Source organism: Shewanella zhuhaiensis (assembly GCF_022484835.1).
Classification (GTDB): Bacteria; Pseudomonadota; Gammaproteobacteria; order Enterobacterales; family Shewanellaceae; genus Shewanella; species Shewanella khirikhana.
Genome location: NZ_JAKUDL010000002.1, coordinates 803,336 through 889,386 on the forward strand (window position 1 = coordinate 803,336; position 86,051 = coordinate 889,386).

Annotated in this window: 70 protein-coding genes and 1 tRNA gene (1 of these 71 cut by a window edge); 36 read left to right on the top strand and 35 right to left on the bottom strand. The window is 54.5% G+C overall.

The window, feature by feature from the left end; genetic code table 11:
- Positions 1-1,499: the 5' portion of a DNA topoisomerase (ATP-hydrolyzing) subunit A gene (gyrA, locus tag MJ923_RS09230; protein ID WP_240590892.1), read on the bottom strand. Its footprint begins 1,207 nt before the window's first position; only the first 1,499 of its 2,706 coding nucleotides appear in the window; it begins with the start codon at positions 1,497-1,499; the stop codon falls past the left edge of the window.
- Between the two features lie 462 nt (positions 1,500-1,961).
- Between gyrA and ubiG the strand changes: the two genes are divergently transcribed.
- The 5 genes from ubiG to yfaE all read left to right on the top strand — a co-directional run bounded on the left by ubiG (position 1,962) and on the right by yfaE (position 7,724).
- Positions 1,962-2,675 carry a bifunctional 2-polyprenyl-6-hydroxyphenol methylase/3-demethylubiquinol 3-O-methyltransferase UbiG gene (ubiG, locus tag MJ923_RS09235; protein ID WP_240590814.1) on the top strand — a complete coding sequence of 238 codons (714 nt, stop codon included), beginning with the start codon at positions 1,962-1,964 and terminating at the stop codon, positions 2,673-2,675.
- A 22-nt stretch (positions 2,676-2,697) separates the two neighbouring features.
- On the top strand, positions 2,698-3,378 hold the full coding sequence (locus tag MJ923_RS09240; RefSeq protein WP_240590815.1) for an HAD family hydrolase: 681 nt from the start codon (positions 2,698-2,700) through the stop codon (positions 3,376-3,378).
- A gap of 526 nt (positions 3,379-3,904) precedes the next feature.
- The gene (gene nrdA, locus MJ923_RS09245) at positions 3,905-6,193 is read left to right on the top strand and encodes a class 1a ribonucleoside-diphosphate reductase subunit alpha (protein WP_240590816.1); all 2,289 of its coding nucleotides are present in this window, start codon (positions 3,905-3,907) and stop codon (positions 6,191-6,193) included.
- Between the two features lie 72 nt (positions 6,194-6,265).
- Positions 6,266-7,396, top strand: a complete 1,131-nt coding sequence (gene nrdB / locus MJ923_RS09250) for a class Ia ribonucleoside-diphosphate reductase subunit beta (RefSeq protein WP_240590817.1) — start codon at positions 6,266-6,268, stop codon at positions 7,394-7,396.
- The gene (yfaE, locus tag MJ923_RS09255; RefSeq protein ID WP_126169450.1) at positions 7,371-7,724 is read left to right on the top strand and encodes a class I ribonucleotide reductase maintenance protein YfaE; all 354 of its coding nucleotides are present in this window, start codon (positions 7,371-7,373) and stop codon (positions 7,722-7,724) included. The genes nrdB and yfaE overlap by 26 nt, the downstream gene beginning before the upstream one ends.
- A gap of 13 nt (positions 7,725-7,737) precedes the next feature.
- Here yfaE and MJ923_RS09260 read toward each other — a convergent pair whose 3' ends face one another.
- Together MJ923_RS09260 and MJ923_RS09265 are read right to left on the bottom strand one after the other, a co-directional pair.
- Positions 7,738-8,178, bottom strand: a complete 441-nt coding sequence (locus tag MJ923_RS09260) for a YciI family protein (protein WP_240590818.1) — start codon at positions 8,176-8,178, stop codon at positions 7,738-7,740.
- Positions 8,179-8,297: 119 nt separating this feature from the next.
- Positions 8,298-10,313 carry an NADPH-dependent 2,4-dienoyl-CoA reductase gene (locus MJ923_RS09265; protein WP_240590819.1) on the bottom strand — a complete coding sequence of 672 codons (2,016 nt, stop codon included), beginning with the start codon at positions 10,311-10,313 and terminating at the stop codon, positions 8,298-8,300.
- A 162-nt stretch (positions 10,314-10,475) separates the two neighbouring features.
- Here MJ923_RS09265 and sppA point away from each other — a divergent pair, with 162 nt between their 5' ends.
- A complete protein-coding gene (sppA, locus tag MJ923_RS09270) occupies positions 10,476-12,329 on the top strand; it encodes a signal peptide peptidase SppA (RefSeq protein ID WP_240590820.1) in 1,854 nt (617 codons plus the stop codon).
- Positions 12,330-12,458: 129 nt separating this feature from the next.
- Positions 12,459-13,472 carry an asparaginase gene (ansA, locus tag MJ923_RS09275; RefSeq protein WP_240590821.1) on the top strand — a complete coding sequence of 338 codons (1,014 nt, stop codon included), beginning with the start codon at positions 12,459-12,461 and terminating at the stop codon, positions 13,470-13,472.
- 74 nt (positions 13,473-13,546) lie between these two features.
- Here the strand turns inward: ansA and MJ923_RS09280 are convergent, their stop codons facing one another.
- The 5 genes from MJ923_RS09280 to MJ923_RS09300 form a co-directional block, all read right to left on the bottom strand.
- A complete protein-coding gene (locus MJ923_RS09280) occupies positions 13,547-13,840 on the bottom strand; it encodes a YeaC family protein (protein ID WP_126166882.1) in 294 nt (97 codons plus the stop codon).
- Positions 13,837-14,154: a zinc ribbon domain-containing protein gene (locus MJ923_RS09285; protein WP_126166881.1), complete on the bottom strand. Its 318-nt coding sequence runs from the start codon at positions 14,152-14,154 to the stop codon at positions 13,837-13,839. Before MJ923_RS09285 ends, MJ923_RS09280 begins: the two co-directional genes overlap by 4 nt.
- 3 nt (positions 14,155-14,157) lie before the next feature.
- On the bottom strand, positions 14,158-15,285 hold the full coding sequence (locus MJ923_RS09290; RefSeq protein ID WP_240590822.1) for a M14 family metallopeptidase: 1,128 nt from the start codon (positions 15,283-15,285) through the stop codon (positions 14,158-14,160).
- Between the two features lie 128 nt (positions 15,286-15,413).
- Positions 15,414-16,109, bottom strand: coding sequence for a response regulator transcription factor (locus MJ923_RS09295; protein ID WP_240590823.1), 696 nt, complete (start codon positions 16,107-16,109; stop codon positions 15,414-15,416).
- Positions 16,110-16,299: 190 nt separating this feature from the next.
- Positions 16,300-18,099 carry a DUF885 domain-containing protein gene (locus tag MJ923_RS09300; protein ID WP_240590824.1) on the bottom strand — a complete coding sequence of 600 codons (1,800 nt, stop codon included), beginning with the start codon at positions 18,097-18,099 and terminating at the stop codon, positions 16,300-16,302.
- A 349-nt stretch (positions 18,100-18,448) separates the two neighbouring features.
- Here MJ923_RS09300 and MJ923_RS09305 point away from each other — a divergent pair, with 349 nt between their 5' ends.
- On the top strand, positions 18,449-19,051 hold the full coding sequence (locus tag MJ923_RS09305; RefSeq protein WP_126166877.1) for a hypothetical protein: 603 nt from the start codon (positions 18,449-18,451) through the stop codon (positions 19,049-19,051).
- A 2-nt stretch (positions 19,052-19,053) separates the two neighbouring features.
- A complete protein-coding gene (locus MJ923_RS09310; RefSeq protein ID WP_240590825.1) occupies positions 19,054-21,507 on the top strand; it encodes a zinc metalloprotease in 2,454 nt (817 codons plus the stop codon).
- Positions 21,508-21,736: 229 nt separating this feature from the next.
- Here the strand turns inward: MJ923_RS09310 and MJ923_RS09315 are convergent.
- The 7 genes from MJ923_RS09315 to astE form a co-directional block, all read right to left on the bottom strand.
- Positions 21,737-21,824: transfer RNA gene (locus MJ923_RS09315), tRNA-Ser, on the bottom strand.
- Positions 21,825-22,112: 288 nt separating this feature from the next.
- Entirely contained in the window at positions 22,113-24,113 is a 2,001-nt protein-coding gene (locus MJ923_RS09320; RefSeq protein WP_240590826.1) for a methyl-accepting chemotaxis protein, read from the bottom strand.
- A 175-nt stretch (positions 24,114-24,288) separates the two neighbouring features.
- Positions 24,289-25,356 carry a quinolinate synthase NadA gene (gene nadA / locus MJ923_RS09325; protein ID WP_126166874.1) on the bottom strand — a complete coding sequence of 356 codons (1,068 nt, stop codon included), beginning with the start codon at positions 25,354-25,356 and terminating at the stop codon, positions 24,289-24,291.
- Positions 25,357-25,526: 170 nt separating this feature from the next.
- Positions 25,527-27,143 carry a dihydrolipoyllysine-residue acetyltransferase gene (locus tag MJ923_RS09330; RefSeq protein ID WP_240590827.1) on the bottom strand — a complete coding sequence of 539 codons (1,617 nt, stop codon included), beginning with the start codon at positions 27,141-27,143 and terminating at the stop codon, positions 25,527-25,529.
- A gap of 9 nt (positions 27,144-27,152) precedes the next feature.
- Positions 27,153-28,130: an alpha-ketoacid dehydrogenase subunit beta gene (locus MJ923_RS09335; protein ID WP_240590828.1), complete on the bottom strand. Its 978-nt coding sequence runs from the start codon at positions 28,128-28,130 to the stop codon at positions 27,153-27,155.
- Positions 28,131-28,133: 3 nt separating this feature from the next.
- Positions 28,134-29,312 (bottom strand): thiamine pyrophosphate-dependent dehydrogenase E1 component subunit alpha, encoded by a 1,179-nt coding sequence (locus MJ923_RS09340; protein ID WP_240590829.1) that lies wholly within the window; start codon positions 29,310-29,312, stop codon positions 28,134-28,136.
- Positions 29,313-29,464: 152 nt separating this feature from the next.
- Positions 29,465-30,511 carry a succinylglutamate desuccinylase gene (astE, locus tag MJ923_RS09345; RefSeq protein ID WP_240590830.1) on the bottom strand — a complete coding sequence of 349 codons (1,047 nt, stop codon included), beginning with the start codon at positions 30,509-30,511 and terminating at the stop codon, positions 29,465-29,467.
- A 307-nt stretch (positions 30,512-30,818) separates the two neighbouring features.
- Between astE and msrA the strand changes: the two genes are divergently transcribed.
- The gene (gene msrA, locus MJ923_RS09350) at positions 30,819-31,313 is read left to right on the top strand and encodes a peptide-methionine (S)-S-oxide reductase MsrA (protein WP_126166869.1); all 495 of its coding nucleotides are present in this window, start codon (positions 30,819-30,821) and stop codon (positions 31,311-31,313) included.
- A 78-nt stretch (positions 31,314-31,391) separates the two neighbouring features.
- On the opposite strand, the gene pgm is transcribed toward msrA, so the two are convergent.
- Together pgm and seqA are read right to left on the bottom strand one after the other, a co-directional pair.
- Entirely contained in the window at positions 31,392-33,050 is a 1,659-nt protein-coding gene (gene pgm / locus MJ923_RS09355) for a phosphoglucomutase (alpha-D-glucose-1,6-bisphosphate-dependent) (protein ID WP_240590831.1), read from the bottom strand.
- A gap of 43 nt (positions 33,051-33,093) precedes the next feature.
- Positions 33,094-33,702 carry a replication initiation negative regulator SeqA gene (gene seqA, locus MJ923_RS09360; protein WP_240590893.1) on the bottom strand — a complete coding sequence of 203 codons (609 nt, stop codon included), beginning with the start codon at positions 33,700-33,702 and terminating at the stop codon, positions 33,094-33,096.
- A 289-nt stretch (positions 33,703-33,991) separates the two neighbouring features.
- On the opposite strand from seqA, the gene MJ923_RS09365 reads away from it, so the two are divergent.
- The 6 genes from MJ923_RS09365 to efp all read left to right on the top strand — a co-directional run bounded on the left by MJ923_RS09365 (position 33,992) and on the right by efp (position 37,864).
- Positions 33,992-34,813, top strand: coding sequence for an alpha/beta fold hydrolase (locus tag MJ923_RS09365; protein WP_240590832.1), 822 nt, complete (start codon positions 33,992-33,994; stop codon positions 34,811-34,813).
- A 97-nt stretch (positions 34,814-34,910) separates the two neighbouring features.
- The gene (locus MJ923_RS09370) at positions 34,911-35,132 is read left to right on the top strand and encodes a DUF2788 domain-containing protein (RefSeq protein ID WP_126166866.1); all 222 of its coding nucleotides are present in this window, start codon (positions 34,911-34,913) and stop codon (positions 35,130-35,132) included.
- A 7-nt stretch (positions 35,133-35,139) separates the two neighbouring features.
- Positions 35,140-35,412 (top strand): LexA regulated protein, encoded by a 273-nt coding sequence (gene ybfE, locus MJ923_RS09375; protein ID WP_126166865.1) that lies wholly within the window; start codon positions 35,140-35,142, stop codon positions 35,410-35,412.
- Between the two features lie 52 nt (positions 35,413-35,464).
- Positions 35,465-35,992: a flavodoxin FldA gene (gene fldA, locus MJ923_RS09380; RefSeq protein WP_126166864.1), complete on the top strand. Its 528-nt coding sequence runs from the start codon at positions 35,465-35,467 to the stop codon at positions 35,990-35,992.
- A gap of 86 nt (positions 35,993-36,078) precedes the next feature.
- The gene (gene earP, locus MJ923_RS09385) at positions 36,079-37,248 is read left to right on the top strand and encodes an elongation factor P maturation arginine rhamnosyltransferase EarP (protein ID WP_240590833.1); all 1,170 of its coding nucleotides are present in this window, start codon (positions 36,079-36,081) and stop codon (positions 37,246-37,248) included.
- Positions 37,249-37,297: 49 nt separating this feature from the next.
- On the top strand, positions 37,298-37,864 hold the full coding sequence (gene efp / locus MJ923_RS09390; protein WP_240590834.1) for an elongation factor P: 567 nt from the start codon (positions 37,298-37,300) through the stop codon (positions 37,862-37,864).
- A 350-nt stretch (positions 37,865-38,214) separates the two neighbouring features.
- Here the strand turns inward: efp and MJ923_RS09395 are convergent, their stop codons facing one another.
- Positions 38,215-39,597, bottom strand: coding sequence for a Na+/H+ antiporter NhaC family protein (locus MJ923_RS09395; RefSeq protein WP_240590835.1), 1,383 nt, complete (start codon positions 39,595-39,597; stop codon positions 38,215-38,217).
- A 704-nt stretch (positions 39,598-40,301) separates the two neighbouring features.
- Here MJ923_RS09395 and MJ923_RS09400 point away from each other — a divergent pair.
- The 3 genes from MJ923_RS09400 to MJ923_RS09410 all read left to right on the top strand — a co-directional run bounded on the left by MJ923_RS09400 (position 40,302) and on the right by MJ923_RS09410 (position 43,712).
- The gene (locus MJ923_RS09400; protein WP_126166860.1) at positions 40,302-41,516 is read left to right on the top strand and encodes a pyridoxal phosphate-dependent aminotransferase; all 1,215 of its coding nucleotides are present in this window, start codon (positions 40,302-40,304) and stop codon (positions 41,514-41,516) included.
- A gap of 267 nt (positions 41,517-41,783) precedes the next feature.
- Positions 41,784-42,371, top strand: a complete 588-nt coding sequence (yfbR, locus tag MJ923_RS09405; protein WP_240590836.1) for a 5'-deoxynucleotidase — start codon at positions 41,784-41,786, stop codon at positions 42,369-42,371.
- A gap of 9 nt (positions 42,372-42,380) precedes the next feature.
- The gene (locus MJ923_RS09410; RefSeq protein ID WP_240590837.1) at positions 42,381-43,712 is read left to right on the top strand and encodes an anti-phage deoxyguanosine triphosphatase; all 1,332 of its coding nucleotides are present in this window, start codon (positions 42,381-42,383) and stop codon (positions 43,710-43,712) included.
- Between the two features lie 99 nt (positions 43,713-43,811).
- Here the strand turns inward: MJ923_RS09410 and MJ923_RS09415 are convergent, their stop codons facing one another.
- Positions 43,812-44,444, bottom strand: coding sequence for a YchE family NAAT transporter (locus tag MJ923_RS09415; RefSeq protein WP_126166857.1), 633 nt, complete (start codon positions 44,442-44,444; stop codon positions 43,812-43,814).
- A 336-nt stretch (positions 44,445-44,780) separates the two neighbouring features.
- Between MJ923_RS09415 and adhE the strand changes: the two genes are divergently transcribed.
- Positions 44,781-47,384 carry a bifunctional acetaldehyde-CoA/alcohol dehydrogenase gene (adhE, locus tag MJ923_RS09420; protein ID WP_240590838.1) on the top strand — a complete coding sequence of 868 codons (2,604 nt, stop codon included), beginning with the start codon at positions 44,781-44,783 and terminating at the stop codon, positions 47,382-47,384.
- Positions 47,385-47,507: 123 nt separating this feature from the next.
- Here adhE and mdoH read toward each other — a convergent pair whose 3' ends face one another.
- The 5 genes from mdoH to MJ923_RS09445 all read right to left on the bottom strand — a co-directional run bounded on the left by mdoH (position 47,508) and on the right by MJ923_RS09445 (position 56,218).
- Positions 47,508-49,718 carry a glucans biosynthesis glucosyltransferase MdoH gene (gene mdoH / locus MJ923_RS09425; RefSeq protein ID WP_240590839.1) on the bottom strand — a complete coding sequence of 737 codons (2,211 nt, stop codon included), beginning with the start codon at positions 49,716-49,718 and terminating at the stop codon, positions 47,508-47,510.
- 8 nt (positions 49,719-49,726) lie between these two features.
- On the bottom strand, positions 49,727-51,340 hold the full coding sequence (locus tag MJ923_RS09430) for a glucan biosynthesis protein G (RefSeq protein ID WP_338092222.1): 1,614 nt from the start codon (positions 51,338-51,340) through the stop codon (positions 49,727-49,729).
- A gap of 295 nt (positions 51,341-51,635) precedes the next feature.
- A complete protein-coding gene (locus MJ923_RS09435) occupies positions 51,636-52,286 on the bottom strand; it encodes a hypothetical protein (protein ID WP_240590840.1) in 651 nt (216 codons plus the stop codon).
- A 196-nt stretch (positions 52,287-52,482) separates the two neighbouring features.
- Positions 52,483-54,537: a dipeptidyl-peptidase 5 gene (locus MJ923_RS09440; RefSeq protein WP_240590841.1), complete on the bottom strand. Its 2,055-nt coding sequence runs from the start codon at positions 54,535-54,537 to the stop codon at positions 52,483-52,485.
- Positions 54,538-54,682: 145 nt separating this feature from the next.
- Positions 54,683-56,218, bottom strand: coding sequence for a fumarate hydratase (locus MJ923_RS09445; protein WP_240590842.1), 1,536 nt, complete (start codon positions 56,216-56,218; stop codon positions 54,683-54,685).
- Positions 56,219-56,389: 171 nt separating this feature from the next.
- Here MJ923_RS09445 and pabB point away from each other — a divergent pair, with 171 nt between their 5' ends.
- Positions 56,390-57,865: an aminodeoxychorismate synthase component I gene (pabB, locus tag MJ923_RS09450; protein WP_240590894.1), complete on the top strand. Its 1,476-nt coding sequence runs from the start codon at positions 56,390-56,392 to the stop codon at positions 57,863-57,865.
- A 2-nt stretch (positions 57,866-57,867) separates the two neighbouring features.
- Positions 57,868-58,491 (top strand): NUDIX hydrolase, encoded by a 624-nt coding sequence (locus tag MJ923_RS09455; protein WP_240590843.1) that lies wholly within the window; start codon positions 57,868-57,870, stop codon positions 58,489-58,491.
- 78 nt (positions 58,492-58,569) lie between these two features.
- On the opposite strand, the gene MJ923_RS09460 is transcribed toward MJ923_RS09455, so the two are convergent.
- The gene (locus MJ923_RS09460; protein WP_126166848.1) at positions 58,570-58,905 is read right to left on the bottom strand and encodes a hypothetical protein; all 336 of its coding nucleotides are present in this window, start codon (positions 58,903-58,905) and stop codon (positions 58,570-58,572) included.
- Between the two features lie 151 nt (positions 58,906-59,056).
- Here MJ923_RS09460 and asnS point away from each other — a divergent pair, with 151 nt between their 5' ends.
- Positions 59,057-60,457, top strand: coding sequence for an asparagine--tRNA ligase (gene asnS / locus MJ923_RS09465; RefSeq protein ID WP_240590844.1), 1,401 nt, complete (start codon positions 59,057-59,059; stop codon positions 60,455-60,457).
- Between the two features lie 83 nt (positions 60,458-60,540).
- Here asnS and MJ923_RS09470 read toward each other — a convergent pair whose 3' ends face one another.
- From MJ923_RS09470 to MJ923_RS20915, 5 genes are read right to left on the bottom strand one after another with little or no spacing between them, the layout of a single operon-like run.
- Positions 60,541-61,410: an FAD:protein FMN transferase gene (locus MJ923_RS09470; protein WP_240590845.1), complete on the bottom strand. Its 870-nt coding sequence runs from the start codon at positions 61,408-61,410 to the stop codon at positions 60,541-60,543.
- A 50-nt stretch (positions 61,411-61,460) separates the two neighbouring features.
- Positions 61,461-62,945 carry a DUF3570 domain-containing protein gene (locus tag MJ923_RS09475; protein WP_240590846.1) on the bottom strand — a complete coding sequence of 495 codons (1,485 nt, stop codon included), beginning with the start codon at positions 62,943-62,945 and terminating at the stop codon, positions 61,461-61,463.
- Positions 62,936-63,151 (bottom strand): DUF4266 domain-containing protein, encoded by a 216-nt coding sequence (locus MJ923_RS09480; RefSeq protein WP_240590847.1) that lies wholly within the window; start codon positions 63,149-63,151, stop codon positions 62,936-62,938. Before MJ923_RS09480 ends, MJ923_RS09475 begins: the two co-directional genes overlap by 10 nt.
- Positions 63,148-63,360: a peroxiredoxin family protein gene (locus MJ923_RS20910; RefSeq protein WP_476748699.1), complete on the bottom strand. Its 213-nt coding sequence runs from the start codon at positions 63,358-63,360 to the stop codon at positions 63,148-63,150. Before MJ923_RS20910 ends, MJ923_RS09480 begins: the two co-directional genes overlap by 4 nt.
- Positions 63,341-63,670 (bottom strand): TlpA disulfide reductase family protein, encoded by a 330-nt coding sequence (locus tag MJ923_RS20915; RefSeq protein WP_476748700.1) that lies wholly within the window; start codon positions 63,668-63,670, stop codon positions 63,341-63,343. The genes MJ923_RS20910 and MJ923_RS20915 overlap by 20 nt, the downstream gene beginning before the upstream one ends.
- A gap of 368 nt (positions 63,671-64,038) precedes the next feature.
- On the opposite strand from MJ923_RS20915, the gene hyaA reads away from it, so the two are divergent.
- The 12 genes from hyaA (at position 64,039) to MJ923_RS09545 (ending at position 78,183) form a co-directional block, all read left to right on the top strand.
- On the top strand, positions 64,039-65,175 hold the full coding sequence (gene hyaA / locus MJ923_RS09490; protein WP_214508195.1) for a nickel-dependent hydrogenase small subunit: 1,137 nt from the start codon (positions 64,039-64,041) through the stop codon (positions 65,173-65,175).
- Positions 65,176-65,178: 3 nt separating this feature from the next.
- Positions 65,179-66,891, top strand: a complete 1,713-nt coding sequence (gene hyaB, locus MJ923_RS09495; protein ID WP_240590848.1) for a nickel-dependent hydrogenase large subunit — start codon at positions 65,179-65,181, stop codon at positions 66,889-66,891.
- Positions 66,892-66,954: 63 nt separating this feature from the next.
- On the top strand, positions 66,955-67,635 hold the full coding sequence (gene cybH, locus MJ923_RS09500) for a Ni/Fe-hydrogenase, b-type cytochrome subunit (RefSeq protein WP_240590895.1): 681 nt from the start codon (positions 66,955-66,957) through the stop codon (positions 67,633-67,635).
- A gap of 114 nt (positions 67,636-67,749) precedes the next feature.
- Complete coding sequence (locus MJ923_RS09505) at positions 67,750-68,307, top strand: HyaD/HybD family hydrogenase maturation endopeptidase (RefSeq protein ID WP_240590849.1); 558 nt, start codon at positions 67,750-67,752, stop codon at positions 68,305-68,307.
- Positions 68,295-70,325, top strand: a complete 2,031-nt coding sequence (locus tag MJ923_RS09510; protein ID WP_240590850.1) for a hypothetical protein — start codon at positions 68,295-68,297, stop codon at positions 70,323-70,325. Before MJ923_RS09505 ends, MJ923_RS09510 begins: the two co-directional genes overlap by 13 nt.
- A 23-nt stretch (positions 70,326-70,348) precedes the next feature.
- Positions 70,349-73,006 carry a carbamoyltransferase HypF gene (gene hypF, locus MJ923_RS09515; protein WP_240590851.1) on the top strand — a complete coding sequence of 886 codons (2,658 nt, stop codon included), beginning with the start codon at positions 70,349-70,351 and terminating at the stop codon, positions 73,004-73,006.
- Between the two features lie 106 nt (positions 73,007-73,112).
- Positions 73,113-73,991, top strand: a complete 879-nt coding sequence (hypB, locus tag MJ923_RS09520; protein ID WP_240590852.1) for a hydrogenase nickel incorporation protein HypB — start codon at positions 73,113-73,115, stop codon at positions 73,989-73,991.
- Positions 73,991-74,236 (top strand): HypC/HybG/HupF family hydrogenase formation chaperone, encoded by a 246-nt coding sequence (locus MJ923_RS09525; RefSeq protein WP_126166837.1) that lies wholly within the window; start codon positions 73,991-73,993, stop codon positions 74,234-74,236. Before hypB ends, MJ923_RS09525 begins: the two co-directional genes overlap by 1 nt.
- Positions 74,229-75,410, top strand: coding sequence for a hydrogenase formation protein HypD (hypD, locus tag MJ923_RS09530; protein ID WP_240590853.1), 1,182 nt, complete (start codon positions 74,229-74,231; stop codon positions 75,408-75,410). Before MJ923_RS09525 ends, hypD begins: the two co-directional genes overlap by 8 nt.
- 26 nt (positions 75,411-75,436) lie before the next feature.
- Positions 75,437-76,441 (top strand): hydrogenase expression/formation protein HypE, encoded by a 1,005-nt coding sequence (gene hypE / locus MJ923_RS09535; protein ID WP_240590854.1) that lies wholly within the window; start codon positions 75,437-75,439, stop codon positions 76,439-76,441.
- Positions 76,441-76,791, top strand: coding sequence for a hydrogenase/urease nickel incorporation protein HypA (gene hypA / locus MJ923_RS09540; RefSeq protein ID WP_240590855.1), 351 nt, complete (start codon positions 76,441-76,443; stop codon positions 76,789-76,791). Before hypE ends, hypA begins: the two co-directional genes overlap by 1 nt.
- Positions 76,792-77,037: 246 nt before the next feature.
- Complete coding sequence (locus MJ923_RS09545; protein ID WP_240590856.1) at positions 77,038-78,183, top strand: GGDEF domain-containing protein; 1,146 nt, start codon at positions 77,038-77,040, stop codon at positions 78,181-78,183.
- Positions 78,184-78,265: 82 nt separating this feature from the next.
- On the opposite strand, the gene MJ923_RS09550 is transcribed toward MJ923_RS09545, so the two are convergent.
- Together MJ923_RS09550 and MJ923_RS09555 are read right to left on the bottom strand one after the other, a co-directional pair.
- Positions 78,266-80,524 (bottom strand): VRR-NUC domain-containing protein, encoded by a 2,259-nt coding sequence (locus tag MJ923_RS09550; protein WP_240590857.1) that lies wholly within the window; start codon positions 80,522-80,524, stop codon positions 78,266-78,268.
- Positions 80,525-80,539: 15 nt separating this feature from the next.
- On the bottom strand, positions 80,540-80,818 hold the full coding sequence (locus tag MJ923_RS09555) for a peptidylprolyl isomerase (RefSeq protein WP_126166831.1): 279 nt from the start codon (positions 80,816-80,818) through the stop codon (positions 80,540-80,542).
- A gap of 176 nt (positions 80,819-80,994) precedes the next feature.
- Between MJ923_RS09555 and MJ923_RS09560 the strand changes: the two genes are divergently transcribed.
- Positions 80,995-81,426, top strand: coding sequence for a secondary thiamine-phosphate synthase enzyme YjbQ (locus MJ923_RS09560; protein WP_240590858.1), 432 nt, complete (start codon positions 80,995-80,997; stop codon positions 81,424-81,426).
- A 157-nt stretch (positions 81,427-81,583) separates the two neighbouring features.
- On the opposite strand, the gene MJ923_RS09565 is transcribed toward MJ923_RS09560, so the two are convergent.
- The 3 genes from MJ923_RS09565 to gluP all read right to left on the bottom strand — a co-directional run.
- A complete protein-coding gene (locus MJ923_RS09565; RefSeq protein WP_240590859.1) occupies positions 81,584-83,893 on the bottom strand; it encodes a bifunctional diguanylate cyclase/phosphodiesterase in 2,310 nt (769 codons plus the stop codon).
- Between the two features lie 81 nt (positions 83,894-83,974).
- On the bottom strand, positions 83,975-85,189 hold the full coding sequence (locus MJ923_RS09570) for an RsmB/NOP family class I SAM-dependent RNA methyltransferase (protein ID WP_240590860.1): 1,215 nt from the start codon (positions 85,187-85,189) through the stop codon (positions 83,975-83,977).
- Between the two features lie 205 nt (positions 85,190-85,394).
- Positions 85,395-86,051: glucose/galactose MFS transporter (gene gluP, locus MJ923_RS09575; protein ID WP_240590861.1), on the bottom strand; the 657-nt coding region annotated here is incomplete at its 5' end.

An 86,051-nucleotide genomic window follows, 5' to 3' on the forward strand; every position in this document is an offset into this window, starting at 1 on the left:
ACTTCCATCAGACGCTCTGGGCTTCTGAGGATGTGAAGCAGAGCGGCGATGATTTCCAGCAGCTCTTCGTATTCCTGCAGGATCTTCTCGTGCTCAAGACCAGTCAGCTTGTGCAGACGCAGGTCCAGAATCGCCTGGGCCTGTGGCTCGGTCATAAAGTACAGACCATCGCGGATACCGAACTCAGGCTCCAGCCACTCTGGACGGGCGGCATCGTCACCGGCCTTCTCCAGCATGGCTTTTACTGTGCCGAGCTCCCACCCCTTGGCAATCAGGCCTGCCTTGGCGTCAGAAGGACTGGCAGAGGCCTTGATAAGGGCAATGATGGGGTCGATGTTGGCAAGGGCAACCGCCAGCGCTTCCAGAATGTGGGCTCTGTCGCGGGCCTTACGCAGTTCATACACGGTGCGGCGGGTAACCACTTCACGGCGGTGCAGGATAAAGGCTTCCAGCATCTCCTTGAGGTTAAACAGCTTTGGCTGACCATTGGCCAGTGCCACCATGTTGATACCGAAGGAAGACTGCATCTGGGTTTGGGCGTAGAGGTTGTTCAGCACCACTTCGCCTACTTCACCGCGCTTGATTTCCACTACGATGCGCATGCCGTCCTTGTCGGACTCGTCACGCAGACCGCTGATGCCTTCAATCTTCTTGTCTTTTACCAGCTCGGCGATTTTTTCAATCAGACGGGCCTTGTTCACCTGATACGGGATCTCGGTGACAATAATGCGCTCACGGCCGTTGTCTTCGATTTCCACTTCGGCGCGGGCACGCATAATGGCCTTGCCGCGACCGGTGCGATAGGCTTCTTCAATGCCCTTTCTGCCATTGATAATGGCGGCAGTTGGGAAGTCAGGACCCGGGATGTATTCCATCAACTGCTCGATGGACAGCTCAGGCTCTTCAATCAGCGCCAAACAACCTTTAACCACTTCGGTCAGGTTGTGGGGAGGAATATTGGTAGCCATACCCACGGCGATACCGGAGGCACCGTTTACCAGCAGGTTAGGAATTTTGGTAGGCAGAACGGCAGGGATTTGTTCTGTGCCGTCATAGTTGGGTACGAAGTCTACCGTTTCTTTTTCCAAATCCGCGAGCAGCTCGTGAGCCAGCTTTTCCATGCGGATTTCGGTATAACGCATTGCTGCTGCGGCGTCGCCGTCGATAGAACCGAAGTTACCCTGCCCGTCTACCAGGGTGTAACGCAACGAGAACGGCTGGGCCATACGGACTATGGTGTCGTACACAGCGCTGTCGCCGTGAGGGTGGTATTTACCGATAACGTCACCGACCACACGTGCCGACTTTTTATAAGGCTTGTTCCAGTCGTTTTTAAGTTCGTTCATCGCGAACAGCACTCGGCGATGCACAGGCTTAAGGCCGTCACGCACATCCGGCAGTGCCCGACCCACGATCACGCTCATGGCGTAATCCAGGTACGAATTCTTGAGTTCGTCTTCGATATTAATTGGCGAAATAGATGAAGCCAAATCAGTCATAAACTGCTCGATCCCCTGAAAATTAGCTGACAAGTCGTTTTCCGTGTCATTGTCGAGCCTTCAAACGTGATTTGGCATTCTAACACAGTAATTTAATGTCGAAACCCCCTGATTCGATTCTCCCGTGGCGGGGGGTAAATGACTGTCTCAGTCATGATGAAAATCAAGTTTATGCTATTGAAAAGGCGTTATTATTTTTATCATCTCGATGCAAATGCTGCCAAAAAGCCGATAAGGCTTTTTTTTGCTCGAGTGTGGATTGGGTTTTGATTGCTGAATTTTTACCCTCTAACGCTTAAAAAAGCATCTGTGACGCCTTATTTACTGTGTTTGACGGTTGCCGCACCGCTTTGCACTTCGTTTGCGCAACGGAATAGATATAATGGCGCCACATTAATAGAAAACCCGCTTGGTTACCTGCCAGTGCGCCGGAGCCTTGCCCGACCGAATTTCGGGGCCGCTATGTCAGAAGTCATGAACGTTGATACCCAGGAAATTGCCAAATTCGAAAAGATGGCCGCCAGTTGGTGGGATCCCGATGGCGAATTCAAACCCTTGCATCAGTTAAACCCACTGCGGCTTAACTATATCGATATGACCTGTGGTGGTTTGTTCGGTAAAAAGGTGCTGGATGTGGGCTGCGGCGGCGGCATTTTGTCTGAAAGCATGGCGCGTATCGGCGCAGAGGTCACCGGTATCGACATGGGCACTGAACCACTGGAAGTCGCCCGACTGCACGCGCTGGAAACCGGTGTTACGCTGGACTACCTGCAAACCACCGCCGAAGGCCATCGCGAGAGCTACGTTGAGCATTATGACGTGGTCACCTGCATGGAGATGCTGGAGCATGTGCCCGATCCCCTGTCGGTTATCCAGGCCTGCTGCGACATGGTGAAGCCAGGCGGCTTTGTGTTTTTCTCCACCATCAATCGCAATCTGCGCTCCTATGTCGAAACCATTCTCGGTGCCGAGTACCTGCTGAAAATGCTGCCGGTGGGTACCCACGACCATGGCAAGTTCATCAAGCCGTCTGAGCTGATTGAGATGGTCGACCACACAGAGCTTCTGTGCAAGGACGCCATTGGCGTGACCTACAATCCGCTCACCAGCACCTTCCGCTACACTTCCCGGGTGGATGTGAATTACATGATTGCCACGGAAAAGCCCCTTGATTGACCCGCTCGCGGCCGAAAGCACCATGGCGTCACTAGCTGACCCGGCAGCAGTAACACAAATAGGCGTGCTGTTCGATTTAGACGGCACGCTTGTCGATACAGCGCCGGATCTGGTAGCTGCGCTGAACCTTGCCCTCAAAGGCGCAGGTTTCGCCAGTGTGATGCTGGATGAAGTGCGTCATGCCGCCTCACACGGCAGTATGGCGCTGGTGCGTGCCGCCCAGCCATCGATTCCCGACGAGCAGGCCTACTTGTTGCAGCAATCGCTTCTGTTACATTACGCCGAAGTCAATGGCCGCCGTTGCCAGCTGTTTGACGGGATAGCGCCACTGCTGGATGCCCTTGGCCGGGCACATATTCCCTACGGCATAGTGACCAACAAGGCCGCCTGCTTTGCCAGGCCGCTGATTGAGCGTATAGGACTTGCTTCAAGCTGCAAAGCCCTTATAAGCGGCGACAGTGTCACCCGCGGTAAGCCCGACGCTGCGCCCATGCTGCTGGCCGCAAGTCAGCTTAATCGCTCTGCCCGCCACATTGTTTACCTTGGTGATGCCAAACGGGATATGGAAGCCGCCCGGGCCGCACACATGACCTCGGCACTCGCAAGTTGGGGCTATATCAGCGCCGGGGATGATATCCACAGCTGGCCGGTGGATGTGACGCTTGCGCACCCACTTTCGCTTCCTGCGCTGTTTGGGCTATGAGCTTGGGTATAAGCGAGGCCTTTTGAAAGGTCTGTTAATAGGCAACACAATCAGTGCGGCCTTAAGGATAAACGCGCCTTCACTTAAGGCGCATAAACCACAGCCAACGAAAGTCGTCCGGCTTTGCTGAGGCTGGTTATTTTGGCAGCAGATCGCCGCAACGCGATCGCTTGCAAGATAAGCGATCGATACCGAGATCTGACACGGTCAAAAAACTGTCATACAAGTAACATGGCACACAGAAACTGACCTTCAAAGTTAGCCTCTACTAACGTTTCGGTTTTTCCTCAAGATATCCACAGTTTCTCCAAAGATTTCCTACTTGCAAATACCCTCTCACCTCACTATCTTGTATCTTAACTTTTAATAAGCACCATATCTTGTGTATTGGTAGCAATCTCACACACCAGAGACGTTCTCCTCGAAACGGTGTTTCTTTCGGCATCCAGCGGTGTTTCAGGGATTTTGAGTGACGATTGCTTACAGGGATATGTAGGGCAATACCAATCTATAAGGCCTATCTTCGATGAATAGCAACATGACAGTCACTAAACGCAGTGGCGAGCGCGAGCAGATCGATCTCGACAAAATCCACCGCGTAGTTACCTGGGCAGCCAAAGGCTTAAAGAATGTTTCGGTTTCTGAAGTAGAGCTGCGATCGCACCTGCAGTTTTTTGATGGCATCCCGACTGAAGCCATCCACGAAACCATCATCAAGGCCGCGGCCGATTTGATTTCGCCCGAGTCTCCTGACTATCAATTCCTGGCAGCCCGTCTGGCCATCTTCCACCTGCGCAAAAAAGCGTTTGGCCAGTTTGAGCCACCAAAACTGTATGAGCACGTGGCCAGATTGGTGGACATGGGCAAATACGACCGCCATATCCTCGAAGACTACACCAAAGAAGAGCTGGATATTCTCGACAGCTATATCGATCACTGGCGTGATATGAACTTCTCTTATGCAGCCGTTAAGCAACTTGAGGGTAAGTATCTGGTACAAAACCGCGTGACCCACGAAGTGTACGAGAGCGCCCAGTTCCTCTACATACTTGTGGCCGCCTGCCTGTTTGCCGGTTATCCAAGAGAAACCCGTCTGAAGTACGTGAAAGACTTCTATGACGCGGTATCTACCTTCAAGATTTCCTTGCCTACGCCTATTATGTCCGGCGTGCGCACCCCTACCCGTCAGTTCAGCTCCTGCGTACTGATCGAGTGTGGCGATAGCCTGGATTCCATCAACGCCACCGCGTCTTCCATCGTCAAGTACGTCAGTCAGCGTGCAGGCATCGGCGTGAATGCCGGTCGCATCCGTGCCCTTGGCAGCCCAATCCGTGGCGGCGAAGCCTTCCACACCGGCTGTCTGCCGTTTTACAAGTATTTCCAAACCGCGGTGAAGTCCTGCTCTCAGGGCGGCGTTCGCGGCGGCGCAGCCACCCTGTTCTACCCAATCTGGCACCTGGAAGTGGAATCACTGCTGGTACTGAAGAACAACCGTGGCGTGGAAGATAACCGTATCCGTCATCTGGACTACGGTGTGCAGCTCAACAAGCTGATGTATCAGCGTCTGATCAAGGGCGAGAACATCACCCTGTTCAGCCCATCCGACGTGCCAGGCATGTACGACGCCTTCTTTGAAGATCAGGACGAGTTCGAGCGCCTGTACACCAAGTACGAGCAGGACCCTGGCATCCGCAAGAAGAGCATGAAGGCGGTTGAACTCTTCTCGCTGATGATGCAGGAGCGCGCCTCTACCGGCCGCATCTACATTCAGAACGTGGATCACTGCAACACCCACAGCCCATTTGATTCAAGCGTGGCGCCAATTCGTCAGTCCAACCTGTGTCTGGAAATTGCGCTGCCAACCAAGCCGTTGGAAAGCGTAGATGACACCAATGGCGAAATCGCCCTGTGTACCCTGTCAGCGCTGAACCTGGGTGCCATCGATAACCTCGAAGAGCTCGAAGGCTTGTCCGATCTGGCTGTACGAGCCCTGGATAGCCTGCTGGATTATCAGGACTACCCTATCAAGGCCGCCAAGCTTGGCTCCATGAACCGTCGTACTCTGGGTATTGGTGTGATTAACTTCGCCAATTACCTGGCTAAAAACGGCAAGCGCTATTCCGATGGCAGCGCCAACAACCTGACTCACAAGACCTTCGAAGCCATTCAGTTCAACCTGCTGAAAGCCTCGATGAATCTGGCCAAAGAGAAAGGCGCCTGCCCTGCGTTCCACGAGACCACTTACTCTCAGGGTATTTTGCCAATCGACACTTATAAGCGCGATCTGGACAAGATTGTCTCTGAGCCGCTGCATCTTGACTGGGAAGGCCTGCGCGAAGACATCAAGCGTCACGGTCTGCGTAACTCTACCCTGTCTGCGCTGATGCCATCCGAGACCTCATCGCAGATCTCCAACGCCACCAACGGTATCGAGCCACCACGTGGTCTGATTTCGGTGAAGGCCAGTAAAGATGGCCAGCTCAAGCAGGTAGTACCTGACTTTGATGCGCTGCGTCACGAATATGAGCTGCTGTGGCAGATGCCATCCAACGATGGTTACCTGCAGCTGGTAGGCATTATGCAGAAGTTCGTGGATCAGGCCATTTCTGCCAACACCAACTATGACCCGGCCAAGTTTGAAGGTCGTAAGGTGCCGATGCAGCTGCTGCTTAAAGATCTGCTGACCGCCTACAAACTGGGCCTCAAGACCCTTTACTACCATAACACCCGTGACGGTGCTTCCGATCAACACGAAGACATTGCCGTGGTTGAGAAAGAAGACGACGGCTGTGCTGGCGGCGCCTGTAAGATTTAAGCAGGCAAGGTTAAAAGGAACTTTAGGTGTTAACAGGGGGCCCCATGCCCCCTTTTACCGGAACGAAACATCATGGCTTATTCAACTTTTTGTCAGACTCCCAACGACGCCACCCGCGAACCTATGTTTTTCGGCCAGTCCGTAAACGTTGCCCGTTACGATCAGCAGCGCTACGAAGTGTTCGAAAAGCTGATTGAAAAGCAGCTGTCTTTCTTCTGGAGACCGGAAGAAGTGGATGTCAGCCGTGACAAAATCGACTTCGGTAAACTGCCTGCCCACGAGCAGCACATTTTTATTTCCAACCTCAAGTATCAGACCCTGCTGGACTCCATTCAGGGCCGCAGCCCCAACGTGGCCTTCCTGCCGCTGGTATCGCTGCCTGAGCTCGAAACCTGGATTGAAACCTGGTCGTTTTCCGAGACCATTCACTCGCGCTCTTACACCCATATCATCCGTAACATCGTCAACGACCCGTCAGTGGTGTTTGACGACATAGTGGTGAACCAGGAAATCCTCAAGCGCGCTGCGGATATCTCGGCTTATTACGACAAGCTCATCAAGCTGACCCAGATTTATCACCTCCATGGTGAAGGCACCCACACTGTGGATGGCCATCTGGTTGAAGTGACAGTGCGTGAACTGAAAAAAGTGCTGTATCTGTGCATGATGTCGGTAAACGCCCTGGAAGCCATTCGCTTCTATGTCAGCTTTGCCTGCTCGTTCGCCTTCGCAGAGCGTAAGCTGATGGAAGGTAACGCCAAAATCATCCGTCTTATTGCCCGAGATGAAGCGCTGCACCTGAACTCCACCCAGCACATCCTCAACATCATGCAAGGTGGCAAGGACGATCCGGAAATGGCGGAAATTGCTGCCGAGTGTCAACAGGAAGCATACGAGCTGTTCCTGCGCGCCGCCGAGCAGGAAAAAGAATGGGCCAAGTATCTGTTTAAAGATGGCTCCATGATTGGTCTGAACGAGCAAATTCTGTGTCAGTACGTTGAGTACATCACCAACCAACGGATGAAGTCAGTAAACCTGCCACTGCCATACCCAGAGTCCACCAACCCACTGCCGTGGATGAAGAACTGGCTCGAAAGTGATGCCGTGCAGGTGGCGCCTCAGGAAGTGGAAGTATCTTCCTACCTGGTGGGTCAGATTGACGCCTCTGTCGATGAAAATGAGTTCTCCGATTTTGACCTTTAAAAAGGCCCCTATCGTCAGCCTTCAGGGCCAGCCGGTGCTGCTGTTCAATGGACAGCAGCAGTCACTGCTTGAAGCGCTGGAAATAAAAAAAATCCGCATCTTCTCTGAATGTCGAAGCGGATTTTGTGGTGCCTGTAAAACCAAGGTGCTCAGTGGCAATGTGCAGTATTTCTCAGAGCCACTCGCCGCCCTTGAAGCCGACGAATGCCTGCCCTGCTGCTGCATTCCCGATTCGGACTTAAATCTGGCACTGAGCCCCAAAGGCGCTGACACCATTGCCCGGCCACAGGCATTAAATGCCAAAGCCGAGCAAGTGCTTGTCGATTGATATCCCGAGCATTTTAAATCTGTTTTTTGGCAAACTTGCTGTGAAGTTCACCGATTTGCGTTAACGCCGCCGAGCCATACCATGGCACCAGCTCCATCACCAAACTGCCAGCCTTGATGGCCGGATCGCTCTCGGTAAGCAGCTTTGCCTCATCCACAGTGCTCACATCAAAAATATAAATCCCCCGCAGCTCCCCATCGTCCAAAAATGGCCCGGCCAACACCAACTTACCCTCTTCGGCCAGGCGATTAATGTTATCAAGATGCGCCCGCTGCAATTGCGCCCTTTCTTCTTCGCTGCCACTGCGATTGGGGCCACGCTTTAAAAACGCCATCACGTAGGTTTTCATGCCGTAATCGTCGGCGCCGGCTTGCTTGGCAAGCCGCTCATCATACTCAGCCTGCACGGGCAGGCTTAAACTGATGGCGAGTAACATCAGGATCCCTGGCTTCATCGATTATCTCCTTTTGCTTCAACCTGCTAACAGTAGCAAACAATCTTCTTGTCTGCGGCGAGCAAGCATTAAAAAAGCCCGCTTTGCGCGGGCTTGGATAGCAACATAAAAGAACTCAACTAGAGCCGCATCGCGAGCTCAGCGCCCTGGCGAATGGCTCGCTTGGCATCAAGCTCGGCCGCCACATCCACGCCACCAATCAAGTGCACAGGTTTGCCGGTACCTTCCATTTCAGACAGCAATGTACGGTTGGACTCCTGACCGGCACAAAGCACCACGGTATCCACATCGAGAACTTTGGCTTCGTCATTTACCTTAATGTGCAGCCCCTGCTCATCGAAAGCCTCGTAGCTCACGCCGGTGATCTGCACCACACCGTGCATCTTGGCAACTGCCCTGTGGATCCAACCTGTGGTTTTACCCAGGCCCTTGCCCATTGGCGTGGTTTTGCGTTGCAACAGGTAAATGGTGCGCTCGGCAGGCTCTTTCACCGCCGCTTTGAGGCCACCACGGTGCTCATAGGCTTCATCTATGCCCCACTGATCGCGCCAGCGCTTGGGGTCCAGAGTGCTTGAGCCTTTTTCGCCAAGGAAATGGGCCATATCGAACCCAATACCACCGGCGCCGATAAGTGCGACTTTCTTGCCAACTTCGACATCACCATTGAGCACCTGCTGATAGGTCACAACTCTGGGCGAATCGAAGCCAGGCAGTGCAACCGCTCGGGGCACTACGCCGGAGGCGATTACTACTTCATCAAAGTCTTCATCGTTTAAAACCGATGCATCCAGACGGGTATTGAGCCTGAGCTCAACCCCGGTTTGCTGCATCTGATTGGTGAAATAGCGGATGGTTTCGTTAAATTCTTCTTTGCCCGGGATTTTACGGGCCAGATTAAACTGGCCACCCACTTCAGATTTGGCTTCAAACAGCACAACCTTATGGCCACGGCCGGCAGCGTAAATCGAAAACGCCATACCAGCAGGACCTGCGCCCATAACGGCAATCTTCTTTGGCTGCTGCGCTGGGTTAAAGGTGATTTCGGTCTCGTAGCAGGCCCTTGGGTTTACCAGACAGGTGGCGCGCTGCATCTTGAAGGTATGATCAAGACAGGCCTGATTACAGCCAATACAGGTGTTGATAAGAGCGCTTTTATCCGCGGCCGCTTTATTGACGAACTCTGGATCGGCCAAAAACGGCCGCGCCATGGAAACCATATCGGCCTGACCGCTTGCGAGAATGGTTTCAGCAATCTCGGGCGTGTTGATCCTGTTGGTCGCAACCAAGGGCACTGACACTTCCGATTTCAAACGCTCGGTTACCCAGGCGAAGGCGGCTCTGGGCACACTGGTGGCGATGGTTGGCACCCGTGCTTCGTGCCAGCCAATACCTGTGTTGATAATGGTGACGCCCGCCTGCTCCAGGGCTTTGGCCAAGGCCACAACTTCATCCCAGTTAGAGCCATCTTCCACCAGATCCAGCATAGAGAGGCGGAAAATAATAATAAAATCAGTACCTACTGCCGCACGAATGGCTCGGACAATCTCCAGAGGGAAGCGAATACGGTTCTCGAAACTACCACCCCACTCATCGGTACGTTTGTTGGTACGGGCACAGATAAACTGGTTGATAAGGTAGCCTTCCGAGCCCATCACCTCGACGCCGTCATAACCTGCTTTGCGGGCCAGTTTCGCACTGGCAGCATAGTCTTTGATGGTACCTTTTACCTGTCTGGATGACATGGCAGAGGGTTTAAAGGGGGTAATGGGCGCCTTGATGGCGCTGGGCGCCAGGGAAAACGGATGATAGCCATAGCGGCCTGCATGGAGGATCTGCATGCAAATCTTGCCGCCCGCCTCATGTACTGCGTCCGTGACGATGCGGTGGCGGTTCACCTGCCAGGGAAAACTCAATTGCGACGCGTGAGGCGCCAGGCGGCCACGAAGATTTGGCGAGATGCCGCCGGTAACAATCAAACCCACGCCACCCTCGGCGCGTTCACGGTAGAAGGCCGCCAGCTTTTTAAATCCGCCTCGTTCTTCTTCGAGCCCTGTGTGCATAGAGCCCATTAGTACGCGGTTTTTCAGCTGGGTGAAGCCCAAATCCAGTGGTTTGAGAAGATGTGGAAACGACATTCAAACATCCTTTTAAAACAGGTGATTTAAGTGAGCATATCCTGAGTGGAGTATAAGCTCAACCTCAAGCCATACGGAATGTTAAAATCCTTTACAATTGGATTTCGCTCGGCCGGACGAATTGCGGTAGCATTAGCACAGGAATTCTCAATGGAGTGCTGAATGGCCAAGAAACCCCTGACAACGAAAAACACCCTTCTCCTTATTTGGAATACGATTAACTTTGTTCGCAAGCTAATCATTAATATCGTGTTTTTTCCTATTTTTATTCTGGTGTTGATTGTCGCCGTTGTCGCCATCAGTAGCGATAATGAGTTGAAAGTTGAACCCGGCAGTGCGTTGGTGCTGAATTTGTCCGGCAGCCTGGTCGATCAGGCCCGCCGTATCGACCCCTTCACCCAAATGCTGAGCCAGGGCAATGCCAATGACGAAAACGCCGAGGTGTTACTCTCGGATCTGCTTTACGTGATTGACAATGCCACCCACGATGAGCGCATCGGCGCCATTGTGCTGGACCTCTCTGGCATGAACGCCGGAATAAGTAAGCTTACCGCCGTTGGCGAAGCGCTGAAAAACTTCCGCGAAGCGGGCAAGAAAGTCATTGCCATCGGTGATTGGTACGGCCGCAGCCAGTATTATCTGGCAAGTTATGCCGATGAAATCTATCTCAATCCGCGCGGTGAAGTCTTCGTTGATGGCTATGCCGCCTACAACCTCTACTTCAAGTCGGCGCTGGAAAAGCTCAAGGTCAAAACCCACGTGTTTCGCGTTGGCACCTACAAGTCAGCGGTTGAGCCCTATATCCGCGACGACATGTCCCCTGCCGCCAGGGAAGCAACCCAGCTGCTTATCGACGACCTCTGGTCATCATACGCCGCCACTGTAGCCGCCAACCGCGGTATTGAAACCTCAGAGCTGGTATTGGACGCCGATACCTACCTTAGCCGCCTGAACGAGTTTGACGGCGACAGCGCCGAACTTGCCGTTAAGCAAGGCTGGGTGGATGGTCTCAAGAGCGACGAAGAGTTCCGTCAGGCGATGATCGAGCTTGTGGGTGAAGAGAGCGAAGAGCACAGCTTCCGCCAGGTGCACTTCCATGACTACTACAAGCTGGTGCAACCTCAGCCACAGTTACTGCCGGTTGACAGCGTGGGCGTAATTGTCGCCAAAGGCACCATCATGAACGGTTATCAGGCCCCCGGCGATATCGGTGGCAAGAGCACCGCCGAGCTTATCCGTGAAGCCCGCTTCGATGACAGCATCAAGGCCGTGGTACTGCGGGTAGACAGCCCAGGTGGCAGCGCCTTTGCCTCGGAAGAAATCCGTCAGGAACTGCTGGCCCTCAAGGCCGCCGGTAAACCTGTGGTGGTGAGCATGGGCAGCATGGCGGCTTCCGGTGGTTACTGGATTTCTGCCAGCGCCGATTACATTTATGCCACCCCAACCACCCTCACCGGCTCAATCGGGATTTTCGGCCTTATCACCACCTTTGAAGACTCGCTGGCTGCCATTGGTGTGCATGCTGACGGCGTGGCCACCAGTGAATGGGCAGCGCACTCACCGTTCAAGAGCCTGTCACCCAAGCTTGAAGCAGCAATTCAGCGCAATATCGAGCGTGGCTACAAGGAGTTTATCTCTTTGGTGGCCGATGAGCGTGGCATGAGCCTCGAGCAGGTGGATGCCATTGCCCAGGGTCGTGTCTGGAGCGGTAAGAAAGCGCTGGAGCTTGGTTTGGTTGACGAGCTTGGCGACATGCCAGAAGCCCTGTCCAAGGCCGCTGAACTTGCCGGTATGGAAACCTTTGATACCCAGCTGATTGAGCAGCAAATGTCACCTGAGGAGCTATTTATTCAGGAAATGTTTGCCTCTGCATCGGCGCTGCTGCCACAAAGTGCCCGTCAAAGCAGCCTGGTAGATAAGCTCATGTCGGTCTGGGGCAAGGTACTGGAAGATATCGCCCGCTTCGACGATCCGAAAGGCGCTTACCTATACTGCGAATATTGCCAGCTGCAATAGCATATCGTCCCCTAAAAAAAGCCCGGCTCCGCCGGGCTTTTTGTTTATAAGCATTTCTTTACTGGTAAGGTTTCGTTTAGTGGTCTGTGTCCTTATAATCGTTTCACCCTCAAGCAGCTGTAATATGCCATGAAGAAGCCCTCCATCTACGTCGCCTACACCGGCGGTACCATAGGTATGCAAAAAACCGCCAACGGCTTTGCCCCGGCGGCTGGATTTTTAACCCAGTGCGTCAGCTCCATGCCGGAGTTTTACCACGAAGACATGCCTGATTTCGTTATTCACGAATACTCGCCGCTCATCGATTCATCCAATATGACGCCCGCCCACTGGCAGATGATTGCCGATGATATTCGCGACAATTACGACAAGTACGATGGCTTTGTGATCCTTCACGGCACCGACACCATGGCGTACACAGCGTCAGCGCTGTCGTTTATGTTGCAGGGCCTTGGCAAACCTGTAATTGTCACCGGCTCCCAAATCCCCTTGGCGCAGCTGCGCTCCGACGGCCAGACCAATCTGTTGAATGCGCTTTATATTGCCGCCCGCTATCCGGTGGCCGAAGTATGCCTGTTTTTCAACAACAAGCTGTTTCGTGGTAATCGCACCACCAAGGCCCACGCCGATGGTTTCGATGCCTTCGCTTCACCAAACTTCCCGCTGCTGCTGGAAGCGGGGATCACCATCAATCTCAAGGCCGGTAAGATTGCCAAAGACATCACCACCGAGCTGGAAGTGGCCCGCATATCCCCGCAGCCTGTGGGTGTGGTTACCCTCTACCCCGGGATCTCCACCGATATCTTTACCAATATGCTGCAGCAGCCGGTGAAGGCGCTTATCCTGCTTACCTTTGGTGTGGGCAACGCGCCGCAGGATCCAGCATTACTTGAAACCCTTAAACAGGCCGATGAGCGCGGCATAGTGTTGGTAAACCTGACCCAATGCTTCCAAGGCAAGGTGAATATGGGCGGCTATGCCACAGGCAATGCGCTGGCGCGGGCCGGGGTTATCAGTGGCGCCGACATGACGGTGGAAGCCTGCCTTGCCAAGCTGCACTATTTGCTCTCCAAAAATATGAGCAATGCTGAGATTAAAACCGCCATGCAGTCCTCGCTGGTCGGTGAGCTGTCGCCCGCTTAAGCAATTCCCGAGTCGCGAACACAAAAAAGCCGGTCGGTCGACCGGCTTTTCTCATGTGGCATCAAATGCCAAGCTTACAGCTCGTCATTGCTGAAGGTAGCAATGGTCTCGCCGCCAAAATCCGATGCCATACGCTTTTTCAGCTCGCTCTTCGACAGCTCGTTGATGGCGCCACCGCGGCCAATGGTAAAGTGCTGATCCTGATCGAGCATCCGCGCCTGATACAGCATCACCACCTGCATGGCATTCTCGCGCTGCTCTTCCGTCAGCACAGTGCCATCATCCCACTTGCCAAGCTCCACCGCAGAGCGCATCCGCTCGTACACTTCAAATGGCAGTTCATCGATGATTTGATTGAGATCTTTCATACGCTTTTCCGCTTGTGTAATACAATTTGCACCCGGGTAATGAGATAACCCACAAACCCCAGTGTCAGCAAGACAGCGCCAGAGGTCAGCCGCAGCCCTTCAGGCTCTTCGCCGCCCCAGAACATCACCACCACACCGGAGACAAACAGCGTCATCGCCAGAAAACTCTGGTTCATCAGCCGTTGTGACTTCTTGATGTTGGCAATCCGCAGCGCAGATCCATTGTCGCCCTGAGTGCCGGTTTGGCAATGTGGGCAGGCAGACGCCTTACTGGAGATCCGCTTTTGACACACGGGGCATTGCACCAAAGCCATGGCTTACCTCAGCTTGTCGACAACCGCCAGCATGGCGATAAGAGAAGCTTCACCCAACTGCTGGCTGCGCTCAGGCGACCAACCCACGAAGGGGTCCTGCAGATTGGCGTTGTCTTTAAAGGGCATTTCCAGGGTATTGGACAGACAACCGAAGGTTTCAGCAACCCAGTTGGATGCCACTGTCAGGTTGGCTTTACCCGGCTCGTCTTTATCGTAACCAAATTCGGTTTGGAAATCGGCGCTGGCAAGTTGCAAAGCGGCGCTGAACTCGGCCTGCAGGCTGGCTAGACGCGCATCCCAGCTTGGTACGCCTTCGCAGCCCGCGAGGAACACATAAGGCAGACCTTCATCACCGTGGACATCGTAGAACAGATCCACACCGGTTTCTTTCATGCGGTTCACCACATAAAACACCTCGGGGCTCTTTTCCATGGACGGGGTTTGCCATTCACGGTTCAGGTTAACGCCCTTGGCATTGGTACGCAGATGACCACGGACGCTGCCATCGGGGTTCATGTTGGGCACTATGTAGAAATTGGCTTTATCGAGCAGCGCCTTGGCGGTGGCATTTTCACGGTCGAGCAAGCGGTTCAACAGCCCTTCCACCAGCCATTCGGCCATGGTTTCGCCTGGGTGCTGGCGAGCGGTGATCCAGATGTTCTTCTTGCTTTCATCGCCATCGCCTATCTTCACCAGCGTCATGTCGCGGCCATCCAGAGTCAGACCCAGATGCTCCAAATCCACCAGCGGGTGCATTTGAACTGCGGCCAGCAAATCCAGATGACGTTCGTAGCTGTAGGGTGCAAAGTAAGCAATTTGAATGCTGGAGCAGTCCAGCGTCACATCCAGCGTCAATTTGCCATCTTCATATTGGGTCGGCAGACGGAACCAGTTCTGACGGTCGTAGCTGGCAACGGCCTGATAATCTACCCAGCCCTTGGTGTAGGAAGCCGTACCGGCATTGATGATATTCAGTCGATAATGGTTACCGACCTCACCTTCCATGCGAAAGTTAAACCACTGATAAAATTCGCCGCCTTCGTCGGGGCGAATCGCCAGTTGGATGTCGTTGTGATCGTCGAGGCTGACAACCTGAATGTTGCCGCCATCAAAATTGGCGCTGATCCGCATCTGTCCTTCCTGAGTCTGTTGCTTTGGGTACAGACCCGCCATGGGGCGGGCTTGCAAGTTGGCATAGGATAAACCAAAAGCGTGGTTTCTTGAATGCGCGGCGCCGATTTTAAGACAAGGTCACCGGACTACTGCGACCAGCAGGCAAAGCTGTAACCCTGACCGCGCACAGTATTGATTAGACTGCGGGGCAACTTGGTGGCCGCGAGTTTGCGGCGGGTATTGCTGATATGCATATCCAGGTTTCTGTCGAAGCGGCCAAGCTCCTTGTGCAGCACGCTGCGCTGCAGTTCCTGTTTGGTCACCACCTGCCCCTGACGTTCAAACAGATAGCGGAACAGTTTAAATTCGGTTTGAGTCAGCAGCACCTGACGCTCGCCAAACCGCACCGCATAACGGGTGTCATCAAAGGCGACTTCATCGGCCAGCATGGGGGCGCTTTGGCTGTGACTGTGACCGTGGCTGTGGTTGCCAATCCGCCGTGCCAACACCTGCATACGTACCAGCAGCTCTTTCACGCTGAACGGCTTGGTCAGAAAGTCATCGGCGCCCAGCTGATAGCCTTTAATGCGCTCTTCTTCGCAGTCCAGAGCAGAAATCACAATCACCGGAATGGTGTTCTTGCGCGCAAGCAGCAGTGAAAACCCATCCATATTGGGCATCATCAAATCAAGCAGGATAAGATCCGGCGTGTCACTGTCCATCTGCGACAAGGCCTCAAAGCCATCGGCCGCAAGGCTGACCGACATGCCTTCCCTTTGCAACGCTTCGGCGAGTAACTCGCGAAAGCCGCTGTCATCTTCAACCAACAGGATCTTGTTCATGGCCTCATTTGGTAATGCGAACGGTTGTTATTTACATTAGCATGCTAAATGAAACACTCCAAGCGCTTTTGCAGCATTTATGGCACAGACCACAAATTTGGCCTGCCACTGTAAAAAAGCCATTAATAACAGTAACAAACAGACAACAAAAAAGGCCGATAACCGGCCTTTTTTTAAGGTTGACTTCAGCTTACTTCAGCATCAGCTCGCGGACGTATTTTACCGGTGCACTGCCAAAGCTTAAGAAGCTTTCATGGAAGTTGCGCAGGTCGAAGTTGTCCTTGTCTTTGGCCTTGAGCTCTTCACGGAAATCGTAGATCTCACGGTAGCCGGCATAGTAGCTGGTGAGCTGTACCTGGCTTAAGGTGGCGCGGCGCCACTTACCGGCAGCTTCCGCTTCCTGCTGGAAGGCCTCTTCGGTCATCAGCTTCATGGCGGCAGCTTCATCCATGCCTTTCACCTGGATGCTGTAGTCCAGAATGGTGTTGGCAATCACCCGCAGGTTCCACTTGTAGTACATCAGCCACATTTCAGGCTCGAAGTTACCATAGCCCTCTTCCAGCATCATGCGCTCGGTGTAAACCGCCCAGCCTTCTACCATGGCGCCATTGCCAAACAGGCTCTTCACCAGACTTGGGGATTCATTTGAGTACACCAATTGGGTGTAGTGACCGGGAATGGCTTCGTGGATATTCAGTACCTGCAAAATCCAGTGGTTATATTCACGCAGATATGACTCGGCCGATTCATCGGACATGCCATCCAGCGGGGTGACGTTGTAGTAAGTGTTGCCGCCTTTATCGTAAGGGCCAGGGGCACTGATGGACGCACCGGCGTAGCCGCGCATGTATTCAGGGGTTTCGCGCACCACCAAAGGCTTGTTCGGATCCAGGGTGATGAGTTTCTTGTCGTTGACGAATTTCACCAGCTCAGGAATTTGCGCCCTCACCTCATCAACAAAGTTGTCGCGGGCCACATGACGGGCCGACAGTTTGTCAATCAGCATGCGGGTAGCAAGTTTTTTATCATCCGGCATTGGTGATTCAAAATACTTGGGCCACAGCTCAGTAGTTATCCGCGCCATTTCACCGTGTACCCGCTCCATGTCGGCCAGTGCCTTCTCGTACAGGGCTTTGGCAGTCATACCCGATTGAATATCCAGAGCAAACTTCTGCTCATACAACGCTTCGCCAATCCGAAAATCACGGGCGCCGCCCTGCTTGAGCGCATCGACCTTTTGCTTGAGCCAATCGATATGGGTTTGCACTGCCGCTTTGGCAGCCTCAAAACGAGTGGTAAACAGAGCTTTCTCGGCATCGGTCAGGCCCGACTGGGCCACTTTTTCGGCCAGCTCGTCATTGAACACCGAAAACGCCCCCTGATTTTGCATCAGCGCAAGCTCGGTGTGCTCCAGCGTCGGATCCTCAATATTGGCGCGGGCCGCAACATAGTAGGCAGGCACAGCATCGAGACGCATCACCACAGAGCGCAGACGTTCATCCAGCGGCGCAAAGTCTTCATTGATGATCTGGGCAAAGCCGCCGGCAACGTTGTAACCGGATGGATCCCATTGCCAGGATTTAAATGTGGTGATTTCCCACTCGAAGCTATTGAGCAGGTTTTCAATGAGCCGGTAGTCAATCTGTTCGCTGGTGGACAGCGCCTTGGTATCAAAGGCCGTTAACTTAGCGCGCTGGCTGCTGACAAAATCGAGTGTTTTCTGACGATTGCTGTCATCTGGCACGTCAAGAATGCCATCGTATTTGTGATACCCGCTGTAGAGCGCCCAGGTGGGCGCCACTTGCCACAGGTTTTCAATAAACTGGCCGCTGAAGGCGGCAAAATCCTGCGCTTGGGCGACCTGGGTGCCTGAGGCTTCAACCTGAGGCTTGGCATTGGCAGTAGTGGATGATGAATTGGTGGCATCGTTGCAGCCACCCAGAACGAGCCCGGCAAGGGACAAGGCGATGGCAAGAGTAGACTTCTTCATGGTTCTTCCTGTAACGCGTTTTGACGTCGTAAGCCGACGCTTTGTTGTTTGAATTGCCCAAGTAAACCATTAATGGCGCTGTTTTTTAAGTAGCAACACCTTTTGTTACCAATTATCAATCCACTATGGCGATATAACAGGCCTGCTACGCTGGTCCGATTAGTTTTTAAGCAAGTCGGCAACGCTCCTTTTGTATTAGCAAAGTACAAAATGCTACGACTTTTCTCGTGCCAAACCCCATCCGCATGTGGTGTTTTAAAACGCATCTGTTAACGCAATGTTGTGCCCTTTGTAGCGCGTTAACAGCCAAACGGAATAGAACTCTTACAACAACTTTGGAGGATTTGGAATGAGACATGGTCACATGCTCAGGACAATGGTGCTGTCAGCTGCCATCGCAGGCTCCCTGGCGCTTGCCCCGCAAGCCCTGGCGCAAAAACATCTGAAACAAAATCTGCAGGACATGGTCAGCGCATCAGCCAACATCATCGCCGGCCAGGTGCTGTCGGTAACCGATGGCTTCGATAACAAAAACCGCCCTTACACCGAAATCACCATCAAGGTGGGTCAGGATGTGAAAGGCAAATATGCCGAAGGTGCCACCTACAGCTTCCGTCAGTTCGGTCTGCTCAAGCCCAAGTCTATGGGTAACGGCAAGGTCTATCTGGGCGTATCACCTGAAGGCTTTGCCAAGTGGCAGGTGGGTGAACAGGTTATCGCCTTTATGAATCCTTCTCTTGGCGGCGGTTTGAACTCAACCGTGGGCCTGGAGCAAGGCAAGTTTGTGGTCAGCAACGGCAAGGTACAAAACCAGCTGGGTAACCTTGGTCTGTTTGAAGACATGACCGCGCAGGGTCTGAGCCCTGAAGAAGCGAATTTGCTGACCACCAATGGCGCCGTTGACTCGGCCGCCTTTATGGGCCTTGTGGGCAAACTGGCCGGAGGACAATAACAATGAAATCGACCAAAATCGCCACCGCCGTGTCTTTGGCCATGCTTGCTGGCAGCGCCTTCGCCGGCGGCCCGCTGTACATCCATGACAAGACCATGCAGCCCTACAAGTGGGATACCACCAAGGGTGCCATTCCTGTGTATACCGATGGTGGCCCTGTTGTACCCACCAAAGACGGTGGCACTGCCCAGGCCTTCACCGTCGACTACGATGGCACTGCCTTCTTGACCATTGAGCAGGCCAACAAGGTCACAGCCGATGCGGTGGCCGAGTGGACCAACGTGGCCACTTCTACCTTCGCCATGACAGTTCAGGGCACCATTGCCGAGAAAACCGGCATTGCCGACGTGAACGAAACCAACGTCGACCAAATCTACAACGCCGAAAACGGTTATGGCTTTTGGGTAAACTACGACACCGATGGTCAAATTCTTGAGCAGTACTTCGGGATCCCGCGCAATCAGGTACTGGGTATCGCCTTTCCTGAGTGGGCCAATGAAGAAACGGGTGAAATCACCGAAGCGACCGCGCTGATGAACGGCTGGTTTGTGGACGTGAGCGATACCGAAGGCAAGCAGGTGGGCGGCGTATTCACCCACGAGTTTGGCCACGCCATCAACATGTCGCACTCACAGGCCAACGGCCACCTGACCTATATGTCAGCCGCCTACCGCCCACAGTACGACGGCGTACCGGGTTGTGCCGGTGTGAACACCTATACCAGCGCCAGCCAGATAGCTCCCGATACCATTGAAACCATGTTCCCCTTCATTAACGTGCGCGGCGCCCAGGGTGCCAACCAGCACACGGTGAACATCAAAGACGATATCGTGAATATCTCGGATCTGTACCCTACCCCTGAATACAAAGCCTCCTACGGCAGCATCAGCGGTACCCTGTACACCAAGGAAGGCATTGAGTATTCAGGCGTGAACATGGTTGCCCGCAACCTGGACAACCCACTGTACGACGTGATCACTCAGCAGTCAGGCAACCTGACCCAGGGTAAAGTCGGCCCCGACGGCAAGTTTGTGATCAACGGCCTGACCCCGGGCGGCCGCTACGTGCTGTACACCGAGTCCATCAACGCCGGTGGTTACCCAACCCGTCAAACCGCCATTGTGTCTGAGCCTGAGTACTGGAACGACGGCGAAAGCGCCAATCCTGCCACCGACAGCGCCTGTGCAGTAACCCCGATTGTGGTGGCCGGCGGCGAAACCAAAGAAGTCAGCATGTATTTCAATGGTTACACCGATGGTATTCAGTACACGCCACTGGTGCAGGCCTTCATCACCGATTTGTCCAAAAACGGTAAGCAAGGCATGGGACAGGCAGGTACCACCCCCTTCCTCTACGACAGCACCAAGAAAGCCGTGTTTGAGCTGCACCCAGCGGGCGCTGCGGTCAAGGTAGGCTCTGCCGCTATGAACAAAAATGCCACCAAGGCCAGCGTAATGGCTGACTTTACCGGTAACGGCATTGGCGAAGCGGCCATTTGGGACCTTAACAGTAACCATCTGACCCCGATTGGCGACCTCAACGGTAACACCTGTGGCGGCAGTGGTCAGTCTGGTACCAACTCCTCCTATCCATGGGATATGGACGATACCGGTGACACAGTTGTGGGTACCGGCTATATCGATGTCGACGGCAACGGCAGCTGTCAGTCGTCCGGCAAAGGCGAAGTGGTGCCATTCAAGTGGACCAAGAAAGGCGGCATGCAACAACTACCCTATGAGCTGCCTGGCTTTGTGCAGTGGGTTCGCGCCGACCGCGTATCCGGCAACGGCGAAACCGTTACCGGCACCAACTCCGGCTACAAGCAAGTGGCCTGGGTCAACGGCGAGTTTGTTGACACCTACAGCCGCTTCGGCGCCCGTGACAGCTCTGCAATTTCCCGTGACGGCAAGCGCATTGCGTTTGGCTCCAGCGAAGGTGTGAAGGTGTGGAACACCGCCACCGACGACATGGAAATGCTGGGTTCACTGCGTTGGTGTGAGCAGGTACCATTCAACCACTTCTTCTATGGCGACCTTTGTGCTCAGGGTTATACCCATGAGACACTGGTACCGCTGGTAGGCATGCCGCCAATGGTACTGCTGGATGCCACTGACGATCTGTCGATGATCTCTGTACGTGCCGGCGGCTTCTTTACCGGCTTTATGGGTGGTCTGTACATTGAGGGTATGGGTTGGATTAGCCTCGAGCAGTTCTTCGGCAAGCAAGGCGTGGTAGAAGCGTCACAAATCACCATGGACAACCCATTTGCCCTGAGCGGCAATGGCTCAGAAATGATGGGCGGCCTGGCCGGAGCTACCATCACCTTCGCCGTGGATCAGAACAAGGCCTTTGTGTGCGATAACGGCACCGATCGCGAACTGTCGTTCCCCAAACAAGTGGTTCAGGCTGTTCAGGCCGGCGCCGAGTTTGGTCGCTGTGCCCACATCAATGACTAATCAGTGATTTGCTCTAATTTACTGCTACTTGTTAAAAAGCCCGGTTAATCCGGGCTTTTTCTTTTGCTGCGGTTGTCAGTGGCGGTTTGGGTTGGGTTTTAGGGCCAATGGTTATCGATGTCGCTTTACAAAGCGACAACACCATAGCTGATTGCTCAGCTTCAGAAGCAATCGATGCAAACGCCCAAAGCAAAACGGGGTTCGCGTTTGCGAACCCCGTTTCAGAATGTGGCGGTGAGGGAGGGAGTCGAACCCTCGATACGTTTCCGTATACACACTTTCCAGGCGTGCTCCTTCGGCCACTCGGACACCTCACCATATTGTCTGTCGTCAGTCAGCGCGTTGCTTTCCCCTGTCGACGGAGCGGTACTTTACGCAAATGCCCTTCCAGGGTCAAGGGAAAAACCAATTATTTTTATCGTTTGCGCACTTGCTGAGCAAAGCGATGCTTTTGCGGGCATTTCGCTCAAAAATCCGCATCTTATGTGCTGTTTTGAACAGCTTTAGTGTGGATGGATTGGTTATTTTCTTAAGCGCTTTGCTAATGATGATTACTCAAAAAAGAACGGGCTTTTGCCCGCTCCTTTTACCGCAACCGAACCCTATTAGCCTTTTGATAGGGAGAAGCGTGAGACTTCCTGGCTCATGGCGTTGACTGCATTCAGCAAATCATCGTTAATGCGCCCAAGCTCGTCTGCTACCCTGTGGGTGCTTTGGTAGATTTCACTTATTCTGAGCGCGTTGCGGTTTACCTCTTCTGCCACTGCGCTTTGTTCGTGGGTGGCCGCGGCGATTTGCTCATTCATGCTGTCTATCACACCGACGTATTGCACAATGCGGCTTAGCTCTTCTCCGGCATGGACTATCTCCTCCACGCAGGCATGGGCCTGGCTTTGACCGCGGGCCATGGCCTCTACGGCCACCTTGGCGCCGTCTTTCAAACGCTCGGTCATGGTGCGGATATCGGTTGTGGACGACTGAGCGCGCTGGGCAAGCGAGCGCACTTCATCGGCTACGACGGCAAAGCCGCGCCCCATCTCACCTGCCCTGGCCGCTTCAATGGCGGCATTAAGCGCAAGCAGATTGGTTTGCTCGGCGATGCCACTTATCACCTCGAGCACACTGACAATGCCCTGAATATCTTCATCGAGCTGGGAGATAGCCGCTGCGGCGGCGTTGATGTCACTGGCGAGGCTTCTGATGGTATCACCGGTATTGCCCACTTCGGTGTTGCCGGTCTGCGCCTCTTTGTTGGCTTTACCGGACGCCGAGGAGGCTTCAACCGCATTGGAGGCAATCTCGCTCACGGTAGCGCTCATCTCAGTCATGGCGGAGGCGACCTGCTCTGCCTCTGAGTGACCAAGGGCAACGTCCTGGCGCATCTGATTTGAGTGGGTCTCCATACGCTCCACGGCGTTGGTCACCGTCTGGCTGTTGCGCTTAACCTGCACGATAACCGCTTCAAAGTCGTTCATCATGCCGTTAAAAGCGGCGCCGAGCCTGCCCAGTTCATCCTGGCTTTGCAGCTCAATCCGGGTAGAAAGATCAAACTCCTCTTTTGCACGGCGCATCTTGCCTTCGATGTGGGAAATCCCCTGATGCAGGAAGCCCATTACCGAGAAGCCCATAAGCACCACCACCGCCAGCACCAACAGCAGTGATACCAGCACCACGATAAAATGGAAGTTTGCCACGCTGAGGCGGTTGTCGGTTTGGGCATCGAGTGCCTTGGCGAGGTCCTGCTCGAATTTATACAGCAGGTTTATCCGCGCGGTGGATGCCTTAAACCAATCTTCTGGCGCTGTGGCCGCTATCTTACTGTTGTCCTGCGACAGGGCGATTTCACGGAAGCGGGTAACTTCTTTAATTTCGGCCTGCTGCTGCAACTGCTGCCAACTGGTGTTTTGATCGGCCGTTGCCAGGGCGCGGAACCGCTCGCCATAGCTGTCCTGCTCGGACATAAGTTTCACGGCGCGAGTAAAGACGCCTGGCTTAAAGCCATCATTGCCGAAGGTGGAAGACAGTACGGCCCGCTCTATCCCTGCGCGTTCTTTCATCTGCAGATAGGCACTGAAGGCGGCCGAGGCAATGGAGATGTCTTTGTTGGAGCCAATCTTAACAATGTCATCCACGGTACTGAGCAACGACGCGTTAAGGTTGGTGTAGAAGGCCACCTGATCCGGCACGCTGATCCCCAGGCTATCGATGCTGGCACGAATTTGCCCAAGGCGTCCGAGCTCAACGCGGATGCGGCCTATTTCGTCGCTGACTTTTTTCGGGAAGCTCTTGCCCTGGGTGTAATTGTCCAGTGCCCTCAGCCTTTCATCGGTGAGTCCGCGCTGGGACGGCAATTGCGCCTTGAACTTGGTGCCGCCTGAGCCGAGGAAGCCCGCGCTCATGCCACGTTCCTTTTGCAGCTCGTGTACCAGCGCACTGTTGGTTACTGCAAGCTCAGTCAGCAATTGTACCTGCTCGAGGGAGTTTTGCTCTTCCACCCGCTCAGCCAGCAAGATGCCACCGTAAATGAGATAGCCAAGGAGCGGCGGCATAAATACCAGCATAAGCTTGGTTTTTAAACTGAGGCTCGCAATCCATCGCATGTTCATAGGGGTTCCCTTCAAGTTGATGAAACAGAGAGTTTGTCGGGTGGTATATGGAGTTTAGAGGTATAAGTGTAGTCGTCATATACCCCTTTGGTCTGGGCTACCTGGGTAAATATAGCCCACAAAAAACCCGCCGAAGCGGGTTTTATGACATAGTTCAAACTTTTTGCGATAAGACTCAGGCGTTGCCCTTAATTTGCATATTCAAGGTCTTGGCAAAATCGAGCATGCGATCGAGTGGCAGCTTGGCGCGCTCACGCAGTGACTCATCCACAAAAATCTCATGGGTGGCGGTGTCAGTGGCAGACAATGCCGCTTCAATCGCCTTAAGGCCGTTCATCGCCATCCAGGGGCAATGGGCGCAGCTCTTACAGGTTGCGCCGTTACCGCCGGTTGGGGCTTCAATCAATGTCTTACCGGGGGCAGCCTGCTGCATCTTGTAGAAGATGCCCTTGTCGGTGGCCACGATAAAGGTATCGTTCGGCAGGGTTTGCGCGGCCTTGATAAGCTGGCTGGTCGAGCCTACGGCATCGGCCATTTCCACCACGCTGGCCGGTGACTCTGGATGCACCAGCACAGCCGCATCCGGGTACTGGATTTTAAGCTCGCGTAGCGCCTTGGATTTGAATTCGTCGTGAACGATACACTCGCCCTGCCACAGCAGCATCTCGGCGCCGGTTTGCTTGGCGATGTAGCTGCCAAGGTGTCTGTCAGGGCCCCAGATGATTTTCTTGCCTTCGCTGTCCAGGTGCTCAACAATTTCAAGGGCAATGCTGGAGGTGACCACCCAATCGGCACGGGCTTTTACTGCAGCAGAGGTGTTGGCATACACCACCACAGTGTGGTCTGGGTGAGCATCACAGAAGGCACTGAAGGTTTCGATGGGGCAACCCACATCCAGGGAACAGGTGGCTTCCAGCGTTGGCATCAGCACGGTTTTTTCCGGGCTTAAGATTTTGGCGGTTTCACCCATGAACTTCACACCGGCAACAATAAGGGTTTGCGCGGGGTGGTCACGGCCAAAGCGGGCCATTTCAAGCGAATCTGATACGCAGCCGCCGGTTTCTTCTGCCAGCGCCTGGATTTCGGGATCTGTGTAGTAGTGCGCAACCAGCACGGCATCGCGTGCTTTCAAAAGCGCCTTGATTTTTTCTTTGTATTCCAGCTTCTGCGCATCCGAAAGTGGGATGGGCTTGGGCGGAAATGGATACTGAATGGGTTCCAGAATGGGGGCTTGTTGACTCATGCTAATTCCGACAACACACGACTTCGGCGCATTATACGTAAAGCCAGGCAAAAGATTAAGGTGTTTTGGCCGATAGCCACTCGCTTATCCGCAATGCCAACCTTCGGACCACGGCTACAGATAACAAAAAAGCGCCCGCAGGCGCTTTTAAAAAGACATGAAGATGAGTTTCAGCGCATGGCCAGCAGCATATCTTCTGGCTGCTCCAGATACTGCTTCCACAGGTTACAGAAACGGGCAATGGTGCCACCATCGATAACTCTGTGGTCGCCGCTCCAGCTCACCTGCATTATCTTGCGCGCCTGCACGCTGCCATCGGCGGCAAAGCGTGGCAGTGTTTGCAACTTACCCAGTGCCACAATGGCCACTTCGGGCTTATTGATAATAGGTGTAGCCACAGTGCCGCCCAGGGCGCCAATGTTGGAGATGGAGATGGTGCCACCTTTAAGATCCGCCGGGGTTACCCGGCCACTGCGGGCCGCCTCGGTCAGGCGGGTGATTTCGCGGGCCACATCCAGAATCGACTTGCTCTGCACATCTTTCACGTTAGGCACCAAGAGGCCCACTTTGGAGTCCACCGCCATACCTATGTTGTGGCTGGCCTTATAGGTCAGCTCGGTGCAATCGGCATTCACCTGACTGTTGACCACCGGAAACTCGCTGAGAGCCAGTGACAGCGACTTCATGAAGAAAGGCATCATGGTCAGCTTCAAATCGTCACTGCTGTACTTGGCCTTCATGCGCTCGCGCAGGGCAACGAGATCTGTAAGGTCAATTTCTTCACAGTAGGTAAAGTGCGGAATGCTGGAGACTGAGTCCATCATCTGCCGCGCCATGGCGGCTTTTACGCCGCGAATTGGCTCAACTCGGTCACCCGCTGCAGGCTGTACCTGGGCCGCCACTGCGGGCGTCTGAGAAGTAACCGCCTGAGTAGCTGTTGCTTGAGCTGCTGGCGAAACGCCACCCTTCAGGTACTGCTCAATGTCTTCTTTGTACACACGGCCATGCTTACCGCTGCCCGGCACCTGCGACAAATCCACGTCCAGGCTGCGGGCCATGCGGCGCACCGCAGGGCTTGCCAGTGCCTTGCCATTCCCATTCACAGCAGCGGTAGCCGGAGCAACACGCTCAGCCTGGCAGGTTCTTGCCGCATCTGCCGACACGGCAGTCGCTGCCGCAGCTGTGGCTACCGGATGCTCAGCTTCCACCTCGATGGCGTAAAGCGGTGCATGCACCTTGGCAAGCTGTCCCTTGCGATAATGCAGGGCGACAATTTTACCTGCTTTCAGGGCGGGGATCTGTACCAGCGCTTTATCTGTCATCACATCGGCAATAGGCTGATCTTCTTCGACCATATCACCTTCGTTTACCAGCCACTCGACCAGCTCACATTCCACAATGCCTTCACCAATGTCGGGCAGCAGGAATTCTTCCACTTGCTTACCGGCACTCGCTGCAACGGCAGTGGCAGCGGGCGCAGCTGACGCGGCGGCAGGCGCGGTTTCAGCACTGGTTTCAACCGGACCCGCTGGCGCATCGGCGCCCTCGCCTTCGATTTCAACGGCGTACAAGGGTGCATGCACCTTGGCGATTTCACCCTTGGCGTAATAAAGCTTGCTGACCACACCGGCAAAGGGCGCCGGGATTTGCACCAGGGCTTTGTCGGTCATCACGTCACAAATGGGCTGATCTTCGGCAATCTGGTCGCCTTCGCTCACCAGCCATTCAACCAGCTCACACTCGACCACGCCTTCACCGATGTCCGGCAAAATAAAATCTTTAATCATACCGGGCTCCTAGAAGTTGACGCTGGCCTTGATGGCTTCAAAGGTCTTGAGCGCATCCGGCATATATTCTTTTTCGTGGATAAGTGGATACGGGGTATCCAAACCACAAACCCGGGCGATGGGCGACTCCAGATACAGGAAGCACTCTTCCTGAATAGTCGCCGCGATTTCGCCGGCAAAGCCACCAGTAAGCGGCGCTTCGTGGTTAATCAGCAAACGACCGGTCTTTTTCACCGACTCGGCTACTGTGTCCACATCCCAGGGTGCCAGGGTGCGAAGGTCGATGATTTCACAGGAAATACCTTCTTTTTCTGCCATTTCGGCAGCTTTTTCGACGATTTCCATCTGCGCGCCCCAGGCGAGCAGCGTGATGTCTTTACCTTCTTTCACTACTTCGGCCTTGCCCAGTGGCAGCTCATAATCGCCTTCAGGCACTTCGCCAACGCTGGCACGGTACAGACGCTTGGGCTCGAAGAACACCACAGGGTTTTTGTCGCGGATAGACGCCAGCAGCAAACCCTTGGCCTGATGGGCGTTACGGGGCACAACTACCTTCAGACCCGGGGTCTGGGTGAAATAGGCCTCAGGCGACTGAGAGTGATAATGACCACCGGCAATACCGCCGCCGTAGGGAGTGCGATACACCAGGCCGCCCACATTGAACTCATTACCTGAGCGATAACGGAACTTGGCGCTCTCGTTCACAATCTGGTCGAACGCCGGGAAGATGTAATCAGCGAACTGGATTTCCGCCACAGCGGTGGTGCCATTCGAGGCCAGACCATTGGCAAAACCGGCTATCCCCTGCTCGGTCAGCGGGGTGTTAAAGCAGCGGTCCTTACCGAAGCTGTCCTGCAGGCCGGAGGTGGCGCGAAACACACCGCCAAAGTGGCCCACGTCTTCACCGAACACCAACATGCTTGGGTCTTTTTCCATCGCAATGCGCAGGGCACTGTTGATGGCTTGCAACATATTCATTTCAGCCACGGCTTAGAGCCTCCCTGCAGTTTTTGGATAAGCTTGCGGATACTTTTTCACGTGCGCCTTCAGCGTCTCCAGCTGCTTTTTCAGCTGCGGCGTTGGCTCATCGTAGACATCCTCAATAATCTCATCGATGCGGGGGGCCGGAATTTTCTCTGCCACTTTTACTGAGGCCAGTACTTCTTCGCGGTATTTCTCGTACATGGCTTCATCATCGGCCTCGGCGAGCCAGCCTTTATTGATAAGCCACAGCTTGAATCGCTTAACCGGGTCGTGCTCACGCCATTTGGCTTCTTCTTCCTTGGAGCGGTAACCGGAAGGGTCGTCCGATGAAGAATGGGCACCGAGTCGATAGGTCATGGCTTCAATCAGCACAGGTGCGTTGTGCTCAAGGGCATAGGCACGGGCCTGCTGGGTGGCGGCAAGCACCGCCAGCATATCGTTGCCGTCAACGCGGATGGTATGCATGCCGTAGCCCACACCGCGGCTGGCAATGCCGTTACCGGCAAACTGCTCTTCGGTGGGGGTGGAAATGGCGTAGCCGTTGTTACGGCAGAAGAAAATTACCGGCGCTTTCAGCACCGCAGCCATGTTCAGACCGGCGTGGAAGTCGCCTTCAGAAGCTGCGCCTTCACCAAAGTAACAAATGGCGACATTGCGCTCGCCTTTCATTTTCAGGCTGTAACCCACGCCGGTGGCCTGCGGGATTTGAGTGCCCAGTGGCGAGGAAATGGTTTGATAATGCAGCGCTGCCGTACCGTAATGGATCGGCATCTGGCGGCCTTTACCGAGATCTTTTTCGTTACTGAACATCTGGTTCATAAACTGTTCGGTGGTAAAACCGCGATAGCGCAGGGCGGCGTGCTCGCGGTATTGTGCCAGGATAACGTCTTTGTCATCCAGGGCAGCTGCGCTGCCGAGAATAGCGGCTTCTTCACCGGTACAGGTCATGTAAAAACTGATACGACCCTGGCGCTGTGCACCCAACATGCGCTCATCCAGCACCCGGGTGAACACACAGGCGTCATAGATGCGCTTGGCAAGGGCTTCGTCGATTTGCGGGAGAACGGCTTCCTCGTAAGGCGTACCGTCGGCCTGAAGGATCTTGAGAATGGGGATGTGCAGCGACTCCCTGTCGAGGAAGGAGACCTTATGCACAGTCTCTTGGTTTGTTGTTGCGTTGCTCATATTCTGCTCTTGTTATCATTGTGGCCGGGCACAACCAGGCCTGTATGTAAAACGCGGGATGAACATTACGTTAACGTAAACTACCTGACAATCATTACACTATGACGGGGGACAAGTTTCCCCCGAATGCATGTATTAATTGCTTTACAGCCTTATTCCACGTGTGGATTTACCGCGGGTACCAGCATGATCACAGTGCGCTGGCCAATAGGCACCTTGGCATTGGGGAAGACCACAGCTTCGGTTTCCTGCTCAATCAGTATGTCCTTACCGGCCTGACGGGCAATCACATGGCCACGGGGGAAGGCGGTAAAGTTCTCTACATCGGTGCTGAAGGTAAATTCAAAGTCGTCGGCTTCCTTATTAATGACCCTGCAAACCTGGTAGAGGTTCACCTGAGTGGCATCAAAGGCTGGCAATTCCAGCGGCTCAGTACAGATAAGGCGCTTGAACATTTCGCGGGTGCTGTCGAACTTGCTCATGTCGTTCTGCCCCATGGGATACACCTTGCCAAGCTCTATGGTAAAGGCGTCGGCGCGGAACAGTTCGGAGGAGAAATAACTGAAAGTTGTGGTCGGTTCGTGGTGGAACAGCACGGTATCTACGCCGCTCGCCGCCAGGAACATAATTTGCTCGCCACTGAAAGCGCGGCCGGGTCGATAGGGGTAAATAGCAAACTTTTCATGCTTTGAGCCGCGGATGGCAGTGTGCAAGTCGTAATGAATTCGCTGCCTGCCTGCGCCGATTGCCGCGCCTTCGCTGAAGAAACGGGTGACATAGGCCTCAAGCTTTTTGGCTCTTACCCGCTCAGGGTTTGACAGCCCGGGGCCACGGCTGTGCTCACCGCTGAAAAGGCGGTTCATGTTTTCATCTACGATGCGGGTGCCATTGTTGATGGCGGCCGGGTTACCAATCAGGAACAGAACCCGCTCTTTTACCTGCAAACGCCCTTCCAGCAGATCCTGAATAAGGCCATTACAAAGCTCAATTGGCGCAGTTTCGTTGCCGTGCACTCCGCTTGAGAGCACCACATCTTTTTGGCTGTTGCCACCTGCTGGTTCAAACAGCAGTACGCCTGTATCCCAAAGGCTTACTTTGGTGTGGCCATGCAGAAGTTGGGGGGCTATGGGGTCCAGGTGTTCAGGATTTGACAGGGTGAGATGCAAAAAGTCTTTGCAGCCTTGCAGTAGGTTAAGCACTTGGGGTCTCCTTTCTCTGAGGAAGGGGCGAAGACAGCTTCACGCCTTCCCTAAGGCTTTGCTTGCTGATAACTGCCTGTTGGCCGGACAGTACAGCCGAGCGGCAGACAACTGTTATGCAGTCAAACCGGCAGCAATCCGTGAGGCCATGCAGTTTTTTGTGCCAATACTATCACAGCTATTTAAGCCTGATCTCAATCATTTAGCCATTGCCACGCCGGAGTTGATAACAAAGCCGCCTCGCCCTATTGCATTTACGACAAAGTTTCATCACAATTTAGCCGTCCAGACATCCATAGAGGTTTCCATGTCACAATCCAGTTCATCATTTGCCACATTCGGCGCCGGCTGTTTTTGGGGTGTAGAGTATTTTTTCCGGCAGATCCCGGGCGTGATCAGCGCCACCTGCGGTTACATGGGCGGTAACGACAAATATTCCCGCTATGAAGATGTAAAAAAAGGCATCACCGGCCACGCCGAAGTGGTGCAGGTTGAATTCGATCCAAGTCAGGTGAGCTTTGACGATTTGCTGCAGGTGTTTTGGAAAAACCATAACCCAACCAGCCTCAACCAACAGGGTGGCGACATAGGCACCCAGTATCGCAGCACTATCTTTTTCCACGACAAGCTGCAAAAAGAGCAGGCAGAAGCGTCCAAACTTGCCCTCGCCCGCTCTGGTCGCTGGGGTAGCCGCCACATAGTGACCGAAATCGTACCGCTGCAAACCTTCCACGTGGCCGAAGAGTACCATCAGAATTATCTCGATAAGAACAACCTGCCCAGTTGCCATATTGAATACTGAGCCTATGTGGCTCCAAATGTACATCCAGAGATAAAAAAACGCGCCATGGGGCGCGTTTTTTATTGTGAAGTAAAGCGTTTAGATTTTAATGGCCTTGAGCGCCGCACCGAGAATAGCCTGTGCATCGGCAATCAGCTCAGCGAGATGGGCCTCGCTGACAAAGCTTTCAGCGTACAGCTTAAACAGCGGCTCAGTGCCCGATGGTCTGGCGGCAAACCAGCCTTTGTCGGTGCACACCTTGATACCGCCAATGGCAGCATCGTTGCCCGGCGCCCTGGTCAGCACCGCGGCTATCTTGTCACCGGCAACAGCGTCTGCCCCGAGGGTTTCAGCATTCAGCGCAGCAAACTTGGCCTTCATCTTGGGGTTTAGCGGGCTATCGATACGTTTGTAGAAGCAGCGGCCATGCTCGGCAACCAGCTCTTCATACCGCTGGGCTGGGGTTTTCCCTGTCACAGCAAGAATTTCAGCCGCAAGCAGTGCCAGAATGAAGCCGTCTTTATCGGTACACCAGGTAGTGCCATCCATTTTAAGGAAGGCTGCACCGGCGCTCTCTTCTCCGCCAAAGCAGACACTGCCATCGGCCAGACCATCGACAAACCACTTAAAGCCCACCGGCACTTCCATCAAAGGCACCTGATGGGCGGCGCAAACCTTGTCGATAAGTGAACTCGACACCAGGGTCTTACCCACAGCTAAGGTTTTGGCCCACTGGGGTCTGTGGCCCAGCAGATAGTCGATGGCAACGGCCAGATAATGGTTCGGATCCATAAGACCAGTGCCCGGGCATACGATGCCGTGGCGATCGTAGTCAGGATCGTTGCCAACACAGATATCAAACTTGTCTTTATGTACCAGCAGGCCGGCCATGGCATGGGGCGATGAGCAATCCATGCGGATTTTGCCGTCTTTATCCAGGGTCATAAACCCGAAAGTCGGGTCCACGCTGTGATTAACCAGAGTGATATCAAGCCCATATTGTTTGGCGATCGGCTGCCAGTAATGAATACCGCTGCCACCCAGAGGGTCAACCCCAATACGCACGCCAGCTTTGGCGATGGCGGCCAAATCCACCACTTGCGCAAGGTCGTTCACGTAGGGCGCTATCAAATCTTTATGCTTTAAAAACGGCAGCGTTTGCGCAATGCCGTAGTTAACCCGCTTCACACCATCGAGGGCATGCAGCAGATAGTGATTGGCACGTTTTTCAATCCAGCCGGTGATCTCGCCTTCAGCCGGGCCGCCATGGGGCGGATTGTACTTGATGCCCCCGTCCTGGGGCGGATTGTGGGATGGCGTGATGATAATGCCATCGCAAAGTGCAGCGGCATTGCTCTGGCCACAATTGGCGGCAACAATGGCCTGGCTGACCACAGGCGTTGGGGTAAAGCTGTCATTGAGCTGGGCAATCACGCACACATGGTTGGCAACCAGCACTTCAATGACCGACAGGTAAGCAGCCTGCGACAACGCATGGGTATCCATTCCCAAATACAGGGCGCCACCGATCCCGGCCTGAGTACGCCAATCCACCACAGCCTGTGCAATGGCCAGAATGTGCTGCTCGTTAAAACCTTTATGGAACGCGCAGCCACGGTGGCCGGAGGTGCCGAAGCTGACTTTCTGGGCCGGATCGTTTACATCCGGTACCAGGCGGTAATAGTGGCTCATCAGTTTGGGGATATTAACCAGATCCCCTTGCTGGGCGGGCTTGCCCGCGCGGTCATGGATTGCCAAGACGTGTAATCCTTTATTCAGTCATCCAAAACGTGTGGCTCAATCAGGCCAGTGCCAATTCACCGAGGGATTTGGCGCGCACAGGATCGCAGCCAAGCTGCAGCAGGGCTTCTTCCAAAATGGTGCGTTTTTTCGCGGTATTGTTATTGGTGGTTACCCAAAAACCACTACAACCAATCTCTTTTGGGTTGGCCGATTTACTGGCCTTAAGCAGTGCATCTTTGGAGGTGGCAAAGTAGAGGCGATCGCGCCCCTGGATTTGCAGCACCTGCTCGAAACGGCCTGGAGCGGCAGCGTGCAGGCACTCCAATGCGTACAGGAAACGGCCTACGGCGCCTTTTTGCGCATCGAGGCTGGTTTCGCTGAGTAAGTTGGCGAAGTCGATATCGGCTGACTGCTCTGCTTTTGCCTCGATGACAGCCGCTGCTACCTGAGCCGCAGAAGATGGCGCCTCAGCGGCCTTAATCGCGGCAGTTTCCACGGGTGGGGTTTCCATGCTGGGCTCACTGATATCGACGGGGGCAGCTTCGGTGATTTCGGCGACCGACAGTCCCAGCAGACGCCTCAGAATGTCGGAGGCACTCTCGCCAATACGTTCGGTTTTGCCGGCTATGTAGCGATAGAGCTCTTCATCCACTTCTATATATTTCATCACCAATGCTTTCCTTTTGTATTCTCTGGCGGCTTTCTTTGAAGCCGACTCGCCGAAGAAAGCCCAGTGTAAGCCACTCCAACAGATTGATAAAGCGCTCCAAATTGAAAAGCGTGTCCAAGTTCGGCTAACTTGGCAGCGCCTGGGTTTAAACGGGTAAAAAATAGCCGCGCCGGCCAGTGTCTGGCCGCAAACAGGGCGAAAATACCAGCGCGCCTTGCACCTATTCGCCCCAAAAGGCAAAATTGCCCTCCTTTTATTCAGCCGCAACAGGTAACAGGCGCAGGATATGCAAGCCACAGAGCACCAGTTACAGGCATCACAGCCGCAGACACTTAATTACGGCACCCAGGGGCAAGGTGAGGATGTCATCCTCGTCCATGGGCTGTTTGGCGATCTGGACAACCTCAAGGGCCTCGGTCAGGCGCTGGAAGAGCACTACCGGGTCACCCGAATCGATGTACCCAATCACGGCCAAAGCCCCCATTGGGATCATATGGATTACCCTTCCCTGAGCCAGGCGGTGGTTGCACTGATGGATGAGCTTGGGATTGAGAAAGCCCATCTGGTGGGTCACTCCATGGGCGGTAAAATTGTGCTCGCCACGGCCCTTGACCACCCAGAGCGGGTCAAATCTGTCGTGGCCGCCGATATTGCACCTGTGGCCTATCTGCCACGCCATCAAAAGGTATTCGATGCCCTCACCTCGCTGCCGCTGGATGGCAGTGTCGATCGCAAAGCTGCCCTTGCCCATGTGCTTGGCAAAGGGGTGGATGAAGGCACGGCCCAGTTTCTGTTAAAAAGCCTGCGCCGCGCCGATGAGGGGTTTTATTGGCGGATGAATCTGAGCGGCCTTATCAGCGCTTACGATGCGATTATTGGCTGGCCTTTTGAAGATAAACGTTTTGACGGCGCAACCTTGTTTATCCGTGGCGAAGACTCAGACTACGTCAGCGCCGACCACAGGGATGCGATACTGGCGCAATTTCCTAAGGTGCAGCTTAAATCCATTGGCGGCGCCGGGCACTGGCTGCATGCGCAAAAGCCCGCCATCTTTAACCGCCTGGTGAAAAACTTTCTGGACAGCCAAAGCCCTGAGGCGCTTGGGTAAAGGCTATAGCAGGCGCTAATATGATGTGATATATTCGCGCCTCCTTTTCAAGACCGGGTTTTTCGCCCACACCAGGACACGAACGGAGTAAGCCTCGATGTTAGCTCAGCATATGCAGCAGATTGAAACCTTGGGTCTGAATCTGTTTTTTGCTGCCATATTCTTTTTCATCGGTATGGCCATCCATGATGTGCTCAAACAGGGAAACGTGCCTAAATTTGGCCGTTATATTGTTTGGTTGGTGCTGTTTTTGGGCTGCGCCGGTTTTATCGCCAAAGGTATCATCCAGATGACATGGGAAGGTGCCGGTATAGGTTAACTCGACAATGGCAAAAGAAGCAGCAGACAGAACAACAATCGATCTCTTTGCCGATGAGAAGCGCCGTGGACGTCCAAGAAGCAATCCTCTGCCCCGTGAGGCGCAGCTGAGGATTAACAAACGGAACCAGATCCAACGGGACAAGGCAAAGGGCCTGAAACGAATAGAGTTAAAGGTGTCACAAGATTTGTATGACGCCTTGAACGAAAAGGCGCTGGCCAGTAACATCAGCCGCAGCCAATTAATCGAATGCATTCTTAAGCAGGTTTTTGACGATTGAGTCAAAAGTCGCAGATGACGCGCAATCGCAACTGATATTTAAAGGAAAGACAATGGCTACTGTAGGTCTTTTTTTCGGCAGTGACACAGGCAATACCGAAGCTGTCGCCAAGATGATCCAGAAAAAATTGGGCAAGCACATGGTAGATGTCAAAGACATCGCCAAGAGCACCAAGGAGCAGATCGCTGATTTCGATCTGCTGCTGTTCGGGATCCCAACCTGGTACTACGGTGAAGCTCAGTGTGACTGGGATGACTTCTTCCCTGAACTCGAGCAAATCGACTTCACCGACAAACTGGTAGCCATTTTCGGCTGCGGCGATCAGGAAGATTACGCCGAGTACTTCCTCGATGCCATGGGCATGGTACGTGACATCGTTGAAGCCCGTGGTGGCATCATCGTTGGTCACTGGCCAACCGCCGGTTACAACTTCGAAGCCTCTAAGGCGCTGGTAGATGACGACCACTTTGTGGGCCTGGGCATCGACGAAGACCGTCAGCCAGAGCTGACCGAAGAGCGTGTCGAAAAATGGGTTAAGCAGGTATACGAAGAGATGTGCCTGGCCGAGCTGGAAGACTAATTCCAGACTCCCACAATATCAGCGGCGCTTTGGCGCCGCTTTTTTATCAGTGATTTTCACCCCTTAAGCCCATACGCAGCGCCCTGATGAATAACGACACTCAAGCAACCCGTCCAAGCCACTGGGACATCTTTTGCGCCGTCATCGACAATTATGGCGATATAGGTGTCACCTGGCGTTTATCCAAGCAACTTGCCCGTGAATACGGCATTGCCGTCAATCTGTGGGTGGATGATGTAAACAGTTTTGCCCACATTCTGCCGGGGCTTGACCCAAGCATCCCAAGCCAGCGGTTCGATGGCGTTACCATTAAGCAGTGGCAGCAGCCGCTTAGCCTTCCCTATATTGCCGGTGACGTGCTGATTGAAGCCTTTGCCTGCGAGCTGCCCGATGAAGTCAAGACTGCTGTCAGCAGCACGGCCAAAGCGCCTGTGTGGCTCAATCTTGAGTATTTAAGCGCCGAAGATTGGGTTGATGGCTGCCACGGCCTGCCATCGTTTCAACCAGGCGGCATCAATAAATACTTCTTTATGCCGGGGTTTACCGAGAAAAGCGGCGGCCTGATTTGCGAGAAGGACCTGTTTGCCGAGCGCGATACCTGGCAGGCTGATCCCGCTAACAAGTTGACACTGTTTGAAAAGCTCGGTCTTACTGGCATCAGCGCTGACGACATGGTTATCAGTGTGTTCAGCTATGAAACAGACGCCCTGCCCGCCCTTTGTGAACTGCTTGCGAGCGGTGATAAGCCAGTGCACATGCTTATTCCAAAGGGCCGCAGCTTCAACAGCCTTAGCACGCTGCTGCCTTGCCCTGTGGCCGAACTCGTGCCCGGAATGCAAATCCACCACGGCAACCTTTGTATTCACGTGCTGCCAATGACAGATCAGCAAGGTTACGATCGGCTGCTGTGGAGCTGTGATTTCAATATTGTCAGGGGCGAAGACTCCTTCCTGCGCGCCCAATGGGCAGCCAAACCCTTTATTTGGCACATTTATCAACAGGAAGAAGACTATCACCTGGTAAAATTAGAAGCTTTTATGCGCCTTTACTGCGATAATCTCGACTCTGAGATTGCAGATTGCTGGAAAAAACTGAACCTTGCGTTCAACCAGCAACAGGCGAGTGCCATGCAACAGCACTGGCGCGACATCGAATCCTTCGCTTTGCCCTTGCTGGCTCATGCCAAACAATGGCCAATCGATGCACTAAAGACGACTGATCTGGCTTCGCGGCTAGTGCAATTCGTCAAAAAATAGTTAAGATACCGCCTTAAAGTAAAACGCCCAAGATATAGGAAATTTAGTAATGAAAACTGCTCATGAAATCCGTCCAGGTAACGTGATCATGTTTAACGACAGCCCATGGGTTGTTCAGAAGACTGAAACCACCCGCTCAGGCCGTAACGCTGCTATCGTTAAAATGAAGCTCAAGCACGTACTGATCGACTCTTCTACCGAGACCACCTTCAAGGGTGAAGACAAGATGGACGTTATCGTTCTCGAGCGTCTGGACTGCACCTACTCTTACTTCGCCGATCCTATGTACGTATTCATGGATTCTGAGTACAACCAGTACGACGTAGAAGCCGACAACATGGGCGACGCTGCCAAGTACATCGTTGACGGCATGACCGAAGAGTGCCAGGTAACCTTCTACGAAGGCAAAGCCATCTCTGTTGAACTGCCAACCACCATCGTTCGCGAAGTGGGTTACACCGAGCCAGCCGCCCGTGGCGACACCTCTGGTAAAGTAATGAAGCCTGCCAAAATCGTTGGCAGCGATATGGAAATCATGGTTGCCGAATTCGTTAAAGAAGGCGACAAGATTGAAATCGACACCCGTACCGGTGAATTCAAGAAGCGCGTAAACTAATTACCCTTCTTTGAAGCAAAAGCCAGCCCTGTGCTGGCTTTTTTGTTGCCCGAAACCAAAGCAATGCAAAGCGCCGTGCAAGCCTGTAACAGCGATTGAGCCCACTCTTTGGGCTCAGGCCTATTCGTGAAGCAGCAGCATCTATAACGCCCGGCTGCTGGCCTTTTAAGCGCATATCTATGCGGCTATCAAGCCGCTGAAGACCTTCCCGTGTTAAGGTGCCCCAGACCAAAATCTAATCTGACCGCCGTAAAGGAGCGACCGCTATCCAGCCATTGATGTTCGCCAAATATCAGACATAAAAAAACACCCGGCAAGCCGGGTGTTTACTGTGAGTTGCGCGATGCGCCTTAAGCGAGCAGGATAAAGCCCACAAAAGCGAAGGCAGCGGCAATCAGCGCATAGGGCAGCTGAGTCACGGCGTGGCTCACCAGATTACAGCCAGAGCCCTGTGCGGCCAGTACCGTCGAGTCTGAGTAGAAACACGCCTGGCTGCCGAAGGACGATGCTGACAGCAGTGCACCAATCACCAGCGCGGTATCGGCGCCCACGGCATTGGCCAGTGGCATCACGATAGGAATGGTTACCGCAAAGATACCCCAGCTGGAGCCGGTAGCAAAGGCCAGAACCGCCATCGCCAGGAACACCACCGCAGGCAGCATCTGGGCAGTCATGTAGGGGCTCAGGGTATCGATAACATACTGAGGCAGCAGCAGCTGATCGCACACATCTTTAAAGATAAAGGCGGCGATTACAGTGCCAATGGCAGGCAGCATGCTCTTAAAGCCGTCAATCATCTGATCCATCATCTCAGACAGTGGCATCAGCTTTTGTACCGCGTAGTAAGGCAGAGTAACCACCAAAGTCGCCAGCAGGCCTTTCCAGACGTCGATATCGAAATACACTGTGAAGGCAACCAGCAGGCCCAGCGGCACCAAAAAGTTGTGCAGCTTACCTTGCTTGTCGGCATGCTCGAACTCGTCTTCAATGGCTTTTACGGCGTACTCGTCAGAGGTTTGCACTTCTTCCCAGTCAACCTGCTCCTTGGCAGGCTCGCCCTTGGCAGCAGCAAGTTCCGCTTTTTTCATCGGGCCGATGGCAGGCACTACGCCAATCACAACCAAAAGCACCATGATGACCGCAAGCCAGGCGTACAGCATGTAAGGAATGGCCGACATGTACACGCTGATGGCCTCGCCTTCGGCGGCAACACCGTTATCGACCAAAAGACCACCAAAGAACACGGCCCAGGTTGACAGCGGCACCAACACACACACAGGTGCGGCGGTGGAGTCCACCACATAGGCCAGCATTTCGCGTGACACTTTAAATTTGTCGGTTACGCGCTTCATGGTTTCACCCACGGTAAGCGCATTGAGGTAATCGTCGATAAAGATCACCAGACCGAGCACAAAGGTCATAAACAGCGAAGATTTACGGCCTTTGGCCAATAAAATGGCTTTTCGGCCGAAGGCCAGCGCGCCGCCGGTACGTACCAGCAGTGCAATCAGGGCACCGAAGCTGCCACACACCAGAATAAGCCAGCCGATGGTTTCATCCTGCATCACCTTCAAGGAGGCATCGGCAAAGTTACCGAGCACAGAAGAAGGATCCAGCAAGAGCAAACCGGCAATGGCGCCGATGATCAGAGCAAGAATTGGACGACGCAGCCAAATGGCCAGCGCCAGCACCACCATGGGTGGGATCAGACTTATCGCTGTCGGTTCAGACATGCAAACAGGTCCTCTATCAGGGCCCAACAGGGGCAAAGGTTTTTGGGTGCCGGCGCCCAGAGGACCTTATTCACTCCCGGGCACCGAATTCGCTGCTTTATTATGGGCATACCGCCAGTCGGTCAGGTTACTGCTGCCGCTTTTGTTCGTGCCTGGGTAAAAACATCGGGCAGAAAAATAATGTGCATCGTCCGACCAGTCAACCAGAAATTCCATTCAGGTGAACATTTTTTTAAAAACTCGAACGAAACCTATAAATATTCCTTTAATTTAAATAAGTTAGATATAAGCAAAAGAAATGAATTTCACCTTGCTTATGCGAATATCCATGCGTCCAAAGCGCCGCTTTCGCCGCAGCGGTAGATTTCAACCGCTTGCTCGCCGCACAGTCCACTGGGAAAGCACTTCACGACAAAGACCTCATACCAAAAGCGGATGAAAAGCTGGCTAAGAAACCTTAAACAACGCCGGGTTTTGGCAATGCACGCTTAAAAGCATCACCAAAACAGCATATATCACTTTTTTAACAGCTTAAATACCGAATCAATCAGGATATTTTACTGAAATAATTTCATAAAATTTGAGATTATCCTCTTTTCGCACTTTGGGAATTTGGGTATTGTAATTGACCGCGCGGCACACTTATGTCGGCGGCCACATTGACAATATCAGGCACAGCACCAGACAGGATCCAGAGGTAACGGATGCATCCCATCATCAAGTCCAACAAATTAGATACCGTTTGCTATGACATTCGCGGACCGGTACATAAAGAGGCCCGTCGTCTCGAAGACGAAGGCCACAGGATCCTGAAACTCAACATTGGTAACCCGGCCCCATTCGGCTTTGAAGCGCCGGAAGAAATTGTCCGTGATGTGATTCTGAACTTACCCAGCGCCCAGGGCTATTGTGAATCCAAAGGCCTGTTTTCGGCCCGTAAAGCCATAGTGCAGCATTATCAGTCCCAGGGCATTTTCGGGGTCGATATTGAGGATATCTACATCGGCAATGGCGTGTCTGAGCTTATCGTGATGGCGCTGCAGGGGCTGCTTAACAGCGACGATGAAGTGCTTATCCCCTCACCCGACTATCCACTGTGGACTGCGGCCGCCAATCTCGCCGGAGGCAAAGCGGTCCATTATCGCTGTGATGAAGATTCCGACTGGTTTCCGGATCTTAACGACATCAAAGCAAAAATCAGCCCGCGCACCCGCGCCATTGTACTGATAAACCCCAATAACCCCACCGGCGCAGTCTACTCCAAAGAGTTGCTGCTGGATGTGGTTGAGCTTTGTCGCCAACACTCGCTCATCCTGTTTGCCGATGAGATTTACGACAAAATCCTTTACGACGATGCCAAACACATTCCGATGGCCAGTCTGTCCGATGACATTCTTACCGTGACCTTCAATGGCCTGTCCAAGGCCTACCGGGCTGCGGGCTTCAGGGTCGGCTGGATGATGCTCTCCGGCAACCTTAAAGCCGCCAAAAGCTATATCGAAGGTCTGGATATGCTGGCCTCTATGCGCCTTTGTGCCAACGTACCCAATCAGCACGCGGTGCAAACCGCCCTGGGTGGCTACCAGAGCATTAACGAGCTGATCCTGCCAAACGGCCGCTTAAGTGTGCAGCGTGATACCTGCTTTGAATATCTGAACAGCATTCCCGGCGTCAGCTGTAAAAAGCCCAAGGGCGCCCTGTATGCTTTCCCCAAGCTCGATGCCAAACGCTTTAATCTGCGTGACGATGAGCGCCTGGTGCTCGACTTATTGAAGGAAAAGAAAATCCTGCTGGTTCAGGGCAGTGCTTTTAATTGGCCGGAACCGGATCACCTGCGGGTGGTGTTCCTGCCCCACAAGGAAGATTTGGAAAAGGCCCTGATGGCCTTTGGCGAGTTTTTGGAAAACTATCGTCAGTGATTGTTGGCAAGCTTTCGCCAATGATGTTGGGAAAGCTTTCGCCGGCACGCTGTCAGTGAGCCCATCAACAACCAAATAAATCCCAAGCACCGCACCTGCGGTGCTTTTTAAGGCTGTCATTCCCGCCCAGCCAAGGCTCACATTGGAATGAAAAAGTCGACTGCCCTTTTTGGCTAAGTTGCTGTAAAGTTGAACTATCCGCCCCAATAAGGCCCAAGCTCACCTCTCCAGTGGCAAGGCGCCACGCATTCAGGGAATCGCAGCATCATGAGTCATCTTTTCGCCCATCTCGCTCGCCTCAAATTAATTCAACGCTGGCCGCTTATGTTCAACGTTCGCTCCGAAAATGTGCAGGAGCACTCATTGCAGGTAGCCATGGTTGCCCACGGCCTTGCTGTGATTGCCAAACGTCAGTTCGGTATCGATGTCGATGCCTACAAAGCTGCAACCCTGGCCATTTTCCACGATGCCTCCGAAGTGCTGACTGGCGATCTGCCAACCCCGGTAAAGTACTTCAATAAAGATATCGAGTTTGAATACAAAAAAATTGAAGCCATTGCCGAAGAAAGACTGCTCGAGATGGTGCCGGAAGAGTTTAAAGAGGACTATCGTCCCTTGCTTATTGCTGACGAAGCCGATGAAGAAATAAAGCATCTGGTGAAATCCGCCGACACCCTGTGCGCCTATCTTAAGTGCCTGGAGGAGCTTAAAGCCGGCAACCGCGAGTTCAATACTGCCCGCACCCGCCTCGAAGCCATGCTGGATGCCAATCCCCATCCGGCGGTGAAGTATTTTATCGACTGTTATGTGCCCAGCTTCAAGCTGGATTTGGATCAGATAAACCGCATGCTCTGAGGAGCCAGAATGCAAAATCCATGGCATGAACGCCGCCACGGCGAAGACAAACACAGACGTAACGACCACAGAAGCCCGTTCCAGCGCGACCGCGCCCGGGTGCTGCACAGCGCCGCCTTCAGGCGCTTGCAGGCCAAAACCCAGGTGCTTGGGGTCGGTATGAACGACTTTTATCGCACCCGCCTCACCCATTCATTGGAAGTGTCACAAATCGGCACCGGCATCGCCGCGCAGCTTAAGCGCAAACATCCGGATAAAGAGTCACTTATTGACTCCATGAGCCTGATTGAATCCCTGTGTCTGGCCCACGATATCGGCCATCCTCCCTTTGGCCACGGCGGCGAAGTCGCGCTCAATTACATGATGCGCGGCCATGGCGGCTTTGAAGGAAACGGCCAGACCTTCCGTATTCTAACCAAGCTTGAGCCCTACACGCCGGGCTTTGGCATGAACCTGTGCAGACGTACCCTGCTTGGCATTCTGAAGTACCCGCAGCTCGCGTCTGTCCTTAAAACCACGGCCCCCGATGTGGAAGTGGCCCATTATCGCCAGCTGCGCCCCGCCGACTGGCCGCCGGTAAAAGCCGTGTTTGGCGAAGATGCCGACGTATTCGATTGGGTACTGGCGCCGCTCTCAGCAAACGATAAACAAGCCTTCACGGCGTTTGCCGCCGCCGAGGGCCGTCGCCACGGCAAAACCCTGTATAAGTCGCTGGATGCGACCATTATGGAGCTGGCTGACGATATCGCCTACGCGGTGCATGACCTTGAAGATGCGATAGTCATGGGCATCGTCAGCCGCGAACAATGGCTTGATGGGGTCGCACCCTTACTCAGGGAAAGCGGCGACAGCTGGATAAAGAGTGAAATAGCCACCATAGATAAGCACCTTTTTGCCGCCGAGCATCACCTTCGCAAAGATGCCATAGGTACCTTGGTGAACGGTTTTGTTACTGCCATCGCCATGGTAGAGGACGACAGGTTCGATGAGCCGCTGCTGCGCCACAATGCGGTGCTCGAGGATGAGTTTGCCCTGGCACTCAATGCGCTCAAGCGGTTTGTGTGGCGCCATGTGGTGAGAAAGCCGGAAGTTCAAATGCTTGAATACAAGGGCCAGCAAATGGTGATGCAACTGTTTGAAGCCTTTGCATCTGATCCCGAGCGGCTGCTGCCCCTAAATACCCAGGGGCGCTGGCGCGATGCTGCCGACAAAGGCGACAATGCCATGCGGGTGATTGCCGACTATATCTCCGGCATGACGGACGAATTCGCCATTCGGATGCACCATCAGCTGTTCAGCCCGCGCCTCGGCGGCCTGAACGATCTGGGTCAGGATTTTTAAGAAGGCCACTCCCAGCTACCCAAAACAAAAAGCCCCGCATTGAGTGCGGGGCTTTTTATTATAAAGGCCGGAACTGGCTTTTGGTGATCGGGCCGAAATTTAACCAAGCAAGTTAGGGAACAGCCCCTTAAAGCCTGCGGCCATCACCTCGATACCGATAGAGAGCATCAACAGGCCCATCAAACGGGTGATAACGTTAATGCCCGTCTTACCCAATACCCGGTAAATCACCGACGCCATCCGGAACAGGCCAAAGCTCAGGGCACCAAAAATCAGTACAGTGACAAACATGCCCACTAAATCAATGAGGGTATTGTGTTCAGCGGCAAACACGATAACCGAACTGATGGCACCTGGGCCTGCCATCAAGGGCAGCGCCAGCGGTACCACGGCAACCGATTCCATGGCCGAGGACTCTCTGTCCTCCTCCTGGTTACGTTTTACTTCACCAAGCTTACCCTGCAGCATCGACAGCGCGATGATGGCAATCAGGGTGCCACCGGCAATGCGAAACGCCGACAGCGAAATAGAGAACATATTGAGGATGTGCTGCCCGGCAACTATGGTCACCAGCAGAATAATCACCACCGCCAGGTTGGCGATTTTACCCGTGTGGTTACGCTCGGCCTCGGTCTGATGGCTTGTGAGGCTCACAAACACTGGCAGCAGACCTATGGGGTTGATGATTGCCACCAATCCCAGAAAAAATTTTATATAAACCGTTACGTCCACCTAAGGATCTCCGGGGCTTGTGAGCCCATAAACTGATGGTAAAAACCGAAGCGATGCAGGTGATTACTCTACATTAACCCCGTAAGGCCGAAAAATGAGATTTTCTGCGTTTTGTCACAAGTTCGGATAAAAATCCCTTATGAATAGTCGGTAATCGTCATTCGTGCAAATTGTCATCAAAGTGTAGCTCTTTCTGTTGTTTTATTTCAGATGCGCGCAGCTTTGTGTTACAGATCACGGTCGCAATACCTATATAGGTGTAATTTTTCAGTCACAGATAAGAGTCTTTAGCTAAATTCAATTTTGCTAAACATTCTTTTTCACGGGAACTTCATTATGACAGTCACCAACACCCAGGAACTCAACGCACTGGTTGAACGCGTCGCCAGGGCTCAGGCTCAATTTGCTTCTTACAGTCAGGAGCAAGTGGACAAAATCTTCCGCGCCGCCGCGCTTGCCGCCGCCGATGCCCGTATTCGTCTGGCCAAAATGGCCGCTGAAGAAACCCGCATGGGGGTTATTGAAGACAAGGTGATAAAAAACCATTTCGCCTCCGAGTACATTTACAACAAGTACAAAGACGAAAAGACCTGTGGCATTCTCGCCGAAGATGCCACCTTCGGCACCATTACCATCGCCGAACCCGTTGGCATCATCTGCGGCATTGTGCCCACCACCAACCCAACCTCCACAGCTATCTTTAAAGCACTGATAAGCTTAAAAACCCGTAACGGCATCATCTTCTCACCTCATCCAAGGGCCAAGGTTTCCACTACTACTGCCGCCCGCATCGTTCTGGATGCCGCCATCGCGGCCGGTGCCCCGAAAGACATTATCGGCTGGATTGATGAGCCTTCGGTAGCGCTGTCCAATCAGTTGATGACCCACGAGAAGATTAACCTAATCCTCGCCACCGGCGGCCCCGGCATGGTGAAAGCCGCTTATTCTTCCGGTAAACCCGCCATTGGCGTTGGCGCAGGCAACACCCCAATCGTGATTGACGAAACCGCCGATATCAAACGCGCGGTAAGCTCAATTTTAATGTCCAAGACCTTCGATAACGGTGTTGTATGTGCCTCGGAGCAGGCAGTTGTAGTGGTAGATGCGGTTTACAATGCCGTGAAAGAGCGCTTTGCCAGCCACGGCGGCTATTTGCTCAGTAAAAAAGAAAACGCCGCGCTGCAAAAAGTAATCCTCAAAGACGGTGGCCTCAATGCCGACATCGTGGGTCAAAGCGCCGCCACCATTGCCGCCATGGCCAATATCAAGGTGCCTGCCCACACCAAGGTGCTGATTGGTGAAGTCAGCAACATCGATGAGAAAGAGGCCTTCGCCCACGAGAAACTCTCACCGCTGCTTGGCATGTACCGCGCCGCCAACTTTGACGAAGCCCTGGATAAAGCCGAAGCCTTGGTTGCCCTTGGCGGAATTGGCCACACCTCCGGGCTTTATACCGATCAGGATACCCAGGATGAGCGGGTGAAAACCTTCGGCTACCGGATGAAGACCGCCCGTATTTTGATTAACACCCCAGCCTCTCAGGGCGGCATCGGTGACTTGTATAACTTTAAGCTTGCACCTTCGTTAACCCTGGGCTGCGGCTCCTGGGGCGGCAATTCCATTTCCGAAAACGTAGGCCCAAGCCACCTTATCAACAAGAAAACCGTCGCCAAGAGGGCCGAGAACATGCTGTGGCACAAGCTTCCATCGTCCATCTATTTCCGCCGCGGCAGCCTGCCGATTGCCCTCGAAGAGCTGAGCGGCAAGAAACGCGCCCTGATAGTAACCGACAAGTTCCTGTTCAATAACGGCTACTGCGACGAAACCATCCGTATTCTCAAATCTCAGGGGCTGGAAACCGAAGTCTTTTACGAAGTGGAAGCCGACCCAACCCTGGCAGTGGTGCGTGCCGGTGCCAAGGTAGCAACCAGCTTCCAGCCCGATGTGATTGTGGCTCTGGGCGGCGGCTCCCCTATGGATGCTGCCAAAATCATTTGGGTGATGTACGAGCATCCAGACGTGGACTTTGCCGACCTGGCGCTGCGCTTTATGGATATCCGTAAGCGTATCTACAAGTTCCCCAAGCTCGGCGCCAAGGCGATGATGGTTGCCATTCCAACCACCTCAGGCACCGGCTCCGAAGTCACGCCCTTTGCCGTGGTGACCGACGAGCAAACCGGCGCCAAATACCCGATTGCCGACTATGAGCTGACCCCTAACATGGCCATTGTCGACCCCAATCTGGTGATGGATATGCCCAAGTCGCTCACCGCTTTTGGCGGTATCGATGCCATTACTCACGCACTGGAAGCCTATGTCAGCGTGATGGCCAACGAATACAGCGACGGCCAGGCTCTGCAGGCGCTGGATCTGCTTTTCAAGTATCTGCCCGACAGCTACGCCAAAGGCGCTCAGGCACCGCTGGCGCGGGAGAAGGTGCACAATGGTGCCACCATTGCCGGTATCGCCTTTGCCAACGCCTTCCTGGGGATTTGTCACTCCATGGCCCACAAACTGGGCGCCGAATTCCACCTGCCCCACGGTCTGGCCAACGCGCTGCTTATCAGCAACGTCATTCGCTTCAATGCCACTGACCTGCCTACCAAACAGGCTGCGTTCAGCCAGTACGACAGACCCAAGGCCCTGTGCCGTTATGCCGCCATTGCCAGCCACTTAGGCCTTGCTGGCAAAAATGATGAAGCCAAGGTGGAGGCGCTTATCGCCAAGCTGGAGGAGCTTAAAGCCGCCATCGGCATTCCAGCGTCTATCAAGGATGCCGGGGTAAACGAGGCCGACTTTATGGCCAAACTCGATGAACTGGCCGAAGATGCTTTTGACGATCAGTGCACAGGTGCCAACCCACGCTACCCACTGATAAGCGAGCTGAAACAGCTGCTTATCGACAGCTTCCATGGCCGTGCTTATAAAGACGAGGTCTGACAGGCCCGTGTTTGGCCGATAACTGCATAAGCTGCAACCATGAAAAAGCCCGGCAATCGCCGGGCTTTTTGTAATCTGCCAAAGCTGGTCACTCACGCTGGGTAACGAGAAATGCGCAGACCCTCAGCAGATAGTCACCAAATCATCGTCAGCGTAAGCCTCAGGTAAGCTTTGCATGTGTTTTAGCAGCAAAGGGTTGCCCAGCACGTAACTGAGCTCCTGACGGCTCAGCAGCGCAAGCAAACTGGTCTGGCACTGGCCTTCCTGAACCTTCACCCGTGCAATCGCTTCCAGTGGCTCAATTGCGCTGCCAGGTACATGGGTCGGCAGCTTATCCATAATGCTCATATGCAGCGCCATCAGCTCGGGCCTTGCCAGCAGCAGCGGCATATTCCAGCTGCTTTCCAGAGCCCTTGCATACAGTTCGCGCCGGTTTGCAGCTTCGGTAACGATTTGCGGCTCTTGCACCTCTTCCGGGGTGGCAAGAATTTTACGGGCTTTGAACCACTCGCCAATGGGACCAGACGCCGTGGCCGCCGACAGCGGCACCGCCAGCCAAAGGCCAATCAGTGCCGGTGACATCCACGCCAGCAACGTCAACGAGTCGAGCATAGCAGCATAGCCAAGCAGCAATCCGGCCACCATATGCCAGCGGTGACGATAGATAAGGTCTTTCCACGGCAGACTGCCATCATCACGGCGCTGGGGCGACCAGCCGCTGTCACGGCCAAACAGAATAGACAGCACGGCGCCGCAGTGGATGAACATCATGATGGGGGCAATCAGCGCCGAGAGAATGACCTCGGTGATGGTACTCAAAATCACCTTGAAGCGCCCACCCAGAGCCTTGCAGGTTTTGCTGTCGAAAAACAGCACCAGCAGGCCAAACACCTTGGGGCCAAACAAGATACCCATGGTGATATAGAAAAGTCGCAATGCCCTGTCAGAGTCCATCACCGGCCAGGTTGGGAAAAGCGAAAACTGATCGGTAAAATATTCAGGCCGGATGTAGTGCGCCTGCAGGGCCAGCAACAAGCCCGATAAAATCAGCAGCAGCCAGAATGGCGATGACAGGTATGACATGATCCCTGTCACCAGATGCATACGACTGACCCAATGCAGCCCCTTGGCACCGACCACGCGGCTGTGCTGCAAGTTGCCCTGACACCAGCGCCGATCGCGCACCGCCATATCGATGATTGACGGCGGACACTCTTCATAGGAGCCGGCCAGATCGGCGGCAATTTTCACGCTCCAGCCAGCACGTCGAATAAGCGCCGCCTCAACAAAGTCGTGGCTCATGATATGGCCGCCAAAGGGTGGCTTACCGGACAAATGGGGCAAACCCGCCGCCTTCATAAAGGCCTCGGTGCGAATAATCGCATTGTGTCCCCAGAAGTTACCTTCTTTTTGCACCCACCACGCAAGCCCGGTACCAATCACAGGGCCATAAAAGCGCGCTGCAAACTGCTGCACCCGCGCCATCAAGGTGGTGCCGCGGATAAGCGCCGGAATGGTCTGGATAAGGCCCGAGTCCGGATCCGCTTCCATGCGCCGCGCCAGCGACACCATGGTGGACGTTTCCATTACGCTGTCGGCATCCAGCACCAAAAGATGCTGGTAACTGCTGCCCCAGCGGCGACAAAAGTCGGCCACGTTACCGGCCTTGCGGGCGATATTTTTACGACGGCGGCGATAATAGACCCGCGCCTTACCGGCGGTGGCTTCGCGCAGCAGCCAAAAGGCGTGCTCTTCGGCCAGGGCAATGTCGGGATCCGTGGTATCGCTCAGAATGAACCAGTCAAAGGCATCCCCTTCCGGACGCGCTGCCAGCGACAGTGACATCGCTTCCACTGCGGCAAACACCCGGTCCGGCGATTCATTGTAGGTCGGCATCAAAATGGCTGTTTTGGCAGAAAGCGGCGTGTCATCTACGCTGGCCATATTACCGGCTTTGTTACCGGCTTTGCGCGCTCTGACACCTTGCTTAATCAGCGAGATAAGCCCCGCTATCCCGGCGCAAAACGCCAGCGCAATCCAGCAGAAGTTAACCGCAAACAGCACCAGCACCGCATATTCCAATGGCGTTAAGCCACCTACCAGGAACACGCCGCGCATCTCATAAATGGCAAAAGCCGACAATAGCAGCGCCGAGCCCACCACGCTCCAGCGTTTAACCGGATTGGATTTCAGCGCCTTGGGCTCCACCGGCGTGCGCGGAAAGCCTTCGGAAAATGCCTTCAGCGACTGGGCAGGCATGTCCCCGGGGCGCTCAGGCGGCATGGCGCTGTCACCCGCGAGGGTGACAGCTTCAGTATCAAGCAAAATGCTCATGGCTGGCCTCAGAGCGTCCAGCGATAGAGCCAGGTTTCGACGCTTTTAGGCTCGTCAAACTTAAGCTCGGCGCGAAACTCGGCCATGCGGAACTCACCCGGATCGAACTCAAACGACAAACGGTAGCCGTTTGATTTGGGGTTTTCGCGGATAACCACGTTGCTCACTTCCCCCTGGCTCACTTCAATCTTGGCTTTGGGCAACTTGGCGGGCTTCTCGCCTTTTACCTCATAGTCCACCACAAACAGGCGCTTGGGCGTAGGCTTGGCAATGTCGGCGCGGCCGCTGGCGGTGCGGGACACTATGACCGAGTTTTCCACCGGCGCCGGATTTGCGCCCCATGACAGGTGATAAGCAAAGCGGTATTCGCTGCCAGCGGCCAATGGCTGGCGCGGCTTCCAGAACGCCACTATGTTGTCGTGTATTTCTGACTGGGTTGGGATCTCAGTCAGTACCACGGCACCAGCGCCCCAGTTACCCACTGGTTCAACCCACAGGCTTGGACGACGCTCGTAGTTGGCTTCAAGATCCTGATAGTTAACGTAATCACGCTCACGCTGCATCAGGCCGAAACCCTGGGGTGAGTTATCCATAAAGGCGCTGATCTGCAGATCCTTTGGATTCGCCAGCGGGCGCCACAGACGCTCGCCACGGCCGTTAATCATTAAAAGACCGTCAGAGTCATGCACGGCAGGACGGAAATCATCGGTCAGATGACGGCCATTGGGCGAGTGCATATACATACTGGTGCTGGGGGCAAGACCCACCTTGGCCAGTTCAACCCGAGGGAACAACACGGCTTCTACGTCCATACGGGTGTTTTCACCGGGACGGATAGAGAAACGGTAAGCACCGGCCACGCTTGGGCTATCCAGCAGCGCGTGCACCACAATCAGATTGGTTTCAAGATTCGGCTTTTCAATCCAGAAGGCACGAAACACCGGGAATTCTTCACCGGCGGTATCGGCGGTCTTGATGGCAAGACCACGGGCAGACAGACCATAGGCATTGCCTTTACCGAGGGCGCGGAAATAGCTGGCACCCTGGAATACAAACAGCTCATCAAAATATTCAGGATTATTAATAGGATAATGGATGCGCAGACCACTGTAACCTATATCTTCGGTAGGCAGCTTCTCACGCAGCACATCACCGGCACTGAACAGGCTTGAATCATAGGACAGGTGGGTGGCCTTTTTGCCTTCAACCACCGCAATCTCAATCAGATCCTGGAAATAAAAGCCGCGGTGAAACAGCTGCATCTGGTACGGCAGACCCTCTTGTTTCCAGATGGCGGCATCGCTTTTAAAACGAATGTCACGGTACTCATCGTAGCTGATGTTGGCGAGGCTACCGGGCAGCGGATCGCTCAGGGCCACATAGGGTTTTGCCGACAATTGACGGGCCAGTCTCACCACAGTATCGGCATCAAAACTGCCGGTTTTGGCAAAGCGCACCTGCCCGGGTTTAACCGGTTTGGGCGGCATTTCTGCCTTCACCCGCACAGGAACCGGTTCCGGCTCGGCGGCAAAAGCAGAAAATGGAGACAGCACAGAGACGCCAAGCAGCAAGGCACCCAGAGCCTTTGGTGAAGAACTGGTGGCACGATGAGAACGAACCATAGGAGCGATGACCCGATAAATGTTGGAAAATAAAGTGTTTTTGGCTAGTTGACCGCAAGTTTGTCTTCCGGACGGCGTGACAGGAAATTGCGATGCTCGCTTAGCGCGAAAGATATCAGAACGGTAAAAAAAAGCACAAACTATGTTGTGCTCTTTCTGGCCCGTTAGAGACTTTGTAATCATATGTTTATTTCATTTTGTTATAAGCAATCCGTAGCCGAGTATCATCCCTGCTCAGGGAAAGGGCATCATAGCCCCTTAGTCGGCACAATCGCAATGAAAATGAAACAGATAACTAACAATCCCAGTCGGAAGGACAATGGCTGTTGAAGCGGGAAATTTCGGGCTCGCCCTCCCCCTTAAGCAGATAATAGTGCTTGTCGTAAATGCGCCAGCGGCATAAGTCGATTGGAGTCACTTCACTGGCATTGACGGTACCGGACAGGCCGGCCTCTTCAAACGCCGCGGCCACCAATTCCGAGCAGAAAAAACGGCTGTAGTCGCGCTCGTTGTAACCCGGGCCCTTTAAGCTGTCGAAGATATCGAAGGCCGACATCAGCGCCTGGGGAATATCAAACTCCTTTCGCGCCTTGGCCTGATTGAACAGAAAGTCGTAAAAACGGCTCTGATTGAACCGGCTTTCCCTGAGCTCAGGGCACAGCGGCAGCCACCAGATATCCCCTTCATAACTCATACGGTCGCTGAAGCGGTTGATTTGCACGCCGGTAAAGCCATTCAGCTCGGTGGACTCGATAATTTGATTGAAAAAACGGCCGCTTTGATCTTCAACCACCTTGGTTTGCAGAATAACCCCAACATGGGACACCGCGGACTGGGTCATAAATTTGGTGAGTATCGAAAAAGGCGCTCGGCCACCAAAGGCCACCACATCGCCTGGTTGCATCCGTTCGCGGGCTTCCTGATAACTTATGGTTTTCATTCCCATGGCAATTCTCCTGACTAAAGTCCTTTTTAGGTCACCTGCATGTCGGCATGACCTGGTTGTGTATGCAGGTGAAATATCGTCGGCTTGCTTGGCTCAACAGTTTGCCCGAGCCAGCCAAGTGGCTCACTATACTTAAGTTTTGTTAAAAAAAAAGCCGGACAGGCGTCCGGCTTCGTGAAGCAGTGAATAGACTCGCTTATTTAGCGGTCCAGCGGTCCATCCAACCCAATACCTTGGCATACCATTGCTGCAGGTTTTCAGGGTTCAGGATCCAGTGGTTTTCGTCCGGGAAAATCAGCAGCTCAGACGGAATGTCGTTGCGCTGCATAAAGCTGAATGCCGCCAGACCCTGATCGTAGGGTACGCGGAAGTCCTTCTCACCGTGGATCACCAGCATTGGGGTTTTCCAGTTTTCAACATAGTTGACCGGGTTGAACTTCTCGTACAGATCGCGACTCTTCTGATAAGTACCACCGAACTCGTACTCAGGGAACCACAGCTCTTCAGTCACATGGTACATGGAACGCATGTCGAACAGACCCGCGTGGTTCACCAGACACTTGAAGCCATCGTTCCAGTTACCCTGGATCCAGTTCATCATGTAGCCGCCATAGGAGCCGCCAAGGGCACAGGCGTTGTTCACGTCCAGCCACTTCTGCTGGCTGCCAACCGCCGCAAGACCTTTTTGCAAATCTTCCAGTGGCTTACCGCCCCAATCCTGGGAAATGGAATCGGTGAAGGCCTGGCCATAACCGGTAGAGCCGTGGAAATCCACCATCACGACACCGTAGCCGGCACCGGCCCACAGTTGGGCATTCCAGCGGTGGCTGAAGCTGTTACCAAAGGAGCCCTGCGGACCGCCGTGCACCAGATAAGCGACCGGGTATTTTTTGCCTTCTTTATAGTTGGCAGGCTTAATCCAGTAGCCGTGTACAGTTTCGTTGTACCAACCCTTGAAGGAGAACTGCTGGAACTCACCGAATTTGATTTTGGCGAGCTTATCTTTGTTTACTTCGGTCAGACGGGTCAGGCGATCGCCATCTTTGCCTATGGTAAACAGATCACCAGGCTCAACCAGGCTGCGGTGGGTAAACACCAGCTTGTCACCGGCAAGGCCAATCAGGCTGTTGCTGCCATCGTTGTAGATGGGGCGCACATCGCCAAACTGGGTGTTCACTTCAAAAATCGATACCTGACCCACGTCCTGCGCGGTCACATACAGGGTGCGGTTATCATCGGCGAACTGGATAGACGATGGGCTTCTGTCCCACAGAGGCGCCACTTCCTTTTCCTGACCGGTTTTCAGATCCCGCAGCATAATGGCGTAGCGATCGGCTTCAAAACCGGGGCGCTTCATGGCGAGATATGCCATGTAGGCACCGTCGCTGCTGAAGGCAGGCTGCGCATCCCAGGCGGTATTCTTGGCGGTCAGGTTTTCGGTCTTACCGCCCTTCACGCTCACTTTCCACAGATCGTAGTTGGTGGTCCAGGCCTGATCTTTGGATGGTGCCTTGGCGCTGTACACCAGATACTGGCTGTCGCTGGTAAAGGCTACTTCTTCCATGCCGGAGAATGGCTTGGGCGGCACTTCGGTATCCAGGCCCTTGGTCACGTTAACCGGGGTTCCCATGCTGTTGCCGCTGATGTCAGCCACAAACAGGTGATTGCGGGCGTGGTCATGCCAGGTATCCCAGTGGCGCACCATCAGTTGGCTGTATTCGCGGCCAGTGCTCTTGCGCTTGGCTTCGGCATCGAACTTGTCTTTTGAACATTCCAGCGTGTCACACTCAGGGAACACTCTTAAGGTCATGGCCAGCTTGCTGCCGTCTGGAGACAGCTTGATACCATTGATATCAAGCGGCAAATCAGACACTTTCACCGCTTCGCCACCGTTTAATGGCAGGCGGTACAGCTGGCTGGTGCCATCGCGACCGGCCAAAAACAGAATGGATTTACCATCGGCGGCAAATACCACATCATGCTCGGTGCCCTTGGCACTGGTCAGCTGCAGCGGTGCGGCTTTGGGGTTGGTCAAATCCAGCAGGAACAGGTTGGACTCGCTGCTGCCATCATCATTGATTTCTTTGAGGCCATACACCAGTTTGCTGCCGTCGGGGGACAGTGCCTGCGAGTGCATTTTGTTGAGCTTCACCAGATGTTGAACCGTGAATGGCTCGGCGCCGGAGGCGAGAGCCGCACTTGAAACACCGGCGAATGCCAGCGACAGGGCGATAGCGCTTAATTTCTTCATGGATGTTGTCCGCAATACTGTTTGTTATTGTTAGTGGCCATGGGCCAGATATGCCATCCCGGCAAAAAAGACACCTTAATCCAAAGACAAGGGCCCGGACAAGTGTGTCTGGGCCCTTTTAATTATGGATTTTTCTTCAAGGCTATCAGGCCTTGGCGTTCTGGATATTGACTTTCCAGATGGCCGGGCCAGTCTCGTGGGCGTTCACGCCCTGAGCGTCCACCGCCACAGTCACAGGCATATCCTGCACATCAAACTCGTAGATGGCTTCCATACCCAGATCTTCAAAGGCCACCACGCGTGCATGCTTAATGGCTTTGGACACCAGGTACGCAGCGCCGCCAACGGCCATCAGGTAAACCGCCTTATGCTGCTTGATAGACTCAACGGTGGCAGGACCACGTTCGGCCTTACCAATCATGCCCATCAGACCAGTCTTATCCAGCATCAGATCGGTAAACTTATCCATGCGTGTGGCTGTGGTTGGGCCAGCAGGACCCACCACTTCGTCGCCAACCGGATCAACCGGGCCCACGTAGTAGATAAACTTGCCAGTGAAGTCCACGCCTTCCGGCAGACCTTCGCCCGACTCAATCAAGGTTTGAATGCGCTTGTGGGCAGCATCACGGCCGGTGAGCATCTTACCGGAGAGCAGCAGGGTGTCGCCGCTGTTCCAGGTTTCGATGTCGGCCTGAGTCACTGTATCCAGGTTTACGCGGCGCACGCTCTCACCCACTTCCCAGGTGATTTGTGGCCAGTCGCTAAGGCTTGGCGGTGACAGATCAGCAGGACCTGTGCCATCCAGGTGGAAGTGCACGTGGCGGGTCGCGGCGCAGTTGGGGATCATCACCACAGGCTTGGAGGCCGCGTGGGTTGGCGCTGATTTGATTTTCACATCCAGCACTGTGGTCAAACCGCCCAGGCCCTGGGCACCAATACCCAAACCATTGGCTCGCTCGAAAATATCCAGACGCAGCTTTTCTTCTGCAGTTTCAGCGCCTTTGGCCATCAGTTCGTGGATGTCGATGCTTTCCATCAGGGCTTCTTTGGCCATCACAGCGGCTTTCTCGGCGGTGCCGCCGATACCAATACCCAGCATACCAGGAGGACACCAGCCGGCACCCATGGTTGGCAGCGTCTTTTCAACCCAGGCGGCGATATCGTCAGATGGGTTCAGCATCACCATCTTGGACTTGTTTTCACTGCCGCCGCCCTTAGCGGCTATGGCCACTTCCACATGGTTGCCTGGCACCATATCGATATGCACCACAGATGGGGTGTTGTCTTTGGTGTTTTTACGGGCACCGGCAGGATCGGCAACAATGGATGCGCGCAGCGGGTTATCCGGGTTGGTGTAAGCGCGGCGAACGCCTTCATCCACCATCTGCTGCACTGTCATGTCGGTTTTGTCCCACAGCACACCCATACCCACTTTCACAAAGCAGGTGACGATACCGGTGTCCTGACACAAAGGACGCTTGCCTTCGGCCGACATGCGGGAGTTAATCAGGATTTGAGCGATAGCGTCTTTGGCGGCCGCGCTCTGCTCGCGCTCATAGGCTTCGGCCATGGCGTCGATGAAATCTTTAGGGTGGTAGTAGGAGATGTATTGCAGTGCATCCGCAACACTTTCAATAAAATCGGCCTGCTTGATCACGACCGGCGAGTGATTCTCTGACACGTTATGCTCCGACTCTTTCAGCTTTGTTGACAGCTCTATTTATAGGGAAGACCCAAACCGACCAGGTCAGGCCTCTTGTTTTGGTTAATCCTTTTTCGGCCAATATGATACTCTGTTGCAAATATTTGGGCTACATCACAAGTTGAATAAGGTTAATCGATGTTACCTACCCTGCCCGTTCGGGCATCTTTTGCCCCACTGGCCGTAAAAACCCTGGATTGGACCGATACCACAGAGGCACTTTTTGCGCATTTTGCCGCCTCGCCCTGGGCCATGTTGCTGGACTCAGCCAATGCTAACCATCCTGACGCCCGCTTCGACATCATAGTGGCTAACCCCATTGCCAGCCTGAAAGTATATGAACACCACTGTGAATTAGCCGTAGCGCAAGCGTTGCAAGCCTCAACTACGCAGACAGCGCAGATGGTGCAGACAGCGCAGCCCACTCAGCAAACTGAGCGCATCGATGGCGGACAGTGCCCGTTTGCGCTGATGCAAACCCTTACCCAAGCCCTGTATTCACAGCCTAAATCAAGCGAGCTGCCCTTTGCCGGCGGCGCCCTTGGGGCCTTCAGTTACGACCTGGGCCGGAAGGTTGAACGTCTTCCGAACATAGCTACCGACGATATTCCACTGCCACTGGCTGCCATCGGCTTTTATGACTGGGCATTGATAAAAGACAGTCACACCAATCAGTGGCAGTTGCTGCACTATCTTGGCGATCCGGCCCTGGAAATCGTACTGGCTCAAATTGAAACTCTGCGCCAAGGTGCAGCCCCAAAAACGCCGGACTTTGCGCTCACATCCCCCTTTGGCTGCCAAATCAGCCGCGAAGCCTATGATGCCAAGTTTGCCGCCGTGCAGGCCTATCTTCACAGCGGCGACTGCTACCAGATAAACCTGACCCAGCGTTTTGAGGCTGGCTATAAGGGCGATGAGTGGCAGGCATATCTGGCGCTGCGCTCGGCCAACAAGGGGCCATTTTCTGCCTTTATCCGGCTGGAAGAAGGCGCCATTTTGTCCATCTCTCCCGAGCGCTTTTTAAAGCTTGCTGACGGTCAGGTAGAAACCAAACCCATCAAGGGCACCTTGCCGCGCTCAAGCGATGCCGAAGAAGATGCCAACAACGCTGACCGCCTGCGCCAATCGCCGAAAGACAGGGCCGAAAACCTGATGATTGTTGATTTACTGAGGAACGATATCGGCCGGGTGGCAAGCCCGGGGTCGGTAGCAGTACCTAAACTCTTCGAAATCGAAAGCTTTCCTGCAGTGCATCACCTGGTCAGCACTGTTACCGGCAAGCTAGCCGACGGCCTTGGTGCCTTTGATTTACTCAAAGCGGCCTTTCCCGGCGGCTCCATTACCGGTGCCCCCAAAATCCGCGCCATGGAAATCATTGAAGAACTTGAACCCTCACGGCGCAGCATCTACTGTGGCTCTATCGGCTACATCAGTCAGGATGGCAAAATGGATACCAGCATCACCATCCGCACCCTGGTGGCGGTGGATGGCAAGCTTTATTGCTGGGCCGGGGGCGGTGTGGTTGCCGACTCAGTGGCCGATGCCGAATATCAGGAAACCTTCGATAAAGTCAGCCGTATTCTGCCGCTGCTCGAGCAGACATTCAGCGATAAAAACCGAGGATAAAGATGCCCTTTCGAGGTCGCCGTTCACTGTCTGCCGATGAGCTTAAACTGCACTTTTCGCTGCAGGCATTACGCCATGACATTGTATCGGCGCCACTGAAAACCAAGGCGCGCAAGGCCGCTGTGTTAATGGCCTTTGAAGAAAGAGACGGTGAACTGTGCCTGATATTCACCACCCGCCCCACCCATCTTCGCGCCCACCCGGGGCAAATCAGCTTTCCCGGCGGCAAGATTGAACAAACCGATATAAGTCCGCTGCATACTGCTTTTCGGGAGGCAGAAGAAGAAATTGGCCTCGGGGCGGACAATCTTGAACTGCTTGGGCAATTTCCCTCCCACCGCACCTTTACCGGCTTTGAGATAACGCCTGTGCTGGCTCTGGTAAAGGCGCCGTTTGAGATGCGAATTGATCCGGGAGAAGTGGCCGAGTGCTTTTATGTGCCGCTCAGTTTTTTTATGAACGATAAACACAGGCATATAAAGCGCTTTGTCCGTCAGGGCCACAGCTATCAGGTAGTGTTTATTCCCTGGCAAGGGCGACTTATTTGGGGTGCCACCGCCGCCATGATTGATTTGCTGTGCCGCCACCTTAAAAAAGATGACAGCACTTTTTTGAATTTGAAGTAAAGCGTGAAGCGGTAGAAAACCAAAACTGAGCGCGTTGTACTGCCAGAAGCATCCTAGCCTGCTTGCAACAAACTGACCCTAAATCAGGAAACTGACATAAAGCCCCGCCGCCAGCGATGCCAGCAGCAAAAGTGGAATATTGAACCAGTAACCCATGCGGCTGTGCTGCGCCACGTAGACATTAAACAGCAAGCTCACCAGACTGATGCCGCAAACTATCCAAATCACCTGTTCAAGCCGAAGTGTCAGCTCTGGGTCCCAAAACAGCCTTACCTGCGCCCCTTTGGACAGAAAGTAACCCACTGCGGTATCGGGCCTTGCGCCATCAAAAATAATCAGCGCCCACACGGCCAGTGCCCAGCCCAAAATCGACAGCCCAGCCAGCAAAAGCTGGAATATTCGCAGTTTACTCATGGCTCACCTCCGAAAATTGTTAGCGGTTGCCACAGGAATGTGAATATATTCCACAGCATACCTTTTTCAGCTTGAGAAAAGCCACCGGAAAGGTAATATAAACCTCCTTTTCAATTTTATATCACATGTTTCGTTGGAGATAAGCGCAGCAATGAGCATTGCATCTATCGCATCCGTTTTTAAGGGTGAATTCGCCCCCGGCACTGAAATCACAGTGCGCGGTTGGGTTCGTACCCGTCGGGATTCCAAGGCAGGGATCTCCTTCCTCGCCGTCTATGACGGCTCCTGTTTCGATGCCATTCAGGGCGTAGTGCCCAATGCTCTGTCTAATTACAATGACGAAGTGCTGAAGCTTACTGCGGGTTGCTCCGTGGAAATGACCGGTAATCTGGTGGAATCTCCAGGCTCAGGCCAGGCGTTCGAACTGCAGGCCACTGCCGTGAAAGTGACCGGCTGGGTAGACGATCCTGACACTTACCCTATGGCTGCCAAGCGCCACTCAATTGAGCACCTGCGTGAAGTGGCTCACCTGCGTCCACGTACCAACATCATTGGTGCCGTGGCCCGTGTGCGTAACTGTCTGTCTCAGGCCATTCACCGCTTCTACCACGAGAACGGTTTTATTTGGGTTTCAACCCCCATCATCACCGCCTCTGACTGTGAAGGTGCCGGTGAGATGTTCCGTGTCTCTACCCTGGATATGGAAAACCTGCCACGTACCGACGCTGGCAAGGTAGATTACGATCAGGACTTTTTCGGCAAAGAAGCCTTCCTGACCGTATCCGGTCAGCTGAACGGCGAAACCTACGCCTGCGCGCTGTCTAAAATCTACACCTTCGGCCCAACCTTCCGCGCCGAAAACTCCAACACCAGCCGTCACCTGGCGGAATTCTGGATGGTTGAGCCGGAAGTGGCCTTTGCCGATCTGAACGATATCGCCGGTCTGGCCGAGTCTATGCTGAAGTACTGCTTTAACGCCGTACTCGAAGAGCGTATGGATGACATGAAGTTCTTCGCCGAGCGTGTAGATGGCAGTGTTATCGATCGTCTGCAAAACTTCGTCAGCAGCGACTTTGCCCAGGTGGATTACACCGACGCCGTGGACATTCTGCAAAACTGCGGCAAGACCTTCGAATACCCGGTTGAATGGGGTATCGATCTGCAGTCTGAGCACGAGCGTTATCTGGCCGAAGAGCACTTCAAAGCCCCTGTGGTTGTGAAGAACTATCCGAAAGATATCAAGGCCTTCTACATGCGTCTCAACGAAGATGGCAAGACAGTGGCGGCCATGGACGTACTGGCACCTGGCATAGGTGAAATTATCGGTGGCTCCCAGCGTGAAGAGCGTCTGGACGTACTGGATGCCCGTCTCGAAGAGATGGACCTGTCGAAAGAAGACTACTGGTGGTACCGCGATCTGCGCCGATACGGCACAGTGCCACACGCAGGTTTCGGCCTCGGTTTTGAGCGTCTCGTGTCTTACGTGACCGGTGTGGGTAACATCCGCGATGTGATCCCATTCCCACGCGCACCACGCAGCGCAAACTTCTAATCGCGTAAAACAATCACGCGATGACGAAAAGCCGCCTTATAGGCGGCTTTTCTATTTGTGTTTCGTTGTGCTTCACGCTGCTTTTAGCGCTGCACCAAATGCATCAAACCTTCGCCGAGAAGGAAGGCCTCTGCCCCCTCGCCCTTGAGCATCGCCATGGTCGACAGCATCCCCGCCGCCGAGGCGCTGGGTGCCAGCACAGTGACAGAGCGCGGCGCATCCGGCACCGGATAGCCGGTTTTGGGTGACAGGATATGGCCAACACGCTTACCGTCCACCAGCACAAAGCGCTTGGTGTCGCCACTGGTTGCAAGACCGCCACCGGGGAACGCGATAAGACCCGAAGCTTCCGACTTGAGCAGATGAGAGTCACATCCGGCGTGGATACCTTCAACCCCAATCAGCCAGGGGTAACGACTTGCGGCGATATCGCCGCCAAGGTTTACCAGCACAGCAACATCAAACCCGAGTGATTTAGCATGGCGCTCCATCAACAGCAGCGCCCTGTCAGCGGCGTATTCCTTGGCGATACCGCCAAAATCGAGACTCATGCCAGCAGGAAGCCAAAGAGAATTACTGTCGATCCCAAGCCGTTCAAAGCCGATATAGTCAAGGACTGAGCTTATCTGCTTTTCTTCTGGCAAACACCGATTTTTAACACCATGATTTTTATAGCCAAAACGCCACAGCTGTTGCAGTGGTGCAGTGGTGATATCAAATAGCCCACCTGAAAGGCTGAAGCAGTTGGCCGCGAATTGAAGCAGCCCATGGGTTTCGGCATCAATGCAAATGCCGCTGCCAGCAAGGCCATTGATGCGGCTAAGCTCACTGCCTGGCAAATAACGGCTGTATTTGGCCTCGATGCGCCTCACTTCGGCGATCGCGAGTTCGGCAAGCGCCTTGGCCTGCACCTCACCCTCACCAATAAACAGCAGTTCACAGTCGCTCGCCATGGCGCCAAAGCGTATCCGCCTCGTACTCCCCTTGCCGCCAGCCACGAGACTCAATTCCACGAGTAGTTAAGCTGCAGCATGGCGGCATTGAGTTCGGGGTACAAATCGAGCCCCTGAAGCCCTTCAAGGTTTGATGCATTACCGCTTGGCAGTTGGCGGTAATACTCAAGCCGAAACGCAATCTCATCACCATCTTTGAGGCGCCAGCCGGTTTTAAGGCCAAGTGTCCAGGTATCCATATCGCCGATGCGGTAATCGGCGCTGATATGCGGTGAGACAACCTCGCCCTGCAAAAGATAAGGCGTAAAGAAATCCACGCCCTGCTGACGATAGGCCCGCAAATGAAACTGCAGATAAGGCCCCATTTTTCCAGCGAAATAATGCCGATACCGGCCTTCAAGGGTGTGGGAGTCAAGCCCCCAGTCATCATGGGTGAAGCGGTAGGAATATTCGGCCACGCCGCGCTTGAATGCCGTTTTACCGAGCACAAAGGCACTTTGCTTTAAGCGACTGTCGGGACGTGATTCATACAGGTAGTGGCTGGCGTTGCCATCGGTATCCAAAACCGACACCAGCTTATAGGGGTCGTTAAGATAACCACTTGAATAACCAAGGCCGAAATTGAATTGCACCAGGGTGGATTTGGTGAGGACTTGGGTGACGCCGAGCATCAACTCGCCAATGAGTTTATCACCGACACCGCGCTCACGGCTTGAATCAAACGCCTGCCAAAAGGCCTCTTCAGTGGCAAAGTCTTTTCGAATCGCCATTGTGCTTAAGGGCACGGGTCTGCCGCCCACGGCATCAAACAGATCGTAGCCCAGGGCGCCGGAGAGGCTTAATGTAGTGTTGTCTTTAAAAAAGCCCCACTCGATACCGCCATTCACGCCAAGTGACAGATAATCAAACTCTTTCGAGCCATAGACACCTGCGTTAACCCTGGTGGCGGTATCCAGGGTCTTTTGCCAGCCCCCCGAGAGCGACAGCCGCGTATCCTGAAAGGTGTCATCCAGCGGCACATCACCCGCAGCCACCTGATATTCGCCCTTGCCCGATGGCCGGGTGAAGGTCTGAACGCGCTGCTGCGCTACCGCACCCGAGGCCGATGCGCCGGATAGACTGTCTAACACAATTTTGGCATTAATAGATTCACTGTCGGATAAGGCTTTGGTGCCGGACACCACGCCTTCGATGGCCTGAACCCGCGCATCTTCGCGATACCACAAGAGCGCGGCATCAATTTCCCAGCCGTCAATCAGGCGGGTGAGCAGACTGTCATCATCGCTATCCGGCACTTGATTTAAAGCATCAGCGGCGCCAACTGCCGGTGCTTCGGTTGCGGGCGCGTCAAAACTTATCATGGCAAGACTTGAGAGGCAGATGGCGGCTGCAATGCCGTGTTTGGGCAGCTTTGAAGAAGTTACATCGTCATCCGGCTTTGCTTGTGTAAATCGCGAATTCACTTCATCGGCAATATGATTTACGGGCTCGTTAGGCTGTGAGACTGGAGACTGTGAGCCTGGCATCAGTTGCATCCGCAGCCGCCTCCGCCAAAGCTTCTGCCGCCGCTGGCACCTTCTTTACTGAAATACACATGGTCGTCCAGCGATAAATCCAGCGCCTCGGCGCCCAGCTGCATATCCTCGCGGGCAAATTCGCCCTTCTCCCAGGGCTGCAAGGTGGTGCAGCCGCCAAGCAGGAGCAGTGCTCCCGCGAAAAAGAATATTGTTTTGAACTTCATTGCGGCTGCTCCAGTAAGGCCACAAGCTCAGCTTCATATTCACTTGCCTGCTCGGTAAAAAAGCCCACATGGCTTTTAACGAGTTTTCCTGATTTATCAAATACAAAGCTTGATGGCATACCCAGCAAATCAAAACTTCTGGCCGCCTCCCCTTCGCTGTCATAGCCGATGTTAAATTGAGGCTTGAGCTCATTGGAAAGGGGTGGCATCGTCTTTGTCGGTATCAAGATTAATGGCGAGTACCACCAGCCCCTTGTCCTTGTAGCGATTGTGCATCTCATTCATCCAGGGGAAGGATTTACGGCACGGGCCGCACCAGGAGGCCCAAAAATCCACGTACACCACCTTGCCGCGATAATCGCCGAGCTTTAGCACCTTACCCTCTGCATCCAGTACCTGATGCTCAAGGCTCGGGGCGGCGACGGCCTGAGCGGCAACACCCACCAAAAGCAAAGACGCCACGGCCAGGGAGGCCAGTTGCATTCGAAACTGCGGTGCAAAGAATGTAGAAAAATTCATGGTTGGCTCTCTGGCGTGTGCTCTAGCGGTCTCACTAATTGGCACGGGATTGTCTTTTCATAAGCTTAAGGATTTATTAACCATCAGGGAAGTTTTTACGCCATCCCATAACCTTTCCCCATTCGCAGCTTAAACACCAACAAAATGGCGTAGAAAACAATCAAAATCTGCGACATTTTGACCCACCGCCCCAACAAAAATTTGAACCACCTCATGTTACAAAGATGTCACAAGCATGGGCCCGGCGACGTTGGGTAAAAGCTTGACGTGTATCAATATGATGGCGCGCCCCCCTTCCTACACTTTTCCTGAAATGTCGTGCATGCGAAAGGCATGTTTACAACTTAAAAACAAAAAAGGTCGTCACCATGGATACACATGCAGCCCTCTACGAGCAAGGAAAGCAGCGGCTTGAAACCCTGCGCTCCCTGCCAAGGCGCCACGAGGAGACCCTCTTTGACAAGATGGCTCAACATGGCATTACCCGTCGTGATTTTATGAAATGGAGCGCCTCGGTCACCGCCATGCTGGCGCTGCCTCTGCCGTTCTCAAATCTGGTGGCGGAAGCTGCCGAACTGGCCGATCGTGTGCCGCTCATCTGGCTGCACATGGCCGAATGTACCGGCTGCTCTGAATCCCTGGTGCGTGCCGATACCCCAAACCTGGATACGCTGATTTTCGACCACATCAGCCTTGAGTACCACGAGACCCTGATGGCCGCCGCCGGTTGGCAGGCCGAGGAAAACCTTGAACACGCACTGGAAACCTACAAAGGCAACTACCTGCTTGCCGTCGAAGGTGCAGTGCCCACCGCCAATAACGGCGCTTTCTTAACTGTGGGCTGTAAGGGCCACACCGGGCTTGAAATCATCAAGCACGCCGCCGAAGGCGCAGCCGCCATTGTATCTGTGGGTACCTGCGCCTCCTTCGGTGGTGTGCAGGCAGCCTACCCAAACCCCACTGGCGCCAAGGGCATACACGAAGTGGTCAGCAAGCCGGTAATTAACCTCGGTGGTTGCCCGCCCAGCGAGAAAAATATCGTTGGCACCCTGATGTACTTCATCATGTTCGGCAAACTGCCTGCGCTGGATATGTTCAACCGGCCCAAATGGGCTTACGGCGCCCGGGTACACGACAACTGTGAACGCCGCGGCCGCTTCGATGCCGGTGAATTCGTTGAAGAATTTGGCGATCACGGTGCCAAAGAGGGCTACTGCCTCTACAAGGTGGGCTGTAAAGGGCCTTACACCTACAACAACTGCCCCACCGAGCGTTTTAACCACCATACCAGTTGGCCGGTGCTCGCCGGTCACGGCTGTATGGGGTGCTCCGAGCCCAACTTCTGGGACGACATGGCCGACTTTGAGAAGCCACTTGGCCGGCAACTGCTGCATGGGCTTGATGCCACCGCCGACACCATAGGCGCCGTCATTCTCGGTGCCACCGTGGTCGGCATCGGCGCCCACGCCGTTGCCAGTGTATTTGCGCAAGCCAAAGAGGACTAAATCATGAGCCAACGTGTTGTTATCGACCCCATCACCCGCATCGAGGGCCACTTGCGCATCGAAGTCGAAGTAGATGAGAACAATGTCATTCAGAACGCCTGGTCCTCTTCCACTCTGTGGCGCGGCATTGAGGTTATCCTTAAGGGCCGTACCCCGATGGACGTGGGCCTGATTGTGCAGCGTATTTGTGGCGTCTGTACCTATTCCCACTATCGCTGCGGTACCGAAGCGGTGGAAAACGCCCTTGGGGTGAAAATTCCACTCAACGCCAAATACCTGCGTTCATTAATGCAAACCTCGCTCTATATGCACGACCATATAGTGCACTTCTATCACCTCCATGGTCTCGACTGGGTGGATGTGGTCTCTGCGCTCAGTGCCGACCCGGCCAAGGCGGCTCAGGTGGCGCTCAAGTACACAGACAAGCCGATTGCCGCCGGTGAAGGCGAACTTCGCGCTGTTCAAAAGCGGGTAAAGGGCTTTGTGGAAAAAGGCCAGCTCGGCCCCTTCGCCAACGCCTACTGGGGTAACGGCACCTATAAGTTCACCCCAGAGCAGAACCTGATTGCCCTGTCCCACTACCTAAAAGCGCTGGAAGTGCAGCGGGTAGCGGCCGAAATGCTGGCCATTTTCGGTGGTAAGCAGCCTCACCCACAATCTTTGGTGGTGGGCGGCGTGACCTCGGTGCGTGACATGTTAAGCCCTGCCCGTTTGCAGGAGTGGAAGCAAAAACATGCTTATGTCACCGACTTTATCAAGCGTGCCTATCAGGCCGATATCGTGATGGCGGCCGAAGCCTTCGGTACAGAGCCTTCGGTACTTGGCGGCGTGAATGTGAAAAACTTCCTCGCCACCGACGACTTTGTGCTGTCCGGCGGCGAGTACATGTTCAATGGCGGCGTGATCATGAATGGCGATCTCGCTGGTGTGACAGACATCAATCCGGATCTCATTGCCGAGGACGTTACCCACGCCTGGTACAGCGCGGACAAGGCCCAGCACCCCTACGATGGCACCACAGTGCCCAACTATACCGGCTTTGTGGAGCGCGACACAGTGTACGGCAAGCTGCCGACTCTGGATGGTGATGGCAAGTACTCCTGGGTCAAATCCCCTCGCTATAACGGTGAGCCGGTAGAAGTGGGCCCGCTCGCAAGCCTGCTGGTAAGCTACGCCCGTGGCAACAAGGTGGTGGTAGATGCCGTCAATGGTCTGCTTGCCCGCACCGGTCTGCCGGTGGAAGCGCTCTTTACCACCCTTGGGCGCACTGCCGCGCGCATGCTGCAAACCGTGATAGTGGCCGATGAAGGCCTGCGTACCTTCGATGCGCTTCTAACCAACATTCAGTCCGATGAAGCCACCTACGTGAAGCCCGAAATCGATGCCAACAAAGAGTATGTGGGCCATGCGATGATTGAGGCGCCACGGGGAATGCTCAGTCACTGGATCCGCATCAAGGGTGGAAAGGTCGAGAACTATCAGGCGGTGGTGCCTACCACCTGGAACGCCGGTCCCAAGGATGCCAACGGCAAGATTGGCCCCTATGAGGCATCACTGATTGGCCTCAAGCTTGAAGATCCTGCCAAGCCGCTGGAAGTTATCCGCATCATCCACTCCTTCGACCCCTGCATGGCCTGCTCGGTACACGTGATGGACTTCAAGGGCGCAAGCCTGGCTGAGTTCAAGGTGTCACCCAATGGCTCTTCCGGGTATTAGAGAAAGGGAGGCAGTATGAACACGCAAGTCAAAACGCCCCCCGGGGGCGGCACCAAGGCGCACATGCCCCAGCACACAGCGGAGCAGGCGCCAGGCGGATATGAGCGGACCTTTATCTTCACCGCCGCTATCCGCATCTTCCACTGGCTCAGGGCGCTGGCCATCCTGGTGCTGGTAGTGACCGGCTTCTACCTCGCCTGGCCGTTTTTGGTCGCGCCCGAGTCCAGCGATGTACTGGTGCAGGGTTGGGTGCGCTTCGGCCATCTGGTGTTCGGCTTCGTGCTGTGCGCCGTCACCCTCGCCCGCGCTTATTTGTTTTTCTTCAGTAAGCACGACATAGAGCGGCGCTCCATACGCGATGTGCTGAGCATCAAGAGCTGGATAACCCAACTAAAGTCCTACCTCTGGATGGGTAAGCTCAATAAGGCGGGTGTGTACGGGCCACTGCAATTTGTGACCTACTTTGCGATTTCGGTAATTGCCGGCGCAATCTGCATCACAGGGCTGATACTTTATGCCAATGTGTACCATGAAGGCATGGGCGGCATGCTGTGGGGCACGGCAAGCACCCTCACTGCCTGGATGGGTGGCCTTGCCGAAGTGCGGCTGTGGCATCACTACTTTACCTGGGTATTCATTGTGTTTGTGGTTATCCACGTTTACATGGCTGTGTGGACAGGTATTCGCTTCAAACACAACTCGGTAGACTCCATCGTCTCCGGCTACGACTACCATAAGCATTGATGCCGCTTGCGCCATGCCTACTCCAGGGAGGATAAGCATGGCGCTGTTTCTGTACCCTACTTTGTACACACCGCATTTGGTGACGCCCACTGACGGGCTACTGGAGGAGAAAGGATGAAAGTCCTGCTACTCGGCATTGGCAACATACTCTTCGCCGACGAAGGCGTGGGCGTGCATTTTGCCAATTATCTCGCTGAAAATTATCGTTTTACTCACCCACAGCATTCCCTTGATATTCTTGATGGCGGCACCCTGGCTCAGGGCCTTACCCCCATCATCGCCAAATACGACCATCTTCTTGTGTGCGACACAGTCAACGCCCCCGGCGTACTTCCCGGTGAAGTCTATTTCTTCGATTTCGATGCCGCCCCAGCCGAAATCGACTGGCAGGGCAGCGCCCATGAAGTGGAAATGCTGCAAACCCTGACCATGATGGAAATGCTGGGCGACAGGCCCAAAACCTTTGTGCTTGGCGTAACCCCCACAGTGCTTGAACCTATGCATCTGGGGCTGACTGAGGCGCTGCTTGGCGCCATCCCTGTGATGGAAAAGGCGCTGCTAAACCACTTAACCTCCCTCGGATTTGAAGTGGAACGTATTGCCAATAAACCCATCGACAGCCTGTTTCAGGGCGCCATATATCGGGAGGCCGGTAATCCATGTCTTCAATAACCACAGCTCCCGCTGACTCAATTTCAGACGTCCCCCCACGGGAGCCACCCCCAGGGGTTAAGCAGGTTCGATTCGAGTTCGATACCTCACGTCAGGTACCCTTTTACCGGGAAACCCTGCAGCGCCTGACTACAGATAACCATTACCAGGCTCTGGCGCTTAAGGCCGGGGTAAGCAAGCTTGAGCGCGGCTACCGTTATTGGCTTGGCGCGCAGGGCGAGCAGCGCGAGCTTGGCGCCTTTGCCGATACCCTGGCGCAGGCATTTCCGCTGTCGAGTTTTCTGCTGGATGCCCGGGTTTGTGCAGCTGATGATGAGACGAAAGAATCGAAAGAGGCGAAAGAGTTGCTGCAGTCCCAAACGGAAAACTCGCCTACGCTCGATACGCCAAAGCTTGCCTTTTGCGGTCACTGTTACCCGCGCTTTGGCGACAACCAAAGCCCGGATTTTGGCAAACTGGATTGGGTTTGCCCCCACTGCCACGGCGAGCACTATCCGCAGCAAGGCGTTCACGAAAGCGTTCATGAAAACGCTCATAAAAACCTGGCTCCACAGACTATCGGCCTGGATACCCTCAAATCCTTCGCCTTAATGCTGATGGATGGTCAGGCGATACCCCTTGAAGGCGCGCAGTATCAGCTCGGCGGCAATCCGCTCAAAGACAGCCTGATTTGCTGCAACCCCAATAATTTGTCAGCGAGTTTCATTGTCACCGATGCCGAGGTGCTTGCCCTGTCCGGCATCGAAAAACCACGATTACGATTAAGGCCGCAATCGCAGCCAGCGGCCATTCCCGCAGCGCAGCCGGAGGCGGCACCCAGCTACAGAGTGCGCTTTGCCAAAAGCCGCGCAGAACTGGTGCTGTGTGAACTGCTCCGGGTTAAGGGTATCGATTTTGTGTTTGCCAAATCAGGTGATGAAACGAAACCTGAGCTGGATATCTGCCAGTTAAACGGGGTTTGGCATGTGTTATATGAAAATGCGCAAAGGCAATTGCCGTATGCTGCAGTGCTGAGTCCCGTTCTCAGCCCTGCACGTATGCCAGAGCACAGCGGGGGGGCAACGCTGCACGAACTGGCAGAAAGCAATGGCTATATTGCCAAGCTACGTAAGTCAGCGGTTAGCATCGAGATTAAACCCGCCGCGAATAAAGGAAATCGCCTCAGCGCGCCCTCGCTGCTGGCACTGAAGGGGCAGACTCTTTGTCATGGCAAGGCACTCGCCCACCAGGCGAGCCTGTATCTTGGCGGCATAGGGCCACTGGAAATCGCGACAGTCGATGCCCACGGCAAGGAAGAAGTGTTTTTCAGCCAAAGTCCGCTGCCCGACAACGGCTATGACATTTATCGAATCTTAATGGAAAGTCCCCAGCGCACCGTGCTTGAGAAATTCAAGGGGCAGTATCCGCAGGAGTGTCTGGCGATGCTGGACATTTTGTTTGCACCCACTGCTGAGCGGGGCAACCTTCAGAGCCTGTGGGCGGTTGCGGCCTGCATTCTCGGCCTTGGGCTTGGGCGTGAAAAGCCCTCAGTGGCCTTTTTGGCCGACGCGCTCATCAGTGAAGCACAAAAGTTCAGCGGCCAAACGGCGCCGCGCATCGACTATCCGCTGGTCAGAGGCGAGGCGCTGCGCTCGATTAACTGGTGCAAAACTTTGGGTACCTTAATGAGCTTTCGCCTCGCCGGCGACGAAGATAACCCCAAGCTCGCCTTCGCCATGATGGATTCGCTGGCCGATTACCTTGCCAACTGGATTGAGCATCTGGATTTGAATGTCGGGGTGCACAAGGTGTGGCTGAGCGGCAGTGAGCTTGCCAACAGCGTGCTTGTCAAACGGCTGTGGCTGCGGCTTGGGAAGAACTTTGCCATTGAAACCAATCCCGAGCAGGATCTTGACGGCGCCCTCTTTGCCGTCGGCGCGCTGTTTACCGAAACGCCGCGCCGCTTTGGCGCTCTTGGGCGAGAGCTTGCCTGTGAGCCTGCCCGTGAGGCCGCGCTTCAAACAGATAACACACGATAAACAGCAAAGGAAAAAGGATACGCATGGGTGTCGGCATAGCACTGCAAATCACAGGCATAGTGCAGGGGGTGGGCTTTCGCCCCCACGTGTTTCGCTTGGCCCATGAACTTGGGCTTGGCGGCAGTATCCGCAACGACGCAGAAGGCGTGTTTATCCGCTTGAAAGGGTCTCAGTACAAACTCGATGCCTTTATCACAAGCTTAAGGGCCTCACCGCCACCGCTGGCGCGTATCGATGCCTTCGAGATCCTCGCTGATGATGCATTGGATCTCGATGAAAACCACTTTGTTATCGAGCAAAGTAAAGCAGGCGGCGATGCCCAGGTGGTGGTGTCACCCGATAAAAGCATGTGCCCGGAGTGCCTGAAAGACATTCAAAACCCTGCTGACAGACACTACCTTTACCCTTTCACCAATTGCACCAATTGCGGCCCTCGCTTCACCTTGATAAAGGCTTTGCCCTACGATAGAAAGCACACCTCCATGGCGCACTTTGCCATGTGCCCGGAGTGCGAGGCCGAATACAAAAACCCCCTGGACAGGCGCTACCACGCCCAGCCGGTAAGTTGCCCTCGCTGCGGCCCGGGTCTAAGGCTCACGCAGCCCGATGGCAGCCTTATCAGCAATGATAATCTTGAGTGTTTGACTGAGTGTGCCCGCCTTATCAAAGAGGGGGCTATTTTCGCCATCAAGGGGCTTGGTGGTTTTCATCTGGTGTGCGATGCCACCAATACGGCCGCCGTTGAGCGCTTAAGAGAGCGCAAAGTGCGTCCGGCCAAACCGCTGGCGGTGATGGTCAAAGACATAGAGATGGCCAAAAGCCTGGCACTGGGCTCAGAGGAAGAATGGCAGTTGCTGGAGTCCCGCGAGCGGCCCATCGTGGTGATGAGAAAGGCCAGTCGCCAGGCCTCAAATCACAGCAAGATACCTGCAGACACAGCCCCGCCCGGCTTGGCCGATGCCGTTGCACCTGGAATTGATCGCATCGGGCTGTTTTTGCCTTACACGCCGCTGTACGCCTTGCTGCTGGATAAGATAGGCAGGCCGATCGTTGCCACCAGCGCCAATAGAAGCGGCGAGCCAATTATTATCGATAGCGCTGATATCACAGCAAAACTTTCAAGGGTGGTGGATTATATTCTCGACCATAACCGCCCTATCGTCTCGGGCTGTGACGATAGCGTGGTGCAGTACTGCGCCGGGCAGCTGCAGGTACTTCGTATTGCCCGGGGCTATGCCCCCATGGCGCTTCATGCCCAACATGCGCTGCCACATCAGCTGATGGCGGTGGGGCCGCAGCAGAAAAACACCCTGGGCTTCGGCTTAGGTCATAACCTGTTTTTAAGCCCGCACATTGGTGACCTCTTCAGTATCGAGGCAGAAGACTACTTCGTTCGTACCCTGCAAAGCTTTAAGCGGCTCTATGGCGTCAATCCAACCCGGGTGATTGCCGATAGTCACCCTGATTATGCCCCGAGCCGCTTTGCCAGAGACTATGTCGGCAGTGCTTCTTCCATCGAGGCAGGCAGTAGCAGTATCAGTAACACTGGCACTGTCAAAGGAAATAACAGCGGCGCCGGACAGGCGCGGGAGCTTGCCACAGTGCAGCACCACTTCGCCCATGTGCTCTCGGTCATGGCGGTGAATAACACCGCAGGCCCTGTACTTGGGTTCAGTTTCGATGGCACAGGCCTGGGGGATGATGGCAGCCTGTGGGGCGGCGAAGTCATGCTCTGCACCGCCACCGACTATAAGCGCCTCGGCGGCCTGATGCCCTTTGCACTGCCAGGGGGCGATAAAGCAAGCCACGAGCCCTGGCGTCTGGTGATAGCGCTTTTGCACGATAACGTGAGCGCCGAGACCCTCTCAAGCCTCGGGTGCTTATCGCATCTATCTCCTGCCGCCTTAGGCAATCACATCAAGGTTGCGGCCCGTAGCGATGTGCTGAAAAGCTCCTCCATGGGTCGGCTATTTGATGCCGTCGCGGCCCTGCTGGGGCTTTGTAATCAGATTCAGTTTGAGGGTCAGGCCGGTATGCTGCTGGAAGCTGCCGCCGCGCGGGCCAATGCCAATTCAGTAAACGCAAACGAAACGCAAGCAATCACTTTTTCAACAAATACTGCTTCAACAAAGGCTCAAGCCAACAAGGACCGAGTAACCCAGCGGCTGTTTGCAGCCTTTGTGTCGTCGAACGACTGCTCGAATGCTGACGCTTGCCAAGACTCTGGCTGGGACTCTTGCTTAGAGACTGGAGTAGAGACTGGAGTAGAGACTGGAGTAGAGAGTGGCGCAGACAGTGGCGTAAAGATTGACTTAGAGACTCTTCACAGCAAAAACCTAACGCGCTGGAATGGCGCGGCGCTCATGAATGCCATACTGCATGAACTGATGGAATTGACGTTAAGCAAAACCGATGCGGCAGAATTCTCCTCGGCCCGAGACACCCTAGCAGCCGCCTTTATCGACACCATTGCACTGGCTATTGCCGATACCGCCAAATGCTCCCCAGAGCTACCTGTGGTGCTCACAGGCGGCGTGTTTCAAAGCCGCACCCTTGCCAATGTGACTTATGAAAAGCTTATCAAAGCAGGCCATACTGTGCTGCCCTGGGGAGAGGTGCCGGTGAACGATGGTGGCATTGCCCTTGGGCAACTTTGGTACGGCGCTCACATTTTTGCTTAAAAGCTGCGCCAGTTTGACCCAGGCAACCCAAACTCTGATGCAGGTCAAACCGGCGGTTAACAGTTAGTAGCAAAATTGTCAGAAATACCAACAGGAGATCCCTACCATGTGCCAGGACTGCGGCTGCTCTTTGCCACGCTTCGGTATGCAAGCCTCCCAACATACACACAGCACCGCCAAGGCGCCCCATGCGGAGCTAAGTACTAATCTCCATGAAGAGCTCAGCACAAACCCTCAGCTGAGCGATGCCAAAACCTTGTCGGTTATCCATAAAATTCTTGATAAAAACGATGTGGAAGCGGCCCATAATCGGCGCCATTTTGAAGCGCGCAGGATAAGCGCCTTTAATCTGATGAGTAGCCCCGGCAGCGGCAAAACTACCGTGCTTGAGCACCTTTATGAATACACCTCCATCCCCTATGGCGTGATTGAAGGGGATCTTGAGACCTCCAAAGACGCCGACCGCCTGATTGCGAAGGGTATAGACGCGATTCAAATCCAAACCGGCAGCGCCTGCCATCTCGATGCCTTTATGGTGCACGGCGCCCTGCATCGGTTAAACCAGAAAGATGGCAGCATCGCCTTTGTTGAAAACGTCGGTAATTTGGTTTGCCCGGCCAGTTACGATGTGGGCACCCACCGCAGCGTGGTGCTGCTGTCCATCCCCGAAGGCGATGACAAAATTGCCAAGTATCCGGTGATGTTCCGCCGCGCCGATCTGGTGCTTATTACCAAGTGCGATCTGGCACCCTATTTCGACTTTTCCATTGAAGATGCCAAAGCAGCACTGATGGCGCTTAACCCCCACTGCCCAGTGATCGAAATCTCGGTCAAAGATGGCCGCGGCATGCAGGAATTTGCCAACTGGTTGCAGGCCGATCACCAGGCGAGGTTTGATGCCGTGGAAGCAACGCAGTTCTCCGCAGCAGCTTCTGCATCTGCTGCATCGGCTGCAACTTCAACTCATACCGCGGAGGAATGCTGATGTGCCTCTCAGTCCCTTCTGAGGTGGTTGCCCTGCACCCGGATGAGCAGGCTATCACGGTCGATACCCTGGGCGTTCGCCGTAAAGTGAGCCGCCATCTTCTCAGTGATGATATCCAGATTGGCGATTATGTGCTTATTCATATCGGCTTTGCGATGAATAAAATTGATAAAGAGGATGCACTGGAGAGTCTCAAGCTTTATCGGGAGATTGCCGCAAAGCTGGAGGCTGAAAATCATGTCTGAGCCAGGCAAAAACTCAACCACCAATGAAACTGACTCACTTCCATTAAGGACCCTTTACGCGGGTTTCAGGGACGCCGCCACCATCAAGGCGCTGGCGTCCAGCATCAATGAAGCGGCCCAAAAGCTCAGTGAGCCTTTGTATATTATGGAAGTGTGCGGCGGCCATACCCACACCATCATGAAATATGGCCTGCTGGGGCTGATGCCTGAAAATGTGCGCTTTATCCATGGCCCGGGTTGCCCGGTCTGCGTGATGCCAAAAGAGCGTATCGATCAGGCCATTGCCCTTGCCAGCTTCGATGGCGTTATTCTGCTTACCCTCGGCGACATGATACGGGTGCCGGGCTCCAAAGGCAGCCTTGCCCATGCCCGCGCCAATGGCGCCGATGTGCGCCCTTTGTACGACCCGCTGGATGCCCTTGCCGTCGCCCGGGATAACCCGGATAAACAGGTGGTGTTTTTTGCCATCGGCTTTGAAACCTCCACCCCGATGACAGCTGTGCTTATCAAAGAGGCCGAAGCACAGGGCCTGGATAATTTACTCTTTCATATCAACCATGTGCTGGTGCCACCGGCCATCGATGCGGTGATGGCCGAGCCTGCCACCAAGGTCAATGCCTTTATTGGCCCGGCCCATGTCAGCGTAATAAGCGGCGCCAAAATCTATCGGCGCGCCGCCAGGGTGCATGGCACCCCCGTGGTGGTCAGCGGCTTTGAGCCGGTGGATGTGATGGAGTCCATCCTGAGGCTTGTTCAGCTTAAACTTCGCGCTGACGCTTCGGCACAGGCGCAAGTTGATATCCAGTACAGCCGCGCAGTCACCGAAGAAGGTAACCTCGCCGCTCAGGCACTGGTGGATGAGTACCTTGAGGTGCGGGACAGCTTTCGTTGGCGCGGCCTTGGCCCCATCCCCCGCTCGGCACTGAAGCTCAAGGACAGCTTTGCCCACCGCGATGCCGAACAAGCCTTTGCCGGACGTTTGCCGGTACAGCAAATCGATGACCACAAAGCCTGCCAGTGCGGCGATATCCTGCGCGGCCTTGCCAACCCCATGGATTGCAAAGTGTTTGGCCGGGGCTGCACCCCGCAAACACCCCTTGGCAGCTGCATGGTGAGCTCGGAAGGCGCCTGCAACGCCTACTACCGCTATCAGGGCTTAACGGAAACGGCCTGAGTAGCAGGCAAAAGAAGGAATTACCGATGTCAGTCAAGCACATACAACTCGCTCATGGTGGCGGCGGCCTTGAAATGAACAAGCTCATTCGCGAGCTGTTTTTTAATGCTTTTGATAATGCCATCCTTCGAAATGAGGAAGACGCCGCGCTGTTGAATCTTTGCGGCCCCACCGCCTTCACCACCGACTCCTTTACTGTATCGCCGCTGTTTTTTGCCGGCGGCAACATCGGCAAACTCGCCATCGCCGGCACAGTGAACGATTTGGCCATGATGGGCGCCGAGCCCCAGTACTTAAGCCTCGGGGTGATTATTGAAGAAGGCTTTGCCCTGGATGACTTAAAGACCATAGTGCACAGCATGGCTGAAGAGCTTAAAAAATGTGGCGCTAAAATCGTTTGCGGCGACACCAAGGTGGTGCCCAAAGGCTGCGCCGATGGGCTGTTTTTGAACACCAGCGGCGTTGGCCGCATCATACGCCCGGGCATTTCGGCAAAGGCCCTTAAAAGCGGCGATGCCATTATTGTCTCCGGCGATATCGGTCGCCACGGCGCCGCCATTCTGATGGCACGGGAAGGCCTGGAGCTCGAATCCAGCCTTGAAAGCGACTGCGCGACCTTGTGGGGCGCTGTCGAGCAATTACTGGTGCACCCTTTTGACATTCATGCCATGCGCGATGCCACCCGCGGCGGCCTTAGCGCTGTGCTGAACGAGTGGGCGGTAGCCTCAGGCGTTAACATTCAGCTTGATGAAGCGGCGGTGCCTGTATCCGATGAAGTGCGCGGTCTTTGCGAGCTTTATGGCTTTGAGCCGCTGGATTTGGCCAACGAAGGCACTTTTGTGCTGGCCCTGCCAAAGGCGCAGGCTGAAGGCGCCCTTGAAGTGCTTAAACGCTTTGGCCATTGCGAGCAGGCCGCCATCGTTGGTGAAGTAGTTGCAGCGCCAGCCGGTAAGGTGATTCTAAATACCGCCTGGGGCAGCAGCCGCTACCTGGATTTGCCCGCCGGTGAGCTTTTGCCAAGGATTTGCTGATGCACGAATTCTCCATCGTTCAGGCACTGATTGAAAGCTGCGAGAACCACGCCCAAAGTCAGCAGGCGAGCGCCATCAGCCGGGTGAAAATCCGCATTGGCGCGCTTTCTGGCGTTGAGCCAAGCCTGCTTGCCACCGCGTTCGACACCTTTAAGCTCGAAGGTATGTGCCGTGAGGCCGTGCTTGAGATGGAGATAGAGCCCTTGATGCTAAGCTGCAACGAGTGCGGCTTTGAGGGTGAGGCCAACGGCCTCAGTGTGCTCTGCCCGCACTGCCACAGCCCCTTTACCCGGGTCACCGGCGGCGAAGAGATGCTGCTGTTGCAGCTAGAGCTTGAGGGCAATACTTGAGGGAATGCCTGTCTGACGGTCTTACTGTCTTACTGCCTTGGAAACGAGCTGCCTGATACCTTTGCATCTTTGCACAGCCCGTCAGATCTTTGCGGTATCAGTCTGACTGCGCTGTCACCCAACCGTTTATGCCATCCCCTTGCTGCAAAGTGGCTTTTATTTAGTCATTCATTCTGAAAAAGGGAAGATCTTAGGGTCAGACTTTTGTATATTGCCTGTGAGAGTACTGTTAAGGATGTACCAAACTTGCATCGAGTCAGGCATATTCCCAAACCCGCGGCGCTGCTGTTTCACATAGTCGCCATGCTGACCCTGCTGCTTTATGGCAGCTATCGGCTCTATCTTGGCGACTGGATGCTGGTGGCCATTTATGGCCTGTCACTGCTGCCTCTGGGATTGTCCTTCTCCAAAGAGCTTAAGAGCGTATCCAGCCCATTCAACCGGCGGGTCACGCTGCTGATGGTTTCTATCGGTATTGCTGCCACCAGCCTGGAAATCGGCTACGCCGGGCTGATTTTTATCTTCCCAACTGTGTTTATTTACTTCTTTTTGTTTCCCATCACCGAAGCCTTTGTGCTGTCGATGCTGTTTGGCGCGCTGACACTGGCCTGCGGCGCTCAAATTGAGCCGGTCGATGTGATTGTCCGCTTTGCCGTGGCTGGCGTGAATTGTGTGATTTTCGGCGCCGTGTTTGCCTATATTGTTTCCAACCAGCGCAATGCGCTGGTGACCATGGCGGTAACCGATACCCTCACAGGGCTATTCAATCGCAAAAAGCTGACCGGCGATCTGGAGGAAATGACGCTTGGGCCCGGGGCGGCCTTAATGCTGATTGATGTTGACCACTTTAAACGTATCAACGATGAAGCAGGCCATCAGGAAGGCGATCGGGTGCTGGCTGAGATGGGGCGACTGATCCGCGCCAGTATGCCAGCCAATGCCCTTGCCTACCGCTTCGGCGGCGAAGAGTTTTTGCTGCTGTTTCCCGACCCTCTGCTTGCCCAGGCCACCTGTCAAAAGCTACAAATCGGCCTTAAGCGGCTCACGCTCCCCGATTGCCTTCAGTGCAAGGTGCCCCCTGTCCAACACCCGCCAAGACAGGCTGCTAACGATGAAGCCGAAAGCGACCTTATAGCCCAAAAACAAAGTGTTACCTGCTCTATGGGGCTGGCATTCAAGGAGCCTGCAGAAGACATTGAATCCTGGCTTAAACGGGCCGATGCGGCGCTATATCGCGCCAAAGATGAAGGCCGTAACCGATTGTGCCTGGCCGAAAGCAGCGTGACCGATAAACCCTTTGCGCCTGAGCCTTCAGCGCCTGAGCCTTCAACGGCTGCCATTGCCTCTGGGCTGGAGCCTGCGCTTGGCGCCGACAGAGTCCAGTCCCGCTAAGGGGATTTACTCTCTTTACTCTCCCCGCTCGCGTTATGGGAAGGGGATTGAGCCAAGCATAAATTAATCCACAAAACCGGCTTTATTCCAGATAGTTAACGTACAACACCTTGGCAGGCGTACCGTTTTCATTCAGCCACTTAAGCCAATCTGTTTGATGGGGAGCCAGTCTGTCGCCGGGCCCTTTGACCTCGACAAACTTAAGCTCGCCATGGTCGATAAGTAACAAATCCGGCCAGCCACTGCGCCGCTCTTTGGGCGAAACCAGCATATGCTCGATTAAACTCGCAAGCCAGGCACCCAGATGTGGCTCGTTTGGCGCACGTTGCTCAGATGCTTCAGCACTGCCGGTTTTGGCTTGGTCTTGGTCTTGCTCTTGGTCATGGAGAAGCACTGGAGCCTGAGCATTAGTTGAAGCTTCGCATTTGGTTTCACATTTGCGTTCGAACCTGGCGTTTGCTCTGGTGCCCTTTAACAACGGCATCAATTGCTGCCAGAATGCCTCGGTCCACAGCGCCCAATTGACCCAGTCGTTAGCAATCCCCCGCTTTTCCATTAAATGGCGCTCAAGGATACTGAAATCACCGCCGCGAATAACATCGAGCCTGGCTTTCAGCGCGGCTTGCCGCGGCGCACTGAAGTCACCGCGATACATATCGGCAGGTGCCGTTTGAAATGGATGATCGAACACCGCTTTTACCGTCATGAATATGATGTCCCACAGCGCAAGTCCGAAAAGCCCACAGCTGAAGCCATTCTCTACATGCCATGCCGCAGTGCCCTGCCCTTGATAGTAGCGCACGCAGCGCGCTTCCACGGTTTGCTGCGCGCCTTCAACATCATCATCAAAATCGCCATCTTGGCTTGGATCTGCTTTGGAACAGAAAGCATCGGCAATCTGCAAACCAAGTTGCTCACTCGGCGGCACATAGCTTGGTGGCGCCTGCCAGGGCCTGTCCGCTTTTTTGGCAAGCCTTGGCAGCATTTTCAGGCTGACCCGGTACTCATCATCGTTCAGCGGACTATGAAAAAGCGCACTCGCCGCGCTGAAGGCCGCCTCATAGTTTGCCAGCGCCTCAAGACAACGGACGGCGCGCTCCCTGGCTGGCGCCAGCATCAAACCTTGATAGAGACTCAGTGCCTTATCGGTTTGGCCTCGGCGCTCAAATTCGCGCCCCAACTGGCAGCGAATGCGCCCAAGCCGCCTTGCACTGTGGGACATCTCCAGCAAATTGTCGCCCCCAAGGACTTCCAGTTGCTTGAGCGTTTTATAAAGCTGCTCCAGCGACTCGTCATCCAGCGCTTTGGCCGCATCCAGTTCACGGCCAATGTCGGCGCAGCCAAGCGCAATCTCGATTTCTACCCGGCTATCGAAACGGCGATGCTCGGCATCGAGCAAGTAGGCTTCGTAGCGCCTGTGACCAAGCTCTGCAACCACAAACTCACTGAAGTCCTGCCAACTGTTTCCGAAATAGAGCAGCTTCAAGGTGCGAAAGTGCCGCGCTGCATCGACTTCAATCACATCCCCGGCAATCAGCTCCCAAATCGCAGACCAGAGCTCAAGCTCAGTCGCAATGGCGCAAAGCGCTGACTTTGTGAGGGATTTTGACAAGGGCGTTGACAGGGACTGTGAGCGGGGTTTTGGGATGGCTTTCGACTTTGCTCCCGGCGCAGGCTCCCTTGTGCGAACCGCTACACCTTCGAAAGCAGAAGTCAGGGCAGCGCTTGCATCAGCGCTAAGAAGGTCCGTCAGCACTGCATATAGCTCTGCTTTGGTCACAAGCGAGGTCACAAGCGAGGTCACATGCGAGGTGTTCAGGGCTGACAAAGTGCCTGTATCATATTCGGTATTCAGCCCAGCGCTTGCGTCACTTGCAGCACAGGCTGAACGGGTGTCCGCGCCATAAGACTCAGTGTCAGCGGCATATACAGGGTGTGAAGGCTCATGAGCTGCGGCTTGCCGCTCTTTTGCTGAGTCGAGTGGCTGGCTCACCAACCCCATGGCTTTCAGTTGATGGATGGCATCATCAATATCGCCGATATCCCCATAACTTAGCTTACTCACCCGAAAGCAGCTGCCGCGGCGGCTGATGAGCCGTACCAGTAGCCGTTTGGCATCGTCTGTGATGGGCGCAGCAGAGTTGATGTGAGCTGGGTTTGGATTGCCCTTTGGGGGAGCTGGCGACTTATCATCAGGGCCGCAGGTAGAGGCTGAAGGATTACCACAAGCGAGCAGCACAAGCTCGCCGGGGCTTAACAGATCCCGATAACGCGCCACCGACTGACACAGAAGGTCAAAGTGGCGCAGGAAGTAATCGGGATCGTCCAGAGTCGCGGCCAAGACGTTATTCGCGCCTCAGTTGCGATAGATGGTTTGGATAAGATGGAAGCCAAACCGGGTTTTCACCGGACCATGAACTTCGAGTACCGGCTTTTTAAACACCACATCATCGAAGGCTTTGACCATCTGGCCTGGGCCAAACTCACCCAAATCGCCGCTGCGACGCTTGGATGGGCACAGTGAATACTGCTTGGCAAGCTTGCCAAAGTCTTCACCTTTATCGATACGGGCCTTGAGTTTTTCCGCTTCTTCGCGGGTTTTCACCAAAATATGGCGGGCACAGGCACGGGCCATGGGAGTCTCCTGAAATCACTGATGGCGCTATTTTACCTTAAAGCGGTCGCCCAGTTCACCTTGGCATTTGCAAAGGCTTGCAAGCCCTCAATCCCTTCCCTACACTGCCGCAACACCGACGGACAGGCGCGTGAGCATAGTCACCCAAACGCTCATGGCCGCTTTGAGGAGAGCTTATGTGGTATCAAAAAACTTTGGTGCTCGCGGCAAGGCCGCGGGGATTCCATCTTATAACCGATGATATTGAGCGGGCATTGCCTGAACTTGCGACGCTTAAAACCGGCCTGCTGCATTTGCAGCTTCTGCATACCTCGGCATCGCTCACCTTAAATGAAAACGCCGATCCTACCGTGCGTCAGGACTTTGAGAATTTCTTTAACCGCACAGTGAAAGAAAACGAGCCCTGGTACCGCCACGATTATGAAGGCCCTGATGATATGCCGGCGCATCTCAAATCGAGCCTGCTTGGCACCAGCCTGATGCTGCCCATCAGCGACGGCCGCCTGGCGTTGGGTACCTGGCAAGGGATTTATCTGGGTGAGCACAGAGACCATGGTGGCAAACGTAAAATCATCGCCACTATTCAAGGCACTGAATCAGGGCTCTGAATCAAGGCACTGGCTCAGGACACTGAATACCTTCCGCCTCGTTGGGGATTTCATTGAACAGGTCTGCGGTGGAAACGGAACTTAACGCCCCCGGAAACGCTGCGTCTTGCGAATGACGCTTTGTTCGCAAGTTGAGTGAGTCAGGGATATTAGCGGCCTAGCCGCAGGCCTTGATGCCTTTTGCCTGAGAGTCGACTCCGGCGTCAGCTGGCCCCTGCTTTTTCAGCAGTTCCAACAGTGCCGATGGAGGCATGGGCTTATGGAAATAAAACCCCTGCACCTTCTCAACCTGCTGCGACTTAAGGAAACTAAGCTGTGGCTCAGTTTCCACCCCTTCGGCCACCAAACACAGATCCAATGCCTGGCTCATTTGAATAATGGCCTGCACCAGCGCCCTACCTTTGCCGCCGTTTGCAGCGCCGGAATGCGGTTCTGCATCGCTGCCAAGGCTGCACAGGGTGCTTAAAAAGGATTTATCGAGCTTGATACAGTCGACCGGGAAGTTGGCCAGATACGACAGCGACGAATAACCGGTACCAAAATCATCAATGGCAATCCAGGCGCCCTGCTGACGCAGGCCTGTTAAGGTTTCCACCAACTGGGCGTTTTTATCGAGCAGCAAAGACTCGGTGATCTCAAGGATTAAGCCATCGAGCGGCTTGGCGTGTGCGGGGGGGGCGTGAGTTGCCTGGCCTTGGCTGGTTTGCGCATTCTGCGGTTCAGATACGGCCTCAGACAAGCCTTCAACAAAGCGTTGCTGCAATGGTGTCGACCAAAGCTCAAAACTGGAGACATTGACCGAAATCTTGATCGGCAAACCCATCTCACCCAGGCGGCGAATAAGCGCCAGCGCCTGGCTTCGAACCCAGCTGTCCAGCTCCACAATCAGCCCTGAGCTTTCTGCCAGTGGGATAAACTCCATCGGCGAAATCATTTCACCTTCGTGCTCCCAGCGCAGTAAGGCTTCAGCGGCAACGATTCTGTGCTGCTCCATCTCCACAATGGGCTGATACACCAGGGTCAGCGCCTCTTTGGCCACCGCTTCTTTGAGCGCGCCGGCAAGCCGTGCCTCACGGTTGGCATCCTGCTGCATCCTGGGAGTAAAGTCGCGCCAGGTGTTACGCCCGGCGGCCTTGGCACTGTACATCGCCTGATCAGCACCGGACAGCAGCTGCTCAAGTTGCAGCCCGTCTTCCGGGTAGCGGGTCAGCCCAAGGCTGATGCCGCTGTAGAGCCGACACCCCTTTATATCAAAAGGCATGGCCATGGAGTCCACCAGACGCTGCGCCACGCTGTGGCCGACATCGAGCGGCGCTTGGGGCAGATACAGGGCAAATTCATCCCCGCCGAGGCGGGATAAAATCGCGCTTTCGGGCAATAAGGCCTCAAGCCTGCGTGCCACGGCTTTGAGCAATTCATCGCCGGTATCGTGGCCAAGGCTATCGTTCACCTGCTTGAATCTGTCCACATCCATCAGCATCAGGGTAAAGCCTTCACTGCGCTCACAGGCCTTATTCAGGCAAGAAAACAACTGAAAGCGATTGGCAAGGCCGGTAAGCGCGTCAAAATTGGCCTGATATTCAATTACATTGGCGGCGGCTTTACGTTCCGACACATCCGTGAGCAGCCAGCCGTAGATGGCGCCTTCCCCCTGGGGATCGTCGATGGGAGTCGCCTGCAGCTCAAGCTGCCTGCGATCGCCACCCTGGACCTCGGCTTCAAACTCGCCGCTGAAGCTGCAGCCCGATGCCAGCGCCTCACGCAGGGCAACCAGCCCGCCAGGCTGCGCGGCGCAAAGCAGCGCTTCTGGGTCGAAATGGGAAAGATTGGCAAACCAGGCGCTAAAGCCCGGATTTTTATACAGGATCTGGGCGCGATCGTCGGTGATCACAAAGGCCATCGGCATGCTGTTGAATACCATTTCAACCAGCTTGAGATAGCGCTGATCGCGACTGCGCTCAATCGCCAGCGCGGCGAGTTTGCCGGCCTGGGAGATAAATTGCAGCTCGTTTTCGGTGGGACTTTTAATGCTGTCGTGATAAAGCGCGAAGGTGCCTATCACCTTGCCGGAGACAGACTTTATCGGTTCAGACCAACAGGATTTAAGCCCTGCAGCCAAGGGTAAGGCGTTGTAGGGCAGCCAGTATTCGTGGGTGGAGATATCGCTCACCACCACCCGCTCACCAAGATAGGCCGCAGTGCCGCAGGAGCCAACGCCCATGCCGATTTCTACACCGTGGACGATACGATTGAACTCGGCGGGCAAATGGGGGGCGGCGCCATTGAGCAGCCGCTTACCGTCTTCACTGAGCAGTAAAACAGACGCTACTGTGCCCTGGGTCTGGGATTCAATCAGGGCAGTCAGCGCATGAAGAACCTCGGATAAAGGCCGGTGCTCGAGAACCATGGCCAAAATGCTGCCATATCCCAAGACTTCAAATCCGCGATCTTCCATTTCCCGGCCCATGCCCAACTCCGACGCCCGTCACTACATTCTGTATACAAACTGATTAAGCGAATTTCAACCCAAACGCCGGTCTAAGTGTGCTTACTCGGCGATCCGCTCGAGTCTGGCAAGGTAAAAGCCGTCAAAGCCGGAGTTGGCCGGGGTGATGTTTTCATCATCCAGCAAACGGAAGTTGGGATTGGCGGCCAAAAATGCATCCACCTGACCGCGGTTTTCACAGGGCATGATGGAGCACGTGGCGTATACCAGCATGCCGCCCACCTTTACCATACGGCTGTAGCTGCCAAGAATGTGGGCCTGCAGCTCCATCAATACCGGCAGCCGCTCTTCGGTGTCGCGCCACTTGGCATCGGGATTGCGCTTAAGTACCCCAAGGCCTGAGCAAGGCACGTCCAGCAGTACCCTGTCGGCAGACAGCTTAAGACGTTTGATGGTCTTGGAGCCGGCAATCAGGCGGGTTTCCACGTTGTGGGCAGCGGCGCGGCGGGCACGCTCTTTGAGGTTATCGAGCTTCCACTGCTCCACATCCATGGCAAGCAGCCTGCCCTTGCCAGCCATCATGGCGGCAAGGTGCAAAGTTTTACCACCGGCACCGGCGCAGGCGTCAATCACCCGCATTCCAGGTTTAACGTCCAGCGCTGCGGCCACCTTTTGCGACCCGGCGTCCTGCTGCTCAAACCAGCCATCGGCAAAGGACTGAGTGCGAAACAGCGCCGAGTCCGAGGTCACTTCAAGTGCACTGTCAACTCCCGCAACAGGCTCGGTGCTCACGCCTTCGCCTGCCAGACGGCTCGCCAGGGCATCGCGATCGCACTTGAGTAAGTTGGTTCTGAGGTAACGTTTTGGCGCCGCTTTCAGTGCTGCTCGCTCGGCGGCCCAGGCGTCGCCAAGCTCACGTTCGCCAAGTTTATCCAGCCAGTCAGGGCAGCCGTCCCAAAGCGCGCTTTGGGTCTTGGCATGGCTTAGGCGCTCATTAAAGCCGTTCTCATCCACCGCCAGTGAGTATTGAAGTTTGGGCGTTGGCAAGCCATGAAACAGGTGCCAGGCGTTGATAAGCCGCGAACCTTCACGCTCAATGCGTCCGGGTTCGACGTCGGCCAAATAGCAATAAAGATTCAGGCGGCGCAGCAAGTCGCCGGTTACAGTGGCGATGCGCGCCTGCTCTTCGCTGGCAAGTTTTAAACCGGAGAAATGGCGTGAATAGGCCCTGTCCAGGGGCGATCCCCCATTGAGCACCAAATCGAGGATCCCGAGAACAAGCTCGGTGGAAGACGGAGATAAAGGCGATTTGAGCATAGGGGCAATTCCAGAGAAGAAAAAACCGCGAGATCATAGGAGTTATTGGCAGCGCAGGCAAGGAAGCTTAAGCATTAAACGCCGATTGCCCATGAAAAAGTTGGCCACTTTCAGCCAGCGCAGAGTTTAAGCCGCCACTCCTTCATGAAAAAGCGCACCCGGGGTGCGCTTTTGGTTAGGCTTGATGCCAGCTTTAAAGCAAGGCTTAACCGGCTTTTACCTCTGAGCCCTTAAGGCCATAAAACAGGATATAGGCATAGCACAGTACCGGCAGCAGGAAGGACACCGACAGCCCCGCCGCATCGGCAATCAGCCCCTGCGCCAGTGGCACTATTGCGCCGCCGACGATGGCCAGACACAGGATACCGCTGCCCTGAGCCGTTGCCGGGCCTAAGTTTTTCAGCGCCAGACTGAAAATAGTCGGGAACATAATGGAGTTAAACAGCCCCACCGCCAGAATCGCCCACATGGCCACGGCGCCTTCACTCATCACAGCGACCACCACCAGCAGCGCGGCCATAAAGGCATTGAATCCCAGCACCTTACCCGCCGCTACTTTTTGCATTACCGCCGCGCCGATAAAGCGGCCAACCATGGCGCCGCCCCAGTAAAAGGCAATGTAGTGCGCAGCCTCGGCTTCTTCCATCGCCGCCACATGGGGCTGACCGAGGAAGTTCACCAGCAAACTGCCTATGGCCACTTCGCCGCCCACGTAGACAAAAATTCCGATGGCGCCCAGCAGCAGATGACGATGGCTTAACGCCGAGACCGGTTTTGGCGCGTCACCCTCCAGAGTTTCATCTTCCTGGCCCTGAATATGGGGCAGCTTAAGCAGTGCAAACACCAGCGCCAGTACCACCAG

Bases quoted from the DNA above. Each gene is read 5' to 3' on its own strand.
- adhE (WP_240590838.1), top strand. From the start codon at position 44,781: ATGACAGTCACCAACACCCAGGAACTCAACGCACTGGTTGAACGCGTC.
- MJ923_RS09505 (WP_240590849.1), top strand. From the start codon at position 67,750: ATGAAAGTCCTGCTACTCGGCATTGGCAACATACTCTTCGCCGACGAA.
- MJ923_RS09480 (WP_240590847.1), bottom strand. From the start codon at position 63,151: ATGAAGTTCAAAACAATATTCTTTTTCGCGGGAGCACTGCTCCTGCTT.
- MJ923_RS09280 (WP_126166882.1), bottom strand. From the start codon at position 13,840: ATGAAAGATCTCAATCAAATCATCGATGAACTGCCATTTGAAGTGTAC.
- MJ923_RS09260 (WP_240590818.1), bottom strand. From the start codon at position 8,178: ATGAAGCCAGGGATCCTGATGTTACTCGCCATCAGTTTAAGCCTGCCC.
- asnS (WP_240590844.1), top strand. From the start codon at position 59,057: ATGAGCATTGCATCTATCGCATCCGTTTTTAAGGGTGAATTCGCCCCC.
- MJ923_RS09310 (WP_240590825.1), top strand. From the start codon at position 19,054: ATGAAATCGACCAAAATCGCCACCGCCGTGTCTTTGGCCATGCTTGCT.
- MJ923_RS09365 (WP_240590832.1), top strand. From the start codon at position 33,992: ATGCAAGCCACAGAGCACCAGTTACAGGCATCACAGCCGCAGACACTT.
- MJ923_RS09410 (WP_240590837.1), top strand. From the start codon at position 42,381: ATGCAAAATCCATGGCATGAACGCCGCCACGGCGAAGACAAACACAGA.
- ansA (WP_240590821.1), top strand. From the start codon at position 12,459: ATGAAGAAGCCCTCCATCTACGTCGCCTACACCGGCGGTACCATAGGT.
- hyaB (WP_240590848.1), top strand. From the start codon at position 65,179: ATGAGCCAACGTGTTGTTATCGACCCCATCACCCGCATCGAGGGCCAC.
- MJ923_RS09460 (WP_126166848.1), bottom strand. From the start codon at position 58,905: ATGAGTAAACTGCGAATATTCCAGCTTTTGCTGGCTGGGCTGTCGATT.
- nrdA (WP_240590816.1), top strand. From the start codon at position 3,905: ATGAATAGCAACATGACAGTCACTAAACGCAGTGGCGAGCGCGAGCAG.
- MJ923_RS09565 (WP_240590859.1), bottom strand. From the start codon at position 83,893: ATGGGCCGGGAAATGGAAGATCGCGGATTTGAAGTCTTGGGATATGGC.
- cybH (WP_240590895.1), top strand. From the start codon at position 66,955: ATGCCCCAGCACACAGCGGAGCAGGCGCCAGGCGGATATGAGCGGACC.
- sppA (WP_240590820.1), top strand. From the start codon at position 10,476: ATGGCCAAGAAACCCCTGACAACGAAAAACACCCTTCTCCTTATTTGG.
- MJ923_RS09555 (WP_126166831.1), bottom strand. From the start codon at position 80,818: ATGGCCCGTGCCTGTGCCCGCCATATTTTGGTGAAAACCCGCGAAGAA.
- MJ923_RS09320 (WP_240590826.1), bottom strand. From the start codon at position 24,113: ATGAACATGCGATGGATTGCGAGCCTCAGTTTAAAAACCAAGCTTATG.
- MJ923_RS09265 (WP_240590819.1), bottom strand. From the start codon at position 10,313: ATGTCGTTTCCACATCTTCTCAAACCACTGGATTTGGGCTTCACCCAG.
- MJ923_RS09560 (WP_240590858.1), top strand. From the start codon at position 80,995: ATGTGGTATCAAAAAACTTTGGTGCTCGCGGCAAGGCCGCGGGGATTC.
- MJ923_RS09400 (WP_126166860.1), top strand. From the start codon at position 40,302: ATGCATCCCATCATCAAGTCCAACAAATTAGATACCGTTTGCTATGAC.
- MJ923_RS09240 (WP_240590815.1), top strand. From the start codon at position 2,698: ATGGCGTCACTAGCTGACCCGGCAGCAGTAACACAAATAGGCGTGCTG.
- efp (WP_240590834.1), top strand. From the start codon at position 37,298: ATGAAAACTGCTCATGAAATCCGTCCAGGTAACGTGATCATGTTTAAC.
- MJ923_RS09570 (WP_240590860.1), bottom strand. From the start codon at position 85,189: ATGCTCAAATCGCCTTTATCTCCGTCTTCCACCGAGCTTGTTCTCGGG.
- MJ923_RS09475 (WP_240590846.1), bottom strand. From the start codon at position 62,945: ATGCAACTGATGCCAGGCTCACAGTCTCCAGTCTCACAGCCTAACGAG.
- MJ923_RS09440 (WP_240590841.1), bottom strand. From the start codon at position 54,537: ATGAAGAAATTAAGCGCTATCGCCCTGTCGCTGGCATTCGCCGGTGTT.
- MJ923_RS09510 (WP_240590850.1), top strand. From the start codon at position 68,295: ATGTCTTCAATAACCACAGCTCCCGCTGACTCAATTTCAGACGTCCCC.
- MJ923_RS09300 (WP_240590824.1), bottom strand. From the start codon at position 18,099: ATGAAGAAGTCTACTCTTGCCATCGCCTTGTCCCTTGCCGGGCTCGTT.
- hypD (WP_240590853.1), top strand. From the start codon at position 74,229: ATGTCTGAGCCAGGCAAAAACTCAACCACCAATGAAACTGACTCACTT.
- nrdB (WP_240590817.1), top strand. From the start codon at position 6,266: ATGGCTTATTCAACTTTTTGTCAGACTCCCAACGACGCCACCCGCGAA.
- MJ923_RS09305 (WP_126166877.1), top strand. From the start codon at position 18,449: ATGAGACATGGTCACATGCTCAGGACAATGGTGCTGTCAGCTGCCATC.
- yfbR (WP_240590836.1), top strand. From the start codon at position 41,784: ATGAGTCATCTTTTCGCCCATCTCGCTCGCCTCAAATTAATTCAACGC.
- MJ923_RS09290 (WP_240590822.1), bottom strand. From the start codon at position 15,285: ATGCGGATCAGCGCCAATTTTGATGGCGGCAACATTCAGGTTGTCAGC.
- ubiG (WP_240590814.1), top strand. From the start codon at position 1,962: ATGTCAGAAGTCATGAACGTTGATACCCAGGAAATTGCCAAATTCGAA.
- hyaA (WP_214508195.1), top strand. From the start codon at position 64,039: ATGGATACACATGCAGCCCTCTACGAGCAAGGAAAGCAGCGGCTTGAA.
- MJ923_RS09340 (WP_240590829.1), bottom strand. From the start codon at position 29,312: ATGAGCAACGCAACAACAAACCAAGAGACTGTGCATAAGGTCTCCTTC.
- MJ923_RS20915 (WP_476748700.1), bottom strand. From the start codon at position 63,670: ATGAATTTTTCTACATTCTTTGCACCGCAGTTTCGAATGCAACTGGCC.
- MJ923_RS09370 (WP_126166866.1), top strand. From the start codon at position 34,911: ATGTTAGCTCAGCATATGCAGCAGATTGAAACCTTGGGTCTGAATCTG.
- mdoH (WP_240590839.1), bottom strand. From the start codon at position 49,718: ATGAGCATTTTGCTTGATACTGAAGCTGTCACCCTCGCGGGTGACAGC.
- hypA (WP_240590855.1), top strand. From the start codon at position 76,441: ATGCACGAATTCTCCATCGTTCAGGCACTGATTGAAAGCTGCGAGAAC.
- hypB (WP_240590852.1), top strand. From the start codon at position 73,113: ATGTGCCAGGACTGCGGCTGCTCTTTGCCACGCTTCGGTATGCAAGCC.
- MJ923_RS20910 (WP_476748699.1), bottom strand. From the start codon at position 63,360: ATGCCACCCCTTTCCAATGAGCTCAAGCCTCAATTTAACATCGGCTAT.
- msrA (WP_126166869.1), top strand. From the start codon at position 30,819: ATGTCACAATCCAGTTCATCATTTGCCACATTCGGCGCCGGCTGTTTT.
- MJ923_RS09285 (WP_126166881.1), bottom strand. From the start codon at position 14,154: ATGGCTTTGGTGCAATGCCCCGTGTGTCAAAAGCGGATCTCCAGTAAG.
- yfaE (WP_126169450.1), top strand. From the start codon at position 7,371: ATGAGTTCTCCGATTTTGACCTTTAAAAAGGCCCCTATCGTCAGCCTT.
- MJ923_RS09455 (WP_240590843.1), top strand. From the start codon at position 57,868: ATGCCCTTTCGAGGTCGCCGTTCACTGTCTGCCGATGAGCTTAAACTG.
- seqA (WP_240590893.1), bottom strand. From the start codon at position 33,702: ATGAAATATATAGAAGTGGATGAAGAGCTCTATCGCTACATAGCCGGC.
- MJ923_RS09470 (WP_240590845.1), bottom strand. From the start codon at position 61,410: ATGGCGAGCGACTGTGAACTGCTGTTTATTGGTGAGGGTGAGGTGCAG.
- MJ923_RS09330 (WP_240590827.1), bottom strand. From the start codon at position 27,143: ATGATTAAAGATTTTATTTTGCCGGACATCGGTGAAGGCGTGGTCGAG.
- hypF (WP_240590851.1), top strand. From the start codon at position 70,349: ATGGGTGTCGGCATAGCACTGCAAATCACAGGCATAGTGCAGGGGGTG.
- MJ923_RS09295 (WP_240590823.1), bottom strand. From the start codon at position 16,109: ATGAACAAGATCCTGTTGGTTGAAGATGACAGCGGCTTTCGCGAGTTA.
- MJ923_RS09525 (WP_126166837.1), top strand. From the start codon at position 73,991: ATGTGCCTCTCAGTCCCTTCTGAGGTGGTTGCCCTGCACCCGGATGAG.
- ybfE (WP_126166865.1), top strand. From the start codon at position 35,140: ATGGCAAAAGAAGCAGCAGACAGAACAACAATCGATCTCTTTGCCGAT.
- MJ923_RS09435 (WP_240590840.1), bottom strand. From the start codon at position 52,286: ATGGGAATGAAAACCATAAGTTATCAGGAAGCCCGCGAACGGATGCAA.
- MJ923_RS09395 (WP_240590835.1), bottom strand. From the start codon at position 39,597: ATGTCTGAACCGACAGCGATAAGTCTGATCCCACCCATGGTGGTGCTG.
- hypE (WP_240590854.1), top strand. From the start codon at position 75,437: ATGTCAGTCAAGCACATACAACTCGCTCATGGTGGCGGCGGCCTTGAA.
- nadA (WP_126166874.1), bottom strand. From the start codon at position 25,356: ATGAGTCAACAAGCCCCCATTCTGGAACCCATTCAGTATCCATTTCCG.
- earP (WP_240590833.1), top strand. From the start codon at position 36,079: ATGAATAACGACACTCAAGCAACCCGTCCAAGCCACTGGGACATCTTT.
- MJ923_RS09430 (WP_338092222.1), bottom strand. From the start codon at position 51,340: ATGGTTCGTTCTCATCGTGCCACCAGTTCTTCACCAAAGGCTCTGGGT.
- fldA (WP_126166864.1), top strand. From the start codon at position 35,465: ATGGCTACTGTAGGTCTTTTTTTCGGCAGTGACACAGGCAATACCGAA.